This window comes from Streptomyces sp. NPDC001933 (assembly GCF_042890955.1).
GTDB lineage: Bacteria > Actinomycetota > Actinomycetes > Streptomycetales > Streptomycetaceae > Streptomyces.
In genome coordinates this window covers 642,287-727,329 of record NZ_JBIASS010000002.1, presented here as the reverse complement: position 1 = coordinate 727,329, position 85,043 = coordinate 642,287, and the positions used below count along the sequence as shown (strand labels likewise).

66 protein-coding genes, 1 tRNA gene, 2 rRNA genes and 2 pseudogenes (1 of these 71 cut by a window edge) are annotated in these 85,043 nt (G+C 70.3%); 46 read left to right on the top strand and 25 right to left on the bottom strand.

Features of this window, described 5'->3' with window-relative positions:
* From ACFYY7_RS07840 to ACFYY7_RS07830, 3 genes are all read left to right on the top strand, one after another.
* Positions 1-73, top strand: a 23S ribosomal RNA gene (locus tag ACFYY7_RS07840); the annotation flags it as partial.
* Between the two features lie 76 nt (positions 74-149).
* A 5S ribosomal RNA gene (rrf, locus tag ACFYY7_RS07835) occupies positions 150-266 on the top strand.
* A gap of 246 nt (positions 267-512) precedes the next feature.
* Positions 513-585, top strand: a tRNA-Thr gene (locus ACFYY7_RS07830).
* Between the two features lie 57 nt (positions 586-642).
* Here ACFYY7_RS07830 and ACFYY7_RS07825 read toward each other — a convergent pair.
* On the bottom strand, positions 643-771 hold the full coding sequence (locus tag ACFYY7_RS07825) for a hypothetical protein (protein WP_388658357.1): 129 nt from the start codon (positions 769-771) through the stop codon (positions 643-645).
* A 485-nt stretch (positions 772-1,256) separates the two neighbouring features.
* Positions 1,257-3,890, bottom strand: a complete 2,634-nt coding sequence (locus tag ACFYY7_RS07820; protein WP_388658432.1) for a SpoIIE family protein phosphatase — start codon at positions 3,888-3,890, stop codon at positions 1,257-1,259.
* A gap of 412 nt (positions 3,891-4,302) precedes the next feature.
* On the opposite strand from ACFYY7_RS07820, the gene ACFYY7_RS07815 reads away from it, so the two are divergent.
* From ACFYY7_RS07815 to ACFYY7_RS07775, 9 genes are all read left to right on the top strand, one after another.
* Positions 4,303-9,732, top strand: a complete 5,430-nt coding sequence (locus ACFYY7_RS07815; protein ID WP_388658354.1) for a HAMP domain-containing protein — start codon at positions 4,303-4,305, stop codon at positions 9,730-9,732.
* Positions 9,733-9,976: 244 nt separating this feature from the next.
* Positions 9,977-10,651: a two-component system response regulator gene (locus tag ACFYY7_RS07810; RefSeq protein WP_266729345.1), complete on the top strand. Its 675-nt coding sequence runs from the start codon at positions 9,977-9,979 to the stop codon at positions 10,649-10,651.
* A gap of 277 nt (positions 10,652-10,928) precedes the next feature.
* Complete coding sequence (locus ACFYY7_RS07805; RefSeq protein ID WP_388658351.1) at positions 10,929-13,727, top strand: DNA translocase FtsK; 2,799 nt, start codon at positions 10,929-10,931, stop codon at positions 13,725-13,727.
* Positions 13,728-13,932: 205 nt separating this feature from the next.
* Positions 13,933-14,733 carry a helix-turn-helix domain-containing protein gene (locus tag ACFYY7_RS07800; RefSeq protein WP_388658348.1) on the top strand — a complete coding sequence of 267 codons (801 nt, stop codon included), beginning with the start codon at positions 13,933-13,935 and terminating at the stop codon, positions 14,731-14,733.
* Positions 14,734-14,880: 147 nt separating this feature from the next.
* Positions 14,881-16,356 (top strand): 30S ribosomal protein S12 methylthiotransferase RimO, encoded by a 1,476-nt coding sequence (gene rimO, locus ACFYY7_RS07795; protein ID WP_388658345.1) that lies wholly within the window; start codon positions 14,881-14,883, stop codon positions 16,354-16,356.
* A complete protein-coding gene (gene pgsA, locus ACFYY7_RS07790; protein WP_388658342.1) occupies positions 16,353-17,066 on the top strand; it encodes a CDP-diacylglycerol--glycerol-3-phosphate 3-phosphatidyltransferase in 714 nt (237 codons plus the stop codon). The genes rimO and pgsA overlap by 4 nt, the downstream gene beginning before the upstream one ends.
* Positions 17,063-17,572 carry a CinA family protein gene (locus ACFYY7_RS07785; protein WP_266729340.1) on the top strand — a complete coding sequence of 170 codons (510 nt, stop codon included), beginning with the start codon at positions 17,063-17,065 and terminating at the stop codon, positions 17,570-17,572. The genes pgsA and ACFYY7_RS07785 overlap by 4 nt, the downstream gene beginning before the upstream one ends.
* Positions 17,573-17,681: 109 nt before the next feature.
* Positions 17,682-18,065, top strand: a complete 384-nt coding sequence (locus ACFYY7_RS07780) for a helix-turn-helix domain-containing protein (protein ID WP_018105285.1) — start codon at positions 17,682-17,684, stop codon at positions 18,063-18,065.
* Between the two features lie 287 nt (positions 18,066-18,352).
* Positions 18,353-18,544: a CsbD family protein gene (locus ACFYY7_RS07775; RefSeq protein WP_356088015.1), complete on the top strand. Its 192-nt coding sequence runs from the start codon at positions 18,353-18,355 to the stop codon at positions 18,542-18,544.
* Positions 18,545-19,229: 685 nt separating this feature from the next.
* Here ACFYY7_RS07775 and ACFYY7_RS07770 read toward each other — a convergent pair.
* The 3 genes from ACFYY7_RS07770 to ACFYY7_RS07760 all read right to left on the bottom strand — a co-directional run bounded on the left by ACFYY7_RS07770 (position 19,230) and on the right by ACFYY7_RS07760 (position 25,765).
* Entirely contained in the window at positions 19,230-19,994 is a 765-nt protein-coding gene (locus tag ACFYY7_RS07770) for an SDR family NAD(P)-dependent oxidoreductase (RefSeq protein ID WP_351263308.1), read from the bottom strand.
* 50 nt (positions 19,995-20,044) lie between these two features.
* Complete coding sequence (locus tag ACFYY7_RS07765) at positions 20,045-20,854, bottom strand: DNA-formamidopyrimidine glycosylase family protein (protein ID WP_388658338.1); 810 nt, start codon at positions 20,852-20,854, stop codon at positions 20,045-20,047.
* 195 nt (positions 20,855-21,049) lie between these two features.
* Positions 21,050-25,765 carry a DEAD/DEAH box helicase gene (locus ACFYY7_RS07760; protein ID WP_388658336.1) on the bottom strand — a complete coding sequence of 1,572 codons (4,716 nt, stop codon included), beginning with the start codon at positions 25,763-25,765 and terminating at the stop codon, positions 21,050-21,052.
* Positions 25,766-25,914: 149 nt separating this feature from the next.
* Here ACFYY7_RS07760 and ACFYY7_RS07755 point away from each other — a divergent pair, with 149 nt between their 5' ends.
* From ACFYY7_RS07755 to ACFYY7_RS07745, 3 genes are read left to right on the top strand one after another with little or no spacing between them, the layout of a single operon-like run.
* The gene (locus ACFYY7_RS07755) at positions 25,915-26,784 is read left to right on the top strand and encodes an AraC family transcriptional regulator (protein ID WP_388658333.1); all 870 of its coding nucleotides are present in this window, start codon (positions 25,915-25,917) and stop codon (positions 26,782-26,784) included.
* A gap of 10 nt (positions 26,785-26,794) precedes the next feature.
* Positions 26,795-27,709 carry an AzlC family ABC transporter permease gene (locus tag ACFYY7_RS07750; RefSeq protein ID WP_388658330.1) on the top strand — a complete coding sequence of 305 codons (915 nt, stop codon included), beginning with the start codon at positions 26,795-26,797 and terminating at the stop codon, positions 27,707-27,709.
* Positions 27,706-28,011 carry an AzlD domain-containing protein gene (locus tag ACFYY7_RS07745; RefSeq protein WP_266729332.1) on the top strand — a complete coding sequence of 102 codons (306 nt, stop codon included), beginning with the start codon at positions 27,706-27,708 and terminating at the stop codon, positions 28,009-28,011. Before ACFYY7_RS07750 ends, ACFYY7_RS07745 begins: the two co-directional genes overlap by 4 nt.
* A gap of 135 nt (positions 28,012-28,146) precedes the next feature.
* Here the strand turns inward: ACFYY7_RS07745 and ACFYY7_RS07740 are convergent, their stop codons facing one another.
* Complete coding sequence (locus ACFYY7_RS07740; RefSeq protein WP_388658327.1) at positions 28,147-29,061, bottom strand: hypothetical protein; 915 nt, start codon at positions 29,059-29,061, stop codon at positions 28,147-28,149.
* Positions 29,062-29,140: 79 nt separating this feature from the next.
* Between ACFYY7_RS07740 and ACFYY7_RS07735 the strand changes: the two genes are divergently transcribed.
* Together ACFYY7_RS07735 and ACFYY7_RS07730 are read left to right on the top strand one after the other, a co-directional pair.
* A complete protein-coding gene (locus ACFYY7_RS07735) occupies positions 29,141-29,335 on the top strand; it encodes a DUF3046 domain-containing protein (RefSeq protein ID WP_114247022.1) in 195 nt (64 codons plus the stop codon).
* 255 nt (positions 29,336-29,590) lie between these two features.
* Positions 29,591-30,802: an AI-2E family transporter gene (locus tag ACFYY7_RS07730; RefSeq protein ID WP_388658429.1), complete on the top strand. Its 1,212-nt coding sequence runs from the start codon at positions 29,591-29,593 to the stop codon at positions 30,800-30,802.
* Position 30,803: 1 nt separating this feature from the next.
* Here ACFYY7_RS07730 and ACFYY7_RS07725 read toward each other — a convergent pair.
* Positions 30,804-30,974 (bottom strand): annotated as a pseudogene (locus ACFYY7_RS07725) (short-chain dehydrogenase); the annotation flags it as partial.
* A 291-nt stretch (positions 30,975-31,265) separates the two neighbouring features.
* Here ACFYY7_RS07725 and recA point away from each other — a divergent pair.
* Positions 31,266-32,393: a recombinase RecA gene (gene recA / locus ACFYY7_RS07720; RefSeq protein WP_266729330.1), complete on the top strand. Its 1,128-nt coding sequence runs from the start codon at positions 31,266-31,268 to the stop codon at positions 32,391-32,393.
* Positions 32,394-32,396: 3 nt separating this feature from the next.
* A complete protein-coding gene (gene recX / locus ACFYY7_RS07715; protein ID WP_388658324.1) occupies positions 32,397-33,134 on the top strand; it encodes a recombination regulator RecX in 738 nt (245 codons plus the stop codon).
* A 35-nt stretch (positions 33,135-33,169) separates the two neighbouring features.
* Here the strand turns inward: recX and ACFYY7_RS07710 are convergent, their stop codons facing one another.
* The 9 genes from ACFYY7_RS07710 to ACFYY7_RS07670 form a co-directional block, all read right to left on the bottom strand.
* The gene (locus ACFYY7_RS07710) at positions 33,170-33,823 is read right to left on the bottom strand and encodes a hypothetical protein (protein WP_388658321.1); all 654 of its coding nucleotides are present in this window, start codon (positions 33,821-33,823) and stop codon (positions 33,170-33,172) included.
* 588 nt (positions 33,824-34,411) lie between these two features.
* On the bottom strand, positions 34,412-34,822 hold the full coding sequence (locus ACFYY7_RS07705) for a rhodanese-like domain-containing protein (protein WP_388658318.1): 411 nt from the start codon (positions 34,820-34,822) through the stop codon (positions 34,412-34,414).
* On the bottom strand, positions 34,819-35,337 hold the full coding sequence (locus tag ACFYY7_RS07700) for a cysteine dioxygenase (protein ID WP_388658316.1): 519 nt from the start codon (positions 35,335-35,337) through the stop codon (positions 34,819-34,821). Before ACFYY7_RS07700 ends, ACFYY7_RS07705 begins: the two co-directional genes overlap by 4 nt.
* A 103-nt stretch (positions 35,338-35,440) precedes the next feature.
* Positions 35,441-35,512, bottom strand: coding sequence for a putative leader peptide (locus tag ACFYY7_RS07695; RefSeq protein ID WP_317852217.1), 72 nt, complete (start codon positions 35,510-35,512; stop codon positions 35,441-35,443).
* A 47-nt stretch (positions 35,513-35,559) separates the two neighbouring features.
* Entirely contained in the window at positions 35,560-37,173 is a 1,614-nt protein-coding gene (locus ACFYY7_RS07690) for an FAD-dependent monooxygenase (protein ID WP_388658313.1), read from the bottom strand.
* A gap of 221 nt (positions 37,174-37,394) precedes the next feature.
* The gene (locus tag ACFYY7_RS07685) at positions 37,395-38,294 is read right to left on the bottom strand and encodes an amino acid ABC transporter permease (RefSeq protein ID WP_388658310.1); all 900 of its coding nucleotides are present in this window, start codon (positions 38,292-38,294) and stop codon (positions 37,395-37,397) included.
* Entirely contained in the window at positions 38,291-38,956 is a 666-nt protein-coding gene (locus ACFYY7_RS07680) for an amino acid ABC transporter permease (protein WP_388658426.1), read from the bottom strand. Before ACFYY7_RS07680 ends, ACFYY7_RS07685 begins: the two co-directional genes overlap by 4 nt.
* A gap of 75 nt (positions 38,957-39,031) precedes the next feature.
* A complete protein-coding gene (locus tag ACFYY7_RS07675) occupies positions 39,032-39,868 on the bottom strand; it encodes a glutamate ABC transporter substrate-binding protein (protein WP_388658307.1) in 837 nt (278 codons plus the stop codon).
* A gap of 95 nt (positions 39,869-39,963) precedes the next feature.
* Positions 39,964-40,749, bottom strand: a complete 786-nt coding sequence (locus ACFYY7_RS07670) for an amino acid ABC transporter ATP-binding protein (RefSeq protein WP_266791982.1) — start codon at positions 40,747-40,749, stop codon at positions 39,964-39,966.
* 355 nt (positions 40,750-41,104) lie between these two features.
* Here ACFYY7_RS07670 and ACFYY7_RS07665 point away from each other — a divergent pair, with 355 nt between their 5' ends.
* Both ACFYY7_RS07665 and ACFYY7_RS07660 read left to right on the top strand, forming a co-directional pair.
* Entirely contained in the window at positions 41,105-41,797 is a 693-nt protein-coding gene (locus tag ACFYY7_RS07665) for a response regulator transcription factor (RefSeq protein ID WP_266729320.1), read from the top strand.
* A 15-nt stretch (positions 41,798-41,812) separates the two neighbouring features.
* Positions 41,813-43,207: a sensor histidine kinase gene (locus ACFYY7_RS07660; protein WP_388658303.1), complete on the top strand. Its 1,395-nt coding sequence runs from the start codon at positions 41,813-41,815 to the stop codon at positions 43,205-43,207.
* Between the two features lie 25 nt (positions 43,208-43,232).
* Here ACFYY7_RS07660 and ACFYY7_RS07655 read toward each other — a convergent pair whose 3' ends face one another.
* Entirely contained in the window at positions 43,233-44,231 is a 999-nt protein-coding gene (locus ACFYY7_RS07655; protein WP_388658301.1) for a TAXI family TRAP transporter solute-binding subunit, read from the bottom strand.
* A gap of 145 nt (positions 44,232-44,376) precedes the next feature.
* Between ACFYY7_RS07655 and miaB the strand changes: the two genes are divergently transcribed.
* Together miaB and ACFYY7_RS07645 are read left to right on the top strand one after the other, a co-directional pair.
* Entirely contained in the window at positions 44,377-45,870 is a 1,494-nt protein-coding gene (miaB, locus tag ACFYY7_RS07650) for a tRNA (N6-isopentenyl adenosine(37)-C2)-methylthiotransferase MiaB (RefSeq protein WP_388658423.1), read from the top strand.
* 185 nt (positions 45,871-46,055) lie between these two features.
* On the top strand, positions 46,056-46,772 hold the full coding sequence (locus tag ACFYY7_RS07645) for a class III extradiol dioxygenase subunit B-like domain-containing protein (RefSeq protein ID WP_388658298.1): 717 nt from the start codon (positions 46,056-46,058) through the stop codon (positions 46,770-46,772).
* Positions 46,773-46,859: 87 nt separating this feature from the next.
* Here ACFYY7_RS07645 and ACFYY7_RS07640 read toward each other — a convergent pair whose 3' ends face one another.
* On the bottom strand, positions 46,860-47,102 hold the full coding sequence (locus tag ACFYY7_RS07640) for an antitoxin (RefSeq protein ID WP_358947803.1): 243 nt from the start codon (positions 47,100-47,102) through the stop codon (positions 46,860-46,862).
* A gap of 217 nt (positions 47,103-47,319) precedes the next feature.
* Between ACFYY7_RS07640 and miaA the strand changes: the two genes are divergently transcribed.
* The 6 genes from miaA (at position 47,320) to hflX (ending at position 55,319) form a co-directional block, all read left to right on the top strand.
* A complete protein-coding gene (gene miaA, locus ACFYY7_RS07635; protein WP_388658295.1) occupies positions 47,320-48,258 on the top strand; it encodes a tRNA (adenosine(37)-N6)-dimethylallyltransferase MiaA in 939 nt (312 codons plus the stop codon).
* A 107-nt stretch (positions 48,259-48,365) separates the two neighbouring features.
* Positions 48,366-48,803 carry a hypothetical protein gene (locus tag ACFYY7_RS07630; RefSeq protein WP_356088101.1) on the top strand — a complete coding sequence of 146 codons (438 nt, stop codon included), beginning with the start codon at positions 48,366-48,368 and terminating at the stop codon, positions 48,801-48,803.
* Between the two features lie 113 nt (positions 48,804-48,916).
* The gene (gene dapF, locus ACFYY7_RS07625; protein ID WP_388658292.1) at positions 48,917-49,789 is read left to right on the top strand and encodes a diaminopimelate epimerase; all 873 of its coding nucleotides are present in this window, start codon (positions 48,917-48,919) and stop codon (positions 49,787-49,789) included.
* 141 nt (positions 49,790-49,930) lie between these two features.
* A complete protein-coding gene (locus ACFYY7_RS07620; RefSeq protein ID WP_388658290.1) occupies positions 49,931-52,102 on the top strand; it encodes a RelA/SpoT family protein in 2,172 nt (723 codons plus the stop codon).
* Between the two features lie 97 nt (positions 52,103-52,199).
* Positions 52,200-53,654: a M1 family metallopeptidase gene (locus ACFYY7_RS07615; RefSeq protein WP_388658287.1), complete on the top strand. Its 1,455-nt coding sequence runs from the start codon at positions 52,200-52,202 to the stop codon at positions 53,652-53,654.
* A gap of 144 nt (positions 53,655-53,798) precedes the next feature.
* On the top strand, positions 53,799-55,319 hold the full coding sequence (hflX, locus tag ACFYY7_RS07610; protein ID WP_382934390.1) for a GTPase HflX: 1,521 nt from the start codon (positions 53,799-53,801) through the stop codon (positions 55,317-55,319).
* Positions 55,320-55,403: 84 nt separating this feature from the next.
* Here hflX and ACFYY7_RS07605 read toward each other — a convergent pair whose 3' ends face one another.
* Positions 55,404-56,573: a trypsin-like serine peptidase gene (locus ACFYY7_RS07605; protein WP_388658284.1), complete on the bottom strand. Its 1,170-nt coding sequence runs from the start codon at positions 56,571-56,573 to the stop codon at positions 55,404-55,406.
* A 270-nt stretch (positions 56,574-56,843) separates the two neighbouring features.
* Positions 56,844-58,064 carry a trypsin-like serine peptidase gene (locus ACFYY7_RS07600; protein WP_388658282.1) on the bottom strand — a complete coding sequence of 407 codons (1,221 nt, stop codon included), beginning with the start codon at positions 58,062-58,064 and terminating at the stop codon, positions 56,844-56,846.
* A 328-nt stretch (positions 58,065-58,392) separates the two neighbouring features.
* On the opposite strand from ACFYY7_RS07600, the gene ACFYY7_RS07595 reads away from it, so the two are divergent.
* Genes ACFYY7_RS07595 through ACFYY7_RS07575 form a run of 5 tightly spaced genes read left to right on the top strand, consistent with a single transcriptional unit; the run spans position 58,393 to position 66,509 of the window.
* Positions 58,393-59,772 (top strand): diaminobutyrate--2-oxoglutarate transaminase family protein, encoded by a 1,380-nt coding sequence (locus ACFYY7_RS07595; protein WP_388658279.1) that lies wholly within the window; start codon positions 58,393-58,395, stop codon positions 59,770-59,772.
* A 29-nt stretch (positions 59,773-59,801) separates the two neighbouring features.
* Positions 59,802-61,682: an IucA/IucC family protein gene (locus tag ACFYY7_RS07590; RefSeq protein ID WP_388658277.1), complete on the top strand. Its 1,881-nt coding sequence runs from the start codon at positions 59,802-59,804 to the stop codon at positions 61,680-61,682.
* 44 nt (positions 61,683-61,726) lie between these two features.
* On the top strand, positions 61,727-62,542 hold the full coding sequence (locus ACFYY7_RS07585) for a GNAT family N-acetyltransferase (protein WP_388658275.1): 816 nt from the start codon (positions 61,727-61,729) through the stop codon (positions 62,540-62,542).
* A 60-nt stretch (positions 62,543-62,602) separates the two neighbouring features.
* Positions 62,603-64,501, top strand: a complete 1,899-nt coding sequence (locus ACFYY7_RS07580) for an IucA/IucC family protein (RefSeq protein ID WP_388658272.1) — start codon at positions 62,603-62,605, stop codon at positions 64,499-64,501.
* A gap of 37 nt (positions 64,502-64,538) precedes the next feature.
* Positions 64,539-66,509, top strand: a complete 1,971-nt coding sequence (locus ACFYY7_RS07575; RefSeq protein ID WP_383720287.1) for an ATP-dependent DNA helicase — start codon at positions 64,539-64,541, stop codon at positions 66,507-66,509.
* Between the two features lie 101 nt (positions 66,510-66,610).
* On the opposite strand, the gene lexA is transcribed toward ACFYY7_RS07575, so the two are convergent.
* A complete protein-coding gene (lexA, locus tag ACFYY7_RS07570) occupies positions 66,611-67,402 on the bottom strand; it encodes a transcriptional repressor LexA (RefSeq protein WP_266729304.1) in 792 nt (263 codons plus the stop codon).
* Between the two features lie 509 nt (positions 67,403-67,911).
* On the opposite strand from lexA, the gene nrdR reads away from it, so the two are divergent.
* The 5 genes from nrdR (at position 67,912) to ACFYY7_RS07545 (ending at position 75,104) form a co-directional block, all read left to right on the top strand.
* Entirely contained in the window at positions 67,912-68,424 is a 513-nt protein-coding gene (gene nrdR, locus ACFYY7_RS07565) for a transcriptional regulator NrdR (protein ID WP_351262443.1), read from the top strand.
* Between the two features lie 160 nt (positions 68,425-68,584).
* A complete protein-coding gene (locus tag ACFYY7_RS07560) occupies positions 68,585-71,479 on the top strand; it encodes a vitamin B12-dependent ribonucleotide reductase (protein WP_388658268.1) in 2,895 nt (964 codons plus the stop codon).
* A gap of 179 nt (positions 71,480-71,658) precedes the next feature.
* Positions 71,659-72,102, top strand: a complete 444-nt coding sequence (locus ACFYY7_RS07555; RefSeq protein WP_266729301.1) for a helix-turn-helix transcriptional regulator — start codon at positions 71,659-71,661, stop codon at positions 72,100-72,102.
* A 10-nt stretch (positions 72,103-72,112) separates the two neighbouring features.
* The gene (locus tag ACFYY7_RS07550) at positions 72,113-72,523 is read left to right on the top strand and encodes a VOC family protein (protein ID WP_388658265.1); all 411 of its coding nucleotides are present in this window, start codon (positions 72,113-72,115) and stop codon (positions 72,521-72,523) included.
* Between the two features lie 184 nt (positions 72,524-72,707).
* On the top strand, positions 72,708-75,104 hold the full coding sequence (locus ACFYY7_RS07545) for an ATP-binding cassette domain-containing protein (protein WP_376425850.1): 2,397 nt from the start codon (positions 72,708-72,710) through the stop codon (positions 75,102-75,104).
* A gap of 126 nt (positions 75,105-75,230) precedes the next feature.
* Here ACFYY7_RS07545 and ACFYY7_RS07540 read toward each other — a convergent pair whose 3' ends face one another.
* Both ACFYY7_RS07540 and ACFYY7_RS07535 read right to left on the bottom strand, forming a co-directional pair.
* On the bottom strand, positions 75,231-75,767 hold the full coding sequence (locus tag ACFYY7_RS07540) for a TerD family protein (protein ID WP_388658262.1): 537 nt from the start codon (positions 75,765-75,767) through the stop codon (positions 75,231-75,233).
* A 162-nt stretch (positions 75,768-75,929) separates the two neighbouring features.
* Positions 75,930-76,886 carry a DUF1152 domain-containing protein gene (locus ACFYY7_RS07535; protein WP_388658260.1) on the bottom strand — a complete coding sequence of 319 codons (957 nt, stop codon included), beginning with the start codon at positions 76,884-76,886 and terminating at the stop codon, positions 75,930-75,932.
* Between the two features lie 98 nt (positions 76,887-76,984).
* On the opposite strand from ACFYY7_RS07535, the gene ACFYY7_RS07530 reads away from it, so the two are divergent.
* Complete coding sequence (locus ACFYY7_RS07530) at positions 76,985-77,590, top strand: YdbC family protein (protein ID WP_388658257.1); 606 nt, start codon at positions 76,985-76,987, stop codon at positions 77,588-77,590.
* Positions 77,591-77,693: 103 nt separating this feature from the next.
* Here the strand turns inward: ACFYY7_RS07530 and ACFYY7_RS07525 are convergent.
* Positions 77,694-77,786: pseudogene (locus tag ACFYY7_RS07525) on the bottom strand (TetR family transcriptional regulator); the annotation flags it as partial.
* Between the two features lie 93 nt (positions 77,787-77,879).
* On the opposite strand from ACFYY7_RS07525, the gene ACFYY7_RS07520 reads away from it, so the two are divergent.
* The 5 genes from ACFYY7_RS07520 to ACFYY7_RS07500 all read left to right on the top strand — a co-directional run bounded on the left by ACFYY7_RS07520 (position 77,880) and on the right by ACFYY7_RS07500 (position 83,041).
* Complete coding sequence (locus tag ACFYY7_RS07520) at positions 77,880-78,539, top strand: histidine phosphatase family protein (protein ID WP_388658255.1); 660 nt, start codon at positions 77,880-77,882, stop codon at positions 78,537-78,539.
* Between the two features lie 12 nt (positions 78,540-78,551).
* Positions 78,552-79,469 carry an ADP-ribosylglycohydrolase family protein gene (locus tag ACFYY7_RS07515; RefSeq protein WP_388658252.1) on the top strand — a complete coding sequence of 306 codons (918 nt, stop codon included), beginning with the start codon at positions 78,552-78,554 and terminating at the stop codon, positions 79,467-79,469.
* A gap of 217 nt (positions 79,470-79,686) precedes the next feature.
* Complete coding sequence (locus ACFYY7_RS07510; protein WP_388658249.1) at positions 79,687-81,417, top strand: DUF4153 domain-containing protein; 1,731 nt, start codon at positions 79,687-79,689, stop codon at positions 81,415-81,417.
* Between the two features lie 238 nt (positions 81,418-81,655).
* Complete coding sequence (locus ACFYY7_RS07505) at positions 81,656-82,366, top strand: ribonuclease HII (protein ID WP_266729293.1); 711 nt, start codon at positions 81,656-81,658, stop codon at positions 82,364-82,366.
* Positions 82,367-82,426: 60 nt separating this feature from the next.
* Entirely contained in the window at positions 82,427-83,041 is a 615-nt protein-coding gene (locus ACFYY7_RS07500; RefSeq protein WP_388658246.1) for a hypothetical protein, read from the top strand.
* A gap of 72 nt (positions 83,042-83,113) precedes the next feature.
* Here the strand turns inward: ACFYY7_RS07500 and ACFYY7_RS07495 are convergent, their stop codons facing one another.
* Positions 83,114-83,743, bottom strand: coding sequence for a hypothetical protein (locus ACFYY7_RS07495; RefSeq protein WP_388658243.1), 630 nt, complete (start codon positions 83,741-83,743; stop codon positions 83,114-83,116).
* Positions 83,744-84,144: 401 nt separating this feature from the next.
* Here ACFYY7_RS07495 and ACFYY7_RS07490 point away from each other — a divergent pair, with 401 nt between their 5' ends.
* Positions 84,145-85,043: the 5' portion of a RecQ family ATP-dependent DNA helicase gene (locus ACFYY7_RS07490; RefSeq protein WP_388658240.1), read on the top strand. The gene runs 1,261 nt beyond the window's last position; 899 of the gene's 2,160 nt are visible here — the first part of the coding sequence; it begins with the start codon at positions 84,145-84,147; its stop codon lies off the right edge, out of view.

The window sequence follows — 85,043 nt, the reverse complement described above, 5'->3', positions numbered from 1 at the left end:
GTTGATAGGCCAGATGTGGAAGCCCGGTAACGGGTGGAGCTGACTGGTACTAATAGGCCGAGGGCTTGTCCTCAGTTGCTCGCGTCCACTGTGTTAGTTCTGAAATAACGAACGGCCGTGTTGTTCCGGTGTTGTTTATTTCATAGTGTTTCGGTGGTCATTGCGTTAGGGAAACGCCCGGTTACATTCCGAACCCGGAAGCTAAGCCTTTCAGCGCCGATGGTACTGCAGGGGGGACCCTGTGGGAGAGTAGGACGCCGCCGAACTCCTTTTACGGGAAAGCCCCGTGTCCTTGTGGACACGGGGCTTTTCTGCGTTCTACGACGGCCGATTCGATGGCGGCGGGCGCGGCCGGCCCGGCTTCCGTCCCGTCAGGTCCCGCCATCGCCGCGGGAGTGCGGGCGGGTGTGCGGTACAGGGTGCGGTGAGAGCCCGTCAGAGTCGTCTGTGACCAGTGGTTTTGAGCATCCCCGAGTTCAGGGTATGCTTTATCTCGTTGCACAGCGCAGCACGCCCCAATAGCTCAGTCGGTAGAGCGTCTCCATGGTAAGGAGAAGGTCTGCGGTTCGATTCCGCATTGGGGCTCCGAAGAACGGAAAGGCCCCCGCCAGCTGGCGGGGGCCTTTCCTGTTGGTGCGGGAGTTATCCGGCTGCAGTGCCCTCGTTGGTGACGACCGGTACGACATCGAAGGCGTCCAACTCCGTTGCGATGCCTACGTCGTCGGGGAAGCCCCCTGAGATGAGCTCCTGCCCGGATGCGCCGGCTGTCACCGCGGCAGTGACATCCGGTGTTGCATCGAAGCACGCGTCCGCTGTGGCCGCCTCGGCCCGCAACGACCACCGACCCACCGGCCGCGGCGGAGATCACCGAGCCGTTGGGGGAAGGCAGGACCAGACGTGGAGTGAAAGGCGCTTCTCTCAGGGCCGCCGACGACAACGCCCAAGGGGATGCCGAGCCGGCCGTGCGTCGCCCCACGGCCAGTTGTGCGTCCATACGGTCGGCGAAGCCCGATGCCGTCGCGTCACGCCAGGCATACGGGAAGACCTGGGTACCGGACTCCACGGCCACGGTCACCGACGTGGTGAACGACAGCACGTCGACCACCACCGGACACGCGACCGCCGACGAGAGCTGTTCGGCACCCGTGGGCCCCCAGTCGAACCGCGCTCCACTGCCCGCTCGCAGATACCAGTCGTCGTCCATGGCAGACGAGAATGGCAGGTGCTCGGCCGCAGGCCGCAAGGGCGGTGGCGTACTAGGCGGTGGGTGGTTCCGGGACGCGCATGGCGAGGATGGCCATGTCGTCCGAGGCCGGCTCGGCGGCGAAGCGTTCCACTGCTCGCAGGATGCGAGCCGCCACCGCACCCGCGGTGAGGCCGGTGCAGGTCGCCAGGACGTCCGCCAGACCGTCGTCGCCGAGCATCCTGGTGCCCTCCCGGCGTTCCGTGACGCCGTCGGTGACGCACAGCAGGACATCGCCCGGGGCGAGGGTGACCGTCTGCTCGTACAGTTCGAGGTCCTCGAGGACGCCCAGCAGGGGCTGGGGCTCGGCCGCTGCTTCGACCGATCCGTCCTGACGCAGGCGCAACGGCAGCGGGTGCCCCGCGCAGACCACCTTCAGGAGGGCGCTGCCGTCCTCCTGGGGCCACAGCTCGCCGTACAGGAGGGTCAGGAAGCGGCTGCGGGCGCCCTCGTCCAGGATGGCGGCGTTGAGACGCTCCAGGACGGCGGGGCCGCCGAAGCCCTCGCGGGCGAGGAGGCGCAGGGCGTGACGGGCGAGGCCCGTGACCGCGGCGGCCTCCGGGCCCGTACCGCATACGTCGCCGATGGCGAAGCCGTAGGCGCCGTCGCGGATCGGGAAGACGTCGTAGAAGTCGCCGCCGACCTCGTTGCCCTCGCCGGCCGCGCGGTAGATGACCTCGATCTCGACATTGGGGACCTCGGGCAGCCCCGGAGGCAGGAGGCTGCGCTGCAAGGACTGGCTGATCGCCATGCGCTCCGAGTAGAGGCGCGCGTTGTCGAGGGCCAGGGCGGCGCGGCGGGAGAGGTCCTCGGCCAGTTCCAGGATCTCCTGGCGGAAGTGGTCGTCGGAGGGCTTCCCGAGCGTGAGCATGCCGATGACGCGGTTGCGGGCCACGAGTGGCAGGACCACCGTCTCCCCGCCCACGGCGGCCGCGGTGGCGAGCGTCGTACGGATGCCGGAGCCGAGCCTGCCCGGTTCGACGAGCCTGCCGGTCTCACCGAGGCCGAGAGTCCGCATCGAACTGCGCAGGGCTGCCTGGTGGGCGGCCTCGGACGGGGCGGACCAGACCCGGGCGCCGGGGGTGGGTACCGGGTCCGGCGGCGCGATCTTGGAGAGCAGGGCCTTGAGGCCGTCGATGCGTTCCTCGTCCTCGTGCAGGACGTACGAGAGGTACGGCTCGGAGGACTGGTCGGCAATCGTGTACACGGCGCACCAGGTGGCCAGGGTCGGGACCGTCATCTGCGCCATCAGCGCCAGGGTCTGGTCCCGGTCGAGAGTGCCGGCGAGCAGGTCGGAGGCCTCGACGAGGAAGGAGAGGGAACCGCGGCGGAGGCGCTCCAGCTCGCCCAGGCGGGCCGATTCGACCGCGAGCGCGATCCGGTCCGCGGCGAACTGAAGGCGCAGGGCCTCCTCGTTCGAGTAGCGGCCGGCCGCTTCGGCGGCGACACCCAGCGAGCCCGTGAGCCGCCCTTCGACCTTCAGCGGGACGGTGACGACGGAACGCATCCCGGTGCCGCCCAGCAGCGGGACGGCGCCCGGGACGTGGTCGAGGTCCTCGTGGACGGCGGGCATCCGGGCGGATCCGTACCGTCCGGTTCCGGCTTCCACCGGGACCCGGGCGAAACGCTGGCGGGCGGAGGGCAGGCCGGTGGTGGCCCGTACCTCCAGTTCCGTTTCGTCGTCCGTCGCCAGCAGCAGGAAGGCCGCGTCGGCATCGAGCATGTCGCGGGCCCGCTCCACCGTGCGCTGGAGCAGGCCGTCGAGGTCGTCGGGGGCGGGGGAGCCGATGAAGATCTCGAACGGGTCGGTCTTGCCGCTCTCGGCGTTGGTGTCGGAGACCGGTGCGCGGGCCGGTGACTGGAGCACCGCGCGTTCGTAGTCGCGGACGAGGAGACAGACGGTCGAGGGCTCGCCGTGGGTGTCGCGGACCCGTAGGTGCGAGGCGTAGACGGGGATGGTCCGGCCGTCGGCGCCGCGGACTCCGTAGCTGCCCTCCCAGCGCGAGAGCTGGAGCGCGTCGACGATGCCCGTGTTGGTGCCGGGGGTCTGGGGCCAGGCGGTGAAGTCGGTGAGCTGCTTTCCGGTGACCTGATCCGTGGCGTGGCCGAAGAGGAACGAGGCGTCCTCGTTCCAGGCCGCGATGGAGCCGGTGCTGTCGATCTGGACGACCGCCACCCTGACGCGCTCGTCGGCGACGGGGAGCAGCCCCACGGGGAGCAGCGGGCCCGCCGAGCGGATGCCCACCGGGCGTTCGGGGAGATCGAGCTGGAACCAGACATGTTTGCGGGTGGGCGAGTACTCGACGCCCCAGCGGGTGGCGAGTGCCGCGCAGAGCAGCAGTCCGCGGCCGTTCTCGCGGTCCGGGCTGCCGAAGTCCGGGCCCGCGCTCTGGAGCGGGACCTCGCGTTCCGGATAGTGGTCGGAGACCTCGATCCGGACGCCGTCCTCCGTGCGAAGGCACAGGACGTCGGCGGCGGTGCCCGCGTGGACCACGGCGTTGGTCACCAGCTCGCTGGTGAGGACGACCGCGTCGTCGACGACATCCGTGTAGCCCCACCCCTGAAGGGTGTCGCGGACGAAGGCGCGGGCGGTCGCGACGGAGCGCCCGACCGGGTCGAAGGTGGCGGCCGCGCGCGCGGTGATCACAGAACTCCCCATGTGGTGTCTCGTCGCTTCCCCGAGTCCTGTGCCCGTTTCTCGCCGCTTCGATTCGCCTGCCAGGCTAGACGCTCGGTCTGCGTGCCGGGTACACGAGGGGCGACTTCGGACAGGAGCGAGCAGGAACCGGCCTGTGACCGGACAAGTGTGGCCTTCTCAACGGAGGGATGTGGGACAACCGTTGGAGGTGGCACTCCGGCTGCTTCCGGCCTGGTACGTTTCAACGATTTGACGTCCCCATGGTCACCCGTCGACGGTGGTCTGTGGCGGTGAGCCAAGAAGAACTGGGCAAGCTCCCAGATAAGGCCCGAGCGATACGGTCAACCCCTGCGGGAGGGACACGGTGGAGTCTGGCGTGGCGGCGCGGGGCAGAAGCACGCGCACAAAAGGCGGACAGTCCGTGAAGAAACAGCGCAATGGAACCATCGACGTCGACGCGGCGGCGCTCAACAGACTGTTGGCGGGCCTCGTGGCGATGCGCGACGGGAATTTCCGCAGGCGTCTGACCGTCTCGGGTGACGACGTGATGGCGGAGATCGCGGCGGTCTTCAACGAGGTCGCCGACCGCAATCTGCATCTCACCGGTGAGCTGGCCCGGGTGCGGCGGGTGGTCGGACGCGAGGGGAAGCTCACCGAGCGGCTGGAGACGGGCGCCTGCGAGGGCTCCTGGGCCGCCGCGATCGACGCCTCCAACGAGCTGGTCGACGATCTGGCCCGCCCGGTCTCGGAGGTCGGGCGGGTGCTGTCGGCGGTGGCCGACGGTGATCTCGAACAGCGGATGGAACTGCGTTCGCACACGTCCGACGAGACGGTACGGCCGCTGCGCGGCGAGTTCCTGAAGGTCGCCCGTACGGTCAACAGTCTCGTCGACCAGCTGTCGGCGTTCACCGAGCAGGTGACGCGGGTCGCGGTCGAGGTGGGTACCGAGGGCAAGCTGGGCGGACAGGCCCAGGTGCGCGGGATGTCCGGGTCCTGGAAGGACCTCACGGACTCCGTGAACACCATGGCGTACCGGCTGACCGCGCAGGTGCGCGACATCGCCCTGGTGACCACGGCGGTCGCCAAGGGCGATCTGTCGCGGAAGGTCACCGTCCATGTGGCCGGTGAGATGCTCCAGCTGAAGAACACCGTCAACACGATGGTCGACCAGCTGTCGTCGTTCTCCTCCGAGGTGACCCGGGTCGCCCGTGAGGTGGGTACGGAGGGCGAGCTCGGCGGTCAGGCGACTGTGCCGGGTGTGGCGGGTGTGTGGAAGGACCTCACCGACTCCGTCAACACGATGGCCGGGAACCTCACCTCCCAGGTGCGCGGGATCGCCGAGGTGACGACGGCGGTCGCCAACGGCGACCTGTCCCAGAAGGTCACGGTGAGTGCCCGCGGCGAGGTCGCGCAACTGGCCGAGACCATCAACCAGATGACCGACACGCTGCGCCTCTTCGCGGACGAAGTGACCCGGGTGGCCAGCGAGGTCGGTGGCGAGGGTCTGCTCGGCGGTCAGGCGAAGGTGCCCGGGGCGGCGGGGACGTGGAAGGACCTCACCGACTCGGTGAACACGGTCTTCCGGAACCTGACTACGCAGGTGCGGGACATCGCGCAGGTGACCAAGGCGGTGGCCAACGGTGACATGACGCAGAAGGTCACCGTGGATGTCGCGGGCGAGATGCTGGAGCTCAAGAACACCGTCAACACGATGGTGGACCAGCTCCAGGCCTTCGGTTCGGAAGTGACCCGGGTGGCCCGGGAGGTCGGTGTGGAGGGCCGCCTCGGCGGTCAGGCCGAGGTGCCGGGGGCGGCGGGGACCTGGAAGGACCTCACCGACTCGGTGAACGCCGCGTTCCGCAACCTCACGGGGCAGGTGCGGGACATCGCGCAGGTGACGACCGCGGTGGCCAACGGTGACATGACGCAGAAGGTCACCGTGGATGTCGCGGGCGAGATGCTGGAGCTGAAGAACACCGTCAACACGATGGTGGCGCAGCTCTCGAACTTCGCCGACCAGGTGACGCGGATGGCGCGGGACGTGGGCACGGAGGGCCGCCTCGGCGGCCAGGCCCGGGTGGACGGCGTCTCCGGTACCTGGAAGGAGCTCACCGACTCCGTCAACTTCATGGCCGGGAACCTGACTTCGCAGGTCCGCCAGATCGCCCAGGTGACCACGGCGGTGGCGCGCGGTGACCTGTCGCAGAAGATCGATGTGGATGCCCGGGGCGAGATCCTGGAGCTGAAGAACACCATCAACACGATGGTCGACCAGCTCTCCGCCTTCGCGGATCAGGTGACCCGGGTGGCCCGCGAGGTCGGTACCGACGGGCGGCTCGGCGGGCAGGCGCAGGTACCCGGTGTGGCCGGTGTGTGGCGTGATCTGACCGACTCGGTGAACGGTATGGCGGGCAACCTGACCGCTCAGGTCCGTAACATCGCGCAGGTCGCCACGGCGGTGGCGCGCGGTGACCTGTCGCAGAAGATCGATGTGGATGCCCGGGGCGAGATCCTTGAGCTGAAGAACACCATCAACACGATGGTCGACCAGCTCTCGAACTTCGCCGAGCAGGTGACCAGGGTCGCCCGTGAGGTGGGTACGGAGGGCATCCTCGGCGGCCAGGCCGAGGTGCAGGGGGTGTCCGGTACGTGGAAGGACCTCACCCAGTCCGTCAACGGCATGGCGAACAACCTGACCCTGCAGGTCCGCAACATCGCCGAGGTCACCACCGCGGTCGCCAACGGCGATCTCTCCAAGAAGATCACCGTCGATGCCAAGGGCGAGATCCTCGAACTGGTCACGACCGTCAACACCATGGTCGACCAGCTGCTCAACTTCGCCGACGAGGTGACGCGGGTCGCCCGCGAGGTGGGCACCGAGGGCATCCTCGGCGGTCAGGCCCGGGTGCCGGGGGCCACCGGCATCTGGAAGGACCTCAGCGACAACGTCAATCTGATGGCCAACAACCTGACCAGTCAGGTGCGGAACATCTCCCGGGTCTCCTCGGCGGTCGCCAACGGCGACCTGAGGAAGAAGGTCACCGTCGAGGCGCGCGGCGAGGTCGCCGAGCTCGCGGACACCGTCAACACGATGGTGACGACGCTGTCCTCGTTCGCCGACGAGGTGACGCGGGTCGCCCGCGAGGTGGGCACGGAGGGCGAACTCGGCGGCCAGGCGCGGGTGCCGGGCGTCTCGGGTACGTGGAAGGACCTCACCGAATCGGTGAACTCGATGGCGTCCAACCTGACCGGTCAGGTGCGCCAGATCGCGGCGGTCACCACCGCCATCGCCAAGGGCGACCTCACCAAGAAGATCGACATCGATGCGCGCGGTGAGATCCAGCAGCTGAAGAACACCATCAACACGATGGTCGACCAGTTGTCCTCGTTCGCCGAACAGGTGACCCGGGTGGCCCGCGAGGTGGGCACGGAGGGGCAGCTGGGCGGTCAGGCCCGGGTCCGGGACGTCGACGGCACCTGGCGCGACCTCACCGAGTCGGTGAACGAGATGGCCGGCAACCTCACCCGCCAGGTGCGGGCCATCGCGGCCGTCGCCACCGCGGTGACCCGCGGTGATCTCAATCTGAAGATCGATGTGGACGCGGCCGGCGAGATCCAGGCCCTGCAGGACAACATCAACACGATGATCGCCAACCTGCGCGACACCACGGCGACCAACAAGGAACAGGACTGGCTCAAGGGCAACCTCGCCCGGATCTCCGGTCTGATGCAGGGGCGCCGCGACCTGGACGACGTGGCCTCGCTGATCATGAGCGAGCTGACCCCGGTCGTCTCCGCGCAGCACGGTGCCTTCTTCCTGGCCATGCCTACCGGGGACACCGCCGCGGTGGGCTCGGACAGCGACAAGGACAACTCGTACGAACTCTGCATGAGGGGCAGCTACGGATACTCGGCCGGTTCGATGCCGACGTCCTTCCGGCCGGGCGAGACGCTCATCGGTACGGCGGCCGAGGAGAAGCGGACCATCCAGGTGGACAACGTTCCGCCGGGCTATCTGAAGATCTCCTCCGGGCTTGGCGAGGCACCTCCCGCGCATGTGATCGTGCTGCCGGTGCTTTTCGAGGGGAAGGTCCTCGGCGTGATCGAGCTGGCGTCGTTCCAGCCGTTCACCCACATCCAGCGGGACTTCCTCAACCAGCTCGCCGAAATGATCGCGACGAGCGTCAACACCATCAGCGTCAATACGAAGACCGAGAAGCTGCTCGAACAGTCGCAGGAGCTGGCCGAGCAATTGCGGGACCGTTCACAGGAGTTGGAGAACCGGCAGAAGGCGCTCCAGGCATCCAACGCGGAACTGGAGGAGAAGGCCGAACTGCTGGCCCAGCAGAACCGCGACATCGAGGTCAAGAACACCGAGATCGAAGAGGCCCGGCAGGTCCTGGAGGAGCGCGCCGAGCAGCTCGCGGTCTCGATGCGCTACAAGTCCGAATTCCTGGCGAACATGTCGCACGAGCTGCGTACGCCGCTCAACTCGCTGCTCATTCTGGCCAAGCTGCTCGCGGACAATGCCGAGGGCAATCTCTCGCCGAAGCAGGTGGAATTCGCCGAGACGATCCACGGGGCCGGTTCCGATCTGCTCCAGCTGATCAATGACATTCTCGATCTGACGAAGGTCGAGGCGGGCAAGATGGACGTCAGCCCGACCCGGATCGCACTGGTTCAGCTGGTGGACTACGTGGAGGCGACGTTCCGCCCGCTCACCGCGGAGAAGGGGCTCGACTTCTCCGTACGGGTATCGCCGGAACTGCCCGCGACCCTGCACACGGACGAGCAGCGGCTCCTGCAGGTGCTGCGCAATCTCCTCTCCAACGCGGTGAAGTTCACCGACAGCGGGGCGGTCGAGCTGGTGATCCGGCATGCCAACGAGGATGTGCCGAACGCCATCCGGGAGCAGCTCCTGGAGGCCGGCTCGCTGCGTGAGGCGGATGCCGACCTGATCGCGTTCTCGGTCACCGACACCGGTATCGGGATCGCCGCCAGCAAGATGCTGGTGATCTTCGAGGCGTTCAAGCAGGCGGACGGTACGACCAGTCGCAAGTACGGCGGCACGGGGCTCGGGCTGTCCATCAGCCGGGAGATCGCCCGGCTGCTGGGCGGCGAGATCCACGCGGCCAGTGAGCCGGGCCGTGGCTCGACCTTCACGCTGTATCTGCCGCTGCACCCGAGCGAGTTGCCGCCGCAGGGGTACCCGCAGATCGGGCCCGGTCCCATCGAGGGGCACGGCGCGGTGGCCGAGGAAGGGCTGCTGCCGGAGGCCGGTCCGGGTGCCGGCCCGGCGGCCGAGGCACCGGATCCGGGCGGCGCGGCCGGCCTGATGCGGCGTCGCCGCAAGAGCCTGGGGAGCACGGAGCGGCGGCTCGCGCTGCCGCCCCGGAGCGCCGCGCCGGCCGCTCCGCAGGAGCCGTGGGCGCTCGCCGGGCAGGAGGAACCCGAGGTCCGCAGAACGTTCCGGTTCCGTGGCGAGAAGGTGCTCATCGTCGACGACGACATCCGTAACGTCTTCGCGCTCACCAGCGTGCTGGAGCAGCACGGGCTTGCGGTGCTGTACGCGGAGAACGGACGCGTCGGCATCGAAGTCCTGGAACAGCACGACGATGTGACGGTCGTACTGATGGACATCATGATGCCGGAGATGGACGGCTATGCCACGACGGCGGCGATCCGACGGATGCCGCAGTTCGCCGGGCTGCCGATCGTCGCGTTGACCGCGAAGGCGATGAAGGGCGACCGGGAGAAGGCGATCGAATCCGGTGCTTCCGACTATGTCACCAAGCCTGTCGATCCTGATCATCTCCTTTCCGTAATGGAGCAGTGGATGCGCGGAGAGTGATCATTTAACGAGGGAATCCGGACGGGTTGCTGATCAACTGTGCGCGCAGGGGTGTGAGGGGGCGGAATACGGGGAACCTTCTCGTCCCCCACCGCGTTTCTGCTGTGTGCACAGTGACATCGCGGTGACAGGGTGTGGCGACGGGCGGGGTGCGGCTACCATGACCGGCACAAGGACGGACGGCGTAAGGGAGTCGTCCCCTGGGGCGGCGCCCGGTGCAATTCCGGGGCGAGGAGGACGGGCCATGGTGCAGAAGGCCAAGATCCTCCTGGTCGATGACCGGCCGGAGAATCTGCTGGCGCTGGAGGCCATCCTCTCTGCGCTCGATCAGACACTGGTCCGGGCATCGTCAGGGGAGGAAGCGCTCAAAGCGCTGCTCACGGACGACTTCGCGGTCATTCTGCTGGACGTCCAGATGCCGGGCATGGACGGTTTCGAAACCGCCGCGCACATCAAGCGGCGGGAACGGACCCGGGACATCCCGATCATCTTTCTCACCGCGATCAACCACGGCCCGCATCACACCTTCCGGGGTTACGCGGCAGGCGCGGTGGACTACATCTCGAAGCCCTTCGACCCGTGGGTGCTCCGCGCCAAGGTCTCGGTCTTCGTCGAGCTGTACATGAAGAACTGCAAGCTGCGCGAGCAGGCGGCGCTGCTGCGGCTCCAGCTGGAGGGCGATTCGGGCGGCGCGGACCACGAGAAGGAGCCCGCCGGGCTGCTCGCCGAGCTGTCGGCGCGGCTGGCAGCCGTCGAGGAGCAGGCGGAGGCGCTCTCCAAGCAGCTCGACGACGAGTCGGCGGACGCCGCGGCGGTGGCCACCGCCGCCCATCTGGAGCGCAAGCTGACGGGGCTGCGCCGGGCGCTCGACGCCCTGGAGCCCGGCACCGGCACCGGCCCGGCCACCCTTACTTCGTAACGCCGCATCCGTCGCTACCTCGTAACGCCGTATCAGCCGCGTCCCGCGCCGGGGGAGGGCTGGGTTCGCGGCGGGTCCGGCGGTGTGACTTCGGGCCGGGGGCGGGCGGTTGTCCGGGGATCGGCCCAACTGGCCCCTCCGGTCCGCCGGTCGGCGCGCGGAATCGGGGTGTCCGGCAGTGAGGCCGCGTCAGTTTGCGGCCCCCGCACAGCGACACGGTCGGGTGAAGCAGCAGTCGCACGTGTTCACAGGCGCCGACAACGGTAACCTCGGCACCATGGCCTCACGTACGTCCGGCAAGGGTTCCCAGGGCACGGCGGGCACCGCGAAGCGCGTCGGCGGTACCGCGGGGCCGGCCAGGAAAGCCGCGCCGAAAGCCGCGCCCGCGAAGAAGACCGCCGCCAAGAAGACCGCGCCCGCCAAGAAGACCGCGCCCGCCAAGAAGGCACCCGCCAAGAAGGCGGCGGCGAAGAAGGCGGCCCCGCCCAAGCCCGCCCCGTCGCCCACCGGTGGTGTGTACCGCCTGGCGCGCGCCGTGTGGCTCGGTGCGGCCCACGCCGTCGGAGCCGCCTTCCGCGGCATAGGGCGCGGCGCCAAGGGACTCGACCCCGCACACCGCAAGGACGGCGTCGCGCTGCTGCTGCTCGGCCTCGCTCTGGTCGTCGCCGCGGGCACCTGGTCGAATCTGCGCGGTCCCGTCGGCGACCTCGTGGAGATGCTCGTCACCGGGGCCTTCGGTCGGCTCGATCTGCTCGTGCCGATACTGCTCGGCGCCATCGCCGTACGGCTGATCCGCTACCCGGAGAAGCCCGAGGCCAACGGCCGGATCGTCATCGGGCTCTCCGCCCTCGTCATCGGGGTGCTCGGACAGGTCCACATCGCCTGCGGATCGCCCGGCCGGGAGGACGGCACCACGGCGATGCAGAACGCGGGCGGGCTCATCGGCTGGGCCGCCTCCAAGCCGCTGATCTACGCGATGGGCGAGGTCCTCGCCGTACCGCTGCTGTTGCTGCTGACCGTCTTCGGGCTGCTGGTCGTCACCGCCACCCCGGTGAACGCCATTCCGCAACGGCTCCGGCTGCTCGGCACCAAGCTGGGTCTCCTCCACCCGGAGTACGACCCCGAGGCGGACGAGGAGAACGACGACGAGCGCTACGAGGAGCAGTGGCGCGAGCAGCTTCCCGCCCGCTCCCGGCGCTCCCCGGCACGCCGCTCCGAAGTACCCGACGAGTACGACCCGGAGCAGGCCGAGGCCGAAGCGTTCTCCAAGCGCCGCCGGCCGCGCAGGCCCTCCGTGCAGCCCGCGATGAACCGCACCATGGACGCGGTGGACGTGGCGGCCGCCGCGGCCGCGGCCCTCGACGGGGCTGTGCTCAACGGCATGCCGCCCTCGCCGATCGTCGCCGACCTCACGCAGGGCGTCTCCGTCGAGCGCGAACGCCAGGGCACACCGGTGCCGGGTGCCAGGGAGGCCGAATCCTCCTCCGGAGGAGGGAAGCCGCCGGCCCCCACGGGCGGCGTACCCGATCTGACGAAGCCGGTGCCCGACTCGCAGTCCCAGCCGCTGCCGGCCCGTGCCGAACAGCTCCAGCTCTCCGGCGACATCACCTACTCGCTGCCCTCGCTCGACCTGCTGGAGCGCGGTGGGCCCGGCAAGACCCGCAGCGCCGCCAACGACGCGATCGTCGCCGCGCTGACCAACGTCTTCACCGAGTTCAAGGTCGACGCCGCCGTCACCGGCTTCACCCGCGGACCGACGGTCACGCGGTACGAGGTGGAGCTCGGCCCGGCGGTGAAGGTCGAGCGGATCACCGCGCTCGCCAAGAACATCGCCTACGCCGTCGCCAGCCCCGACGTCCGGATCATCTCCCCGATCCCGGGCAAGTCGGCGGTCGGCATCGAGATCCCCAACACCGACCGGGAGATGGTCAACCTCGGCGACGTACTGCGCCTCGCGGACGCCGCCGAGGACGACCACCCGATGCTGGTCGCGCTCGGCAAGGACGTCGAGGGCGGCTATGTGATGGCCAACCTGGCGAAGATGCCGCACGTGCTGGTGGCCGGTGCGACGGGTTCCGGCAAGTCGTCGTGCATCAACTGCCTGATCACCTCGGTCATGGTGCGGGCGACCCCGGACGACGTCCGCATGGTGCTGGTCGACCCCAAGCGCGTCGAGCTCACGGCGTACGAGGGCATCCCGCACCTGATCACGCCGATCATCACCAACCCGAAGCGCGCCGCCGAGGCGCTCCAGTGGGTCGTGCGGGAGATGGACCTGCGGTACGACGACCTCGCGGCGTTCGGCTACCGGCACATCGACGACTTCAACCAGGCCGTCCGCAACGGCAAGGTCAAGCCGCCGGAGGGCAGCGAGCGCGAGCTCTCGCCCTACCCGTATCTGCTGGTGATCGTCGACGAGCTCGCCGACCTGATGATGGTCGCTCCGCGCGACGTGGAGGACGCCATCGTCCGGATCACCCAGCTGGCCCGCGCCGCCGGTATCCACCTGGTGCTCGCGACCCAGCGGCCCTCGGTCGACGTCGTCACCGGTCTGATCAAGGCGAACGTGCCCTCCCGGCTCGCCTTCGCGACCTCGTCGCTGGCCGACAGCCGGGTCATCCTCGACCAGCCCGGCGCCGAGAAGCTCATCGGAAAGGGTGACGGTCTGTTCCTGCCGATGGGCGCGAACAAGCCGACCCGAATGCAGGGCGCCTTTGTCACCGAGGACGAGGTCGCGGCCGTCGTCCAGCACTGCAAGGATCAGATGGCGCCGGTCTTCCGCGAGGACGTGGTGGTCGGCACCGCCAAGAAGAAGGAGATCGACGAGGACATCGGCGACGACCTGGACCTGCTCTGCCAGGCCGCCGAACTGGTCGTCTCCACGCAGTTCGGGTCCACCTCGATGCTTCAGCGCAAGCTGCGGGTCGGCTTCGCGAAGGCGGGCCGGCTGATGGACCTGATGGAGTCGAGGCACATCGTCGGACCCAGCGAGGGGTCGAAGGCGCGCGATGTCATGGTGAAACCCGACGAGCTGGACGGGGTGTTGGCTCTGATCCGCGGGGAAACCGGTTCGTAAGGGTGTTACGGGCAACCGTTTCGTCGGGTCGTACGTCAACTTGGAGGGAGGGGCGGCAGAATTGTCCTTCCCGGGGCGGTCCGGCGAATCGGACAGTGATTCGAGTCCGATGGAGGACAAAGTCCTTCCTCCCGGTTGCCCCACCCTTTCGTACCCCCCCTAGACTGAACACCCAGCAGGTGGCTCACGCTCGAAAGGCGCCCCCGTGTCCATCGGCAACTCCCCCGAAGACGACCGGCCTTCGATCGGTCGAGTGCTCCAGCAGGCTCGCATCGCCGCAGGTCTCACGGTCGAAGAGGTCAGCTCGTCCACCCGGGTGCGCATCCCCATCGTGCACGCGATCGAAGAGGACGACTTCTCCCGCTGCGGCGGCGACGTGTACGCGCGCGGCCATATCCGTACGCTCGCGCGTGCCGTCGAACTCGATCCGGAACCGCTGGTTTCGCAGTACGACGCGGAACACGGCGGCCGTCCCGCTCCCACCCCCGCGGCGCCGCTGTTCGAGGCCGAGAGAATCCGTTCCGAACCCCGTCGGCCCAACTGGACGGCGGCCATGGTCGCGGCGATCGTCGCCGTGGTCGGTTTCGTCGGTTTCACCTTCCTCAAGGGCGGCGACGACGGTCCCGCGGCCACCCAGGTCGCGGAGGGTCCCGCACCCCACAAGAAGAGCCCCGCACCGAAGACCGGCAAGTCCGTCGACCCCAAGCCGGCGCCTTCGGACAGCGCCATCGCCGCGGCACCCAGGGACAAGGTGACCGTCCGGCTCAACGCCAACCAGGGCAAGAGCTGGATCTCCGCCAAGGACCACAACGGGCGGCTGCTCTTCGACGGTCTGCTGCTCCAGGGCCAGACCAAGACCTTCCAGGACCAGGAACGGGTCGACCTCGTCCTCGGTGACGCGGGCTCGATCGAGCTCTTCGTCAACGGCAAGAAGGTCGAGGACCAGTTCCAGCCCGGCCAGGTCGAGCGGCTCTCGTACACCAAGGGCGACCCGGCGGTCGGCTGACCCCGGTACGCACAGTTCCCTCAGGCGGCATCGACGACACGGCGAGCGCCCGGCAGACAAGCCGGGCGCTCGCCGCATTTGTTACTCGGTGTAACGGTGGAACCCTGCGCGGCAGGGCGAGTGCAGGGACAAAGTAGTCTTGAGCCCATGCCCGAACGCCGTACCGTCGCCCTTGTCACTCTTGGCTGCGCCCGTAACGAGGTGGACTCGGAGGAGCTTGCAGGCCGCTTGGCAGCGGACGGCTGGGAGCTCGTCCAGGACGCCTCCGACGCGGATGTCGCCGTAGTCAACACCTGTGGATTCGTCGAGGCCGCCAAGAAGGACTCCGTCGACGCCCTGCTCGAAGCCAATGATCTGAAGGACCACGGCCGGACCCAGGCGGTGGTCGCCGTCGGCTGCATGGCCGAGCGCTACGGCAAGGACCTCGCCGAGGCCCTGCCCGAGGCGGACGGCGTCCTCGGCTTCGACGACTACGCCGACATCTCCGACCGCCTCCAGACCATCCTCAACGGCGGCATCCACGCCTCGCACACCCCGCGCGACCGCCGCAAGCTGCTGCCGATCAGTCCGGCCGAGCGGCAGGACGCGGCCGTGGCCCTGCCCGGTCACGCACAGGAGGCCGCACCGGCCCCCGCCCCCGAGGACCTCCCCGACGGCGTCGCCCCGGTCTCCGGGCCGCGCGCGCCCCTGCGCCGGCGGCTGGGCACCAGCCCCGTCGCCTCGGTGAAGCTCGCCTCCGGCTGCGACCGCCGTTGCTCCTTCTGTGCCATTCCGTCCTTCCGCGGCTCCTTCATCTCGCGGCGCCCCTCGGACGTGCTGCAGGAGACCCGCTGGCTGGCCGAGCAGGGCGTCAAGGAGGTCATGCTCGTCTCCGAGAACAACACCTCGTACGGCAAGGACCTCGGCGACATCCGGCTGCTGGAGACGCTGCTGCCGGAGCTCGCCGACATCGAGGGCATCGAGCGGATCCGGGTCAGCTACCTCCAGCCGGCCGAGATGCGGCCCGGCCTGATCGACGTGCTGACCTCGACGCCGAAGGTCGCGCCCTACTTCGATCTCTCCTTCCAGCACTCGGCCCCCGGTGTGCTGCGGGCGATGCGCCGCTTCGGCGACACCGACCGGTTCCTTGAGCTGCTGGACACCATCCGGAGCAAGGCGCCGCAGGCCGGTGCCCGTTCCAACTTCATCGTCGGCTTCCCCGGCGAGACCGAGGCCGACCTGGCGGAGCTGGAACGCTTCCTCACCGGTGCCCGGCTCGACGCCATCGGCGTCTTCGGCTACTCCGACGAGGAGGGCACCGAGGCCGTCGGCTACGAGAACAAGCTGGACGCCGACGTCATCGCCGAGCGACTCGCGCACATCTCGCAGCTGGCCGAGGAGCTGACCTCGCAGCGTGCCGAGGAGCGCCTGGGCGAGTCGCTCCAGGTGCTCGTCGAGTCCGTGGACGACGAAGACGGTGCGGTGGGCCGCGCGGCGCACCAGGCACCCGAAACGGACGGCCAGGTGCTCTTCACGGCACGCGACGGCCTCGTACCCGGCCTTATGGTCGAGGCAAAGGTCGTGGGCACCGAAGGAGTGGATCTGGTGGCCGAGTGTTCCGGACTCGTGGAGGCAGCCAGATGACGGGAGCCCCGGCATCCGCGGCAGGCGGCTCCGGCGCGAAGCCGGTCCGCGGCGGCAAGCTGGGCACTGCGGCCGTCAATCAGGCCAGCCTGTGGAACATCGCCAATCTGCTCACCATGCTGCGGCTGGTGCTGGTGCCCGGCTTCGTGCTGCTGCTGCTGCACAACGGCGGGTACGACCCGGTCTGGCGTTCGTTCGCCTGGGCGGCCTTCGCCATCGCCATGATCACCGACCTGTTCGACGGTCATCTGGCGCGCACGTACAACCTGGTCACCGACTTCGGGAAGATCGCCGACCCGATCGCGGACAAGGCGATCATGGGCGCTGCGCTGGTCTGTCTCTCGTACCTCGGTGATCTGCCCTGGTGGGTCACGGGCGTGATCCTCTTCCGCGAGCTCGGCATCACGCTGATGCGCTTCTGGGTGATACGGCATGCGGTGATTCCGGCCAGTCGCGGCGGGAAGATGAAGACCCTGGCGCAGGGGACGGCCGTCGGGATGTACGTCCTGGCGCTCACCGGTCCACTTGCAACCCTGCGCTTCTGGGTGATGGCGGTGGCCGTCGTGCTGACGGTGGTCACAGGGCTCGACTACGTGCGTCAGGCCGTGGTGCTGCGTCGCAAGGGGCTCGCCGCCGAGCGGGCCGCCGCGGCGGCGGGGCAGGTCCAGGAGGCCACGGGAAGCCGTGATTCGGCGGAGGCCGAGCGGTGACTGCCGCGGCCAGGGTGCTGGAGCTGCTCGTGGAGCGTGGTGAGACCCTTGCCGTCGCGGAGTCGCTGACCGGCGGTCTGGTCGCGGCGGAGCTCACCTCGGTGCCGGGGGCCTCGCGCTCCTTCCGGGGCTCCGTGACGGCGTACGCGACGCCCCTGAAGCGGGATGTCCTGGGTGTGGACGGGGGCCTGCTGACGGAGCGCGGTGCGGTCGACCCGGAGGTGGCGCGGCAGATGGCAGCCGGTGTGCGCCGCGTCCTCGGGGCGGACTGGGGCATGGCCACCACGGGGGTCGCGGGCCCCGATCCGCAGGACGGCAAGGCCGTGGGGACGGTCTATGTCGCGGTGGCCGGGCCGGGCGGCGTGCAGAATATGGCCGAGCTGAGGTTGAACGGCGGACGGGCGGACATCCGTAAAGAGAGCGTACGGAGCGTGCTCGAGCTGCTCTCCGCCGAACTCGGCAAGAATGCAAGGGCACAGGATACGGAACAGAACGGGGGGAATTGATGTTTGCAGCCCTGAGTGAACACGACATCGCTCCCCGCACGGCCGCGGCGCGAGGCGGTACGGTGGGGCGTGAAGGATGCGGCTACGCGGTCCGAGGAGGGAGCCACCGATGATTCTGCTCCGTCGCCTGCTTGGTGACGTGCTGCGTCGGCAGCGCCAGCGCCAAGGCCGTACTCTGCGCGAAGTCTCCTCGTCCGCCCGAGTCTCGCTCGGCTATCTCTCCGAGGTGGAGCGGGGGCAGAAGGAGGCATCCTCCGAACTGCTCTCCGCCATTTGCGACGCGCTTGACGTACGGATGTCCGAGCTCATGCGTGAAGTGAGCGATGAGCTGTCGCTGGCCGAACTGGCCGAGTCGGCAGCAGCCAGCGATCCGGTGCCTGTGCCGGTCCGGCCAATGCTCAACTCCGTCTCCGTGACGTCGGTGGCAGGTGTGCCGACGGGACGGGTGACCATCAAGGCGCCCGCGGAAGCGGTGGATGTCGTCGCCGCCTGACCCGCGCGGTCCGGTGTGAAGCGGTGTGTTGCGGAGCCCCGGTCGTCCCCTTGAGGGGGCGGCCGGGGCTTCTGCATGCTCGGGGCGGGTTCAGGCGCTCAGGCCGTGCTCGTGGCGGGCTTGGGGTGGGCTTGGGGCGTGTTCGGGCTGCGCTCGGCGTGGATGGCTCGGGGTGTGCTCGGGCGGGTGGCTCGGACGGTTCTCAAGTGACCGATTTGTTTCGTTTGTGTAATCGTGGGTGAAGTCGAACGGGCAGAGAGAACATCCCCGTACCCGAAGGAGTCGCAATGGTTGACGAAGGCGCCAAGGACAAGATGAAGGGCAAGGCGAAGGAAGCCATGGGCAAGATGACCGGCGACCGTCGCAAGGAGGCCGAAGGCAAGATGGACCAGGCCAAGGGCCGGACCAAGGACGCCATGAGCGACGCCGAGAAGCGCGCTAAGGGCATGAAGGACTCGCTGCGCCGCGACGAGCACTGACCGCGTCCGCCGGGCCCCCACTCGAATCGGTGGGGGCTCAGTGGTGCCGAGGTGCCTCTCGTTCTGGATGCGGTCCGGGCGCTGCCGGGCGAGACTGCGGGGAGCGGGCCGCCGGCCGGTGGGATCCGGTGCGGTGAGGTCGCCCGCAGTACGGCGGGGTCGTGCGCTCCGGTCACGTACCGGAGAGTCTCCGGCCGCGGCGGGCCCGATCCGGCGCAGCACGCCCTGGAGTTCTGGGCAAGAGCGTGCAACGGTCTGCGGCTGCACGCCGCGCGCTGGTGGTGCGCCGATGCGCTCTCGCGCCGGGTGAGTGCGCCGCACTAGGTTCGGCCGGAGGAGGCAGCCATGGTACGGCGATGGGTGCCGGCGCTCGTTCTCGGCGGGGTGTGGTGGTGGGCCGTGCTGCGGCTCGTGCTGGAACCGGCCCATGCGGGACTTGTCGAGGGTGCGGTGGCGGCGGGTGGATGGGGTCTGAGTCTGCTGCCCGTGCATGTGGCCGCGACCGCCGGATCGACGGGTGCGGGCCGAAGGAGCATGGCGGCGGACGGCGGGGGCGCGGAAGCGGGTGCTGCCCGGTGGGCGGCCCTCGGCGTGCGGTGGGCGGGCTGGTGGCTCGCTGCCGGCGTGCGGAGCGCGAGCCGTTGGTCGGCTGCTGGGGTGCAGGGTGCGGAGCGGGTTCGACGGGTCACCAGGGCATGGCTACGCCGCCGTTCGGGCGGAGGATCTGGCCGGTCATGAAGGCCGACGCGTCGGAAGCGAGATGGAGCACGGTGTGGGCGACGTCCTCCGGTTCGCCCACCCGTCCCAGCGGGGAGATCCGGGCCATCGTCGTCTCCACCCGTTGCTGCCGGTCCGCGTCGTGGCGGGCGGTCATGGGCGTACGGATCCAGCCCGGGGCGACGGCGTTGACGCGGATCGCGTGCGGCCCCAGTTCGGTCGCCAGTGTCTTCGTGAGCTGGACGACCGCCGCCTTGGCCGCGCTGTAGCAGAACAGTCCCGGGCCCGAGGAGTCGACCGCTCCCGAGGCCATGGTGATCAGTGAGCCGGGGGCGCCGCGCGCGATCATGCCGCGGGCCACCTCTTGGCACGCGTACAGCACGCCCTTGAAATTGACCGCGAGGACGCGGTCGAGGTCCTCGTCCGAGGTCTCAAGGACGCTGCTCGAATGCATGATTCCGGCGACGGCCGCCAGGATGTCCAGGTCGCCCGCCGCTGCCACCGCGGCCCCGACCCGACTGCGGTCGGTGACATCGAGGACCTGGATGTGGGATGTGCCACCCGCTTCGTTGATCAGGTCCCGGGTTTCCAGCAGGCCCTTCTCGTCGAGATCCGCGCAGTGCACCGTGGCGCCCGCGGCCGCGAGCAGGACGGCGCTGGCCCGGCCGATGCCGCCTGCCGCGCCGGTGACGAACGCGGAGCGGCCCGTGAGGTCGTACGCGGTGAGGGGCATGACCGGACGGTACGACTGGAACTGACGGAGCGTCAACCAGTGGGCGGCCCTCAGCTGGTGGGGCCCGACTGGCAGTGCGGGCACCAGTAGGCGGGGCGGGCGTCCTGGTCCGCGGTGCGGATGGGGGTGCCGCAGCGCAGACAGGGGCGGTCGGCCCTGCCGTAGACCCAGAGCCGTTCCTTCGGGCCGGGGCCGGGGCCGCGTGGGGCGCGCGTGGTCGTGGTCGTGCGCATCGGGCGGTCGCGATTGGCTTCGAGGAGCTGCTTGGCCGTGGTGACCAGGCGGGCGGCGGTGGGGGCGGGGAGGTCACCGACGGCGAGCCAGGGGGTGGCGCGGGCCAGGAAGCAGAGCTCGGCCTTGTAGATGTTGCCGATTCCGGCCAGGTTGCGCTGGTCCAGCAGGGCTTCACCGAGCGGGCGGCCGGGGTCGGCGAGCAGATTGCGCAGAGCGGTCTCGGGGTCCCAGTCGGGGCCCAGCAGATCGGGGCCGAGGTGGCCGACCGCCTTCGCCTCGTCCCGGGTGCGGAGCAGTTCGAGGACGGGCAGCCGGTAGCCGACCGCGGTGTGCTCCGTGTTGGCGAGGATCGCGCGGATCTGATGGGCGGGGCCACCGCGCCAGCGCTCGCCCGGGGCGTAGACGCGCCAGGCGCCGTCCATCCGGAGGTGGCTGTGCAGGGTGAGGCCGCCCTCGACGCGGGTGAGGAGATGCTTGCCGCGCGAGATGACGTCCAGGACCGTCCGGCCGGTGAGGTCGGCGGTGGCGAATCGAGGGACGCGCAGGTCGGAGCGGGTGAGGGTCCGACCTGCGAGTGCGGTGTGCAGACGTACGGCGGTCTGCAGGACGGTGTCTCCTTCGGGCATGCCTCCATGATGCGGGGCGGGGAGCGCCGTGCGGGCGTGTGTGGGGTGCCGCGTACGGGGGTGTGCGCGGTGTGTGGCGATACGGGGTCGGGTACGGGTGCGGCGATACGGGTGTGTGTGCGGGGTGCCGCGACGGCGCCGGCGATGCGGTGGGCCAGGAGCGGGGCGTGCCGTTGTTTCAGGCGCGCAGGCGGTTCAGGCGCGCAGGCGGAGCCCCCTCGGGGTGGCCAGGAAGCCGGCCGCCTCCAATGTGCGGCCGAGCGGGGAGGTCAGGGACGGTGCGCCATTGGTGCGCTCCACCGTGACCGTGCCGAGTGCGCCCGCGCGGGCGGCCGCCGCCAGCGCCCCGGCCGCCGCGAGGAGCGCCGGGTCGTCCGGGTCGGTGGGCCAGGCCAGCAGTGTCTTGCCGCCACGCTCCATGTACATCGCGAGCTCTCCGTCGACCAGCACCACCAGGGCGCCCGCCTTGCGGCCGGGCTTGTGCCCGGCGCCGTCCGGCGGCTCGGGCCAGGGCAGAGCGGCGCCGTACGCGTTGGCCGGGTCCGCCGCGGCGAGGACCAGGGCATGGGGCGCGGCCCCCGGCTCCGTACGGTCGCGGGCGGTGGACGTGGCACGCAGCCGGTCCACCGCGCCGTCCATCGCGAACTGCGCCGCCCCCAGGCCCTCGACGACATAGCCGCGCCGGGCCTGCCCGTTGTCCTCGAAGGCGGACAGGATGCGGTACGTCGCGGAGAAGCCGCCTTCGACGCCCTCGGCCTGGACCGCGCCCCGGGTCACCACCCCGTGGCGGTCGAGGAGGGTGCGGGCCAGGGCGTGAGCACGGTGCGTGGGGTCGGGTTCGGTGGCGGGCAGCAGGGACCAGCGGCCCGAGACGGTGGGCGGGCCGGTGCGGGAAACGGGCCGGGCGGCGGAGGTGAGCGAGCCGTAACGCCCGCGCGGGACATTGCGTCTGGCGCGGTGGGCGGTCGACCCCGCCGTGCGGCCGGAGCCGAGCAGCGAGCGCAGCGGGGCGAGCGTGTCATTGGTGAGCCGGCCCGACCAGGCCAGCTCCCAGATGGCGTCGGCGAGTTGCGGATCGGTGCAGTCCGGATGGGTGGTGGCGCGGACCTGATCGGCGATCTGCCGGAAGAACAGTCCGTATCCGCCGCTCAGTGCGGTCAGGACGGATTCGTGCAACGCGCTGAGCTCCAGCGGGTGCGGGGGCGGGAGGAGCAGGGGTGCGCTGTCGGCGAGGTAGAGGGACAGCCAGCCGTCCTTGCCGGGCAGGGCACCCGCGCCGGCCCAGACGACCTCGCCGGTGGTGGTCAGCTCGTCGAGCATCGCGGGGGTGTAGCCCGTGACCCGGCCCGGCAGGATCAGCTTCTCCAGTGCCGACGCCGGGACGGGGGCGCCCTGCAACTGCTCGATGGCGCGGGCCAGTCCGTCGATTCCGCGCAGGCTGTTGCTGCCCAGATGCTGCCACTGAGGCAGGAAGCCGGCGAGGGCGGCGGGCGGGACCGGTTCCAGTTCGTGGCGGAGCGCGGCGAGCGAGCGGCGGCGCAACCGGCGCAGCACGGTGGCGTCGCACCATTCCTGGCCGATACCGGCGGGATGGAACTCGCCCTGGACGATCCGGCCGGACGCGGAGAGCCGTTGCAGCGCCCCGTCGGTGACGGCGGTGCCGAGGCCGAAGCGGTTGGCGGCCGCGGTGGAGGTGAACGGGCCGTGCGTACGGGCGTACCGGCCGAGGAGATCGCCGAGCGGGTCCTTCACCGGTTCGGTGAACGCCTCGGGGACGCCGACCGGGAGGGCGGTGCCCAGTGCGTCCCGCAGGCGGCCCGCGTCCTCGATCGCCGCCCAGTGGACGGCCCCGCCGATCCGGACCCGGATGGCCCGGCGGGCCGAGGACAGCTCCGGAGCCCAGGACGGGTCGGCGCCGCGTGCTGCCAACTCCTCGTCGGTGAGCGGACCGAGGACCCGGAGGAGGTCGGCGACGCCTTCGACGTCCTTGATCCGGCGGTCCTCGGTCAGCCACTGGAGCTCCTGCTCCAGCTCGGTCAGGACATCCGCGTCGAGCAGCTCGCGCAGCTCCGCCTGGCCGAGGAGCTCCGCCAGCAGATGGGAGTCGAGGGAGAGGGCGGCGGCCCGCCGCTCCGCGAGGGGCGAGTCGCCCTCGTACAGGAACTGGGCGACGTAGCCGAACAGGAGCGAGCGGGCGAAGGGCGAGGGCTCGGGGGTGGTCACCTCGACCAGCCGGACCCGGCGTGCTTCGAGGTCGCCCATGAGCTCCGTGAGGCCGGGGACGTCGAAGACGTCCTGGAGGCATTCGCGGACCGCTTCCAGGACGATGGGGAAGGAGCCGAACTCCGATGCGACCTGGAGGAGTTGCGCGGCGCGCTGGCGCTGCTGCCACAGCGGGGTGCGTTTGCCGGGGCTGCGGCGCGGCAGCAGCAGGGCGCGGGCCGCGCACTCACGGAACCGGGAGGCGAACAGCGCCGAACCGCCGACCTGGTCGGTGACGATCTGGCCGATCTCGCCCTGTTCGAACGTCACGTCCGCCGCGCCTACGGGCGGTTGGTCGCTGTCGTACGAGAGGCCCGGCAGCGGTGCCGGAGCCCGGCCCGGACTGCGCGCCAGGTCCTGCGCCAGGCCCGGTGCCAGATCCGGCGTCAGATCCTGCGCCAGGTCCTGCGCGGGGTTGAAGTCCAGGAGGTCCAGGCCCATCAGGTCGGCATCCGGCAGCCGGAGCACGATGCCGTCGTCGGCGTGCATCACCTGGGCGTCCATGCCGTACCGCTCGGCGAGGCGGGCGCTCAGCGCCAGCGCCCACGGCGCGTGCACCTGCGCGCCGAACGGGGAGTGGACCACGACGCGCCAGTCACCCAGCTCGTCACGGAACCGCTCGACGAGGATGGTCCGGTCGTCCGGCACGTGGCCGCAGGCGCGGCGCTGTTCGTCGATGTACGACAGGGTGTTGTCGGCGGCCCAGGTGTCGAGACCGGCGGCGAGCAGACGCTCCCGGGCGTCCTCCTGCGACAGTCCGCCGATCTCGCGGAGGAACGCCCCCAGCGCACGCCCCAGCTCCAGTGGGCGGCCCAGCTGGTCGCCCTTCCAGAACGGCAGCCGGCCGGGAACGCCGGGGGCGGGCGACACCAGGACCCGGTCACGGGTGATGTCCTCGATCCGCCAGGACGTGGTGCCGAGCGTGAAGACATCGCCGACCCGGGACTCGTACACCATCTCCTCGTCGAGCTCACCGACCCGGCCGCCGCCCTTCTTCGGGTCGGCGCCCGCGAGGAAGACGCCGAAGAGCCCCCGGTCGGGGATCGTTCCCCCGGAGGTGACGGCGAGCCGCTGTGCGCCGGGGCGGCCGGTGACCGTACCGGCCACCCGGTCCCAGACCACGCGGGGGCGCAGCTCGGCGAAGGCGTCGGAGGGGTAGCGGCCGGCGAGCATGTCCAGCACGGCGGTGAACGCGGACTCGGGCAGCGAGGCGAAGGGCGCGGCGCGGCGGACCGCCGCCAGCAGATCGTCCACCTGCCAGCTGTCCAGGGCGACCATGGCCACCAGCTGCTGGGCCAGCACGTCCAGCGGGTTGGACGGGACCCGGAGCGCCTCGATGGAGCCCTCGCGCATCCGCTCGGTGACCACGGCCGCCTGCACCAGATCGCCCCGGTACTTGGGGAAGACCACTCCGGTGGAGACCGCACCGACCTGGTGTCCGGCCCGGCCGACCCGCTGCAGGCCGGAGGCGACCGAGGGCGGCGACTCCACCTGGATCACCAGGTCGACCGCCCCCATGTCGATGCCCAGCTCCAGGCTGGAGGTGGCGACGACGGCCGGCAGCCGGCCCGCCTTGAGGTCCTCCTCGACCTGGGCGCGCTGTTCCTTGGAGACCGAGCCGTGGTGGGCGCGGGCGAGCAGCGCCGGGGCGCCCTTCGCCGCACCGGACTCGGCCATGATCTCGGCGGGGGAGTGGGACTCGGCGATCGTCTCGCCGGTGAGCCGCTCGTAGGCGATCTCGTTGAGCCGGTTGCACAGCCGCTCGGCGAGGCGACGGGAATTGGCGAAGACGATGGTGGAGCGATGCTGCTGGACCAGGTCGACGATCCGCTCCTCGACGTGGGGCCAGATCGACGGCTTGTCCGCCTGGCCCGCCTGGTCGGGGTCGGTGGCGGGGGAGCCGCCGAGCTCGCCCAGATCCTCGACCGGGACGACCACCGACAGGTCGAACCGCTTGGTGGACGGCGGCTGGACGATCTCCACCTTGCCCCGGGGCGAGAGGAAGCGGGCCACCTCGTCGACCGGACGGACCGTCGCCGACAGGCCGATCCGCCGTGCGGGACGCGGCAGCAGCTCGTCCAGACGCTCCAGCGACACGGCGAGATGGGCGCCGCGCTTCGTGCCCGCCACGGCGTGCACCTCGTCGAGGATCACCGTCTCGACGCCGGACAGCGCCTCCCGGGCGGACGAGGTCAGCATCAGGAACAGTGATTCGGGCGTGGTGATCAGGATGTCCGGCGGCCGGGTCGCCATCGAGCGGCGCTCGGCGGGCGGGGTGTCGCCGGAGCGGATCCCCACCCGGACCTCGGGCTCGGGCAGCCCCAGCCGCACCGACTCCTGGCGGATGCCGGTCAGCGGTGAGCGGAGGTTGCGCTCCACATCGACCGCGAGCGCCTTGAGCGGCGACACGTACAGCACTCGGCAGCGCTTCTTCGCCTCGGCGGGCGGCGGGACGGACGCCAGGGCGTCCAGCGCGGCGAGAAACGCGGCGAGGGTCTTGCCGGAGCCGGTCGGTGCGACGACCAGCACGTCCGAACCCTCGCCGATCGCGCGCCAGGCGCCCTCCTGCGCGGCGGTGGGCGCGCTGAAGGCACCCGCGAACCAGCCGCGGGTCGCGGGTGAGAACGAATCGAGCGCAGAGCCGGTCATGCCCCCCATCGTGCACCCCGCCACTGACAACGACCCCGACACCGTGCGTGCTGCCACTCGCGACGGTCCCGAAGCCGCGCACCCCGGCTCACCTGCAAGGGCTCCGACCGCCCTCGGCGGCCCTGCCCCGGAACTGCGAGAATTCGTGCATGGCGGCGATACCGGAATCGGGATCGGGGGAGTGGGCGAGGTACTGGCAGTACGCGGAGCTGCCCGACCTCGATCTGCTGCGTGCCCGCTATGTGCGCCACACCTTCCCGCGCCACAGCCACGAGGGCTATGTCTTCGGCACCATCAGCCGCGGGGTTGAAGACGTCGGGCTGCCGGGCGGCACCGTCCACGCCGGCCCCGGCACCGTTGTCATGATCAACCCCGAGGTTCCGCACACGGCCCGCGCGGGTGTGCCCGAGGGCTGGGTCTACGCCACGCTCTACCCGTCGTCGCAGGTGATCAACGACATCGCGGCCGAGACGACGAGCCTGCGCGGCACGGTCGGATTCACCGAGACCAGCGTCGTGGACCCGTACGTGGCCCGGCTGATCGGCGAGGTCCACCGGGCCGCCGAGGAGGGCAACGCGCTTGCCGCCGACACGGTGCTGAGGGTCATGGTCACGCGGCTGCTCGACCGGTGCGGCAGCGCGCTGCCCACCCGCGCGCCCCGCTCGGCGGGCGCCCGCGACGCGGCGCGGGCCCGCGCGGTGCTGGAGGGGCGGATGGCGGCGCCGCCCACCCTGGAGGCGCTGGCGGCGGAGCTGGGAACGAGTCCGTTCGCGCTGCTGAGAGCCTTCAAGAAGCAGTACGGGATGCCGCCGCACGCCTGGCTCACCGATGCCCGGGTGCGGGCGGCGCGGCGGATGCTCGACGCGGGGACGGCGCCCGCGGAGGCGGCCGCCGAGGTCGGCTTCACCGATCAGCCGCATCTCAATCGTCACTTCACCCGGATCGTGGGAGTACCACCCGGCGCGTACCAGCGCGAACGTGCAAGAACGTACAAGACCGGTCCTGATCTGCCCACGTAGCGTTCCGGTCGTGGCAGAACAGACAACACTCCCAGAGGGCGTCGGCGCATCGGCCGACGCACCCCACCGCGACGCGACCGGCCGAGGAGAGCAGCCGGACGCGGTCCGTGGGAAGCCGGACGGTGCGGAGCCGACCGGTGCGAAGCCGGATGCGGCCGTCGTACGCGATGCGCTCGGCGTCGGGATAGCCGTCGGGCTTTCCGGGTTCGCCTTCGGCGTGACCTCGGCCGGTTCCGGACTGAGCCTGCTGCAGACCTGCGTGCTCAGCCTCGCCGTCTTCACGGGCGCCTCGCAGTTCGCCCTCGTCGGCGCCCTCGCGGCGGGCGGCAACCCGTACACCGCGGCTGCCGGGGCCTTCTTCCTCGGCGTACGCAACTCTTTCTACGGCCTGCGGCTGTCGCAGCTGCTGGCGCTTCCCAGGGCGCTGCGCCCCTTCGCCGCCCAGTGGGTCATCGACGAGACGACCGCCGTGACTCTGCCGCAGCCGACCCGGCGGGCGGCACGGATCGGCTTCGCCGTCACCGGGCTGACCCTGTATGTGCTGTGGAACCTGACCACGCTGCTGGGAGCCCTGGGCGCCGAGGCGCTCGGTGACACCAACGCCTGGGGGCTGGACGCGGCATCGCCCGCGGTCTTCCTCGCTCTGCTCGCGCCGATGCTGAAGAGCACCACGGAACGCGTCACCGCCGCCGTCGCGGTCCTGCTCGTGCTCGGGCTGCTGCCCGTGCTGCCCGCAGGCGTCCCTGTCCTGCTGTCCGCGCTTGCCGCACCCGCCGTTCTGTTCCTGGGCGGACGCGGAAAGGGCGCGGGCCGGGGAACGGCCACCACGAAGGACAGCACGAGGAAGAGCACGAAGAGCACGAAGAGCACGAAGAGCACGAAGAGCACGAAGAACAGCACGGAGAGCACGGAGAAGGACCGATGAACGTCTGGATCGCCATCGCACTGACCGCCGTCGGCTGCTATCTCGCCAAGCTCGTCGGGCTGCTGGTGCCCGCCGGTGTGCTGGAACGCCCGCTCGCCCAACGACTTGCCGCACTCCTGCCCGTGGCACTCCTGGCCGCCCTCACCGCGCAGCAGACGTTCGGCGACGGGCAGCACCTGGCACTGGACGCCAGGGGGGCCGGCCTTGCCGCAGCGGCGCTCGCGCTGGTCCTGCGCGCGCCGTTCCTCGTGGTCGTGGGCGCCGCCGTGGCCGTCACCGCAGGGGTACGGGCCCTTGGTTAGGCACCCGCCCCGCACGGACGGTAAGGGGCTCGGTCCATGGAGCCGAGCCCCTTACCGTCCGGAGCCGACAGCCGGCAGCCGGCAGCCGGCCGGGCTCACCGGGCTGACCGCCACCACCCGCTCCGGCAACCGGGCTCAGCCGAGGCTGCGGCCATGGGCGCGCAGGGTCAGGAGCGCCTTGAGCGTCACGATGGGCCGCCCCTCCAGAGCCGTTCCCGGTGCCCACTGCCGCCAATTGACCGGCCAGCCGCCGTCCGGCTGCTGCTCGGCCGCGAGATGGTCGAGCGAGCGGGACAGCTCCTCGTCGGTGAACCAGTGACGGGCGAGCGACTCGGGCGTACGGGCGTAGTCGTACGGGAAGTGCTGCTCACCCGGCGCGTAGCCGGCCGCGACCGGGTACTCGGCCCGCCGTTCCGGATCCAGTACGGCGAGACGCTGATCCCGCACCAGCCGCCCGAGCCGGTCGGCCGCCTCCTCCGCCCGCGCCCGGTCCGGAGCGCCGTCCAGGAAGGCGAGCGCCGCCTCGATCTCGTACGGATGCGACCGGTCCAGCGCGTCCACCGCGGCCCAGCAGAAATCGGTGGCACGGAACAGCCAGGCGTGCCACACCGCGTTGCGGTGCAGGAGCCCGACGACGGGGCCGGTGGCCAACAGCTCCGCGGGGGGATCGTCGACGATCGGGATGAACGGCGCGGCGGGATAGCCGCGCTGCGTCGGCAGCAGAGCGGGAAGAGCACCCTCCTTTGTCGACACCTGGGTGAGGAAGCGGCAGATCCGCTCCACCCGCAGTCCGTCGCAGCGCCCGATGGAGTCCAGCACATTGAGCGCGTGCGCGGTATGCAGTGGCTGACTGACGGGGCCGCGCAGATCGGGTTCGAGCGCGTGCCCGTAGCCGCCGTCCGCGTTCAGATATGCGGCGAGTGCGGTTTCCACCGCGTCCGCACTTCCTTCCAGGAAGTGATGAGCGAACCGCCGTTGTTCCAGGACACGGGCCGTGAGCCAAATGAACTGCTCGGCACGGTTGAGGGGACTTGTTCCGGTTCCAGCCATGGACCGACCGTAGGGCGGTAAGCGCTCTCGGCAAGACGTAGCGGCCCGGCTGCACTCTCAGGAGCGGGATACTGAGGTCATGCGGTTGACGATTTTCTGGGAACGGATGGCGGACCACTTCGGAGCCGGGTACGCCGACTCCTTCGCGCGTGATCATGTGATGGCCGAACTCGGCGGGCAGACGGTGCACCAGGCACTGGCCGCGGGCTGGGAGACCAAGGACGTCTGGCGCGGTGTCTGTACCGCGGTCGGCATTCCGGCGGACAAGCGCTGACAGCGCTGACCCGGTGCGGACAGGCGCTGACCGCGGCGCGGACAAGCACTGACCCCAGCGCGAAAAGGCACTGACCCCCGTTCCATGGCCCGGACCTGTGCTGTTGTCCGGGGCGGGCGGTTGCCTGTCGAACCGGTAGGCGAGACTGGAACCGTGGCACCGACAGACGAGACAGCACAGACCCAGCCGCCCTCCACACCGCCCGTCCCGCCGGCCGCGCCACCCACCGCGTCCGCCGGCGGCGGACCGGTACGCATGCCCGCGTGGCTGCCGCGAGCCATGGTTCTCGCGCTGGCGCTCTATGCCTGCTTCCGGCTCGGCAGCTGGGCGTTCGACCAGCTCATCGGGCTGCTGATCAATGTGCTGATCGCGTTCTTCCTGGCGCTCGCCATCGAGCCGGCGGTGAGCCGGATGTCGGCGCGCGGCATGCGCCGCGGCCTCGCCACCTTCCTGGTCTTCATGGTGGTGCTGATCGCCGGGGTGGGCTTCGTCGTGCTCCTCGGCTCGATGCTCGCGGGCCAGATCGTCGACATGGTCGAGGAGTTCCCGAAGTATCTGGACTCGGTGATCAACTGGGTCAACCAGAGCTTCCACACCGACCTCTCCAGGGTCGAGGTCCAGGACAGCCTGATCCACTCCGACTGGCTGCAGAAGTACGTCCAGAACAGCGCGACCGGAGTGCTCGACGTCTCCACCACCGTGCTCGGCGGGCTGTTCCGTCTGCTGACGATCTTCCTGTTCTCGTTCTACTTCGCGGCCGACGGCCCCAGGCTGCGACGCGCCCTGTGCTCCGTGCTGCCGCCCGCCAGGCAGGCGGAGGTCCTGCGGGCCTGGGAGATCGCGGTCGACAAGACCGGCGGCTACCTCTACTCACGCGGTCTGATGGCCCTCATCTCCGGGATCGCGCACTACATCCTGCTGGTGATCCTCGGCGTTCCGTACGCGCCCGCACTCGCCGTCTGGGTCGGGCTGGTCTCCCAGTTCATCCCCACGATCGGTACGTATCTGGCGGGCGCCCTGCCGATGCTGATCGCGTTCACCGTCGACCCCTGGTACGCGCTGTGGGTGCTCGGCTTCGTCGTGGTCTACCAGCAGTTCGAGAACTACGCGCTGCAGCCCAAGCTCACCTCCAAGACCGTCGACATCCATCCTGCGGTCGCCTTCGGGTCGGTCATCGCGGGCACGGCCCTGATGGGTGCCGTGGGCGCGCTGATCGCGATCCCGGCCGTCGCCACGCTCCAGGCGTTCCTCGGCGCGTATGTGAAGCGGTACGACCTGACGGACGACCCGCGGATGCACGGTCACGGCCACGGCCGGGGCCGACGACGCGGCGAGCCGCTGCTCACGCGGCTGCGCCGTTCCTGGCGGGCCCCCGAGAGCGATGACGGCGAGAGGAGCGAGGGGAGCGACGGGAACGGAGGCGGACAGGGCGCTGCCGGGGAGCCGGAGGGCCCGGCACACGCCTGACCCCGTTCCGCCTTCCGGTCCGGGCCGCGAGCCCGTCGACCTCCTCGGGCACCAGATGGTCGACCCGGACAGGGATCCCGCGGCCGCCCGCCTCGTCCACAAGAGCCGCGCTCTCCTCCACGGTCCAGGGGCCACGGCCCGCACCACGGGTCGCCCCGGCGACCAGAGGCATCTACCTTGCCGGTTTTGTCACTATGTGGACGGAATCTAGCATGGTGCTGATCAGCTGTTCTTGACTTCCCGGGGCAGGGCGCCAGGGCGCCTCCCTGGGGCGAGGGCCGGTCAGGTGTGGTGCGCTTGACACTAAAATCGAACATCCATTCTCATGGGATTCCGGCCGGGTTTTCCCGGGCCCGACCGTGGAGTTGTCCACAGGCCGGGAGGACGTCGAGGCCCATTGTCAGTGGCAGGGGTTAGCGTCTTTGACGTGAAGCGATCGACTCAAGCAAATCGGGTGGAACCCATGGCAGGAAACGACCGCGAGAAGGCGCTGGACGCCGCACTCGCACAGATTGAACGGCAATTCGGCAAGGGTGCGGTGATGCGCCTCGGCGAGCGGCCGAACGAGCCCATCGAAGTGATTCCCACCGGGTCGACCGCCCTCGACGTGGCCCTCGGCGTCGGCGGCCTGCCGCGCGGCCGTGTGGTGGAGGTGTACGGACCGGAATCCTCCGGTAAGACGACGCTGACGCTCCACGCGGTGGCGAACGCGCAGCGGCTCGGCGGCTCGGTCGCCTTCATCGACGCGGAGCACGCCCTCGACCCCGAGTACGCGAAGAAGCTCGGCGTCGACATCGACAGCCTCATCCTGTCCCAGCCGGACAACGGCGAGCAGGCCCTTGAGATCGTGGACATGCTGGTCCGCTCCGGCGCCCTCGACCTGATCGTCATCGACTCCGTCGCGGCGCTCGTGCCGCGTGCGGAGATCGAGGGCGAGATGGGTGACTCGCACGTGGGTCTCCAGGCCCGTCTGATGAGCCAGGCACTCCGCAAGATCACCAGTGCGCTCAACCAGTCCAAGACCACCGCGATCTTTATCAACCAGCTCCGCGAGAAGATCGGTGTGATGTTCGGCTCGCCGGAGACCACGACCGGTGGCCGGGCGCTCAAGTTCTACGCCTCGGTGCGCCTCGACATCCGCCGGATCGAGACGCTGAAGGACGGCACCGACGCCGTCGGTAACCGCACCCGCGTCAAGGTCGTCAAGAACAAGGTCGCGCCGCCCTTCAAGCAGGCCGAGTTCGACATTCTCTACGGCCAGGGCATCAGCCGCGAGGGCGGTCTGATCGACATGGGCGTGGAGCACGGCTTCGTCCGAAAGGCCGGTGCCTGGTACACGTACGAGGGCGACCAGCTGGGCCAGGGCAAGGAGAACGCCCGCAACTTCCTCAAGGACAACCCCGATCTCGCCAACGAGATCGAGAAGAAGATTCTTGAGAAGCTGGGCATCGGTGTCAGGCCCGACGACAGCGCCGCCGAGTCCGGTGCGGACGCGGCAGCTGGTGCAGCGGCTCCGGCCGACAGCGCGAAGTCGGTGCCCGCTCCGGCCGGCAAGACCAAGCCGGCCAAGACCGCGGCGGCCAAGAGCTAGACCGTGACGCGTCGTACGGAGTGGCCGGTCAGCGCCACTGACCAGCACGCCGGACCCGGCCACGGAAGCACCGCCGGGTACATGGCAGGGTCCGAGGACGAGCACGAGCCGGAGGCCGGTGCCGGCACCGGTCGCGGCACGGGCTCGGGCGCCGGATTCGGCGAGGGGGCGGGCCGTCGTGACCGCTCCCGCACCAGGAGCGGCGGCTCCCCTTCCTCGTCGAGGGCCGAGAAGGGGGAGCCGCGAGACCCGGCCGAGCAGGCGCGCAACATCTGCCTGCGACTGCTCACCGGGACCCCGCGCACCCGGAAGCAGCTCGCGGACGCCCTGCGCAAGCGGGAGATCCCGGACGAGGCGGCCGAAGAAGTGCTGTCGCGCTTCGAGGATGTCGGGCTGATCGACGACGCGGCGTTCGCCGACGCCTGGGTGGAGTCCCGGCACCACGGCCGCGGCCTGGCCCGCCGGGCACTCGTCCGTGAGCTGCGCACCAAGGGGGTGGACTCGGCGGTCATCGACGAGGCCGTCGGGCAGCTCGACTCCGAGCAGGAGGAGGCGACCGCCCGGGAGCTGGTTGCACGGAAACTGCGCTCCACGCGTGGCCTGGACCGCGACAAGCGGCTGCGCCGCCTTGCGGGCATGCTCGCCCGCAAGGGGTACGGGGAGGGCATGGCCCTGCGCGTGGTGCGGCAGGCGCTCGAAGAAGAGGGCGAGGACACGGAAGGCCTGGACGAGCCCTTCTGACCGGGGGCGCGTATCGGGCGGGGCGGCTGTGGCGATCACTGCCCGGCGAGGGCAGCGCGGTTGATGGTGGCGTCGATCAGGGCGAGCGCATCCGCGGCGGTGCGGCCGGGGCAGCGATTCCATGGGCCGATCAGTCCGGTCCAGCCCCGGGAGCGGAGCTCGGCGACGAGCCAGGCGCCGGCCCGGTCCACGGTGTCGAGGGAGCCGTATCCCAGGCGGTGCGCGGTGAGGAGGGCGCCGCAGATGCACCGTGCGCCGCGTGCGTTGCGGAGCCGGTACGGGGTGTTCTGCCAGCCCCATTCGGTCAGGATCTGCCTCGCATAGGCGAGATGCGTGGAGGGCCTCACCTCGGGCTGGCCGATGCGCCGCCAGGAGTGAAGCCGGTCCGGAAGGACCGCGCCCAGCCGCCCGGGAAGCGGCCGCTCGCGCGGTGCGGTCGGAGGCAGGGCTCGGACGGAGTCGGCGATGAGCTGGTCGACCGGCACGGACAACAAATCGCGCCAGTCGGCCGGCTGACGGGCCGGCAACAGCCGTTCTGCAACGGCGGGGGAGGAAGGCCGTACGGGGTCGCGGTCGGGGCCGGGGGCTGTGGCGTCCCAGCCGCTGATGATCTGCTGCCACGCCTCGGTGTCATGGAGACGAGTGGCCTGGGCGTCCAGTTGATCGGGGGTGAGGGTGGGGGTCGGCATGGGTGCGAGGTCTCCGTCACATCGGTCCTTGGCGTTGAGGTGAATGTCGGTCGGGTACGGGGATTGCTCCACCGGAGCGTGGCGTTCGGGTGTGTCGGGGCGGATTCGGGGGAACCGCGGGTGGCGTGGAGGAGCGGCCCCGGACGAGGACACAGCAGGATCCAGCGCGCAGGTGCCCGTGTGCGGAGCGCTGTGCGAGATGTGGCCGGAGAGCCGTGCCGGACAGGGAACCTGCGCGGGGTTGGGCGTTCGGTCCAAGGCCCGGGACGTCGAGACGGTCCGGGCGGATGCCGGGGGCGGGGGATGCCGGGCGCTGGGGCCTCTCAGCAGGACCCCGGCAGCCAGGCATCCCGAGCCCGACCCGTCACAGCGGAACAGGGTCCGACCCGCCACCCCGAGACCGGCCCTGGCTCACCAATGTGCGGCTCGGCCCCGGCGCATCTACTCGCGGCTCGGCCCTGGCCCCTGCCCCGGCCGTCACCCCGAAAGCCGTCATTCCGAAACCAGGGCGCCGACCGCCACACCTCGCCCGTGACACCTCGGCCGGCAGGCTCCGCCAGTCGCCCCCCGCCCGTCCCACCCTGCCCGTCACACCTCGACCGGCAGGCCCGCCGTGCGCCATGCCTGGAAGCCGCCGATCAGGTCGGTTGCCCGGTGCAGTCCCAGCTGTCGCAGGGACGCGACGGCGAGGCTCGATGCGTAGCCCTCGTTGCAGATCACCACGATGCGGAGATCGTGGCTCACCGCCTGCGGGGCCCGATGGCTTCCTCGCGGGTCGAGCCGCCACTCCAGTTCATTGCGCTCGACGACCAGCGCCCCCGGAATCAGTCCGTCCCGTTCCCGCAGCTCCGCGTAGCGGATGTCCACGAGGAGGGCCTCGCCCGCTGCAGCAGCGGTGGCCGCCTCCTGCGGGCCGACCCTGACGAACCCCGCCCGGACCCGTTCCAGCAGCTCATCGATCCCGACCGGCTCCGTACCGCCGCGGCCGCCGGCGCTCACTGCCAGTCCTCCGGCCGTTCGACCTGCTCAAGACGGAGCACCGTGCCGGTACGGCTGTAACGGCGGATCTGCGGCAGCGGTGGATAGTACGCGTGGACGGAGACGGCGTGCTCCGTGTCCGAATCGTTCAATACCTCGTGGACGTGGTGGCGGCCGAACGCCCTGCCCTGGCCGGTGGCCAACTGGCGGGAACGGTCGATGCCCTCGGCGAGTTCGAGGGTCTTCCAGCCGTCGGTGGGCAGCCGGGCGGCGAGCGACAGCTCCTTGAGCGTGCCGGTCGCCGTGGTGAAGGCGCCGATCGAGTCGGCGTGGTCGTGCCAGCCCGTACCCGTACCCGGCGGCCAGCCGATCAGCCAGGCCTCGCTGCCGCCGGGCCCTTCGAGCTGGACCCAGGTACGGCCCTCGGGATCGAGCGGGAGCGAGGCGACGATCGCGGCGTCGGCGGCGACACCACGGACGAAATCGAGCAGTTCCGCCGCTGTTGGACCGGAAGCATCATCGGCGGCGGAGGACATGCGTACAGAGGGTGACGAAGGGGCAGACACAGGGACCGTCCTGAGGGTTCGCGCGGATGCCCGCCCGTACGGCAGTGCGCACGGCGGGGCAGAGGAAGGCGATTCAGCAGGACGGCCGACACATGCAGCCCGCATAGCGGACGAGGTCCATATGGACCCTCCGCCACAGGCGCACATCGGTGTCGGTCACGTTCCGGAGTACACCATCTGCGTCCGCATCGGTCAATTGATGCCCGCAGTCTGGTCGGAACGTACGGCGGCGCGCACCGCTCCGCCACGTACCGCGTCCGCCGCCGCGAAGAGGTCCCGCGGCTGCACCCCGCCGAACGACGCCACGAGATGACCGTCCGGCCTGACCAGCAGCACGGTGTGGGCCGATGCTCCCGGGTAGCTCTCGGTCACCAGCAGCTCGCCCTTCATCGGCAGGGCGTCGACGGCGGCGGCGAGACGGGGCATGACACCGGCGGTCATCCAGTGACGCCGGTCCCAGACCCCGGTCCCGGGCGCCACCAGAACCACGAGCAGATGCCCCTGCCCCAGCCGTTCCCGGAGCCGTACGGTTGTCCCGTCGGGGGCCGTCACCCGCACATCGGCCACCGGCGCACCGGGGGGCGTACCGACAGATGCGTGCGCCTCGGCGCGTGGGGGCGCAAGGGGCGAATGCGAGTACGAGGGGGGCGCACCGAGGGGGCCGCAGCCCAGATGTCCGTCGGCGAGCAGCGAATCGTGCTCCCGTGCGCTCCCCGGGACCAGCGTCCGCAACCCTCCGCCGCCCCGCAGTATCGGCAGCGACTGGTCCGCGGCACGCAGCCGTGCGGCGACCGCGGCCCGGCGCTCGGCCTGGTAACTGTCGAGCAGGACGTCGGAAGCGCCGTGGTGCCAGTCCTGGGCCAGCTTCCAGGCCAGGTTCTCGACGTCCCGCAGCCCCTCGTCGAGCCCCTGCGTGCCCAGCGCCCCCAGCAGATGGGCGGCGTCGCCGGCCAGGAAAGCCCGGTCCACCCGCCAGCGCAGGGCGAGCCGGTGGTGCAGCGTGTACACGCCCGTGTCCAGCAGCTCGTACGGCGGTGTCTCCCCGCACCAGCCCGCCAGCGTGTCCCGGACGCGGGTGATCAGGGCATCCGGGGTGACGAGCTCGCCGCGCGGCGGCAGTAGCCAGTCCAGCCGCCAGACACCGTCCGGCAGCGGGCGCGCCGTGACCTCGGCGCCGCCGGTTCGCCACGGCGGCAGCCGGTGCAGCACGGCCTGTCCGGGCCAGGGCAGCTCGGTACGCAGCGCCGCGACAGCATGCCGCTCCACCGCCGTACGTCCGGGGAACCGGATGTCGAGCAGCTTGCGCACGGTGGACCTGGCGCCGTCGCAGCCCACCAGGTAACTCCCGCGCCACCAGGTCGCGTTCGGCTCCCTGGTGTGCACGGTGACGCCGGTGGCGTCCTGCTCCAGAGTGTCGATCCGGCTGTACGGGGCCACCCGCACCAGCTCCTGCGCGGCCACCGCGTCCCGCAGCCCGCGCGCCAGCACGTGCTGGGGCAGATGGATCGGGGCCGGCAACGGATCACCCTCGGCGGAGTCCTCGCCGAGCGGCAGCTCACGCACCAGCTGCTTCCGCCGCATCGACCGCCACCCGGACCACCGCACCCCCTCGTGCCGGAGCGCCTTGCAGCCCAACCGCTCCACCAGGGCCGCGGTGTCCTCGCGCAGCACCACGGTGCGGGCGGGGCGCGTCTCGTCCTTGCCCGGGTCCTCGTCGAGCAGGACGGAGGGAACACCCTGCGCCGCGAGGGCGAGCGACAGCGCCAGGCCGACCGGCCCGGCACCGACGACGATCACCGGGTCCACGGCGCGACTCCTGGGATCCGTTCACACGACGCGGACGCGCAAAGCGAGCGGCTCGGAAGGTGGATGGAGGGTTGAGGAGGTGTGGCGACGGAGAGGACAGGGGGCGCGATCACAGAACGTATGCAACCTACTGCCGGTGCTTGCGTCAAGCGACACCGAAGAGCGGTGAGGGGCGGTGGCTCATCTGCCACCGCCCCTCGGGAACTCCATACGACGGTCCGTCAGGCGGCGTGTCTGTCATCGACGACGAGCGACGGCGCGCCGGCCGTCTTGGGTGCGCCCCCGGGCGCGGTGCCCTTCCCCTTCTTGCTGCGCCGGAGCCAGCGCTCCAGCCAACTCGCGAACGAGGTGAGCGCGAAGTTCACCAGGAGGTAGATCAGGGCGATGACGGTGAAGCACGCGATGGTGTTCGCACCGTAGTTGGCAGCCATCGGGCGGACCGAGGACAGCAGCTCGGAGAAGGTCAGCACCCAGCCACCGAGCGCGGTGTCCTTCACGATGATGACGAGCTGGCTGACGATCGCCGGCAGCATCGCCGTCACCGCCTGCGGCAGCAGCACGGACAGCATGATCTGGCCCTTGCGCATGCCGAGTGCCTTGGCCGCCTCCGCCTGGCCCTTCGGCAGGGTCTGGATTCCGGCCCGCACGATCTCGGCGAGCACCGAGGCGTTGTAGAGGACCAGGCCCGTGACCACGGCGTACAGCGGCCGCGAATCGGCGTCGATGTTTGTGTACTCGGCGTACACCGCGTTCGCGGTGATCATCAGGATCAGCACGGGGATGGCGCGGAAGAACTCCACGACCACGCCGGCCGGGACCCGGACCCACCGGTGGTCGGAGAGCCGACCGATACCGAAGAGCGCTCCGAGCGGCAGTGCGATGATCAGGGCGAAGAACGCCGCCTTGAGCGTGCTCTGGAGACCCGGCCAGATGTAGGTCTCCCAGGGCTGGGAGCTGGTGAAGAAGGGCTTCCACTTGATCCAGTCGAGCTGGTGCTTCTCGGCCAGGCCGTCGTACACCCACCACACCACGGCTGCGGCGCACAGTACGAACAGCACTGTGTACAGGATGTTGCGCTGCTTGGCGCGCGGTCCTTGGGCGTCGTAGAGGACGGAACTCATCGCTTCACCGCCACCTTCTTGCTCACCCAGCCGAGGATCAGGCCGGTCGGGAGGGTCAGAACGATGAAGCCGAAGGCGAATACCGCGGAGATGAGGATCAGTTGGGCCTCGGCCTCGATCATGCCCTTCATGAGGTACGAGGCTTCGGCGACTCCAATCGCGGAGGCGACCGTGGTGTTCTTCGTCAGCGCGATCAGAACGTTGGACAACGGGTTGACCACCGCACGGAACGCCTGAGGAAGGATGATTAGCCGCAGTACCTGCGTGAAGCTCAGCCCGAGTGCGCGCGCTGCCTCGGCCTGGCCGACCGGAACCGTGTTGATTCCGGAGCGCAACGCCTCGCACACAAAGGCGGCGGTGTAGGCGACCAGGGCGAGTACCGCCAGCCGGAAGCCGATGGTCTTGGAATCGCTGGCGCCGAGGCTGATTGAAAGGGTCTGGTAGAGACCCAGCGATGCGAACACCATGATCACGGTCAGCGGAGTGTTCCGGACCACGTTCACATATGCGGTGGAGAAGCCGCGCATCAGGGGGACCGGGCTGACCTTCATGCCGGCCAGCAGCGTTCCCCATATGAGGGAGCCGAGGGCGGAGTAGACGGTGAGCTGCACCGTCACCCAGAAGGCCCCCAGCAGGTCGTAACCATCAAGAAAGTCGAACACGATCTCCCGCGCTTCCGCGTGTAGGAGGGCACGGCGCGCCGCCATTCACGGACGGCGCGCCCGGTCAGCCCTGCTTCACTTGACGATGTTGCCGATCTTCGGGGCGGGCTCGTTCTTGTAGTTCGCCGGGCCGAAGTTGTCCTTCACGGCCTTCTCCCAGGAACCGTCCGAGACCATCTTGGTGAGTGCGGCGTCGATCTTCTTCTTCAGATCGGCGTCGCCCTTCTTGAGGCCGATGCCGTAGTTCTCGTTGGTCATCTTGAAGCCGGCCAGCTTGAACTTGCCCTGGAAGTTCTGCTGCGAGGCGAAACCGGCCAGGATGCTGTCGTCGGTGGTCAGCGCGTCGACAACCTTGTTCTCCAGACCGGTCAGGCACTCCGAGTACCCGCCGAACTCCTGGAGGTCGGCCTTCGGGGCCAGCTTCTCCTTGACGTTCTTCGCCGAGGTCGAGCCGGTGACCGAACACAGCTTCTTCTTGTTCAGGTCAGCCGGGGACTTGATCGAGTTGTCGTCGGCGCGGACGAGGATGTCCTGGTGCGCCAGCAGGTACGGACCCGCGAAGTCGACCTTCTGCAGCCGCTCGTCGTTGATCGAGTAGGTGGCGGCGATGAACTTGACGTCGCCGCGCTCGATCGCCGTCTCGCGGTCGGCGCTCTTGGTCTCCTTGAAGACGATGTCCTTGGCGTCGTAGCCGAGCTCCTTGGCGACGTACGTGGCGACGTCGACGTCGAAGCCGGTGTACTTGCCGTCGGGGGTCTTCAGGCCGAGGCCGGGCTGGTCGATCTTGATGCCGATCGTGATCTTCTTGCCGTCGCCCGAGCCGCCGTCCTCCTTGTCGGAGCCACAGGCGGTGGCGGTGATGGCGAGGGCGAGCACGGCGGCCGAGGCGGCGGTGACCTTACGAAGCTGCATGGTGGTTTTCCCTAAGAGTTGACGCGATGTGAGTGATCAGCCGGTCCGGGGCCCGGCGGTGCAGGATCAATCAGTGCAGTGCAGTGCAGGATCAGTCAGTGGTGAAGGATCTTCGACAGGAAGTCCTTGGCCCGGTCACTGCGCGGGTTGCTGAAGAACTGGTCGGGCGTGGCCTCTTCGACGATCTTTCCGTCGGCCATGAAGACGACCCGGTTCGCGGCCGAGCGCGCGAAGCCCATCTCATGGGTGACGACGACCATCGTCATGCCCTCCTGGGCGAGCTGCTGCATGACCTCCAGCACCTCGTTGATCATCTCCGGGTCGAGCGCGGAGGTCGGCTCGTCGAAGAGGATGACCTTCGGGTCCATCGCCAACGCCCGTGCGATGGCCACGCGTTGCTGCTGTCCGCCGGAGAGCTGGGCGGGGTACTTGTCGGCCTGCGTCGCGACACCCACCCGGTCGAGCAGCGAACGGGCCTTGTCCTCGGCGGCCTTCTTGTCCGTCCTGCGGACCTTGATCTGGCCCAGCATCACGTTCTCGAGCACCGTCTTGTGCGCGAAGAGATTGAACGACTGGAAGACCATGCCGACATCGGCACGCAGCCTGGCCAGTTCCCTGCCCTCCGCGGGCAGCGGCTTGCCGTCGATCGAGATGGCGCCCGAGTCGATCGTCTCCAAGCGGTTGATCGTGCGGCACAGCGTGGACTTCCCGGACCCGGAGGGCCCGATGACGACCACGACCTCGCCACGGGCGATCGTCAGGTCGATGTCCTGGAGCACATGCAGCGCGCCGAAGTGCTTGTTGACGTTGCTCAGCACGACAAGGTCGTCCGCCGCAGGCGCGGCGTCCCCGGCACCCTTGGTCACTGAAACTCCGCTCATCGGCTTCATGCTCCGTCCTCCTCGGTTGGGAAGGACCCTAGTGACGCGGTGCTACCAGCGTCATTACATCTGAGCGGAAATTGAGGATAACGATCCGGCGGCAACCGGACACTCCGTGTGAAGGGGGTGCGGGGTGTGACGCCCGTGGCGTACCGGGTGGATAACAGATGGCCGGATGCGGCGGGCAGGCCTTGACTGACCTGCCTCTCATCGGAGTGGATGCCCTGGTACGCCATGACGTGAAACGCCTCGGTACGGGGAAGTGACGAGGAGCGTACGGAGACCGCACCGACACCCGCCGACGCCTGCCGGCAGGTATCCCGTCGCAACCATCGGAGAACCGGAGAGGGAGGCCATGAGACTGCTGCTCGTCGAGGACGACAACCATGTTGCCGCCGCCCTCTCCGCGATCCTCGCCCGGCACGGCTTCCGGGTCGTGCACGCGCGCAGCGGCGAGGAGGCCCTGCAGGCCCTGCTGCCCGCCGATACGGAGCCGTTCGGCGTCGTGCTCCTCGATCTCGGCCTGCCAGATCAGGACGGCTACGAGGTGTGCGGGAAGATCCGCAAGCGCACCTCCACGCCGGTGATCATGGTGACCGCGCGCGCCGACGTACGGTCGCGGATCCACGGCCTCAACCTCGGCGCCGACGACTACGTGGTCAAGCCGTACGACACCGGCGAACTCCTCGCCCGTATCCACGCCGTCAGCCGGCGCAAGGCACCGGGCGAGGACACCGTGCCCATGCCCGTCGCAGGGCTGCGTCTCGGCCATGTCCACATCGAGCTGCCGACCCGCAAGGTCAGCGTCGACGGATCGGAAGTCCAGCTCACCCGCAAGGAGTTCGACCTGCTCGCGCTGCTCGCCCAGCGGCCCGGAGTGGTGTTCCGCCGGGAGCAGATCATCAGCGAGGTGTGGCGTACGAGCTGGGAGGGCACGGGGCGCACGCTCGAAGTGCACGTCGCGTCCCTGCGTTCCAAGCTGCGGCTGCCCGCACTGATCGAGACGGTGCGCGGAGTCGGCTACCGCCTCGTCGCGCCGTCCGCGTAGAGGCGTACGTCCCAGGTGCGCACCCGGCTGCTTCCCCTGCTCATCGTTCTCATGGCGGGCGTACTGCTCGCTCTCGGCTTCCCGCTGGCCGTCAGCGTGGCCGCCGCCCAGCAGCAACGCGTCGTCATCGACCGCATCGACGACACGGCACGCTTCGCCGCACTCGCGCAGTTCATGACCGATCCGGTCGCCGGATACGACGAGCGCCGACGCACCCTGCGCAATGAACTCGACACCTACGAGTCCGTGTACGGCATCCGCGCCGGTATCTTCCGCCGCGACGACAGCGCCATGGCCAAGGCCCCCGCCGCCTGGCAGCTGCCACTGGAGGGGGAGGGGCGCGAGGCGTTCAAGGAGGCCCTGCTCGGGCGGCGCAGCCACGATCCACCACAGGTCTGGCCGTGGCAGAAGGGCAGGGTCGTCGTCGCCTCACCCGTCGTACGGGACGGCGATGTCGTCGCCGTGGTGGTCCTCGACTCGCCCACCGACGAGATGCGCTCGCGCACGATCCGCGGCTGGCTGCTGATCGCGGCCGGCGAAGCGATTGCGATGCTGGTCGCCGTCGGCGCCGCGATCCGCCTCACCGGCTGGGTCCTGCTGCCGGTGCGGACGCTGGACGCGGCCACCCACGACATCGCCAGCGGACGCATGCGATCGCGGGTCGCGGCTTCCGGCGGGCCACCGGAACTCAGGCGCCTGGCCCGTTCGTTCAACGAGATGGCCGACAACGTCGAGGACGTACTGGAGCAGCAGCGCGCCTTCGTCGCCGACGCCTCGCACCAACTGCGCAACCCCCTCGCCGCGCTGCTGCTGCGGATCGAGCTCCTCGCGCTCGAACTCCCCGAGGGCAACGAGGAGATCGCCTCCGTGCGCATGGAGGGCAAGCGCCTCGCGCAGGTCCTCGACGACCTGCTCGACCTGGCGCTGGCCGAACACGCCGCGGCCGATCTGCAGCTCACGGACATCGGCGCGCTCACCGCGGAGCGCGTGGCGTCCTGGCGGCCGGTCGGCGAGGAGAGGGGGGTACGGCTCCGGGCGGACGGCTCGTCCGCGGTGACCGCCTGGGTGGACCCCATCGCGCTGTCGAGCGCCCTCGACGCGATCATCGACAACGCCCTGAAATTCACCCCTGCCGAGGAAGAGGTCGTCGTCACGGTCGCCTCCGGCCACGATGACGTCACGGTCGTCGTCGCCGACCGCGGGCCCGGCCTCACCGCACTGGAGATGGAACGCATCGGCGACCGGTTCTGGCGCAGCACCCAGCACCAGAACATCAAGGGATCCGGCCTCGGGCTCTCCATCTCGCAGGCGCTCCTGGCGGCCTGCGGCGGCTCCCTGAGCTACGCGGCCCGTGAGCCGCACGGGCTGCGGGTCACGGTCTCGGTGCCGCGCAACGGCCCGCAGGGCTGAGCCGGAGGAACAAAGGGGGGCGGGGTCAGGGCTTGACCGAGCGGTAGTAGCGGCTGGCCCCTTCGTGCAGTGGCAGCGGGTCGGTGTAGATCGCCGTACGCAGATCCACCAGCTGGGCCGCGTGCACCTCGCGCCCGATCCGGTCCCTGCTGTCGATCACGGTCCGGGTGAACGCCTCCGTCAACGCCGGATCCGAGCGGTCCGTGGTCACCAGCACATTGGCGACCGCGACCGTCGGCACCGCCTGGTCCTGCTGCGCGTTGCCGTAGGCGTCGGCGGGCATCATGGCCGAACGGTAGTAGCGGGCGGACCCGCCCGCTGCCTGGAGCTTCTTGACCAGCGGAGCCTCCAGCGGCACCAGCCGGATCGCGAACCGGTCCGACAGCTCCTGCACGGCGGAGGTGGGCAGTCCGCCGGACCAGAAGAAGGCGTCGAGCCGGCCGTCCTCCAACTGCTCCGGCATGGTGTCGATACCGGCGGGGACCGGGGTCACGTCCTTCGCGGGGTCGAGCCCCGCGGCCGTCAGCAGCCGGTCGGCGACCAGCCGCACGCCCGAACCCCGCTGCCCCACCCCGACCCGCTTTCCGCGCAGGTCCGAGACCTTGCGCACCTCGGAGTCGCGGGGTACGACCAGCTGGATGTAGTCGTCGTACAGCCGCACGCAGCCCCTCAGCCGGTCCGCGCCGGGCTTGCCGCTGCGCAGATAGGTGGCGAGGGCATCGGTGGTGGCGATGGTGAAGTCGGCCTTCCCGGTCGCCACCCGGGCGATGTTCTGCTGCGAGCCCTCACTGGTCTGCAGCCGTATCGACACCTTGGGCAGATCCCTGGCCAGGTCCCCCTTGAGGCGCTCGCCGTAGCGCTGGTAGACCCCGCTGCGCACACCGGTGCTGAAGGTCAGCGTGCCGGTCGGGGCCGGCTGTCCGAGCGGCAGCAGCCACCACAGCAGCAGCCCGAGCACGACGGCGACGGCGGCGGACATCTGAAGGACGCGCCGTCTGCCGATACGGGAGAGTGCCTGGAGCATGGCGGCGATCCTGCCAGCCCGCCCCGGCGATGACCAGGCCCGCCTCCCGCTGGTGGGTGGCCGCCGGGCGGGGTAACCATCATCGGGGCCCGGGCAGAGCCCTTACCCTGGACGGGTGAGCGGCAACGACGTGGCTGGTGGAGTAGTGGACGGTTTGAAAACGTACGAGGTGCGCACCTACGGGTGCCAGATGAACGTCCATGACTCCGAGCGGCTGTCGGGGCTGCTGGAGGGCGCGGGTTACGTACGTGCCGCCGAGGGCTCCGACGGCGACGCCGACGTCGTGGTCTTCAACACCTGCGCGGTGCGGGAGAACGCCGACAACAAGCTCTACGGCAACCTCGGCCGGCTCGCCCCGATGAAGACCAAGCGGCCCGGCATGCAGATCGCAGTCGGCGGCTGCCTGGCGCAGAAGGACCGCGACACCATCGTCGAGCGGGCCCCCTGGGTCGATGTCGTCTTCGGCACGCACAACATCGGCAAGCTGCCCGTGCTGCTGGAGCGCGCCCGCATCCAGGAGGAGGCGCAGATCGAGATTGCCGAATCCCTGGAGGCATTCCCCTCCACGCTCCCCACCCGCCGCGAGTCCGCCTACGCCGCGTGGGTCTCGATCTCCGTCGGCTGCAACAACACCTGCACCTTCTGCATCGTCCCGGCCCTGCGCGGCAAGGAGAAGGACCGCCGCACCGGCGACATCCTCGCCGAGATCGAGGCCCTGGTCGCCGAGGGCGTCTCAGAGATCACCCTGCTCGGCCAGAACGTGAACGCGTACGGCTCCGACATCGGCGACCGCGAGGCTTTCTCCAAGCTGCTGCGCGCCTGCGGGAGGATCGAGGGCCTGGAGCGGGTCCGTTTCACCTCGCCGCACCCCCGCGACTTCACGGACGACGTGATCGCCGCGATGGCCGAGACGCCCAATGTGATGCCCCAGCTCCACATGCCGATGCAGTCGGGCTCGGACACGATCCTCAAGGCGATGCGGCGCTCGTACCGGCAGGAGCGCTTCCTCGGCATCATCGAGAAGGTGCGCGCCGCGATGCCGGATGCCGCCATCTCCACCGACATCATCGTGGGCTTCCCCGGCGAGACCGAGGAGGACTTCGAGCAGACCATGCACGCGGTCCGCGAGGCGCGCTTCGCCAACGCCTTCACCTTCCAGTACTCCAAGCGCCCCGGGACCCCGGCCGCCGAGATGGAGGGGCAGATCCCCAAGGAAGTCGTCCAGGAGCGGTACATGCGCCTGTCGGCACTCCAGGAGGAGATCTCCTGGGAGGAGAACAAGAAGCAGGTCGGCCGGACCCTGGAGATCATGGTCGCGGAGGGCGAGGGCCGCAAGGACGGCGCCACCCACCGCCTCTCCGGCCGCGCCCCCGACAACCGCCTGGTCCACTTCACCAAGCCGGACGAGGACGTGCGTCCCGGCGACGTGGTGACCGTCGAGATCAGCTACGCGGCCCCGCACCACCTGCTCGCCGAGGGCGCACCGGTCGCCGTGCGGCGGACCCGGGCCGGGGACGCCTGGGAGAAGCGCAACTCCGCCGAGGCCGCCAAGCCGGCCGGAGTGATGCTGGGACTGCCCGGCATCGGAGCCCCGGCACCGCTGCCGGCCGCGACGGCCCCGGGCTGCGGCTGCGACTGACAGCGGGGAGCCCGGCGGCGGGACGGCCGGTTTCCCGCACCGCAGCAGTACCGGGCTGCGGCTGCGACTGACGGGGGAGGCCGACGGCGGTCGGTCTCCCGCGCGGCGGCAGGACCGGGCAGCGCCCGGGACGACCGGGGGCCGAGACCGCGGGGGCCTCGCGGCCAGGCAGTACGCTGCCCTCCATGCTTGTCGCCGCCGCTGTCTGCCCCTGCCCACCCCTGCTGGTACCCGAGGTCGCCGCCGGGGCCGCTCCCGAGCTCGACACCCTGCGGGACGCCTGCGCCGACGCTCTCGGCGTGCTCGCAGCCGCGCGTCCCGACCTGCTGATCGTGGTCGGGCCCGCGGACCGGCCGGGCCGCGGGCCGCACCCCGAGGGGGCGACCGGAACCTTCGAGGGGTTCGGCGTCGACCTTGGCGTACGGCTCGGCCGCGACCTCGGACCGGTGGGGGCGGACCACTCGCTTCCGCCGTCCCTCGCCGTCGGCGCCTGGCTGCTGGCCCGCGCGGAATGGGCAGGTGCACCGGTCGAGGGGCTGGGTGTGGGGGAGCAGCTGGCGGCCGAGCGCTGTACGAGCGCCGGGCGGGACCTGGCCGCACGGGCGGACCGGGTCGCGCTGCTCGTATTGGGCGACGGCAGCGCCTGTCGCACGCTCAAGGCCCCCGGCTACCTGGACGAACGCGCCGAGGCGTTCGACGCGGCGGCCGCCCGCGCGCTGGGCGAGGCGGACCCGGACGCGCTGATCGCGCTTGACGAGTCACTGGCGTACGAACTGAAGGCGGCGGGCCGGGCACCCTGGCAGGTCCTCGCGGGTGCGGCACAAGGGGCAGGCCTGGGAGGACGGCTGCTGTACGAGGACGCCCCGTACGGCGTCGGCTACCTGGTCGCCGCCTGGTCCTGAGCAGCTGCCGCCCAGGGTCCTGCGGGTGACGGCCATGCGGCGTCGCCGCTCCACGGCCGTCACCCGCAGGACCCGATCAGTTCATGGTCAGGAAGCGGGCGGCGGCGTACCACCCTCGTCCTTCTTGTGGGACAGGCGCTCGACCGCGTCCTTGGCCTTCCTCGTGCCGGACTCGATCTTGTCGCTGTACTTGCCCTTGGTCTTTTCGTCGACCGTGCGCGCGGCCTTGTCGAGCCCATGGTCGATCTTTTCCCCGTGCTGATGCGCGAGTTCGCCGACCTTGTCCTTGGCGGGGCTCAGCTTGGCCTTCAAATTGTCCAGGAAGCCCATCGGGCACCTTCCCTGCTGGGGGACTACGGCCGGACGCTTCTTCAAACCGTGAAAAAACGCCCATATTCAATGTGAATTCTACTGGCGTGCGAGACGATCCGCGCCGCCCGGAGGGGCCTGGCGAACGGGTCCGGGCCGGGACGGCGAACGATTCCCTTTCCTGGCCGGTTACCTCACTCGTTCGGGAAGAGTGCCTGAGGTTTGCGAGACTGTGGCGGTGAGAAGCTCAGCTCCCGCACCGCGGGTCATCACCGTCGTCGGTCCCACTGCGGCCGGAAAGTCCGATCTGGGAGTATTTCTTGCTCAGCAGCTCGACGGCGAAGTGGTCAACGCCGACTCCATGCAGCTCTACCGGGGGATGGATATCGGTACCGCGAAGCTGACGCTCGCCGAACGAGAATCAGTCCCGCACCACCTGCTGGACATCTGGGACGTCACCGAGACCGCCAGCGTCGCCGAGTACCAGCGGCTGGCCCGCGCCGAGATCGACCGGCTGCTCTCCGCCGGCCGCACCCCCGTCCTGGTGGGCGGCTCCGGGCTCTACGTGAAGGGCGCCATCGACGCCCTGGAGTTCCCCGGCACGGACCCCGATGTGCGGGCCAGGCTGGAGGAGGAGCTGGTCGAGCGCGGCTCCGGAGCGCTGCACGCGCGGCTCGCCGCCGCCGACCCCGAAGCGGGCCGGGCCATCCTGCCCAGCAACGGCCGCCGGATCGTCAGGGCCCTCGAAGTCATCGAGATCACCGGCAAGCCCTTCACCGCGAATCTCCCCGGTAACGATGCGGTGTACGACACCGTCCAGATCGGCGTCGACGTGGCCCGCCCCGAACTCGACGAACGCATCGCCCTGAGGGTCGACCGGATGTGGGAGGCCGGGCTCGTGGACGAGGTGCGAGCCCTGGAGGCGCACGGCCTGCGCGAGGGCCGGACCGCGTCCCGGGCGCTCGGCTACCAGCAGGTACTCGCCGCGCTGGCCCGGGAATGCACCGAGGACGAGGCACGCGCCGAGACCGTCCGCGCCACCAAGCGATTCGCCCGCCGTCAGGACTCGTGGTTCCGCCGCGACCCGCGGGTCCACTGGCTGAGCGGCGCCGCGGAACACCGCGGGGAACTCCCGCGCCAGGCGCTGGCGTTGATCGAACGAGCGGTTACAGCCTGATCACGTGATGGCATCGGGAAGCCCTGCCCGTCATTTCGACGACCCGGAGCGTGCCATCATCGAGCATCGATCGACCAGTGGAGTCCGAGTTGGGAGGGCGCGTGGCGATGGAGGCCGGCCCTCGCGACACTGAACAAGACGCACCGGACGCGCTGCACGGAGCGGGAAGTCTGAGCCCCGACGGGCCGGACGAGCTCGAAGCGACCCCCGAGGTCGAGGTCGAGCTGCGGCCCGCTCGCAAGCTGCGGATCTGGCAGCTGGCACCGATCGTCATGCTCGCCGCGGTGGGATCGCTGATGTTCGCCTTCCCGCTCGCCTTCGAGTTCGGCGACGGCGGCGCGGTCGTGGCGATGCTCGGCCTGCTGATCAGCTGCTGTGCCGCGGGCTGGGGCATGATGGCCGCCCGCCGGGTGGGATACACCTGGCCCGGCCTGCCGCAGCGGGGCTCGGGCGAACGCTCGGACTGGCGGGTGATCGCCCTGTACGTCGCAGTCGGCGGCACGCTGGTCGCCCTGGCCGTCTGGCGGGTGGCGCGGCTCCAGTGACGCCGGAGCCGTCCCGGGCGGTACGGCTTCCGCGGTGGTCGGAGCTGTCGTGCCGGCGCCCGCGGGGCGGGCCGGGGCCGTCGGTTGTCGGCGCCGTTTCGTACAGTTGCCCTGTGAGCACCTCGCAGATCGCCTTCCTCAAGGGTCACGGCACCGAGAACGACTTCGTGATCGTTCCCGACGCGGACAACGCCATCGACCTGCCCGCTTCCGTCGTCGCCCAGCTCTGTGACCGCCGGGCCGGTATCGGCGGTGACGGACTGCTGCACGTCGTACGGTCCGCCTCGCACCCCGAGGCGAAGGCCATGGCCGCCGAGGCCGAATGGTTCATGGACTACCGCAACGCGGACGGCTCGATCGCCGAGATGTGCGGCAACGGGGTCCGGGTCTTCGCCGGATACCTCCAGCGCGCCGGGCACGTCGAGCAGGGCGACCTGGCCGTCGCGACCCGGGGCGGCGTGAAGAAGGTGCACATCGCCAAGGACGGCGCCATCACGGTCTCCATGGGGCGCGCGCTCCTCCCCGAGGAAGGCGTCACGGTCAGCCTCGACGGCCGTAGCTGGAACGCCCGCAACGTGAACATGGGCAACCCCCACGCCGTCGCCTTCGTCGACGACCTGACACACGCCGGCGATCTGCTCTCCGTACCGCCCTACAGCCCCGCGGCCGTCTACCCCGACGGTGTCAACATCGAGTTCGTGGTGGACCGCGGACCGCGCCATGTCGCCATGCGGGTCCACGAGCGCGGCTCCGGCGAGACCCGCTCCTGCGGCACGGGCGCCTGCGCCGTGGCCGTCGCCGCGGCCCGCAGGGACGGCGCGGACCCCACGGAGACCGGCACCCCGGTCACGTACACCGTCGATCTGCCGGGCGGCACCCTCCTGATCACCGAGCGGCCTGACGGCGAGATCGAGATGACCGGACCGGCCGTGATCGTCGCAGAGGGGCTGATCGATCCCGCCTGGCTCGAAACGGTGGCCGGTTAGGACTTCGCTCGAATGGGTGATCCCTTTCACGCTCGGCGAGAGCGGCACTCCGCCGCGTGGTGGGCTCGGTAGCATCAAGCACCGGCCCGGAGGCGCGACCGCACCTCCCCACCGCCGGTCGACGTCGCCGGAGGTGCCCCCATGAGCGCAGAGGCCACCAGCCCAGGTGCCCCCATCCGCAGACGGGGCCGTCCCCGGATCGATCTGCGCAGGCTCGGCCGCGTCGCGCTGCTCGGCCCCGCGTCCCGCGACCGGCTGCCCGACGCCATCGGCCACGTCGCCGAGGCGCACCGGGCCCACCACCCGGATGCCGACCTCTCGATCCTGCGCCGGGCCTACGTACTCGCGGAGTCCTCGCACCGGGGACAGATGCGCAAGAGCGGCGAGCCGTACATCACGCACCCGCTCGCGGTCACCCTGATCCTCGCCCAGCTCGGCGCCGAGACGACGACACTCACCGCATCGCTGCTCCATGACACCGTCGAGGACACCGATGTGACCCTCGATCAGGTGCGGGAGCAGTTCGGCAAAGAGGTCTGCTACCTCGTCGACGGCGTCACCAAACTCGAAAAGGTCGACTACGGAGCGGCGGCCGAGCCCGAGACCTTCCGCAAGATGCTGGTCGCCACCGGGGACGACGTCCGGGTCATGTCCATCAAGCTCGCCGACCGGCTGCACAACATGCGCACCCTCGGCGTGATGCGGCCCGAGAAACAGGCCAGGATCGCCAAGGTCACCCGCGACGTACTGATCCCGCTGGCCGAACGGCTCGGGGTACAGGCCCTCAAGACCGAGCTGGAGGACCTCGTCTTCGCGATCCTCCACCCCGAGGAGTACGAACGGACCCGCGCGCTGATCGACGCCGCGTCGGCGCGGCCGGACGGCTCCGGCGCCGCCCGTCAGGACCCGCTCGCGGCCATCGCCGAGAACGTCACGACGGTGCTGCGGGAGGCCGGCATCGCTGCCGAAGTCCTCATCAGGCCACGCCACTTCGTGTCCGTGCACCGGGTCGGCATCAAACGCGGCGAGCTGCGCGGCACCGACTTCGGCCGGCTGCTGGTGCTGGTCGGCGAGGACGCCGACTGCTACGGGGTGCTCGGTGAACTGCACACCTGCTTCACGCCGGTGATCTCCGAGTTCAAGGACTTCATCGCCGCCCCCAAGTTCAACCTGTACCAGTCGCTGCACACTGCCGTCGTGGGCGAGGACGGGGCGGTCGCCGAAGTCCTCATCCGTACCCACCGGATGCACAAGGTCGCCGAGGCCGGAGTCATCGCCCTCGGCAACCCGTACGCCGCGGACAACGGCACCGGCCCCCAGGCCGCCGAACCCGCCGACGGGGAGCGCGCCGACCCCACCCGGCCCGGCTGGCTCTCCCGGCTCCTCGAATGGCAGCAGTCCGCCCCGGACCCCGACACCTTCTGGACCACGCTCCGCGCCGATCTGGCCCAGGACCGGGAGATCACGGTCTTCCGGACCGACGGCGGCACGCTCGGGCTGCCCGCCGGAGCGAGCTGCGTGGACGCCGCCTACGCGCAGTACGGGGACGAGGCGCACAACTGCATCGGCGCCCGGGTCAACGGCCGCCTGGCCACCCTCGGCACCGTACTCAGCGACGGCGACACGGTGCAGCTGCTGCTCGCCGAGGACGCCGCCTCGGGCCCCTCGCCCGACTGGCTCGACCACGCCCGGACCCCCGCCGCCCGCATCGCCATCACCGGCTGGCTGGACGCCCACCCCGAGGCCACCCGCGGCCCGCAGGGCGCCCGGCCCGCGGAGTCCGGACCCGAACAGCAGGCGCAGGGGCACTCCAGGCCCGGACCACAGGCTCAACAGACCGCGGGCACCGGGCCTGCCGTGGCCGCGAGCGCTGTGGTGGACCGGCCGCACGCCCCCGTACGGCTCGCGGGCTGCTGCACCCCCGTACCCCCCGACGCAGTCACGGGATTCCTCGTGCGCGGCGGCGCCGTCACCGTGCACCGCCTGGAGTGTCCCGCCGTCGCCCGGATGCGGTCCGTCGGCCGGACGCCGGTCGGGGTGAGCTGGGGAGAGGCCACCGAGTGCCGGGTCACACTGGTCGCCGAGTCCTTCGGACGCCCCCGGCTGCTCGCCGATCTCACCGAGGCGATCGCGACGGCGGACGCGGCGATCATCGCCGCCACCGTCGAACCGCCCAGCGAACAACGCGTCCGGCACACCTACACCCTGCAACTCCCCGACGCGGCCGGACTGCCGGCCCTGATGCGCGCCATGCGTGACGTGCCCGGGGTGTACGACGTGAGCCGCGCCCAGCACCGGGCGGCCACTGTCTGACCCCGTCGGCGGGAGCCATCTGCCCACAGAGATCTCGTTCGGGTGGCGCGGCGCGCGCCGCGCCTGTCCGGCGGGAAGTCGCTGGTAGCGGTAGTTCATGCCGTTCATCTCCCGCCGCCTGCGGGCCGCTCTGCTGGCCACCGCATCAGCCACCCTCGTCGCAGCCACCCTCCCCTCGCCCGTGCCGCTCGGCATCGGCGATCCGCTCTTCCCTCATCTCGGCAATCCGGGGTACGACGTCCGCGCCTACGACATCGGACTCACCTACCACGGCGACAACAGCAAGCCGCTGGACGCCGTCACCAGGATCGACGCGCGGACCACCGAACCGCTCGACCGGATCAACCTCGACTTCACCCGGGGCACGGTCCGTGGGGTCGAGGTCAACGGACTCCGCGCCGACTTCGCTCTCAAGGACGAGGACCTGGTCATCGAGCCGGCGGGGCGGCTCCCCGCCGGGGTGCCGCTGAGCATCACCGTCCGGCACACCAGCGACCCCAGCGGCGACCAGGACACCGGTGGCTGGCTGCGTACCGCCGACGGCCTGGCCATGGCCAATCAGGCCGACGCCGCGCATCGGGTCTTCCCGAGCAACGACCACCCCGCGGACAAGGCGTACTTCACCTTCCGGGTCACCGCGCCCAAGGGCCTCACCGTGGTGGCCAACGGACTGCCCGCCGGCACGGCCCGGCACGGCGCCGACACCACCTGGACCTACCGGACCGAACACCCCATGGCCACCGAACTGGCCCAGGTCTCGATCGGCCGGTCCACCGTCCTGCACCGGACCGGCCCGCACCGGCTGCCGATGCGCGACGTGGTGCCCACCGCCGACCGCAAGCTCCTCGAACCCTGGCTCAGCAGGACCCCCGCCCAGCTGGAGTGGATGGAACAGCAGGTCGGCCGCTACCCCTTCGAGACGTACGGGCTGCTCGTCGCCGACACCGAGACAGGCTTCGAGCTGGAGACCCAGACGCTCTCACTCTTCGAACGTTCCCTGTTCGCCGGGGTCGGCTATCCCGAGTGGTACCTCGAATCGATCATGGTGCACGAGCTCGCCCACCAGTGGTTCGGCGACAGCGTCTCCCCGCAGCGGTGGTCCGATCTCTGGCTCAACGAAGGGCACGCCACCTGGTACGAGGCCCGCTACGCCGAGGACCACGCCGACAAGCCGCTGGAGGACCGGATGCGCGAGGCGTACACCAGGTCCGACGGCTGGCGAGCCGCGGGCGGTCCGCCGGCCCGCCCCGACGCCCCGGCGCCCGGGCACAAGATCAGCCTGTTCCGGCCGGTGGTGTACGACGGCAGCGCGCTGATCCTCTACGCGCTGCGCCAGGAGATCGGGAGCAGCGCGTTCGACCGGGTGGAGCGGAGCTGGGTGAAGAAGCACCGGGACTCCAACGCGACCACCGAGGACTTCGTCCGCCTGGCGTCCCGGACCGCGGGCCGCGACCTGACCTCGTTCCTCGAGGGCTGGCTGTACGGGGAGAAGACCCCGCCGATGCCTGGGCACCCGGACTGGCGCAGCACCGCGCCCGCCGCACAGCGATAAACCCGGGTGACTGGCGAGGCGCGGCCGTGCAACCATCGACGGGTCGCCGCGGCGGCCGGACCGGAGATTCCCGACGGAGGGAATCATCGGAAGGGGTCACGCGTTGTGACTGATGTAACGGACTTCCAACGACGTAAGGATCCAATGACCTCCTCTTCTTCCCTTCCCCAGGACGCGCAGGACGCGCAGAGTGCTACGGAGAATGTCACCGAAAGCCTCACCGAGAGCCTTCGGGCCGACGCCCTGATGGAAGAGGACGTCGCCTGGAGCCACAAGATCGACACGGAGCGGGACGGCGAGCAGTTCGACCGCTCCGAGCGCGCCGCGCTGCGGCGTGTGGCCGGGCTCTCCACCGAGCTCGAAGATGTCACCGAGGTCGAGTACCGACAGCTGCGCCTGGAGCGCGTGGTGCTGGTCGGTGTCTGGACGTCGGGGACCGTGCGTGACGCGGAGAACTCCCTCGCGGAGCTGGCCGCACTGGCGGAGACGGCGGGCGCCCAGGTGCTCGACGCCGTCTTCCAGCGCCGCGACAAGCCGGACCCGGCCACCTACATCGGTTCGGGCAAGGCGCTGGAGCTGCGCGACATCGTCCTCGAATCCGGGGCCGACACCGTCGTCTGCGACGGTGAGCTCAGCCCCGGCCAGCTGATTCACCTGGAAGACGTCGTCAAGGTCAAGGTGGTCGACCGGACCGCCCTGATCCTCGACATCTTCGCCCAGCACGCCAAGTCCCGAGAGGGCAAGGCGCAGGTTTCGCTCGCACAGATGCAGTACATGCTGCCGCGGCTGCGAGGCTGGGGTCAGTCGCTCTCCCGTCAGATGGGCGGCGGCGGTTCCAGCGGCGGTGGCGGCATGGCCACTCGTGGTCCCGGTGAGACCAAGATCGAGACGGACCGGCGGCGGATCCGCGAGAAGATGGCGAAGATGCGCCGGGAGATCGCGGAGATGAAGACGGGCCGCGAGATCAAGCGCCAGGAGCGCAAGCGCAACAAGGTGCCGTCGGTCGCCATCGCCGGCTACACCAACGCGGGCAAGTCCTCGCTGCTCAACCGGCTCACCGGGGCAGGCGTCCTGGTGGAGAACGCACTGTTCGCCACCCTGGACCCGACCGTGCGCCGGGCCGAGACGCCGAGCGGCCGGCTCTACACGCTGGCCGACACCGTCGGGTTCGTACGGCATCTGCCGCACCACCTCGTCGAGGCGTTCCGCTCCACCATGGAGGAGGTCGGCGAGTCCGACCTGATCCTGCACGTGGTGGACGGCTCCCATCCGGCGCCGGAGGAGCAGCTCGCCGCGGTGCGCGAGGTGATCCGCGAAGTCGGTGCGGTGGACGTGCCCGAGATCGTGGTGGTCAACAAGGCGGACGCGGCCGATCCGCTGGTGCTCCAGCGACTGCTGCGCATCGAGAGGCACGCGATCGCTGTCTCGGCGCGCACCGGCGCCGGTATCGATGAGCTGCTCGCACTCATCGACACCGAACTGCCGCGGCCGTCGGTCGAGATCGACGCGCTCGTCCCGTACATCCAGGGCGGACTCGTCTCCCGGGTGCATGCCGAGGGCGAGGTGATCTCCGAGGAGCACACGTCGGAGGGCACCCTGCTCAAGGCGCGGGTGCATGAGGAGCTGGCGGCCGAGCTCTCCTCGTTCGTCCCCGTGGCGCACTGACCGCGACGCGAAAAGGCTCGTATCGCCCGAAGGACCGCCCCGACCAGGGGCGGGCCTTCGGCCGTCTTGGGGTGGAGGCGGCGGTCAGCGGCCGGCGAACTTCTCGCTCGTCGTGGTGAAGACGTCCTTGGCGCCCGGACCCAGGTGGGGGCCGGCGAGCCAGCCCGAAGTCACCGGCCCGATGGACGTGTTGGAGACCAGCACCGACTTGCCGTCACTGCCCTTGCGGAACCAGCCGCCGCCGGACGACCCACCGGTCATGGTGCAGCCGATGCGGTACATCGCCGGAGTGCTCGGGCTGATGGAGAGACGGCCTGGGCGGTCGACGCACTTGTGCATGATCAGGCCGTCGTACGGGGGAGCGGCCGGGTATCCCCAGGCGCCCATGGCGTCGATCCGCGAGATCTCGGGAGCGTCGAAGTCGACCGACAGGGCGTTGCCCACGGTCTCCTCCAGGGACTTGGTGCCCCTCTCCGGCTTCACATGCAGCACCGCGTAGTCGTACGGGGCGCCCTCGCCCCCGGTGGGTCCGCCGTCGGCGAGCCATTCACCCGAGGTCGTCGCCCAGTCCGCCCAGTACGCGCCGTACGGGGCGATCTCCTGCGGCTGCGCGCTCTCCAGCGCGGCGGCGGACTTGCCCTTGTCGTTGTACGCGGGCACGAAGACGATGTTGCGGTACCAGCCGCCCTTCGAACCGGCGTGCACACAGTGCCCGGCGGTCCACACCAGGTTGGACTTGCCCGGGTTCTCGGGGTCCTTGACGACCGTGCCCGAGCAGACCATCGAGCCCTCGGGGGAGTCGAAGAACACCTTGCCGACCGGGGCCGCGTAGTCGTGGTACGGCGTCTTCTCGCGCTCTGCCTGCACCGGAGCGGGCTCCGGGTCGCTGATGCCCTGACCGCCGGAGACGTCGCCGGCCGCCATGGTCTTCGCCGGGTCCTTGGCGGTCTTCATCCGGTCGGGCTTCCACAGCCCTTCGATGACCGGATTGACGAAGTCTTTGGCCTCACGCAGCCACTTGTCCTTGTCCCAGTTCTTCCACTCGCCGTTCTTCCACTTCTCCGGGTCGACACCGTGCTTCTTCAGCGTCTCGGCCAGACCGTCGGGCAAGCGGTCGCCGGCGTCCTGGCCGCCCGGGGATTCGGCGGCGGGCTTGCCGGACGCGTCGTCCTCGCTCGGACCGCAGGCCGTGGCCGTCAGCGCGAGCGCGGCGACGAGACCGGTCGCGGCGAGCAGCGGACGTATGGATCGCATGGAAAGGTTTCCCCCTGAAATTGCCAAAATTGCCATGAACGTGTCATGTGGTTCGATGGGTCGGGCCAACGGCCACCGAGCATGCAGGGGCCACCCTATGACGGTCCGGAGCATGCTCCCTGCCGCGGCGGCACGTCCCGCACGGGTCGCGGCCGGGCGGCGGTGCCGCACGACGGACAGGGGCCCCCGGCGCGCAACTGCCGCGCCGGGGGCCCCTGATGTGCTGTCGCCGTCACCGCTCCCGGGACCGGGTCGAGTGACGGTCCGTCATCACTGTCCCGCGTACTTCTTGCTGACCGAGTCGTAGACGCCCTTGGCCTCCTGCCCGAACCGCGGTCCGGCCAGCCAGCCGGCCGTCACCGGCCCGATGGAGGTGTTCGAGACCAGCGCGGGCTTGCCGTCCTGGCCGTTCGCGACCCAGCCACCGCCCGAGGCGCCGCCGGTCATGGTGCAGCCGATGCGGTACATCGTCGGGTCCTGAGCGGTGAGCGAGAGCCGGCCCGGCTTGTCCGCGCACTGGAACGCCTTCTGGCCGTCGTACGGCGGAGCGGCAGGGAAGCCGGTCGCGGTCATGCTGTCGATCTTCGGCACGGCCGGTGCGTTGAACTCGACGGGCAGCGCGGAACCGACCGTCTCCTCCAGGGACTTGCCCGTCGAGCCCTTCTCCGGCGTCACGTGCAGCACCGCGAAGTCGTACGGCGCGCCCTGCCCGCCCACCGAGGCACCCTGCGAGATCCACTGGTCGGACGTCTGCGCCCAGGTGCCCCACCACACGCCGTACGGGGCGATCTCCTGCTTCGTCGCCTTCTTCAGCTCGGCGAGCGAAAGGCCCTGGTTGTTGTACGACGGCACGAAGGCGATGTTGCGGTACCAGCCGCCCTTCTTGCCGGCGTGCACACAGTGCCCCGCGGTCCACACCAGGTTGGACTTCCCGGGGTGCGCCGGGTCCTTCACCACGGTCGCGGAACAGACCATGGAGCCCTCGGGGCCGTCGAACAGCAGCTTCCCGGACTCCGCGGCGTTGGCGTGGTACGGCGTCCGGACGCCTGCGGCCTGGACCGGCGCGGGCGTCGGGTCCGTCACGCCGACGTCACCCGAGATGTCGTTGTCGACCGGCTTCTCCGGAGACTTGTCCGCGTCCCGCATCCGGTCCGGGTCCCAGAGGTCCTCGATGATGGGGTTGACGAAGTCCTTGGCCTCACGCAGCCACTTGTCCTTGTCCCAGTTCTTCCACTCGCCGTTCTTCCACTGGTCGAGGTCGATCCCGTGTTCCTTGAGCCGGTCCTTCAGATCGTCCGGGATGGTGATCTTGCCGTCCGAGGACTGGCCGGCGGGAACGCTCGGCTTGTCGCTCGCGTTGTCCTCTTCGGGACCGCAGGCGGTGGCGGTGAGCGCGAGGACCGTGGTGGCCGCGGCCACGGCGAGCACCGACGAAGGCCGGCGGCGCCCCCTCCCCTGACGTGCGGCGAGAGCCGGTCGAATGAGTCGCATGTGGTGATCCCCCTGGGACTTCGTAACTCAACACTTCTGTACTGCACCGCGGTACTGCTCCGAGCCACCTGCTCCGAACAACCTGCGGACTCCCGGACGACTTTCCGAGGTCCGGTGCGGCCCCCACTATGCCGGTGCCGATGGGGACGGTGAGCGGCAGGGCCGCGGTTCCGCCCCCGCAAGGATCTTCCGATTTACCCGTGCTCCGCCGCGCCCGGCGTCGTTGGTACGTGCGAGGGGCTCGGGAGAAGCGTTCATCCCCGCAGTCCGTCCGTGCACCGACGTACTGATGTGCAACGCAACCGTTACAGCGGGAGGACCAACAGCCGTGGCCGTGACCGAACCAGCCCCGGTGGCAGCACCGGCGGTGCACGAAGGGATCCTGCGCCGCCAGTCGCTGCGCGAATCCGCCGCCCGTACCTATGCGCGTTCACTGCCGATCGTGCCGGTGCGGGCCCGTGGGCTGACCATCGAGGGCGCCGACGGGCGGCGGTACCTCGACTGTCTCTCCGGAGCCGGGACCCTGGCGCTCGGCCACAACCACCCGGTGGTCCTGGAGGCGATCAAGAAGGTCATCGACTCGGGCGCGCCGCTGCACGTGCTCGACCTCGCCACCCCGGTCAAGGACGCCTTCACCACGGAGTTGTTCGCCAGCCTGCCGCGGCAGTTCGCCGACAACGCCCGGATCCAGTTCTGCGGACCGGCGGGCACGGACGCGGTCGAGGCGGCGTTCAAACTGGTCCGCGGAGCGACCGGCCGCAGTGGCCTGCTCGCCTTCACCGGCGCCTACCACGGGATGACGGCGGGTGCCCTCGCCGCCTCGGGCGGCGCCGAGGACGTACGGGTGACCAGGCTGCCCTTCCCCCGGAACTACCGCTGCCCCTTCGGCGTCGGCGGTGAGCGCGGCGCGGAGATCGCCGCCCGGTGGACCGAGAACCTCCTGGACGACCCCAAGGGGGGCACCCCGGCCCCGGCCGGGATGATCCTCGAACCGGTGCAGGGGGAGGGCGGAGTGAACCCCGCCCCCGACAGCTGGATGCGCCGGATGCGCGAGATCACCGAGGCCCGCTCCGTCCCTTTGATCGCCGACGAGGTCCAGACGGGCGTCGGACGCACCGGTGCCTTCTGGGCGATCGAGCACAGCGGCATCGTGCCCGACGTGATGGTGCTCTCCAAGGCGATCGGCGGTTCCCTCCCGCTCGCCGTGATTGTCTACCGCTCCGAACTCGACACCTGGCAGCCGGGCGCCCACGCCGGCACCTTCCGGGGCAACCAGCTCGCGATGGCGGCGGGCACCGCCACCCTCGCCTTCGTACGGGAGAACGGCCTCGCCGAGCGCGCCGCGATCCTCGGCGCCCGCATGCTCGCCCGCCTCCAGGCGCTCGCCACCGACCACCCCACCATCGGTGACGTACGCGGACGCGGCCTGATGATCGGGATCGAGCTGGTCGACCCGGACGCCGCCGCGCCCGGCGACAGCCCCGAGCCGCCGCCCGCCCCCGCCCTCGCCGCCGCCGTCCAGCAGGAGTGCCTGCGCCGCGGGCTCATCGTCGAACTCGGCGGACGCCACTCCACCGTCGTGCGCCTCCTCCCTCCCCTCACGCTCACCGACGAACAGGCAACAGCGGTCGTGGACCGCCTCGCCGACGCCCTGGCAGCCGCCGAGCGCCTGCCGCACCACCGCACCACGACCGGGTCGCTCCGCTGACCCCGGACACCTTCACAAGAAAGACCGCCGTGAACCCCACCCCCACTCCCACGCCCCAGGCTGACGGCTCGTCCCCCACCCAGCAGCTCGCCGGCCCACTCGTCGTCGAACAGTCCACCCTGCCGCGCCAGATGACGGCACCGCACGACGAGTGCCGCACTCCGAAGTCCCCAGCCACCGGCAGGGCGGCGGCCGACCCGCTCGACCACCCGGACCCGCTGCGGGCCGCCGACACGGCGGGCACGGAGAACCTGCTGCGCTGCTGGGTCCGGGAAACCGGCCTGTCCGGGCCGGACGGGTACACACTCCACATCCCCCTCCCCGCCAGCGGCACGGCCCTGCTCGTCCCCGTCCTCTACTGGTCGGCCACGGGCTGGCACCGCTTCGGCGTGCCCGTCCTGGAGGGGGCGCCCGAAGGCGCACCGCCCGCCGACGCCGTCACGATCGCCGCGCTGCTGGGCCGCGAGGCCGGCCGCGACGAGGGGGCCGACATGGTGGCCCGGGTAGCCGATTCGGTACGCCGTACCGCCGGATTCATCGCCGAGCGGCGCCTCGCCCCCCACGCCCCGGCCGAAGCGGACCTCTTCCTCACCGCGGAGCAGTCGCTTCTGCTCGGCCATCCGCAACACCCCACCCCCAAGAGCCGCGAAGGGCTCTCCGACGCCGAATCACGCCTCTACTCGCCCGAGTCGCACGGCTCCTTCGCGCTGAACTGGATGGCTGTCGACCGGTCCGTCCTGGCCACCGACTCCGCCTGGACCGACGGAGGCCGCCCGGTCCCGGCCACGGAGCTGATCACCGCCCACGCCCAGGGACTGGACCTCCCCGCCAACACCGCACCGATTCCGCTCCATCCCTGGCAGGCCCGCGAACTCCGCCACCGTCCCGAAGTGGCCGCCCTGCTCGACGCCGGACTCCTCCACGACCTGGGACCGCACGGCGAACGCTGGCACCCCACCTCCTCCGTCCGCACCGTGCTCCGGCCCGGCGCCGAGGTGATGCTCAAGCTCTCCCTCGGCGTCCGCATCACCAACTCCCGCCGCGAGAACCTCCGCAAGGAACTCCACCGCGGAGTGGAGGTCCACCGGCTGCTCCGCAGCGGGCTCGCCACGCAGTGGCACGCCGCCCATCCGGGTTTCGACATCGTCCGCGACCCCGCCTGGCTCGCCGTCGACGGCCCGGACGGCAAACCCGTCCAGGGACTCGACGTGATGCTCCGCCACAATCCGTTCGGGCCGCTCGACGACGCGGTCTGCATCGCGGCCCTGACCTCTCCCCGCCCGTGGCCCGGCAGGACGGGCATGCACTCACGCCTCGCCCGGATCGTTCAATCCCTGGCCGCCACCACCGGACGGACCGTGGGCGCGGTCGCCGCCGAGTGGTTCCTGCGCTATCTGGACCGCGTGGTGGGCCCCGTGCTCTGGCTCGACGCCCACGCGGGCGTCGCCCTCGAAGCCCACCAGCAGAACACCCTGGTGCTGCTCGACCCCGAGGGCTGGCCCGTAGGCGGCCGGTACCGCGACAACCAGGGCTACTACTTCCGCGAGTCCCACCGAGCGGCGCTGGAGCACCGGCTCGCCGGCATCGGATCGGCCAGCGACACCTTCGTCTCCGACGAGGTCACCGATGAACGCTTCGCCTACTACCTCGGCATCAACAATGTGTTCGGCCTGATCGGAGCGTTCGGCGCCCAGCACCTCGCCGACGAACGCGTACTCGTCGCGGCCTTCCGCCGGTTCCTCGGCCCGGCCGCCGCCATGGGCTCCCCGCTCCCCACGCACCTGCTGGAAATGACCCACCTGCGGTGCAAGGCCAACCTGCTGACCCGTATGCACGGCCTGGACGAACTGGTCGGCCCCGTCGACACCCAGTCCGTCTACGTGACCATTGCCAACCCCCTGTGTGCCTGAAGGAACATGATTACCGCCTGAACCGCCGAGAGGAGAGCGACATCGTGGCTCCCGCCGATGCGCACACCGACGCAGGGACCGGCCCTGCCCCGCAGGCCGACACAGGTGCCGAGGACACACTGGACCTGGAGCTCTCCGAAGAAATCCTCGCGCTGTTCGGGGAGGACCCCCCGGACACCGGGGCACCGCACCTGCCGCCGGGCGCGCCCGCGTCACCCGCGTCACCCGTCCCGGGCGGCGCGGGCCCGGCGGCGCGCGCCCGCCCGGCCATCAGCAGGGCGGCCGCCTCCGATCTGCTCGACCACCCGGCCGACTGGCGACCGGTCGCCACCCCGGCCGGAGTCTTCCAACTCGTCCCCGTGCGGCTCGAACGCGATCTCGGCGTACTGACCCGCTGGATGAACGACCCGGCCGTCGCGGCCTTCTGGGAGCTCGCCGGGCCGGAAGCCGTCACGGCCGCCCATCTGCGCCCCCAGCTGGAGGGCGACGGGCGCAGCGTCCCCTGTCTGGGCGTGCTGGCCGGCATCCCCATGAGCTACTGGGAGATCTACCGGGCCGATCTCGACCCGCTGGCACGCCACTACCCGGCCCGTCCGCAGGACACCGGAATCCATCTGCTCATCGGTGGTGTGCAGAACCGCGGACACGGCGTCGGCACCACCCTGTTGCGGGCCGTCGCCGACCTCGTGCTCGACAACCGCCCCCGGTGCGCCCGTGTTGTCGCCGAGCCCGATCTGCGCAACACCCCGTCCGTCTCAGCATTTCTGAGTGCCGGTTTCCGCTTCTCCGCAGAACTCGAACTTCCGGAAAAAAGGGCCGCCCTGATGGTCCGCGAACGAATCCATCGTGCCCAACTGTGAACGAAACGCTGCCTCATTCACCCCGCTCGAACCCCATCGGTTCCGTCCCGAGGAGTCCCCGTGCCGAAATATCCCGCGAGCCATGATTCAGCGGAGTCCGCCGAGCTGCTCAGTACGCCAGAACTGAACCGGACGGTCTGGGACGGAGCAGCCGCCCGACTGCTCGCGAAGATGCTCGGCCAATTCGCCTACGAAGAAGTCATCGAACCGGTCGCGCAGGCCGGCGCAGACGATGCGTACACCCTCGCAATGGACGACGGGAAAACCCTCGTCTTCCGTGCCCGGCGGGGCGTGTACGGAAGCTGGCGCGTCGTCCCGGACTCGATTCTGGAACTGCCGGGGGGCGCCCCCGGGACGCCGGACGGCACGGCCCCGGCGCCCGGCCCGGCCACCGAGCCGGGCGCCGGGGCCGTGCCCTTCCGCGATCCGCTCCAGTTCCTCGTCCGCGCGCACCGCCTCCTCGACATCGACGGTGCCACCCTCGGACACCTCATCCGCGAGATCACCACCACCCTCACCGCCGACGCCCGGCTCGACCACACCGCGCTCCCCGCCGCCCGCCTGGCCGAGCTCGACTACGCCGAGCTGGAAGGCCACCAGACCGGCCACCCCTGGCTCGTCGCCAACAAGGGCCGCCTCGGGTTCTCCGCCGCCGACGCCGCCCGCCACACCCCCGAGGCCCGCAGGCCCCTCACGCTGCCGTGGATCGCGGTCTCCACGAGGATCGCCGCGTACCGCGGAGTGGCCGCCCTGGCCGGCCCGGAGCGGCTGTACGCGCAGGAGCTCGACCCGCCGGTCCGCGAATCCTTCGCCGCCGCGCTCCGTACCCGCGGCCTCGATCCCGGCAGCTACCTCTTCCTTCCCGTGCATCCCTGGCAGTGGGACGAATGGATCGTTCCGGTCTTCGCCCCCGCCATCGCCGCCGGTGACATCGTCGCGCTCCACCCCGACCCGGACCTCAGACTGCCGCAGCAGTCCATCCGCACCTTCAGCAACGTGGCCCGCCCCGACCGGCACACCGTCAAGCTGCCCCTGTCGATCCTCAACACGCTGGTCTGGCGCGGACTGCCCACCGAACGCACCCTCGCGGCCCCCGCCGTCACCGCCTGGGTCCACGGCCTGCGCGACCAGGACGCCTTCCTGCGCGACACCTGCCGGGTCATCCTGCTCGGCGAAGTGGCCTCGGTGACGGTCGAGCATCCGCTCTACGACCACCTTCCCGAGGCCCCGTACCAGTTCAAGGAGATCCTCGGCGCGATCTGGCGCGAACCCGTCCAGCCGCGGCTCGCACCCGGCGAGCGGGCCCGCACCCTCGCCTCGCTGCTCCACACCGATCCGCGGGGCCGCGCCTTCACGGCCGAGCTCGTCGCCCGCTCCGGGCTGACCCCCACCGTCTGGCTGACGCACCTCTTCGCCGCGCTGCTGCCGCCGCTGCTGCACTTCCTCTACCGGTACGGCACGGTCTTCTCCCCGCACGGCGAGAACGCCATCGTGGTCTTCGACGACCGGGACGTACCGGTGCGCCTGGCGATCAAGGACTTCGTCGACGACGTGAACATCAGCGCCCGCCCGCTGCCGGAGCACGAGTCGATGCCCGAGGACGTCCGCCGGATCCTGCTCACCGAGGACCCCTCCTTCCTCACCCAGTTCATCCACTCCGGACTGTTCATCGGGGTGTTCCGCTTCCTCTCCCCGCTGTGCGAGGAACAGCTGGGGGTTCCGGAGGCCGATTTCTGGTCACTCGTCCGGGCCGAGATCCTGCGCCATCACGCCCGCTTTCCCGAGCTCAAGGAGCGGTTCGAGATGTTCGACCTGCTGACACCCCGCATCGAACGCCTCTGTCTGAACCGCAACCGCCTGCACGTCGACGGATACCGGGACCGCCCCAAGCGTCCGCACGCGGCCATCCACGGGACCGTTCCCAACCCGCTCCACCCCACCGCCGGTGTCCGGGAGTGACCCTGTTGTCAGTGACGCCCCGTACGCTGGTCGGGCTATGACGAAGCCATCCCTCCCCGAGCTCCTGCACGCCGCCGTGACCGCCGTCGGCGGAACGGAACGACCTGGTCAGGCCGCCATGGCCGAGGCCGTCGCAGCGGCCGTCGACGACAATTCCCATCTGCTCGTCCAGGCCGGCACCGGCACGGGCAAGTCCCTCGGCTACCTGGTGCCCGCGCTGGCGCACGGGGAGCGGGTCGTGGTGGCCACGGCGACGCTGGCGCTCCAGCGCCAGCTCGTGGAGCGCGATCTTCCGCGCACGGTCGACGCGCTGCATCCGCTGCTGCGCCGACGCCCCGATTTCGCCATGCTCAAGGGGCGGTCCAACTACCTCTGCCTGCACCGGCTCCACGAAGGAGTGCCGCAGGACGAGGAGGAGGGGCTCTTCGACCAGTTCGAGGCGGCCGCCCCGTCGAGCAAGCTCGGTCAGGACCTGCTGCGGCTGCGGGACTGGTCGGACGACACCGAGTCCGGTGACCGCGACGACCTCACGCCCGGAGTCTCCGACCGTGCCTGGGCACAGGTCTCCGTCTCCTCCCGCGAATGCCTGGGCGCCAGCAAGTGCGCTTACGGCGCGGAGTGCTTCGCCGAGCTCGCCCGGGAGCGGGCCAAGCTCGCCGATGTCGTCGTCACCAATCACGCCCTCCTCGCCATCGACGCCATCGAGGGCGCGCCGGTGCTCCCGCAGCACGAGGTGCTGATCGTCGACGAGGCCCATGAGCTGGTCTCCAGGGTCACCGGAGTGGCCACCGGCGAGCTCACCCCCGGCCAGGTCAACAGGGCGGTGCGCCGGGCGGCGAAGCTGGTCAACGAGAAGGCCGCCGACGCGCTGCAGAGCGCGTCGGAGGGTTTCGAGCGGGTCATGGAGCTGGCGCTCCCCGGCCGCCTGGAAGAGGTCCCCGAGGACCTCGGCTACGCACTGCTGGCGCTGCGCGACGCCGCGCGCAACGTGATCTCGGCCCTGGGCGCCACGCGAGACAAGTCCGTGCAGGACGAGGACGCCGTCCGCAAGCAGGCCCTGGCATCGGTGGAGACGATCCACGGCGTCGCCGAGCGGATCACCCAGGGCTCGGAGTACGACGTCGTCTGGTACGAGCGCCATGACCGCTTCGGCGCCTCCCTGCGGGTCGCACCGCTCTCCGTCTCGGGGCTGCTGCGGGAGAAGCTCTTCACCGAGCGGTCCGTCGTCCTGACCTCGGCCACGCTCAAGCTCGGCGGGGATTTCAACGGGGTGGGGGCCTCGCTCGGCCTGGCTCCCGAAGGCACCGCGGGCGACGACCTTCCGCAGTGGAAGGGGCTCGACGTCGGCTCACCGTTCGACTACCCGAAGCAGGGCATCCTGTACGTCGCCAGGCATCTGGCCACACCGGGGCGGGAGAGCTCCCGCACCGACATGCTGGACGAGCTCGCCGAGCTGGTGGAGGCGGCTGGCGGGCGCACCCTCGGGCTGTTCTCCTCGATGCGGGCGGCCCAGGCCGCCGCGGAGGAGCTGCGCGGCAGGCTGGACAAGCCGATCCTGCTGCAGGGCGAGGAGACGCTGGGCGAGCTGATCAAGAACTTCGCCGCCGATCCCGAGACCTGCCTCTTCGGCACGCTGTCGCTCTGGCAGGGCGTCGATGTGCCCGGCGCCAGCTGCCAGCTGGTGATCATGGACCGGATCCCGTTCCCCCGCCCCGACGATCCGCTGATGAGCGCACGCCAGAAGGCGGTCGAGGAAGCGGGCGGCAATGGATTCATGGCCGTCGCGGCGACGCACGCCGCGCTGCTGATGGCCCAGGGAGCGGGGCGGCTGGTCCGGGCCACGGGCGACAAGGGCGTGGTTGCCGTACTCGATCCGCGCCTGGCCAACGCCCGGTACGGCAGCTATCTCCGGGCCTCGCTGCCCGACTTCTGGTACACCACCGACCGGAACCAGGCGCGCCGCTCACTCGCGGCGATCGACGCGGCGGCCAAGGCCGACGGCAAGTAGTCCGCTTCGGGTGTCCGGCTCCACTTCGGATGCCTGGAGGCACGGGCAGGGCCCCGGGATCGGCGCAGTGGATCCCGGGGCCCGGTCGGAGACGGCGGGTTTCACACCCGCCGCAGCACGGCCACCACCTTGCCGAGGATGGTCGCCTCGTCGCCCGGGATCGGCTGGTACGCGGAGTTGTGCGGGAGCAGCCAGACATGGCCATCCTCCCGCTTGAAGCGCTTGACCGTGGCCTCGCCGTCCAGCATGGCCGCCACGATGTCGCCGTTCTCCGCGACGGGCTGGCGGCGCACGGTGACCCAGTCGCCGTCGCAGATCGCCGCCTCGATCATCGAGTCACCGACGACCTTGAGCACGAACAGCTCGCCGTCGCCGACGAGCTGGCGGGGGAGCGGGAAGACGTCCTCGACCGACTCCTCGGCGAGGATCGGGCCGCCGGCGGCGATCCGGCCGACCAGCGGCACGTACGACGCCGCGGGCTTGCCGGTGGTGTCGGTGGGCTGCGAACTGGGCTGGTCCGAACCACGGACCTCGTACGCCCGCGGGCGGTGCGGGTCGCGGCGCAGGAAGCCCTTCCGCTCCAGGGCCATCAGCTGATGGGCGACGGAGGACGTGCTGGACAGGCCCACCGCCTGACCGATCTCCCGCATCGAGGGCGGATAACCACGCCGCTGTACGGAATCCCGGATCACCTCGATCACCCGCCGCTGCCGGTCCGTGAGCCCCGAGCTGTCCGCCCGGATTCCAGGAGGTCGGCCGGGCAATGAGCGCGCCGGGCGCGGCTCTGGCCCCTCCATGTTCGTGACTGAGTCATTCATGGCATGCACCGGCTCGAATCGGCTCTGGGAGCGGTCCTGGGCAGTGATGGTGGCACTGTCAGCGGTGGTGGTCACGTCGGCCCCTCTCGAATGGTCTCCCTAGCTGGACAACGGTAGTAGCTTTCGAAAGGTTGCGCCAAACACACGTTCGAGTGAAAAACGAATAAAAGTCTGCCGCGTGCTCTCTGCCGGGTGTATGTGCGATGACTGGAGGGTCCGGACCGGACTGCGATCCGGTTTTTCACCGTAGTGGCCGTCGGTGCGGCACTGCCGTGCGGGGTGTCCGTCGGGCCGTTGTTCGAGTCCGACAGCCGGGGCCCCGTAATCCTGGTGGCCGGACCGTTCCCGTAACCTCGTACACGGCCGTACGCTGCCTGCCGGTCGCTCGTGATGCGCGACACGCGGTAGGGCCGAATGCGCACCCAAACCCAAGATCTAGTGGTTGGATTGCTCCAGCCACCCAGAAGTTGTGGTCCCTGGTCCGCCGGGGGTGTGGCCATCGCCTATGCTTGTGACAGCTTCGAGGGGCCCCGGCGGGCCCTGGAGAGGCTATTCAGTCGTGCTGTGAAGGAGGGTTGGGAGCCATGCACTGCCCCTTCTGCAGGCACCCCGACAGCCGGGTCGTCGACAGTCGCACCACCGACGACGGCACGTCGATCCGACGCCGCCGCCAGTGCCCCGACTGCTCCCGCCGTTTCACGACGGTGGAGACCTGTTCGCTGATGGTGGTGAAGCGCAGCGGTGTGACCGAACCCTTCAGCCGCACCAAGGTCATCTCCGGTGTGCGCAAGGCGTGCCAGGGGCGGCCGGTCACCGAGGACGCCCTCGCCAAGCTCGGCCAGCGGGTCGAGGAGGCGGTGCGTGCCACCGGCAGCGCCGAGCTGACCACTCACGACGTGGGCCTGGCGATCCTCGGCCCCCTGCAGGAACTCGACCTCGTCGCGTACCTGCGCTTCGCGTCCGTGTACCGGGCGTTCGACACACTCGAAGACTTCGAGGCCGCCATCGCGGAACTCCGTGAGCGGCGGCCTCGCGTGGAAGAACGCGGGAGGGGCGAGATCCTTGAGGTCCCCGTTCCCGCCGTCGCCGCCGACTGATCGGCACCGGCCGACCGACACGGTTCCGTGGATCGGCGGCCGGGCGGCTTCATAGACCTGCTCCGGACGCTCTGCGTGGCGTCCGAGGTATCAGAGACAGACTGTGCCCCGGGAAGTTCTGGGCACTTCAGGGCGTTTTTGCCCACATATGGGAGGCGGCATGACAGAGACGGCGAGCGGCCCGGCACGAGGTTCCCGAGCCAAGGGAGCCAAGTCGAGCAAGGGTCTGCGTATCGAGCGCATCCACACCACCCCCGGCGTACATCCGTACGACGAGGTGGCGTGGGAGCGCCGTGACGTCGTCATGACCAACTGGCGCGACGGCTCGATCAACTTCGAGCAGCGTGGCGTCGAGTTCCCCGACTTCTGGTCGGTGAACGCGGTCAACATCGTCACCAGCAAGTACTTCCGCGGGGCCGTCGGCACCCCGCAGCGCGAGACCGGTCTGCGACAGCTGATCGACCGGATCGTGAAGACGTACCGCAAGGCCGGTGAGGACCACGGTTACTTCGCCTCTCCCGCGGACGCCGAGATCTTCGAGCACGAGCTGGCGTACGCCCTCCTGCACCAGATCTTCAGCTTCAACTCGCCGGTCTGGTTCAATGTCGGAACGCCCCAGCCGCAGCAGGTCTCCGCCTGCTTCATCCTGGCCGTCGACGACTCCATGGAGTCGATCCTCGACTGGTACAAGGAAGAGGGCATGATCTTCAAGGGCGGCTCCGGCGCCGGCCTGAACCTCTCCCGTATCCGCTCCTCCAAGGAGCTGCTCTCCTCCGGCGGCAACGCCTCCGGTCCGGTCTCCTTCATGCGCGGTGCCGACGCCTCCGCCGGAACGATCAAGTCCGGTGGCGCCACCCGGCGCGCGGCCAAGATGGTCATCCTCGACGTCGACCACCCCGACATCGAGAACTTCATCGAGACCAAGGTGAAGGAGGAGGAGAAGATCCGCGCCCTGCGCGACGCGGGCTTCGACATGGACCTGGGCGGCGACGACATCACGTCCGTCCAGTACCAGAACGCCAACAACTCGGTCCGCGTGAACGACGAGTTCATGAAGGCCGTCGAGTCCGGCGGCAAGTTCGGGCTGCGTGCCCGGATGACCGGTGACGTCATCGAAGAGGTCGAGGCCAAGTCCCTCTTCCGCAAGATGGCCGAGGCGGCCTGGGCCTGCGCCGACCCGGGCATCCAGTACGACGACACCATCAACGCCTGGCACACCTGCCCGGAGTCCGGCCGGATCAACGGCTCGAACCCGTGCTCCGAGTACATGCACCTGGACAACACCTCGTGCAACCTCGCCTCGCTGAACCTGATGAAGTTCCTCAAGGACGACGGCAAGGGCAACCAGTCCTTCGAGTCCGAGCGCTTCGCCAAGGTCGTCGAGCTGGTCATCACCGCGATGGACATCTCCATCTGCTTCGCGGACTTCCCGACCCAGAAGATCGGCGAGAACACCCGCGCCTTCCGCCAGCTCGGCATCGGCTACGCCAACCTCGGCGCCCTGCTGATGGCGACCGGCCACGCCTACGACAGCGACGGCGGCCGTGCCCTCGCCGGTGCCATCACCTCGCTGATGACCGGCACCTCGTACAAGCGCTCCGCCGAGCTCGCCGCGGTCGTCGGCCCGTACGACGGCTACGCCCGCAACGCCGAGCCGCACCAGCGCGTCATGAAGCAGCACGCCGACGCCAACGCCGCGGCCGTCCACATGGACGACCTGGACAACCCGATCTGGGCCGCCGCGACGGAGGCCTGGCAGGACGTGATCCGGCTCGGCGCGAAGAACGGTTTCCGCAACGCGCAGGCCTCGGTCATCGCGCCCACCGGCACCATCGGTCTCGCGATGTCCTGCGACACCACCGGCCTCGAGCCCGACCTCGCCCTGGTCAAGTTCAAGAAGCTGGTCGGCGGCGGCTCGATGCAGATCGTCAACGGCACCGTCCCGCAGGCCCTGCGCCGCCTGGGCTACCACGAGGAGCAGATCGAGGCGATCGTCGCCCACATCGCCGAGCACGGCAATGTGATCGACGCCCCCGGCCTGAAGACCGAGCACTACGAGGTCTTCGACTGCGCGATGGGCGAGCGTTCCATCTCCGCGATGGGCCACGTGCGCATGATGGCCGCGATCCAGCCGTGGATCTCCGGCGCGCTCTCCAAGACGGTGAACCTGCCGGAGACGGCCACCGTCGAGGACGTCGAAGAGGTCTACTTCGAGGCGTGGAAGATGGGCGTCAAGGCGCTCGCGATCTACCGCGACAACTGCAAGGTCGGCCAGCCCCTCTCCGCGAAGACCAAGGAGAAGGAGAAGGAGGCGGTCACCGCCAAGGCCGAGGAGACCATCCGTACCGCGGTCGAGAAGGTCGTCGAGTACCGCCCGGTCCGCAAGCGCCTCCCCAAGGGCCGTCCCGGCATCACCACCTCCTTCACGGTGGGCGGCGCCGAGGGCTACATGACCGCCAACTCCTACCCCGACGACGGTCTCGGCGAGGTCTTCCTGAAGATGTCCAAGCAGGGCTCCACCCTCGCGGGCATGATGGACGCCTTCTCCATCGCCGTCTCGGTCGGCCTGCAGTACGGCGTCCCGCTGGAGACGTACGTCTCGAAGTTCACCAACATGCGCTTCGAGCCGGCCGGCATGACGGACGACCCGGACGTGCGGATGGCGCAGTCGATCGTCGACTACATCTTCCGCCGCCTCGCGCTGGACTTCCTGCCGTTCGAGACCCGCTCGGCGCTCGGAATCCACTCGGCCGAGGAGCGTCAGCGCCACCTCGACACGGGTTCGTACGAGCCCTCCCTCGAGGACGAGGAGCTGGACGTCGAGACCCTGGCCCAGTCCGCCCCGGTGCGGACGGAGCCGCTGAAGGCGGTGGCCGCGGTGCAGGAGGCGGAGAAGCCCGCCCCGAAGACCGCGCACACCTCGGCGGAGCTCGTCGAGATGCAGCTCGGCATCAGCGCGGACGCGCCGCTCTGCTTCTCCTGCGGTACGAAGATGCAGCGCGCCGGATCCTGCTACATCTGCGAAGGCTGCGGCTCGACCAGCGGTTGCAGCTGACCGGCAGCGCGACCGCGCCGGACACACCGTTTGCGCACGGTGTGTCCGGGTGGCTGAACCACAGCCCGGGAGGGCGTCGACTTCTGGTCGGCGCCCTTCCGGCGTGTCCCGCGCGCGAGCGCTCCGGGCGCGGACCGGTTCGGGTGCGGCGGCTCCTGCGGTGTGGCACCATCTCGCAGATGACCAGCAGACCCGACGAGGCACAGCGCCTGAGCGACCTTGCGCGTCTGCGTCGCGTCCGTGACCGGATGGACCGGGAGTTCGACCAGCCGCTGGACGTCGAGGCGCTCGCCCGTGGCGTGCACATGTCGGCGGGGCATCTGAGCCGCGCGTTCCGGCAGGCGTACGGCGAGTCTCCGTACGGCTACCTGATGACGCGGCGCATCGAGCGGGCGATGGCGCTGCTGCGGCGCGGTGATCTCAGCGTCACCGAGGTCTGCTTCACGGTCGGTTGCTCGTCGCTGGGCACCTTCAGCACACGCTTCACCGAGCTGGTCGGCATGCCGCCCAGCGCCTACCGCCGCGAGGCCGCGCGGGCCACCGCGGGCCTGCCGTCCTGCGTCGCGAAGCAGGTGACCAGACCGATCAGGAATCGAGAAGCGCGGCCCCCGGGCCACGATTAGCGTGACGCCCATGGACCTCACGATTCACACGAGCTTCCTTCCGCACGACGACCCGGACGCCGCGCTGGCCTTCTACCGCGACATCCTGGGCTTCGAGATCCGCAACGATGTCGGGTTCGGCGGGATGCGCTGGATCACGGTCGGCCCCACCGGTCAGCCCGGCACGTCGATCGTCCTGCACCCGCCGGCCGCCGACCCCGGCATCACCGAGGACGAGCGCCGTACCATCACCGAGATGATGGCCAAGGGCACGTACGCCATCATCACCCTGGCCACCCCCGACCTCGACTCCGCGTTCGACCGGCTGCAGGCCGGCGGCGCCGAGGTCGTCCAGGAGCCGACCGAGCAGCCGTACGGGATCCGCGACTGTGCCTTCCGCGATCCCGCGGGCAACCTCATCCGCATCAACGAGGTGCGTTGAACCGTCCGGCGGTCACAGCCAGGACCCGCACATGAACCGCTGCGGGAAGCCGGTGACGGAACCGGTGCCGAAGGCGGTGCGATCCGGTCTCAGCCGGCTCTGCCCGATGACGCACCGCTGATATCGACCCAGGCGACGCAGACGGAGACCGCGACGGCGGCTCCGCCCGACAGATGGAGACACGATGAGCATGGCCAAGAGGACGGACCCGCAGTCGCCTGCGCCGCACGCCGCCGACAGCCACGACCTGATCCGCGTGCACGGTGCGCGGGTGAACAACCTCAAGGACGTCAGCATCGAGATCCCGAAGCGCCGGCTGACGGTGTTCACCGGGGTCTCCGGTTCGGGCAAGAGCTCGCTGGTGTTCGGCACCATCGCCGCGGAGTCGCAGCGGCTGATCAACGAGACGTACAGCGCCTTCGTGCAGGGCTTCATGCCGACCCTCGCGCGGCCCGAGGTCGATGTGCTCGACGGTCTGACCACCGTGATCACCGTCGACCAGCAGCGTCTCGGCGCCGACCCCCGATCCACGGTCGGCACCGCCACCGACGCCAACGCGATGCTGCGCATCCTCTTCAGCCGGCTGGGCAAGCCGTACATCGGCTCGCCCCAGGCGTTCTCCTTCAACGTCGCCTCGGTCCAGGCGAGCGGCGCGTTCAAGGTCGACCGCGGCGCCGACCGGACCAGGACCGTCAAGCGGACCTTCACCCGCACCGGCGGCATGTGCACGCGCTGCGAAGGCCGGGGCACGGTCTCGGACATCGACCTCACCCAGCTCTACGACGACTCCAAGTCGCTCTCCGAGGGCGCGTTCACCATCCCCGGCTGGAAGTCGGACAGCTTCTGGACCGTGCGGGTCTACGCCGAGTCCGGACTCCTGGACCCGGACAAGCCGATCCGCAAGTTCACCAAGAAGGAGATGCAGGACTTCCTCTACCGGGAGCCGACCAAGGTGAAGGTCGAGGGGGTCAACCTCACCTACGAGGGACTGATCCCCAAGATCCAGAAGTCGTTCCTGTCCAAGGACAAGGAGGCGTTGCAGCCGCACATCCGGGAGTTCGTGGAGCGGGCGGTCACCTTCACCACCTGCCCCGACTGCGAAGGCAGCCGGCTCAGCGCCGAGGCCCGGTCGTCGAAGATCGGGAAGCTGAGCATCGCCGACGCCTGCGCGATGCAGATCAGCGACCTGGCCGAGTGGGTGCGCGGCCTCGACGATCCGTCGGTGGCCCCGCTGCTCGCCGCACTGCAGCGGACCCTCGACTCGTTCGTGGAGATCGGTCTCGGCTACCTCTCGCTCGACCGGCCGTCGGGCACGCTGTCGGGCGGCGAGGCGCAGCGCGTCAAGATGATCCGCCACCTCGGTTCCTCGCTCACCGATGTCACCTATGTCTTCGACGAGCCCACCATCGGCCTGCACCCCCACGACATCCAGCGGATGAACGACCTGCTGCTGCGGCTGCGGGACAAGGGCAACACGGTGCTCGTCGTGGAGCACAAGCCGCAGACGATCGCGATCGCCGACCACGTCGTCGACCTCGGCCCCGGGGCGGGCACGGGGGGCGGCACCGTCTGCTTCGAGGGCACCGTGGAAGGGCTGCGCGCCGGCGACACCGTCACCGGCCGCCATCTCGACGACCGGGCGGCAGTCAAGGAGACGGTGCGCAAGCCCACCGGGGCGCTGGAGATCCGGGGCGCGAGCGCGCACAACCTGCAGGGCGTCGACGTCGACATCCCGCTCGGCGTGCTGACCGTCGTCACCGGCGTCGCGGGCTCCGGCAAGAGCTCGCTGGTGCACGGGTCGGTCCCCGCGGGCGCGGACGTGGTCTCGGTCGACCAGGGCGCCATCCGCGGTTCGCGGCGGAGCAACCCGGCGACGTACACCGGGCTGCTCGACCCGATCCGCAAGGCGTTCGCGAAGGCCAACGGTGTGAAGCCGGCGCTGTTCAGCCCCAACTCCGAGGGCGCCTGCCCGACGTGCAACGGCGCCGGTGTGATCTACACCGATCTGGCGATGATGGCGGGCGTCGCGACCATCTGCGAGGAGTGCGAGGGGAAGCGGTTCCAGGCGTCGGTGCTCGACCACCACTTCGGTGGCCGCGACATCAGCGAGGTGCTCGCGATGTCGGTGACCGAGGCGGAGGAGTTCTTCGGTGCCGGCGAGGCGCGCACACCGGCCGCGCACAGGATCCTGGAGCGGCTCGCCGACGTCGGCCTCGGCTACCTCAGCCTCGGCCAGCCGCTCACCACGCTGTCCGGCGGTGAGCGTCAGCGGCTGAAGCTGGCGACGCACATGGCCGACAAGGGCGGCGTGTACGTCCTGGACGAGCCGACCACCGGCCTCCACCTCGCCGACGTCGAGCAACTACTCGGTCTGCTGGACCGGCTCGTCGACTCCGGGAAGTCGGTCATCGTCGTCGAGCACCACCAGGCGGTCATGGCGCACGCCGACTGGATCATCGACCTGGGCCCCGGCGCCGGTCACGACGGCGGCCGGATCGTCTTCGAGGGCACCCCCGCCGACCTCGTGGCCGCCCGCTCCACCCTCACCGGCGAGCACCTCGCGGCGTACGTCGGCTCCTGACCGACGGGCCTCGCGGCCTGCACCGGCTCCTGACCGGGGCCTCGCGCGGACGTGCGACACGACCGCGCGAGGCCCGAAGTGGTCGTGCGCCCACAGCACTTGGGCGGGACCGCGTCCCGTGACGCATCACGCGCCGGACGTACGGTTCCCCATCGTCGCGGCGAACGAATCGGGGTCGCCGTCGAAGCCCCGGACCGTACCGTGGAACTCCCAGACCCCGGAGGTGTCCCGGACGAACTCGGCCACGGTCGCCGCGGTCGCCGCGCCGACCGCGGAGAAGTCGTCCTCCGCCAGGCTCATGTAGCCCTCCCGGACCTGAACCGCGGTGTTCGCTATCTCGGCGAAGGTCTTGCGGCCGTCGCGCTGCTGGATGGCCACCCCGACGAGGACCCGCGAGTACGAGGCAGACAGCCGGTTCAGTTCCAGCGTCATCACCTCGTCGAAGCCGAAGCCCTGCCCGGTCCGGCTGTCGCGGTTGAGGATGATGGTGCCGTCCGGCGACCGGCTGTCGAAGTGCACGAGGTAGGCAGGGCTGCCGTACGGCGCTTCGGCGAGGTAGGTCGCCGCGATTATGTCGAGGTCATGGGGTGGGGCACCATGAGGGCTGGGATCCCATTTGAGTCTGACCTCGACCTTCTCGATGTCCTTGTTGGGCGTGCTCATCGGACTTGCCTCCCTGGCTTCCGCTGGGCCGTCGGGCCGTTCGCATCACCCGATCATGTCCGTAACCGACCGTGGATCCAACCGGCTTGGATTTCGGCGATGGAATCGGGCCACAGGGGCACGGGGCCGCGGGGCACAGGGGCATCGAGCCGCCGGGCCGGCTCAGTGCGGTATGCGGCGCGGCGGTCGCTGCCGCACCTCGTCGCGGAAGTCCTCGATGGCGCTGCTGACCTGACGGATCAGATGAGTGTCCTCGATGCGGTCGAGGTAGCGGCAGTTGCGGGCCACCCCTTCCAGCTCGAAGACGAAGCAGAGCGTCATCAGAGGGTTGATGAACAGTTCACTGCCCCGGGTGCGTGAGGTGAACTGGACATCTCCGAAGGCCCCTTGGACGGCGGCTGCTATCGACCCGTTCACGATGCTGGGGTGGTCGGGCGTGTGGTGCCGGGCGTGCGCCACGGCATCGACGAAGAGCGCGCCCTCGCGCGTCGTACGGGACACGGAGAACGCGCCCAGGCACGAACCGTCGCGTTCGAGTGCGGCGATGTTCTCCAGTACGAGACCGTGGCTCACCCCGTGATGGGCGTCGATGCCGAAGCCGATGGACACGACGAGGCGTTCCGGTACGTCGATAGCGGCGAGCGCGGCGACGCTGGCCAGATCCTCCTCCGGGGTGCCGAGGCCGGACTCGTCGCCGCGCATCAGAATGTCCGTACCGCCGTCGACCAGGACGACCGCGTCGATCGCGTACTTCTCGATCAACGCCCGGTAGGCCGCGCGAAGCGGCTGCACGCCGACCCGGGAGAAGGCATGGACCGTGCTCGGGTAGCCGTGCAGATCGAGCCACTGGGCGAGCGTCCGCTCCGGGAAGTACACCTGGTGGAGGGCCGTTTCGGGGGTGATGGCGGCGACGTCCGGGGCGAGCCAGGAGTCGAGCGGCAGCCCTTCGAGGGCGCTGAACGAAAGATTGGCCAGCTGTACGTGCTTGCCCTGGTGGAGCAGGGAGAGTGCGAGGGGGAGTCCGGCGTAGATGTCGAAGCCGCCGCCGGCCCCCGCTACGAGGACACGTTCCGCGGATTCGAGCCGGGCGAACAGTGGGTTGGTGTGCAGCGAGACCATGGGGGTCATTCTGTGGTCCCGGTGGTCGCTCCGGGCGCACTCCACCGGACTCCGCCAGAGCGTGACTCGCGCCGCGCCGTGCACCGTACGATGGCGCGGTGCTGGTCAAGTGGATTCGTTGCACCGTGGTGGACCGTCGAGGTTTTGAACGGGGGCAGCGGAAGTGGGCGGAGCTGCCGGGTGAGCCCGGGTTCAGCGGTCAGGGCGGCGGGTGGAGCCGTGGGCGTCCGGACGTGGCGCACATCTTCGCCTTCTGGGAGAACCGCGTCTTCTACGACTCGTTCATGGCGCGCGCGCACGACGGCCTGGCCGCCGCGCAGTCCGGTACGTACAGCGGCATCCAGGTCAAGCTGTTCGAGCACCGCTTCGATGTGAAGACGGGCTTCGAACCGCGCTTCACCGATGCGGATGTCGTCCGGGTGGCGCACAGCAAGGTGCGTGAGGACCGGGTGGAGCACTTCGCGCTGATGCAGGAGCGGGTGTGGAACCCGGCGATGGCCGGATCGCCCGGCATGTTGCGAGGGGTGTTCGGGGAAGCGCCGGGCCATGAGTTCCTCGTGCTGTCCATGTGGCAGTCGAGCGCAGAGCGTGGCAAGTACCGTGCGGGGAGCATCGAGCGGCTGTCGCAACGCACACAGATCGAGGACGATGTGGCGGAAGTGGCGGGAGATGTCGTGCAGTTGGAGCCGTCGTGGACGGTGTGACCGGCATGACCGATATGGCCAGTGCGACCGGTGCGAGTGATGTGACTGGTGCGACTGTTGTGGCCGAGCGAGCGGCCTGACAGGACCGGCGTCGGCGGGTGGCACCGGAATGCTCCGCGGCGCACTCCAAGGTGGGACCGGGGCAGCCGTGCTCCACCAGGCCGGTCAGGACGACGTCACGGACCGCTGCCCGGATACGCGCGGTCCTGCCGCCGGGACACCGGCGACATCCGTCGGTCGGAGTCCGGACGACTGCTCGAACGAGTCGCGGTCGATCTAGGGTCGGTACATGGCACGACCGCAACGCATTGTCCTCGTCCGGCACGGGGAGTCCGAGGGCAACGCCGACGACACGGTGTACGAGCGCGAGCCGGACCACGCGCTGAGACTCACTCCGAAAGGGCTGAGACAGGCCAGGGAGACGGGGGTCCGGCTGCGCGAGCTGTTCGGCGGCGAGCGGGTCAGCGTGTACGTCTCGCCCTACCGCCGCACCCACGAGACGTTCAGGTCCCTCGGCCTGGCCCTGGAGAACGTGCGGGTGCGCGAGGAGCCGCGGCTGCGCGAGCAGGACTGGGGAAACTGGCAGGACCGTGACGACGTGCGCCTTCAGAAGGCGTACCGGGACGCGTACGGCCACTTCTTCTACCGCTTCGCGCAGGGGGAGTCCGGCGCCGACGTGTACGACAGGGTCGGGGCCTTCCTGGAGAGCCTGCACCGGAGTTTCGAAGACCCCGACCATCCGGAGAACGTCCTGCTGGTCACGCACGGGCTGACCATGCGTTTGTTCTGCATGCGGTGGTTCCACTGGTCGGTCGCCGAGTTCGAGTCACTGTCCAATCCGGGCAACGGGGAGACCCGCACGCTGATAATCGGAGCGGACGGGCGCTACACCCTTGACCGGCCGTTCGAGCGCTGGCGTATCCCTGAGCCGTACGGCATCACCGGATAGAGTGGAAGGGCGATGACAACCGCTGACTCTGCTTCCGGCCAACGGGCCCTGCGCGCACTGGCCAGCCTGCGCGGGCTCTCCGTGGGAGACGCACTGGGCTCCCAGTTCTTTGTACCCGTCAACTATCCGCTGCTGAAGCGGCGCGAACTTCCGTCCGGCTCCTGGCAGTGGACTGACGACACCGAGATGGCGTGTTCGGTGCTGGCCGTGCTGGTGGAGCACGAGCGGATCGACCAGGACGCGCTCGCACGTTCCTTCGCCGACCACCACGACTTCGACCGTGGCTACGGCCCCGCCGTGAACCGGCTGCTCAGGCTGGTCCGGGAAGGAGGTGACTGGCGGGAGCTGGCGTCCGCGCTGTTCCAGGGCCAGGGGTCCTGGGGCAATGGCTCGTCGATGCGCATCGCGCCGCTCGGCGCCTGGTACGCGGACGATCCGGAGCAGGCCACCCACCAGGCCGAGATCTCCTCGTACACCACGCACCAGCACCGCGAGGCGGTGGTGGGCGCGATGGCCGTCGCCGCGGCAGCCTCACTGGCCGCGGCGACGACCGGGCCGCCCACCCCGGCGGAACTTCTCGACGGCGTGATCGCGCTCGTACCGCGCAGTGCCGTCGGCGCCGGGCTGCGCCGGGCACGGGACATGCTCGACTACTCGGACGCAGGGACGGTCGCAGCGGTCCTCGGCAACGGCCGGCGTACCAGTGCACATGACACCGTTCCGTTCGCGCTCTGGTCGGCGGCGCGGAGCCTCGGCGATTTCGAGCAGGCATTCTGGGTGACCGCCCAAGCGGGCGGCGACGTCGACACGACCTGCGCGATCGTCGGCGGGGTCGTCGCGGCGGGCAAGGCGGGCGCGCCACCGGCCGACTGGACGGCACGCACGGAGGAGCTGCCGGACTGGCTTCCGCGGCGGAACAGCGGCTCCTGAATCGCCGACGAGCCGGGCGCCGACCCTGCCACCGGACTGTCACGGTACTGCCACAGCTCCTCCCCGCGCGGTTCGCAACAGCGAGCGGAAGCTACTCTTTCGGCCACGCCGCCGTTGATGATCATCCAGACGGGCGTGCGCCGAAAATGAGACGCCGGGGTGCCCCAGCCGCCGCACTGCGGGCGGTGTGCGCGGACCTCGGTGCGGGAGGGGTCCCATGTCCGATCACACGTCACGAACGCCCCGGCCGGCAGACGAACCCGAGCCGCCCGGGCTGTCGGGGCAGGCCGGAACGTCCGAGCCGACCGCATGGTCGAAGGCTCCGCTGCCCGAGCCCCGAAGCACTGCTCCCGAGCCGCCGAAAGTGCCCGTCTACGCGCAGCGGGGCGGGCAACCGTCCCCACCCAACCCATGGCGGCAGGGCAGCTCTCAACAGGTCTCCGCGCTGTCGACACTGCGCCCGGCGGCGCCCGCCGCCATTCGTGGCGCGACGCTCTGCTGCGTCGTCGTCACGGCGGTGCTGAGCGCCCTGTTGCTGGGCGACGGTCTCGGCCCGAACGCGCTGATCGTCGCGGTCCCCGCAGCGCTCGGGGCATACTTCGCCGCCCGTACGGCCGGTCGCCGCCTCCGCCCGTGGACGGCCTTCTGGGCGGTCGGCGGACTGGCGCTCCTCGCCGTCCCGGCGCTGAGGGACGCCGGCTGGCCCGTCTTCCTGGCTGTGGTGTCGGCCATCGCACTGGGCTCGCTCGCCCTGCACGGCAGCCGCAGCTGGCTCGGGGTGTTCCTGGGCTCGCTCGGTCTGTTCAGCGCCATCGCGGACGGTCTGGCCTGGGGCGGTCGGGGCGTGCACGCGCTGACGGCGGGTTCCCGCGGCCGGCTGGGGGTCGTTCTGCGCAGCGTCGCGGTGGCGGTCGTACTGCTCATCGTGTTCGGGGCACTGTTCGCGAGCGCCGACGCCGCCTTCGCCGATGTGCTCGGCGATCTGATGCCCGACGTGTCGCTCACCGGCACCCCGTGGCGGTTCCTCCTCTTCCTGGTCGGGCTGATCGGCGCGCTCGCCGCCGCGTACGCCGCAGCCGCTCCGATCCGCTGGGACGGCCTCACCGTCCGTCCGGGGAAGGCCCGCGGGCGGGTGGAGTGGGCCTTGCCGCTCATCGTGCTGAACCTGCTGTTCGCCGTCTTCATCGCCGTCCAGCTCACCGTGCTGCTCGGCGGATACGACAAGGTGATGGCCGAGACCGATCTCAGCTACTCCGAGTACGCCCGGCAGGGCTTCTGGCAGCTTCTCTGGGCCACGGTCCTCACGCTGCTGGTGATCGCGCTCGCCCTGCGCTGGGCCCCCCGCGGTAAGAGCGGCGACCGCACTCTCGTCCGGACCGTGCTCGGCGTGCTGTGCCTGCTCACCCTGATCGTCGTGGCCTCCGCGCTGAGGCGGATGGACCTCTACGTCGACGCGTACGGCCTGACACGGCTGCGGATATCCGTGGCCGCCGTGGAGCTCTGGCTGGGCGTGGTGCTCGTTCTGATCATGGCCGCCGGGGTGTTCGGCGCCCGCATGCTGCCGCGTGCCGTGGCCGCGAGCGCGGCCGTCGCCGTCCTCGCGTTCGGACTGATCTCGCCCGACGGGCTGATCGCGGAGCAGAACGTCCAGCGCTACCGCGACGACCACTCGATCGACGTCGCCTACCTCAAGGACCTCTCGGCCGACGCCGTACCGGCCCTGGACACACTGCCCGAACCACTGCGCTCCTGCGCGCTCCTGGGCATCGAACGGTCACTGCGCTCCGACGACGTCCCCTGGTACGCCACCAGCTGGGGCGAGGCACGGGCCCGCGACATCCTGAAGCGGCATCCGGCCGATCCGACGCAGCCCTGCACCGGATCGCGTACGGGCATCGGAGGCAGCGACCGCGACATCGACGAAAGCGATCCGTACGACCCGTACTGAGCCGGTTCCTTACCTCCGTACCGAGTAAGTTTCCGTTCCCCGTACCGAGCGAGTACTGACCGGGCCGAGCCGCGCACCCGCGGCTCGGCCCGCCGTGCTCACCGGCCTCGGCGCCACCCCCTCCGGGGCGCCCGGCATACGGAACACCGGCCTCCACGGCCGCGCCGCGAGTACGTGGCGGCCGACGGGCGCCCCGGGGTGTTGTCGGCCGCCCCATCGGCGTACGCTGACAGGCGCCATGCCGTACGAACCACCCACGCACACCGTCGAGCGCTCACTGCGCGCCACCACCGGTGCCAAGACCGTCGCCGGTGTCGACGAGGTCGGACGCGGAGCGTGGGCGGGACCGGTCACAGTGTGCGCGGCCGTCACCGGCCTTCGCAGACCTCCCGCCGGGCTCACCGACTCCAAGCTGATCAGCCCCAAGCGCCGTGCGGAGCTCGCACCGTTGCTGGAGCGCTGGGTCACCGCGTTCGGTCTCGGCGACGCCTCTCCACAGGAGATCGACGAGCTCGGGATGACGGCCGCGCTGCGCCTCGCCGCCGTACGCGCCCTCGAAGCCCTGCCGGTACGGCCGGACGCGGTGATACTCGACGGCAAGCACGACTACCTGGGACAGCCCTGGCAGGTCCGCACCGTGATCAAGGGCGACCAGTCCTGTATCGCGGTCGCGGCCGCTTCGGTGATCGCGAAGGTCCACCGGGACCGGATGATGGCCGAACTGGGCGCCGATTCCGGCGAGTACGCCGCATTCGCCTTCGAGGCCAACGCCGGTTACCCGTCCCCCGTACACAGGGCCGCGCTGGAGGAGTGGGGGCCGACACCCCACCACCGCCTGTCGTGGTCCTATCTCGACGCGCTGCCCAGGTGGCAGCACCTCAAGAAGGTCCGCATCTCCGCCGAGGCGGCTGCACTGGAAAGCGGGGGCCAGCTCGGCTTCGACTTCTGATCGCGCACATGTACCCACCCGCCGACGCCCCGTGTGCCGGCGTTTGATAGACAACCACCCATGCCTCTCATCCCCGAGGAGCCTCAGATTCACGAGAGCGCCCAGGGTCCCCGCGTCACTCCGGCCGCAGGCCGCACCGCGTCGACCCCCCGTCCCGTACCCGGCCCGCGTTCAGCGGCCACGCCGCGCCCCGGTCGTCCCGGGCCCGGCCCCGCGAGGCCCGCGCCCCCGGCGCAGCGCCCGCATCCCACCCCCGGCCGCCCCCAGGCGGACCGGCAGGAGAATCGTTCCGCACCGCAGATCCAGCTGATCCCCGCCTCGGCGGACGGCGCACTCGACGCCGCCGACGAAGCAGTGGACCTGCTGCTCGACTCCGGCCGTGCACCGGGCGACATCCTGGTGCTCACCACCGGTGAGCAGCACCCGTGGGCCGCGCACGAACTCTCCTTCGGCGAGGCCGCCTACTGGGCGCAGCACGAGGCCGGCGACGATGTCTTCTTCGCCGGTGCCGCAGCCGCGGACCGGGTGCGGACCCGCCCGGTGGTGATCGTCGCCGTCAACGGCGGTGACGCCGCCCCCGGCGTGCTGACCGGTGTGCGGGAACGCGCCGGAGCACTGCTGATCGTGTGCGGGGACCCGCAGCGGATCAACGCGGTGCTCGGCGCCGGAGTCTGATCCGCGGGGCGTACCCGGCCGTGGCCGCGGGCCCGGCTGCCCGACGGGGCGGCCGGGTCGGCGGGCCGTGGATCAGCGGGCCGCGGTGTGCCGCAGCGCCTGCGCCGCGCCGCCGCCGGTGCGCAGCGGGGCCGGATCCTGGTCCAGCGAGGCGTCTGCGAGAGCGGACGGCTGCGACATGGAGTGGGGACGGCGCCCGCCACGGCCCTCGCCCAGCACCTGCCAACCGTCGCGGGTCAGCGTGATGTACGCGCCGCACCGCAGTCCGTGCAGTGTGCAGGCGTCCCGCAGGCCCCACATCCACGCCCCGTCCTCCTCCGTCCAACGCTCGTCGCCCTCACGGCAGTAGAGAAGCACCGCGGTACGGACGGGGGTGCGGCGGCGGAGATCGTGCGGGATGACCCGGCGCAGATGCGCCAGCAACGCGTTGCGGAACTCCCAGCCGTCCGAGGCGGTGGAGCGGCGGGCGAACGAAGCGCTGGCCGTGAGGCGTTCCTCGTGGTCGAGCACGGCGACCACAGCGGTCGCCGGGGTCGGCCGGTGCCGGGAGTGCAGGCCGCTGACGACCTCACGGGGGCTGCGCAGCAGCGGTATGCCGGCTTCGGCCCACTCGGCGGGCTCGAGCATCCTGGCGAGACGGTTGGCGGAGTCGGCGGACGCCGACATCGAAGTGGCTGCGGACGGAGCGAATCCGAAGGTCACGATCCTCCCTTCGCATACGCGCCCATGGTGCGGGCAGGGTCGAGTGAGGGCGCACCGTGGCACAGCCCTTCCGGGCCGCGAAAGGGACTGTGCGGGGAGCGAGTCCAATTCTTCCTGGCGTATCGGCAGGCGGCAACGAGCAATTGGCGCAGCTGACGGGAATCAGCCGAAATGACTCTGATATCCCTGCCCACACCGTGCCCGGATGACGCCTCCCGCCACACCTGAACGGCGAGGACCAGCGGAAACACCGCTCCGCCCCGCTCGGCTGCCCGTCAGATCCCGGGTGATCCCCGAGCGCTCCCCGCACCCGGGAACACTTGGCCGAACGGTTCTCTGTGAGCTGTGGGTCACGTGGGGTGAAGTGGCCGATTGTCCGAGGCATCGGGTTGCATGGGGGCATGGACAACCTGGAGCTCCGCGCCGAAGCCGATGACACCCTTGCCGAGCTCGTCGGTGACCCCGGGGGCTCGGCGCGGCTGCGGGAGGACCAGTGGCAGGCGGTGGCGGCTCTGGTGCGGGAGCGCCGCCGTGCGCTGGTGGTGCAGCGCACGGGCTGGGGCAAGTCCGCGGTGTACTTCGTCGCCACCGCCCTGCTGCGCCGGCGCGGCTCCGGGCCCACGGTGATCGTCTCGCCGCTGCTGGCGCTGATGCGTAACCAGGTCGACTCGGCGGCGCGGGCGGGTATCCGGGCACGCACCATCAACTCGGCCAACCCGGAGGAGTGGGACACCATCTACGAGGAGGTCGAGCGCGGCGACACCGACGTCCTCCTCGTGAGTCCGGAGCGCCTCAACTCGGTGGATTTCCGCGATCAGGTGCTGCCCAAGCTCGCGGCCACCACCGGTCTGCTGGTGGTGGACGAGGCGCACTGCATCTCCGACTGGGGCCATGACTTCCGTCCCGACTACCGCAGGCTGCGGGCGATGCTCGCCGAGCTCGCCCCCGGCGTACCGGTGCTGGCCACCACGGCGACCGCGAACGCGCGGGTCACCGCGGACGTGGCCGATCAGCTGGGCACCGGCGCGGGCGAGGCCCTGGTGCTGCGCGGTCCGCTGGAGCGGGAGAGTCTGCGGCTGGGTGTGGTCCGGCTGCCGGACGCCGCGCACCGCCTGGCCTGGCTCGCCGAGCACCTGGACGAGCTGCAGGGTTCGGGAATCATCTACACCCTCACTGTCGCGGCGGCCGAGGAGGCCACCGCCTTCCTGCGCCAGCGCGGCTTCCGCGTGGCGTCGTACACGGGGAAGACGGAGAACGCCGACCGCCTGCAGGCCGAGGCCGATCTGCAGGAGAACCGGGT

Bases quoted from the DNA above. Each gene is read 5' to 3' on its own strand.
- ACFYY7_RS07560 (WP_388658268.1), top strand. From the start codon at position 68,585: ATGACAGAGACGGCGAGCGGCCCGGCACGAGGTTCCCGAGCCAAGGGA.
- ACFYY7_RS07640 (WP_358947803.1), bottom strand. From the start codon at position 47,102: ATGGGCTTCCTGGACAATTTGAAGGCCAAGCTGAGCCCCGCCAAGGAC.
- ACFYY7_RS07575 (WP_383720287.1), top strand. From the start codon at position 64,539: ATGACGAAGCCATCCCTCCCCGAGCTCCTGCACGCCGCCGTGACCGCC.
- ACFYY7_RS07760 (WP_388658336.1), bottom strand. From the start codon at position 25,765: ATGACCGGCTCTGCGCTCGATTCGTTCTCACCCGCGACCCGCGGCTGG.
- ACFYY7_RS07740 (WP_388658327.1), bottom strand. From the start codon at position 29,061: ATGGCTGGAACCGGAACAAGTCCCCTCAACCGTGCCGAGCAGTTCATT.
- ACFYY7_RS07675 (WP_388658307.1), bottom strand. From the start codon at position 39,868: ATGCAGCTTCGTAAGGTCACCGCCGCCTCGGCCGCCGTGCTCGCCCTC.
- ACFYY7_RS07805 (WP_388658351.1), top strand. From the start codon at position 10,929: ATGGCCTCACGTACGTCCGGCAAGGGTTCCCAGGGCACGGCGGGCACC.
- ACFYY7_RS07615 (WP_388658287.1), top strand. From the start codon at position 52,200: ATGCCGTTCATCTCCCGCCGCCTGCGGGCCGCTCTGCTGGCCACCGCA.
- rimO (WP_388658345.1), top strand. From the start codon at position 14,881: ATGCCCGAACGCCGTACCGTCGCCCTTGTCACTCTTGGCTGCGCCCGT.
- ACFYY7_RS07775 (WP_356088015.1), top strand. From the start codon at position 18,353: ATGGTTGACGAAGGCGCCAAGGACAAGATGAAGGGCAAGGCGAAGGAA.
- ACFYY7_RS07655 (WP_388658301.1), bottom strand. From the start codon at position 44,231: ATGCTCCAGGCACTCTCCCGTATCGGCAGACGGCGCGTCCTTCAGATG.
- ACFYY7_RS07780 (WP_018105285.1), top strand. From the start codon at position 17,682: ATGATTCTGCTCCGTCGCCTGCTTGGTGACGTGCTGCGTCGGCAGCGC.
- ACFYY7_RS07645 (WP_388658298.1), top strand. From the start codon at position 46,056: ATGCTTGTCGCCGCCGCTGTCTGCCCCTGCCCACCCCTGCTGGTACCC.
- ACFYY7_RS07745 (WP_266729332.1), top strand. From the start codon at position 27,706: ATGAACGTCTGGATCGCCATCGCACTGACCGCCGTCGGCTGCTATCTC.
- ACFYY7_RS07540 (WP_388658262.1), bottom strand. From the start codon at position 75,767: ATGAGCACGCCCAACAAGGACATCGAGAAGGTCGAGGTCAGACTCAAA.
- ACFYY7_RS07685 (WP_388658310.1), bottom strand. From the start codon at position 38,294: ATGAGTTCCGTCCTCTACGACGCCCAAGGACCGCGCGCCAAGCAGCGC.
- ACFYY7_RS07535 (WP_388658260.1), bottom strand. From the start codon at position 76,886: ATGGTCTCGCTGCACACCAACCCACTGTTCGCCCGGCTCGAATCCGCG.
- ACFYY7_RS07670 (WP_266791982.1), bottom strand. From the start codon at position 40,749: ATGAGCGGAGTTTCAGTGACCAAGGGTGCCGGGGACGCCGCGCCTGCG.
- ACFYY7_RS07630 (WP_356088101.1), top strand. From the start codon at position 48,366: ATGGAGGCCGGCCCTCGCGACACTGAACAAGACGCACCGGACGCGCTG.
- recA (WP_266729330.1), top strand. From the start codon at position 31,266: ATGGCAGGAAACGACCGCGAGAAGGCGCTGGACGCCGCACTCGCACAG.
- ACFYY7_RS07555 (WP_266729301.1), top strand. From the start codon at position 71,659: ATGACCAGCAGACCCGACGAGGCACAGCGCCTGAGCGACCTTGCGCGT.
- ACFYY7_RS07545 (WP_376425850.1), top strand. From the start codon at position 72,708: ATGAGCATGGCCAAGAGGACGGACCCGCAGTCGCCTGCGCCGCACGCC.
- pgsA (WP_388658342.1), top strand. From the start codon at position 16,353: ATGACGGGAGCCCCGGCATCCGCGGCAGGCGGCTCCGGCGCGAAGCCG.
- ACFYY7_RS07620 (WP_388658290.1), top strand. From the start codon at position 49,931: ATGAGCGCAGAGGCCACCAGCCCAGGTGCCCCCATCCGCAGACGGGGC.
- ACFYY7_RS07605 (WP_388658284.1), bottom strand. From the start codon at position 56,573: ATGCGATCCATACGTCCGCTGCTCGCCGCGACCGGTCTCGTCGCCGCG.
- hflX (WP_382934390.1), top strand. From the start codon at position 53,799: ATGACCTCCTCTTCTTCCCTTCCCCAGGACGCGCAGGACGCGCAGAGT.
- ACFYY7_RS07600 (WP_388658282.1), bottom strand. From the start codon at position 58,064: ATGCGACTCATTCGACCGGCTCTCGCCGCACGTCAGGGGAGGGGGCGC.
- ACFYY7_RS07500 (WP_388658246.1), top strand. From the start codon at position 82,427: ATGCCTCTCATCCCCGAGGAGCCTCAGATTCACGAGAGCGCCCAGGGT.
- ACFYY7_RS07810 (WP_266729345.1), top strand. From the start codon at position 9,977: ATGGTGCAGAAGGCCAAGATCCTCCTGGTCGATGACCGGCCGGAGAAT.
- ACFYY7_RS07710 (WP_388658321.1), bottom strand. From the start codon at position 33,823: ATGCCGACCCCCACCCTCACCCCCGATCAACTGGACGCCCAGGCCACT.
- ACFYY7_RS07730 (WP_388658429.1), top strand. From the start codon at position 29,591: ATGCCCGCGTGGCTGCCGCGAGCCATGGTTCTCGCGCTGGCGCTCTAT.
- ACFYY7_RS07755 (WP_388658333.1), top strand. From the start codon at position 25,915: ATGGCGGCGATACCGGAATCGGGATCGGGGGAGTGGGCGAGGTACTGG.
- ACFYY7_RS07765 (WP_388658338.1), bottom strand. From the start codon at position 20,854: ATGCCCGAAGGAGACACCGTCCTGCAGACCGCCGTACGTCTGCACACC.
- ACFYY7_RS07520 (WP_388658255.1), top strand. From the start codon at position 77,880: ATGGCACGACCGCAACGCATTGTCCTCGTCCGGCACGGGGAGTCCGAG.
- ACFYY7_RS07550 (WP_388658265.1), top strand. From the start codon at position 72,113: ATGGACCTCACGATTCACACGAGCTTCCTTCCGCACGACGACCCGGAC.
- ACFYY7_RS07700 (WP_388658316.1), bottom strand. From the start codon at position 35,337: ATGTCCTCCGCCGCCGATGATGCTTCCGGTCCAACAGCGGCGGAACTG.
- ACFYY7_RS07505 (WP_266729293.1), top strand. From the start codon at position 81,656: ATGCCGTACGAACCACCCACGCACACCGTCGAGCGCTCACTGCGCGCC.
- ACFYY7_RS07735 (WP_114247022.1), top strand. From the start codon at position 29,141: ATGCGGTTGACGATTTTCTGGGAACGGATGGCGGACCACTTCGGAGCC.
- nrdR (WP_351262443.1), top strand. From the start codon at position 67,912: ATGCACTGCCCCTTCTGCAGGCACCCCGACAGCCGGGTCGTCGACAGT.
- ACFYY7_RS07665 (WP_266729320.1), top strand. From the start codon at position 41,105: ATGAGACTGCTGCTCGTCGAGGACGACAACCATGTTGCCGCCGCCCTC.
- ACFYY7_RS07515 (WP_388658252.1), top strand. From the start codon at position 78,552: ATGACAACCGCTGACTCTGCTTCCGGCCAACGGGCCCTGCGCGCACTG.
- ACFYY7_RS07770 (WP_351263308.1), bottom strand. From the start codon at position 19,994: ATGCCCCTCACCGCGTACGACCTCACGGGCCGCTCCGCGTTCGTCACC.
- ACFYY7_RS07510 (WP_388658249.1), top strand. From the start codon at position 79,687: ATGTCCGATCACACGTCACGAACGCCCCGGCCGGCAGACGAACCCGAG.